Below are 115,343 nucleotides of genomic sequence, written 5' to 3'. Positions count from 1 at the left end.
CCGCAAAATCGGCAATATTAATCCCGGTCCATTTGCCATTCGGCCAGATCGCAGCGGTCAGCTTCACTCCCAAGGACTATGATGTCACAGATCTAAGTGAACCCTACCGGCTTTACTCCGATTTTCTTGCGATCGTAACCAGCCGCTTTGTGACCGGTTATGTTCTAGCAATGCGTAAGAAGCACCGGATGCCAGCCAATTGCATATTGTCCAAACGGGAAGCTGAATGTCTGCACTGGGCCGCAATCGGAAAAACGGACAAGGAAATCAGCATGATCCTGTCGCTCAGTCATGCGACTATCCGCTATCATGTCAACCGCGCCGGACAAAAGCTCAACAGCGTCAACCGCGGTCAGACGATTTTCAAGGCGGGCCAGCTCGGCTATCTCGGAGCGACTGACTAGCCTGCTATTTGCGTAACAACGCGAACACTCCGGTCATCGTCATCAACAACCGATCACCGGCGACAATTTCGCCATGGCAATAAGCGGTGCGCTTTCCCTTGCGATCAATATGGGCATGGGCCACGACCCATTCTCCCAGCTTCGCGCCGCTCAGGAAATTGGTGCTAAGATTAATAGTGGCGATGGGTAAGCGCGGCTTTTCGCTCACAAATAGTTGATAGCTAAGCGCTACATCGGCCAGAGTGGTAAGCACGCCGCCATGCGCAACCTGGATCCCGTTAATATGCCCTTCCGATATTCGGATGCCGACCGCGATATGATCAGCCTCCTTACGGGTGAAGTAAGGCCCGGCAACATCCAGAAAACCGCTGGAAAATGTCGCGGGTTCAAATCCTTCCGGTACTGAATCCAAGACGTTATTCAGCCGCCTGGAGCTTGGGACTTTTTGGTGGCTCCTTGCTCGTCAGCCATCTGTCCAATGTCTCGTGGAAGTGACGAATTTTGCTTTCCTGATATTGTGCAAAAATCGAAACGCCGTGCGGTTGATTTTTCACGCCCTTTTGCATGGCCTTGTGATTGATGTAATCCTGATTGAACACCTTATTCAAATAGCTGCCAAACTCGGTCGCCTCGGTATAATCATCATGTAGATCGAGGAATGTGCATTTTGCTGGTTCCGGCCGCTCGGCACCTTCCGGCAGCGCGACCATGAACATCACTTCATGCAGTGACTGCTCCGGATTATCCCCGTCAGGACGGAAGCGATAGAAGATCGGATTAAAATCCGCCCAAGGACTCATATTCGGGAACACGCTGTAGAAGATCGCATCGGTCAGATCGGCGTCGCTGATCTTGTCGACATCATCGCCCCATGTTGGACGCATCTCTTCGCGGCGGGCTTGGGCTGCCTCGTCGCGCATCATGTGCGCAGACACATCGGTGAACACCATCGGCATGTCTTCTTCTTCCGCAGCGATTTTGCCGCCGATCCAATTGCACATATGGGGATCGGCGGATTTCAGATCGCCTTCGATATAATTGGCTTCCATGTCGAAGATACCGCTTTTGCCATTGGGCAATGAGACCTCGACACGGTTTTCTTCCAGCCGCTTGAACGTGTGCTTGCTGATCGGATGGATAAAGCTCTGAAAAGCCTTCTGATCAGGGAAAGCCGTCGGATCAGGATTCTCAAGATCGGTATGCGGGCTTGGTGCACCGTGAGCGGACATCGCGCGCGACACATTATTCCAAACGTCATATTTGCTGTTCGCATCTGCAAAGGCAGGCATCAGTTCCGGATGGGTACCGACCACATGATAGGATTCCATGAATGCTTCCTGCGCGATCTTCCAGTTGCACGGCAGACGCTTGATCATATGCGCGGCTTTGTAACGACGCTCGAACGGGATCTGGAAATGGCGGTCGAGATCGCCAAGAAAATCTTCCAGCGGCTCGCAATTGGGATCGGGATTGATAAAGACAAATCCACCCCATTCACCAACGCTGATTTCTTTCAGGCTATGGGTCTCTTCGCTGACGGACGGGAAATCCCACTGGCACGGTACTTCTTTCAGTTTGCCATCCAGCTCCCATGACCAGCCATGGAAGGGACAGCGCAGTGCTTTCTGACCCTTTTTATGATTGTCACAAATCGCACGACCCCGATGCATGCAGCTATTGGGATAGGCTTTAATTTCGTCTTCAGAAACGCGCACGATGATGAAAGACAATCCGGCAATATCATAGACATGGGTATCACCGACATCCTTGATATCATCTTTGTGGCAAGCCATTTGCCAGACCCGCTTCCAGAGCATTTCAACTTCGCGGTCATGCTCTTCCTTCGTCCAGTAACGACTGACCTCAACTTCCGTCAGACCAGGCTCCATCGGGGATTCTTCAAAATATACCTCGGGTGCGCGCACTTTGTCGCCTTCCAACAACTCGGTATAGGAAATGCCGTTTGACCGATTGTGACCCGTTAACGTCTCGACCATTATCTTCTCCTGAAAACTAAACTTATTTGCGGGCAGACTACCGCAAGAACCGGCAAACTCCACTAGTGAATCTGGCAGCCCCAGGTTTGTTCAGCAGCCTTGTTCAGTTGATTTTTCTGCGAGGCGAAACCAGCGATATAACCTAGTGCTTTTGAGAGGACCGTTCGGTCCGCTTACCTGTGTATCTTGCTTTGCAAGAAGCAGGTTTTGAGTCTGCCGAAAAAAGGAGAGCAAACCCGTGAAACTCTATTCCAGCCTTGGCCCCAATCCTCGGCTTGCCCGCATGTTCCTAGTGGAAAAAGATATAGAGGTGGAACGAATCCATCTCGACATTATCACCGGTGAAAATCGCAGCGACGACTATGCGACAAAAAATGTGATGCAGACCACTCCGACACTGGAGCTGGATGATGGAACGCTGCTGAGCGAGTCGACGGTGATTTGCGAATATCTGGAAGAGATAAAACCCGACCCGGTGTTGATCGGATCAACACCGACTGAGCGGGCAGAAACGCGGCGCTGGGCACGGCGTATCGATCAGGAAATAGCAGTTCCGATGACGCTCGGCTTTCGCGGTGGCGGTGGCCGTCCGATGTTCGAACCACGCATGAATGTGGTCAGCACCGAAGCCGCAGCCGAACTATCGGCCATGTCGGACAAGCATTGGATTTGGCTCGACGGACAATTGGGTGACAAAGACTATATCTGCCATGGCAAGCTGACACTCGCTGATCTGGTTGCCTTCTGCTTTATCAAATTTGGCGGTACGGTGGGATGGACATTGCCCGAAGGCACCGACAATCTGGCGCGCTTTGCGGCCATGATGGAAGAACGGCCTTCGGCTGAAATCTGGCGCGGCGAAGAATGACCGATACGTCAACCTCTTCTCCGGCCACTCTCGCTAAACTCGGCACGATCATGCAGATCAGCTATGTGCCGGACGATTATGATGCTGCACTGGACTATTGGACCCAAAAAATGGGTGCAGGCCCCTTTTTTCACACCGAGGGCGTGCAGGTTGAAAATGTCAAATATCGCGGCGAGCCTTCCGATATCCAGTTTTCTATGGCCATCGGCTATTGGGGCGATGTGCAGGTCGAGTTGATCCGGCCCGACAATGATGCGCCATCGATGTTCAAGGACTGGCGTGCAAAGGGTCTACAGGGTGTCCAGCATCTTTGCATCATCGTCGATGATCTGGCCGAAGCGCGGCAAATCACCGAAAGTAAAGGTGGTGATGTCATCCAGGAAGTCAGCCTGCCCGGCGGTGTCGGCGGTGCATTCTATGCCGATTATGGCGGTGGGCCCGGTACCATCATCGAATATCTGCAAATCCCGCAAGCAGGCCTCGACGGCTTTGCGGCCATGCGGCAAGCGCATCTCGATTGGGATGGCGTGACCAATCCGGTAATAGGAAAAGAATAGAATATGAGTGAAACTCCACCAGAACGCCGGCCCGACCAGAAACCGATCAAATGCGTGCTCGTCGCTGCAGGCAAATATCATGACATCGATTTTGCCAGGCTCGAAATATTAAAACTGCTCGCCGAGGATGACCGTATCCGCGTTCGGGTTTTTGAAGATTATGAAAATCTCGATGCCATCAAAAATGCCGATGTCCTGATCAGTTATACCTGTGATCTTTTACCCAGTGAAGCGGCGCAAAAAAATATCCAAGCCTTCGTTAATGGTGGCGGTCAGTATTTCGCACTACACGGTACCAACAGCGTTCTGAAATTCCTGGAAGACGGCCGGGTCGATGCGCCCGATGACATGCCAACCTTTGTCGACACATTGGGCAGCCGCTTTCTGTCCCATCCACCGATCATCCCGTTCACTGTCGATAATGCGCAGCCGGATCATCCGCTAGTCAAGGACATACCCAGTTTTGAAACGGTTGATGAGCAATATCTGGTTGAAACCCGAGCGGAAATTGATGTGCTGCTCGACACCGAATATAATGGCACCGATGATATTAGCGGCTTCGTGCATAGTGACATTGAAAAAAGCCGCCACCCGGTTTTCTACATTCGTAAAATGGGCGAAGGCGCCGTACTCTATCTAACCATGGGCCATTGCCGCGGCCACTATGATATGGATCCGGTCCTCGACTGGTGGCCTGAAGTGGATCGTTCCGGTTGGCAACAGCCGATAATCTATGACCTGCTACGCCGCGGCATCAAATGGTGCTGTCAGCCCGCGATAGCAAAATTCTAGACGCATAATTTCAACCCTGAACACAATTAAAGGAGAGCAAAATGGATTTAGGACTGAAGGGCAAAAAAGTTATACTCACTGGCGGTAGCCGGGGCCTCGGACGCGCAGCGCTTGAGCATTTTGCCAAGGAGGGTGCCGATGTCGCATTTTTCTCACGCAATGCCGAACAAGTGGCCGCAGCCAAGAGCGAACTGGAAGCCCACGGTGGCAAGGTCTTTGCAGAAGCTTTTGATATGACCGATGCCGAAGGCTATCCCAAATGGCTGGAAAAAGCAGCCGGTGAACTTGGCGGCTGTGATATTTTCATCCACAATGTCAGCTCGTCCGGTGCCGGAGCGACCGGTGATTGGGAAGTCACCTTCCAAACCGATATTATCGGCGCGGTGAAGGCTCTTGAGGTGCTTGAACCGCATCTCGAAAAATCGGATGATGGCTCGGTGATCTTCATGTCTTCGACAGCAGCTTTCGAGACGTTCGTTGCTCCGCAAGCGTTTAACGCGATGAAAGCGGCATTGATCACCTATGGCAGCCAGCTTAGCCAAGCGCTTGGCCCCAAAGGCATCAGGGTGAACATGGTTTCCCCGGGCCCGATCAAATTCCCTGGTGGCAACTGGTCGCAGATAGAAGCAGGCATGCCGGAATTCTATGAAATGACCAAAGCGGGCTTTGCCCTTGGTGATTTTGGCGGAGCGGATGATGTTGCACGCAGCGTGGTCTTCCTCGCCAGCCCGGCCTCAAGCTATACCACAGGCGCCCATTTGGTCATTGACGGCGGCTTTACCAAGCGCGTTCAATTCTAATGTGTCGGGTCCCGGCTATGGTCGGGACCCGCAACTTTCAGCACCGCGATCCCGCGAAAAGTTTATCCCGAGGCCAAGCTCTACTTTTTGGTGAAAGCTGAAATTCGGTCATGCATATCGGGACCATGGCCTTCTGTTTCCATCACTTCCCATTGCAATCCGGCATCAAGCGGATCGCCATCGGTCGCCTCCAGAAGCCGCTTGTTCGCAGCATGAGAAAACCCAGAGTTCGACACAATTTTCTGGGCTAGTTGGGCAATTTCATCATCAAATTGCGCCAGCGGAACGGAATATTCCGCCAGACCAATACGAACAGCCTCCTCTGTGCCGATCATATCTGCCGTGAACATCAACCGCTTGGCGGTTGCGATACCGACCCGGCGTGGCAGGCGCTGACTCATACCCCATACCGGCGTTAATGCCCATTTCGCATGGGTATCCCCAAAACGAGCGCTATCGGCAGCCAGGATGAAATCTGCTGCGAGTGCCACTTCCAGTGCACCGGTATAGCAATGGCCGTGCACCGCCGCGATTACCGGTTTCGGAAGCTTTTCCAGCAGACGAAGCGTTTCGGAATGCCAGCCGCGTGATGGCACCTCTTCACCTTCAGCAATATCGCTCAGATCATGCCCTGCAGAAAAGCATTTTCCGGCACCGCGAATGACAACGCAGCCAATCGCATCGTCCTTGCGCAAGTCCGCAACATGCCTTCGCAACTCGCGAAACATCTCGACGGTCAGCGCATTGAGCTTGTCAGGCCTGTTCAGTGTCAGCATCGACCATCCATCGTGATCTGTCCGTAATACACAATCCGTCAAAGCAGGCTCTCCTCGGCTATTAGTATCTAGTTGACCGCCCGGTCTTTGCCATCCCAATAAGGCGCACGCAATTCGCGACGCAGAATTTTACCGGATGGATTGCGCGGCAATTCAGGGATGAAATCGACAGATTTAGGGCATTTGAAACCGGCTATATTGGTCCGCGCATGGGCAATCAGATCTGTCTCGTCTATCTCCGCTCCTGCTTTCAACACGACACAGGCCTTGACCGCCTCTCCCCATTTTTCATCCGGCACGCCAATTACCGCGACATCCGCAATAGCTGGGTGACCATAGATCGCATTTTCAACCTCGGCCGGATAGATATTCTCCCCACCGGAGATGATCATATCCTTCACTCGGTCATGGATGTAGAGATAGCCGTCTTCGTCAAAATATCCCGCATCACCTGTGCGGAGCCAGCCATCGCTATCGATTGTTGCCGCCGTGGCATCAGCCATATTCCAATAGCCCTTCATATTGAAGGAAGAGCGGGTGGCAATCTCACCCACTTCGCGCGCGGGCAATGTGTCGCCGTCTTCGTCGATTATCTTCACTTCTACACCGTGCAACGGTTTGCCGACCGAGCGCATCTTGTCATTGCCGTTCGGATCATGATCCTCCGGAGGTAGCGCGACAATCGTCCCTGATGTCTCGGTCATCCCGTACATCTGCACAAATTCGCAGCCGAACATGTCGATGCTCTGCTTCATCATTTCCAGCGGGATAGGCGATGCACCATAGGTGATATAATTCAACTTCGAAAAATCGACCTCTCCCACCCTGGGATGATTGAGCAATATCTGAATGGCAGCAGGAACCATGAATATCTTGCTGATCCCATATTGCTCAATGAAATCAAGCGCCTGTGCCGGGTCATATTCCCGCACAATAATAGCATGACCGCCACTATACATGTTACCGAGCCCGGATCCGGTACCACCAATATGGAAACAGGGCATGGCGAGCAGCATGGTCTCACCCGGCTGAGACTTTTGCCAATCGGCGAGATCGTCTTCAGTGAGTTTGGAGCGCGCACCAAAAATGGAATAGCCGGTCATGATCGCACCCTTGGGGTGACCAGTAGTGCCGGACGTGTATAGCTGCAACGCATCGTCATCCGGCGCGCAGTTGACCATCGGATCGACATCAGAAAACCCATCACGCCAAGCCGGATAGCCAGCAAATTCCTCGGTCGCCTCTTCAGAGCAGAAAATCGTTTCGACATATTCGAACTGCGGCCTGATCTGCTTCACCAGGTCGACAAATTCAGGGCCAATGAACAGGATTTTGGCCTGACAATTATTGACGATATAGGCGACTTCCGGACCGGCCAGCCGCCAGTTGACCGGCGTCATAACCGCACCAATCTTCGCTGCACCCAGCAATATCTCAAAGTAGAGATGCGAGTTTTTGCCCATATAGGCAATCCGGTCACCTTTTTTGACGCCTAGCGAAGCCAGCCCGTTGGCGGCCCGGCTGCTACCTACATCAAGCTGGGCATAGGTCATCTCGTCACCTTCAAAGGTGAACACCAGCCCGTCACCCTGATCTTTGGCTTGTTGCCGGATCACGTCCGCTATGGTTATGATATCTTCTTTCAGCATGGTCCTGTCCTGTTCTCGAGGCCCTCCGTTCGGACCGATTCTCAATACTCTATCTAAAGGGCGCGGCGTCGCGCACAGCCTAACATATTGACTAGCCTAAAGGTCATGTCTGCACCAAATGCATAGGTGCAATCGCATCGGCTTGGACTAGGATTGGTCCATGCAAAATTTGGCTCTCCATCAAATTACCATGACGCAGGGCGGTCCGGCTGGACTTGTCCGGTTTGCGGCAGCGGCTGGTCTCAGCAAGATCTGCCTGTTCACCGCAACGCCGCTGGCATCCGATGGTAGGGAGATGTTTCCAACTGTTACACCTCCCGAAAGAACAGAGTTTCAAACCGTCCTTGCCGATAACGGTGTTTCGATCATCAACGCCGAATATTTCCCGATCACGCCAAATATTGATGTCAGTCAATATGCCTCAGAACTGGAGCTTGCGGCTGAATTAGGCGCCAAACGCGCTGTCACCCATATTCACGACGTTGATGCGTCCCGTATCTCCAATCAACTCGGCAAGCTTTGTGAAATGGCTGGTCATTTGGGCATGGAAATCGGATTGGAATTTACCGGTTTTGCAAAGGGTTGCGACAGTCTTGAAAAAGCAGTCAGGCTGCATCAGATGATGGACCTGCCTAATCTGAAAATAGCCGTTGATGCGCTGCATCTTTTTCGAACGGGCGGTTCTCTGGATCAGCTCAAGTCCGTCGATCCTCAGATCATTGGCTATGCCCAGCTATGCGATGGTCCGCACTTTCGGAAATCGGATGACTATGTCGAGGAAGCGATGAACCGGATGATTCCGGGTGAAGGGATGTTCCCGCTTTCCGCCTTGATCGAACTTTTGGGGGAGCATGTCGACCTGGATATAGAAGTACCACATTATGCAGCTGCACCGTATTTTAACCCGGAAAATTGGGCGCGCGAAGCGATAGTGGCAAGCAGAGCCCTGCTGGAATGATTGGAGACGATAATGACACATGACGATTTGATCGACCGGGCAAATATCACGGATCATGTGCTGAACTATGCCACCGGCATCGACCGGCACCAATGGGATTTATATCGCTCGATCTTTACTGACGAAATCACTCTGGATTTCTCAAGTTGGTCGGGTGATCCGGCCAGCACCATGCCGGTCGATGATTGGGTTGCCGGTGTCCGCGCAACGCTGGAGCCGTTTGACGCGACCCAACATGTGTTGACTAACTTCAGCATCAACCTCGACGGTAACAGGGCGATTTGTACCTGCTATATGGCCGCTCATCATCATCTCATCGTCGAAGGCGATCGTCAGATGCATTCCATTGGCGGCTATTATGTCCATGAGCTGGAACGGGAAGGAGACGGTTGGCTGATTCACAAAACCCAACTCAACGTGACCTGGGAAATGGGTGATCGCGGCTTATTCGAACTAGCGGCTAGACGCGGTGCCGGCTCGATGGCCTAATGCTGTTGCGTCCTGCACAATTAATGCTAAGTTGTCCGGACAAATTATTTGTGAAGGATCCGTTCTATGTCTCTCACCAGCCTTTCCATTCTGGCACTCGCGGCCGGATCGCAAAGCGCCGTAACGCTGGATCAGCAACTACCCGGCATCTATACAAATGAGGAACAGGCCTATTTTGAGAAAGATGCCGGCCGTACACCACCACCTTGGATCGCTCTGAAAATTGAAAGTCAGGACAATGGACTGACCATCACTCGCACCGATGCTTTCGGCAAACCGGTCGCGTCCCCGCAAACTGGGCTTGTTACCTCGGGAGCAGAACGGGATAGCCTGACAGTCGACAATTGCACTCGTAATTTTGATCGTACAGATGCAGGCTGGACTTTCAGCGCCGTGCAAAACAGAATGCTATGTAACCAAGATTATCAGATAATCGGGGTCAGTGCGGAAGGATTGAAACTGCGCTTTGCAGATGGCACCGAAACCCAACTAAAACGGGCTCGCCCGGTCGAATGCTGGGCCGCTGCCAAGAAGACCGAACCCAAGGCAGATGGCAGTCCGGATTGGCTTTTCGTACGAAAATTGAGTCTGCACGATCAGGGCGGTCGGGTAATGATTGGCGGAGAGGAGAGCGGAACCGAACCGCTAATCCTGCGCATGCGGGCCGTTTATTGGCCCAAACCCAGCACCAACCGTCCAAGCATGGTTCTTTATGTCCATAAACCCGACAACCCGGATCGTGCAGTCAGCTATAGCTGGGCCGACATCGACGCCAGTCGTGTGGGACTTAATTTGCGCTGGATGCAGGCAAGTTGCACAATCAAGGGTGCAGAGCGGGCTTCCGATGTAACAGGCAGCAATTTTCGCGGCTGATCAATTGGACGGCGGCGTAAACAAAGCTTCGTCAATCTCCGCATTCACTCTGGTCTCGGTCCAGAACACTTCATTGGATTTGCGCCCGTCATAATAGAGCGTGACATGGCGCGCCTGTAGCCAACGCGGGTCTGTCAGCATGACAAAATCATCGTAGACCCGTTGATGCCAGCCTCTTGGTGTCCGGAAACCCATGGTGCGGATCGCATGGCTCTGCTGATCAATACCGAACAGAGTCTTGCCACCCTTTGGATCGGTCAACTCCACCATGTAGAGCGCATGACCGCCGACATCATCATCCGGCAAGCGGGTCGCAACAAAACCCGGCTTGTCGGCCTGCCGGATAATCCCGAAACCGAAATTGCTCGCCCAGAATTTATCTGCCTCTGCCTTGGGTGTAATCCCGCGCTCGGTCCAGGTGATCTCACCGTCATAACCGACCTCGAAAATCAGTTTGTCGGCATTTTTAGCAATGATGCGGACCTTGCCGTCCGCTCCATGGGCCACTTTGCGGTTGGGATCGAACACTCGCCACATTCGGTAGTTGGTAGCCTTGGTGCGCGGTTTGTGGCCCAGGGGTCCGTAGAAAACGGCATGACCCGACAATGTCAAAGTCCGTGCATTAGCCCAATCATCACCACCTGCCGCTTCCCTGGCCATTGCCAATATCGCGGCACCCTCCAGCGAGTCATCTGCTGCCTCAACAGGAAACGCGATTGTCGTCAATATCATCACTATCAAATAGTGGAGATATCTGTTCATGCGGGCACCTCTTTATTTGTCCGGACAAATTTATCTTGCCTTGGTCTGGTGGTTTCTGTCAACATGCGTACATGAAACGGGGCTATAGATATTCGATAAATGGACGGGCACTCAGCAGGCGCGCATTTATCGGGGGTGCCAGCGCGTCTCTGGTTGCCTGTGCAACGCCGCGTCAAAGCTGGAGCAAAACCACCGCGGATGTCATTGTGATCGGCGCTGGACTGGCGGGATTACATGCAACTTGGCAGCTGGAACAGGCCGGGCTGAAAGTGATGCTATTGGAAGGCAATAATAGAACTGGCGGACGGCTATATACCCTGGACAACCTGCCCGGAACACCCGACGCTGGCGGGGTCCAGGTTGGAGCAGCCTATAAACGCTTCAATACTATTGCGGATCGATTGGGCGTCGAGCGTTATCTGCCCGAAAGCGGTCGGGGTGGATATCTGTACAATGTCCGCGGACAGAATTTCCAGAAGGATGAATGGCCAAGCTTGCCGCAAAATATGCTCGGCGATGGTGAAAAAAAGACAACCCCTGATGCGCTGTTTTTCTCCTATTTACGCAAACTGCCCGGACTAGAGATGACCGCGGACTGGATGTCTCCTGAAATCACCGCGGAAGATATCTCGCTTGCCAGCTGGTTGAAGGCGCAGGGCGCGTCGGATGAAGCGATGCGCTTCATGAACGCCAATCTCAACGGTCGCACGCTTGAAGAAATGTCGATGCTCCATATGCAGCGGACACTTTCCATGTTCACTACCGCGCGCAACGCCAATCCCGGACCGACCAAATTCATCCGCGGTGGATCGCAACGTATGACCGATGCCATGACCAGCGCACTAAATTCGGATATCATATTAAACGCCCCGGTTTCGGCAATTGTCGACAAGGGCGATGGTGTGGAAGTCAGCTTGGTCGATGGACGGAAGTTTGGCGCACGTCAGGTGATTTGCACCGCCCCTTTCAGCACGGTCAAAAACATGAAAATCGAAGCGCCCCTGCCGCCGGTTCTGCGAAACACCATCCAGCAGCTACCCTATACAAAGGCTAGTTTTGTCTTCCTGCGCGCGACCGATGCTTTTTGGAAAGAGGATGGCCTGCCAGAATATATCTGGAGTGACGACCCGCTACTCGGCCGGGTATTCACGCTAAACAGCAGCCCGCCGCTGCTCAAGGTCTGGATCAATGGCCCTGCGGCAGAAGTACTCGACAATATGAACCCTCAGCAGGCGGCTGCCGAAATGATCACGCGCATTGAGAAAGTCAGGCCATCTGCAAAGGGAAAACTGTCCTACCTCAGCATGTTCAGCTGGCAAAAGGAGCCTTTTGCGCGCGGTATCTATCATCATATTGGATCGGGTCTCGGTGCTGCCCTTGCCAAAACTGTGCAGTATCAGGGCCAACGCCTCCATTTTGCCGGTGAACATATGACGCAAAACTGGCCCGGCATGGAAGGCGCGCTCGAAACCGCTGAAAGAGCCGCAAACAGAGTGCTAGCCCTAGCTTAGCGGAGAAATATAAAGCCATGAGTGATCGTCCCAAAATCTTGACCAGCCGCCGTGAATTTATCGCCGCCGCGGCAGCGACGGGTTTTGCGACTTCGGCAACCGCCAATGCCAAATCACATGCCGATCGCACCGAGCATAGGTCCGGGAGCGCTGCCCAGACTTTCGTTCTGGTCCATGGTGCTTGGCATGGCGGATGGTGTTGGCGTGATGTCCGGTCGCAACTGGAGGCACAAGGACACCGTGTGTTCACACCTACCTTAACCGGACTCGCAGAGCGCGCGCACCTGCTGTCAGCGGATATCGGGCTGGATACGCACATCAAAGATATCACATCGCTGATCGACTATTATGACCTGAAGGACATCGTGCTGGTTGGCCATAGCTATGGCGGCATGGTGATTACCGGTGTTACCGATGCCATGAAGGATCGGATCAGCGAGATTATCTATCTCGACGCCGCCTTGCCGAAAAATGGCGAGACAATGATCACGCAAGGACCGGAACGCAGTCCGGAAATTATCGAACAAACCCGTAAGGCATTAGCGGGGCTTGCCCCTGACGGCATTGCTATGGCGACCTTCCCGCCTGAGTTTCTCGGTATACCGAAAGACCATCCCAGTTATGATTGGGTCGCCGGGAAACTCACGCCCCACCCGCTCAAAACCTGGCTGGACCCTATATCGTTTGAAAATGGCGGATCACACGGGTTGAAGCGCAGTTATATCCATTGCACTAACCCTGTCCTACCTAATAGTAACTTTCCTTATCATGCCGCGAAAGTACAAGTCGATCCAAGCTGGACATACCATGCGCTTGCCACTGGCCATGATGCGATGGTGACAGCACCTGACGAGCTGATCCGGATTTTGGCAGCGTAACAAAAGCGCGGCACCCAAAGCCGCATTTCATTCTATCTGTGCGAGGCTGACAAAAAAGGCGTCCCTGAGAGACGCCTTTTTTGTGGAACTGCCAATCAAATGAGCTACTTGAACGTATATTTCAATTTGACGCCAAATTGCCGCTTGTCACGCAGACCAACACGGTCGCCTTCCCGGCCAAAGTTGAAGAACCCACCAGGGAGTGCACGGGTACCAAAGCTCGTATCCGCAAAGTTGAAGGCGGTTGTTGGAGCGTCTTCATTCAGAAGATTGGTGACGAAAAACTCGATGCCCGCATTCTGGCCGGTTAAACCCAGGCGCAGATTGACATCGGTTGCTTCCTCGACCTTGGCAACATTGGCATTGCTGTCAAAATAGTCGCCCGTGAAATAGAGGTCGCTACGCAAGTACCAGCTTTCGAAAAAGTCACCAAATCCGTTGAAATCGTCTTCATAGGTTGCGCCTAACGATAGCGTCAAAGGTGGAAAGCGCGGGGCCCGTTGCCCGGAGATATCGGCATCGGGGCCAAAGATATCGCCAAAGTCTCCGGTGCCGCCCTCGGCAGGAAAGGATGAGATCGTTGCATCAATATAAGCAAAAGATCCCTGCATCGACAGATTCTCGCTGACGTTCACTGTCGCATCAAATTCCACACCATAGATATTGGTGCTCGCTCCGTTAGAGGTGAAATTGACCGTACGCACTGGATTGGGTGCTCCGGGGTCCGTATCGGTTATCACCTCAATGGAGCTGAAAATTTCGTCACTCCGTTTCATGTAGAAAGCAGCGAGGTTGAACGCGAAAATGCCGCTTGGGTGCTGTTGCTTCCAGCCGAATTCATAGTTGGTCAGCTGCTCCTCACCAAAGAGCACATTGGCATCGGGTGCCAAAGCAGCCAACTCGGCTAGTTGCACCGCATCCAGTCCAGCGATTTGCGGATTGAAACCGCCTGGCAGATTGCCCTCGCTGTAGGTTGCATAAAATGTTGTATAATTTGACGGCTGATATCGCAAGGTACCGCGCGGCAGGAAACTGTTGATCTCGCCGGGCGAGATCGGTGTTGCCAGACCGTCATTTACCTCAGGGTTGCTGAACTCATCTTTCTGGAAACGCCCTTCGAGTGTGATCGAGAGCTGGTCGGTAATTTGGTAATCTAGTGAACCAAAAAAGCCGAGAGTTTCAGCGCCCGAAACAAAGGGATCAGACCTGAAAATATCGCCAAAGAAAATCGATGGGCCAAAGAAACTCGCCGTTCCACCCAGCTCGTCAATATCGATTTTTACATAGCTCGCACCGGCTGAGATATTGAGGCTATCATCAAACAAAGACGCGGATAGGCGCCCTTCGACAGTTAAATCTTCCGTTTCACGCGCGGTAAAGCTGGTGAAACTATTGTCGGGGGTTGAATCGAAATCGGTGTAAAAACCAAATCTCTCCTTATTATACCCAGCCAGGAAACTGAACTCGATATTGTCGGTCAGATCCGCAGAACCGACGGCGCTCAGACGCAATGAATCCAGGTTCAGACCGAAATCATCCACTGTGGTTGGATTATATTTAAAATCAAATATGGCATCGCTGGGATCGGAACGCCCATCATCCAGAAAACCCAGAAACGCCTGAAGATTTTCAGGTGCTGTGTTCAGTCCTATGCGATCAGCCGGTGGCTGGGTGATCCGTCCACGGAAGACCGATTCACCGCGACTACCGCCGGGTGAAGGCACAACGGAATCCGTTTGATCTGCAATGCCATTGACGATCTCGAAACCGCCAAAATTGTGCTGGCTAGTACCAAAGTATAAAACAGAAGCCGCCGGGCCGTCATCAATTTCTTGATAAGAGCCTCTCAATTTAAGCCGGAGGCCATCGCTTGGTTCGATCAGCAACGTGCCAGCGATGGACCATTGTGACTCATCACCCAGGCGCTGACCAGGAACAGCCACATTGTCAAAATGACCGTCTTTCGAATCATAGTTACCGCTCAAACGGAAAGAAAGCCCGTCCATAATTGGCCCTTCTATGCCTGCGGCAAAATTATATTCATCCCGGGTTGCAGCGGTAACGCTCAGATCAACCTGAAACTCGTCACTGGGATCCTTGGTGACATAGTTGATTGCACCAGCAAAAGTATTGCGACCGAACAGTGCCGATTGCGGACCCTTGATAATCTCCACGCGCTGCAATTCGTTGATGCCAATCGTCTGAGCGCCTCCGCTGAGGAATACGCCGTCAAGAAAAACGGTTGCAGTCTGTTGCAAACGGTTACCACTGATCAAGGTGATGCCGCGAAACCGGGGCGTGGAATTAATGCGCGCTGTGCCATTGGTATTGTCACCGAAAGGTTCGACGAAAGCGCCCGGAGCCGCCTTCGTGACTTCCGTTATGTCATTGAATCCGGCGCCCTCTAGCTCGGCCTCACCAATGACGGTGACCGCCAAAGGAGCATCCAACAGAGTCTCTTCTTTCTTGCGTGCAGTTACAATGATGACATCGGAATTGTCATCAACACCTTCCGAGGCGGTGTCCTGCGCAAACACTTGTGTGCTGCCCAAAATGGTGGCCGACAATAGCGCAGCCTTTAATATCACTCGCATCCCCACATCTCCCCTGGATTATTTGTCTGGACAAATTTATTGCAACCCAAATCCCATTGATCCGGTAATTTGTCCAGACAAATTTTTGAATCCGTCAGAGTTTTCAGCTTTGGCGCAAGATTTGTGCTCAATTTGCATCAGAAAGATGCAAAAAAAGACCCGCTGCCAATTTCTTGGCAGCGGGTTTTACGGGGAGTAAACCGATTAGTATTTGGCTGAAAGGATTAGCCCGAAACGACGGCCAGGACGTAGACCAGCTATGAAACTACGCCGGAAACTATCACTGGAATCGGCGTACCGAATGATCTGCGCCACGGCATCTTCATCGGTAAAGTTCTTCACATAGGCCTGAATCTTGAAATTCTCATTTTCAAATCCCAGCCGGGCATCTGCCACAACTGACCCGCCGGTTTCGGCCAGATTATGCACTTGCGCAAAACTGGTGGAAACCATTGTGACATTGGCTCCGGCGAAGAATTCCCAATCGCCCGCCCCAATCGGCATCCGGTAATCTGCATCTACAAAAAACTGATGTACAGGTGCACGCGGTATGCGCTTGCCTTCAATGGAACCAAATACCGCTTTGGCATTTGAACAACCGGTAAGCTCAGGGAACTGAAAACCGGTTGAGCAATTGTTAAGTCCATCGTCGGCGACGTCATTGAGAACACCTTGGTTCTCATCAACACCCGAAGTGAACTTGCTGTCTGCCAACGCATAATTGGCCGTGAACGTCCAATTTGGATTAGGCCGAGCGAGCAATTCCAGTTCGAGGCCAACCACTCGTGCATCGCCAGCGTTGACAATCGCGGAAACCGCATTTGCCGCTGACTGGACATTCTGGGTCAATTGGTAACCCGTTATGTCATTGTAGAAAGCCGCAGCGTTAAAGATGAGTTTTCCATCGGCGAAGGTGTTTTTTGTACCGATTTCGAACGCATCAACCTCCTCTTCTTCATAGGAAGGCACACCAGCATTGATGGCTGTCACACCATTGAAACCTCCGGGCTTTTGTCCTTGGCCAAAGTCGGCATAGATCAAATTATCCGGACTGATTTTATAGTCCAGAGTGATACGCGGAGAAAACTTCTTGAACGTCTCACTAACCGCTACGGGTGCTGGGAACGGATCACCAGCATCGCGATCAATAGTCGACTGGCGAACCCGCTCTGATGCATAACGTCCCTCAACACCCAAGGTCAGCCTGTCAGTTATTTCGAAGCTGGCAGATCCGAAAATCGCCCAGTTGCGAATATTCTGACTATTTAGATCACGTGAATTGGGTGTGGCGGGACCGAAAAGCGGAAACACAAATCCGCAATTGGGATTAGCTGTACAAATTGCCTGCTCATTTGCCACCGCGGCCCCAAAACTGGCACCTGCACGGGCAGCTGCATCGGCTGGCACCTCGCGGATGCTCTGACTGTCGCTATCCTGATCGAAATAATATCCACCAAGCAAGAAATCAAAGCGGTCACCATCATAAGACAGACGCAATTCCTGCGACCAGTCCTCGGTCAGACTATTGTTGGAGAATGAGAAATCCACTGTGGTACCGACAAAACCAAATGGGAAAATCGGTCCAGCCGGACCAAAACCAATGGGAGCACCAGCTGGGAAGCGGGCAAATACCGCTGTTTCAAAACTGGTCGGTGAATAGTCACCGTCGGTGTTCAGAATTTCCCTGCGATAGTTATAACCGGACAGAGAGGTCAACGTCACTTGGTCACTAATCTCATAGTCCATCCGAAAGGCAGCATTGAAGGTCTTGGCCTCCAAGCCGACATCGCCTGCATTCACAAATTGCCGCGTATAGTCTGTGTTGATAGGTTGCGGCTGAATGGTCCCGCAGAAATAGCGTCCACCGCCACCGTAAAGGGCACCATTGTCGGTAAAGCAGTTATTGGCGCTTGTATCCTGCGCAAAAATGGCAGGCTGACCATCATCCGTGCGATTATAATAGGTTCGCAATGACGCAGTGAATGGACCATCATTATCAAATTGGAAAGCACCGGAGAAAGAATAAGATGACTGATCGCCAACTTTGTCGCCGTCAAACAAATTTGTGAACTCTCCGCCAAAATCGTAGAAGCGAGCAGATACCGCAGCACTAATCGAATCTGTTATCGGCCCTCGGATTCCGCCGGTCACCTCGTACCGGTCGTTCTCCGAGATATCGAGGGTAATATTTCCCTCAAGCTGATCAGCCGGACCCTTGGAGATGATATTTATCGCGCCGGAATAGGTGTTGCGGCCGTAGAGAGCACTTTGCGGCCCTTTAACAACCTCAATACGTTCAATATTGTCGACATTATAGTCGCCTATCGAGCCACTGAAATAGATTCCGTCAATAAACACGGCAACACCGGAGTCACCGAGAATATTTGCCTGGCCACGGATTACCGGACGATTGGAATCGCGACCAAAACTGTCGTCAAATGTCAGTCCTGCGGTCAACCGCGAAATATCAGCCACACTGTCGAGCGCCAAATCCTCAATTGCATCGGAACTTACAACCGCAATGGTCGACGGAACTTCCTGCAGGTTTTCCGACATTTTTCGGGCGGTTACGATGATGACATTGGAGTCATCCTCCACGGCTTCATCGCCGGCACCTGTATTCTGTGCATATGCCGAAACCGGAATAGTAGCGGTTGCTGCCAAAAGCGCAGCCTTGAACATCGTTTTCATTTTTTCCTCCCTGAAACCGGCGAATGCCAGTTTTATCGACCTCCATCTTTAAACTTTCATTCTCCAGATAATTTGTCCAGACAAATTTTACCAAACGTCGTTCGAAGCAAGAAACTGTCACAAAAATGCAACGCCTATTGGTTGCTCAAGGTGAAAGAAAAGCCACATGCAGGTTCAGTCAAATAATTTGTCCGGACATTTCGCGCGTTTTCTGGTAATCACGCCAAAAAAGCCGCTGAGGGAGATTTGATGCGACTTTATCAAGGTCATGTTTTTCTGTTGTATTTTATGATGTTGACGATGTTCCTGTACGCTCAGGACAGCGCTGCTCAGTCTCATTCACCCGCAAAAACTGAAGCTTCTTCGATAAAAATAGAACGGGATTTTATCGCCGGTCCGTTCGGTCAGGTTCATGTTCGCACCGCCCGCTCCGAATCAAAAACCCAATTTCCCGCGCTGGTACTTTTTCATCCTACACCCTATTCTAGCGACTATTTCCTGAAGTTCATGCGGCTCATGGCAAGTGATCGGGTAGTCATTGCCATCGATACGCCTGGCTATGGTGATTCTGAGCGACCAAGAGAATTACAATCGATCGGCGGCTATGCCGGATCCGCAGCAACGGTCCTAATCGCGATGGGCTATGGTGGCGACCATGGGCAGCCGGTCGATATACTTGGCTATCATACAGGCACGTTGATCGCGACCGAATTGGCAATTCGCCATCCTGGCCTTGTCCGTCGATTGGTTCTCCCTGGTTTACCCTTTTTTGTCGGCGAAGCACGCAAAGAGGCCTATCAGGCTAATGTTCAACCGGAGCCCATTGCGCCTGACGGATCGCATCTCGCGAAGAAATGGGAATTCGCCGCCGCGGCAACCACCGCTGGCCTGCCGATAGACCGGGCGCAAGAGCATTTTGGCGACATGATGCAATGCTACCCGCATTGCTGGGAAGCCTATCACGGCGTCTTCACTTACCCTTCGAAAGACCGGTTCCCGGCAGTCCGTCAGCCTGTCCTGCTGATCACCAATGACGGCAGCCTGAAGGAAGAAACCGAAGCGGCTCAGCCTCTATTCCCGGATGCGCGACTGACTCACATTAGTGGCATAACGCTTGGCGGTTTTGATCTCGCACCAGAAAAATATGTGGCCGCCATCCGTCCCTTTCTGGACGGCGATTCGGTGGCAAAGATGCAAAATGCAAAGGAGTTAGACGATGGACGAGAATGATGGCGTCTCGCGACGCCGGCTGTTTACGGCGGGTGCAGGATTGGCCGCCGGTGCCGCTTTAAGCTGGACCGATATTGCTGAGGCCACCGTGAAAGGCGGGCCAGACAAGCTCAACGTCACCCCAGATGGTCGCTACGAGACAGTTCCTCTGACCAAAAATTATATCAATTTGGGTGTTGTCCAGTCGCGCGTGATTTCAGTCGATGAGAATAATCTCAAACAGACACGCCGCGCCAACGTCCAGCATATGATGGACTTGATCGACTATGCCAGCGGTTTTTCCGGGCCAAAGGACATGCTGTTCTTTCACGAGTTTCCTATCACCGGCTATAATTTCAAATGGGGTCTGAAAGAAGCACGCAAGGTGGCGATCGAGATTCCGGGTGAGGAAACCGAGATGCTCGCGAAAAAGGCGCGTGAATATGGCACATGGCTGGTCTTTGGATCCTATGTTCGCGACCCTGACTGGCCGGAAAATCTGCTCTCGATCACCACAATTATGAATGACAAGGGCGAAGTCGTCGACAAGCATTGGAAGGCGCGCAATATCAAAGGCTTTTTTGGCGGTGACTTCGAGCTGTTCACAACCACCATCTATGATGTGATGGATCGCTATGTTGAGATGTACGGGGCTGATGCCGTCATTCCGATCACCCGTACACCGCTCGGTAATTTCGCTACCAGCTCGGTCCAGCGTGAGCCCGAGTTGTTCCGGGCCATGGCGATGAAGGGTGCCGAGATTATCCTGCGCACCGCATCGGGCGGCTTTACGCCCCTCGATATGCAGGCGACGTCGCTCTATAATGGTGTTTATACAGCGATTGCTAACAACAGCGCATCCCCTGATAACAAGCTCTATTTTGAAGATGCTGGTGGCGGTGGTACGGCAATTTACGATCCCAGCGGCAAGGAAATGAACAAGGCGAAAACTGCATTTGAAACCAATGTCACGGCCCGCATCCCGATCGCTGATTTCCGTGCTCGCAACAGCCAGCCCATTGTCCATAGCGAATTGTTCATGCCGGTCTTCGAACAATATAGATCCAAATATGGCCCCAATCTTTTCAGCGAATATCAGCCCAGGGACACAAAGGATTCCGGGCGCTATTTGCGCGACAAAGCCAGATGGCCGCAATAGCTGTAAAATAGCAGTTGCAATCAGCCGCCTCTCGCGTAATTTGTCCGGACAACTTTTTAAGAGGACTCACCTATGCCCGCCTATATGATCGTTACCGCCAAGATTGCAGATCGTGACAAATTCATACAGGGCTATGGCGCTGCTGCAGGTGCCTTGGTTGAGAAATTCGGTGGACGCTATGTATTACGCGGCCCCGGAGCCGAGCTTCTCGAAGGCGATTTTGGCGACGGAGCCTCGATGGTTATCTCCGAATGGCCCGATAAGGCAGCCGTCTACAAATTCTGGAACAGCCCGGAATATCAGGAAGCCAAAAAAATGCGCGCCGATATCGCCGATTGTCAGGTCCTCGTTATAGAAAGCCCGAAAATCGCATGACCGATATCATCAAACGCACGACCCTTATGGTTCGTGATGGCGACGCTGCGTCCAACTGGTACGAAACCGTCTTTGGCATGACCAAATGGATGGACACGCCCTTTACCCTGTCGGGTACGCAGCTGGCTGCGGGTAAGAAAGGCGATCAGACACGGTTGATCATCCTGAAATGCGAGCATGACATGATAGGCATGATCGGATTGCTCGAATGGCTCGATCCCAAACAGGATGCCCCGGATGAACTGCCCGCCGAAATCAAATTTGGTGCACCGGTTTTTGTTGTCGCATCGGAAGATGCCAACGGCGCAGTGGAAAGAGCAAGAGCGCTCGGCTCCCGGATCCATAGCGAACCGCGTGAATGGAGCGTCACTGGCGCTGATGGCAAACAAAAGGACATGATCGGTTGTTCTTTTTGGGATCTTGATGGCTATTTCTTTGAAGTGAATCAGGTCGTGAAGGTTCATGACTGAGTGACCGCCGCCGGTTCCTCTCTTACCGATTTTGATGCCCTGTCTGCAGACAAGCAGGTTGACAATGACGCCAACTACCAATGGCGCGTCGCGGCCAGGCCGGTTGGTAATGTTGTACCGTCGGACTTTGAATGGACGGTCACTGAAATACCCGAGCCCGGCGAAGGCGAAGTACTGCTGAAAACCCATTATCTCGGCCTCGCCCCGGTCATGCGCTTCTATATGCAAGGCACGGGTGCCGCAGGTGAACGCGTGCTTGAACCCGGCGATGTCATTCACGGCCGCGGGGTCGCGCAAGTCGTTAAGTCCCGCCACCCTGACTGGCGCGAAGGCGAGATGGTACAGGGTCAAATGGGCTGGCAGACTTACAAGGTCTCCAAAATGACGGAGCAGGAGAAATTTTTCCGGATGCCGCCGAATGGATTACCCGCCGCCCTTGGTTCTGGCGTGTTGGGGATGACCGGTCTCTCCGCCCATGCCGGGCTCTTTGCCTGCGGCGACCCTGAAGAAGGCGACCGCATGGTTCTGTCCGGAGCCGCTGGCGGGGTTGGTTCAATGGTTAGCCAGATGGCAGCCAATGTGGTTGGCTGTGATATTGTCGGCATGGCAGGTGGATCGGAGAAATGTGCGTTCATTCTCGATCATGGCTGCTCTCATGCGATTGACTATAAATCCGAGAATATTGAAGCGCGACTGGACGAGCTGCGCCCTGACGGCATTGATCTGTATTTCGATAATGTCGGAGGCGAAACGCTTGAGGCCTGTCTCGAACGACTTCGATTGCACAGCCGAGTGGTTCTCTGCGGATCAATTAGCGAATATACACGGGACGAACCGTTCAAACTGTCGAACTACACTCGGCTTCGCGCCACCGAAACCCGAATGCAGGGCTTTTTTGTCTATAATCATCTGGACCGCTGGGAGGCTGTGATGGATGATCTGGCGGGCTGGATTCATGACGGCAAGCTGAAACCCGTGCAGGATGTAGAACAAGGTTTTCAACATATGCCCCGCGCATTGGCCAATCTTTATTACGGTCAGAATGTCGGCGTGCAATGCTGCTCGGTTCGCGATGAACCGGATGACTGGATTTGAGGGAGAATAATTGTGGGTGAAAAACAACAGACGCGGTTCCAGCGCGGTAATTTTGTCGTTGCCGATATCGACCGGGCGCTGACCTTCTATCGCGATGTGCTCGGGTTCGAGGAAACGTTCCGCAAAGGCCATAATCCCGACAGCTATTCCTTTCCTGTATTCGAAATTCCCAATGAGGCGGAGATTGGTTTTTCGATCCTTTCACTGCCGGGTCAGCCGCGGGTCATGGCTTTATCAGAGGTCAAGAATGTCCCCCTGGACCCAGTGCCGCATCCTCGGCGCGGCGCTATCGTTCTGGACGTCGCTGATCCGGATGCCGTGATGGAAGGCGCGCGGAAACTGGGCCTGCAAGTCTATGAGGAGGGTCGTCTGGAAACTCATGATGGGCGGATCGGGCGTGAAATTGGTATTGTCGATTTTGATGACAATCTGGTGGTCATCTATCTCATCCCGGATGCGCAATAATGGCCAGTCAGACGGATCAACCCGAAGCAGAGGCCGCTGCTGCTTCTGATACGCCTGTGAAGCCATATCCCAGCGCCACGGCTGGCTGGTTTCTGGTGGTAATGCTGACCATTGCCTATATTTTCAGTTTTGTGGACCGCTATATCCTCGGGCTTTTGATTGAACCGATCAAGGCGGAGTTTGATTTGTCCGACCGTCAAATCGGCTGGCTGCTTAGCGCATTCACATTAGTCTATGGCTTTGTCGGCATTTTCATGGGCTGGCTGATTGATCGCGGTAAGCGCATCTGGATTGTATCCGTTGGTGTGGCCTTATGGTCTGCGGCAACTGTCGCAACCGGCGTGGCAAAAAACTTCTTCCAATTGTTCGCCGCGCGCATGGGCGTCGGCGTGGGTGAAGCGACTCTTAGCCCCGCGACATTTTCAATGATTGGCGACAGTTTTCCCACTGAGAAACGCGGCAAACCGATAGCCTTTTATTCCTCCGCTCTTCCGATTGGTGCCGGCCTCGCCTCCCTGTTGAGCGGCGCGATCATCGCTTGGACCGCGGCGAGTGGCAGCCAGTCCCTGCCCTTTTTCGGAGAATTGTCACCATGGCGTTTCACGCTGATAATTGTTGGCCTTCCCGGCATGATTTTTGCGCTCTTCTTCCTGTTTATGAAGGAACCGGCACGGCGACCGGTAGAAGCCTCAGCAGAGGTCATCAGCGGCAGCGGCTTTTTCGACGCTCTCAAATATATCTGGCGCAACAAGACACTCTATATCGGCTTCGTACTGATCATCTGCACCATGACGACCATCGCTTATAGCCAGGGTTTTCTGGCTCCCACGTTTGAACGAACCTGGGGATGGTCGGCGCAGAAATATGCTTTCGTAAACGGCGTTGCGTTGCTGATCATAGGTCCAGCCAACATGATGATCATGGGCACCATTTCCGACTGGTGGACGAAAAAAGGCGTGCAGGATGCATCTTTGCGCATTCTCTATATAGGCTTTTTCATCATGGTTCCGACAGCCGCCATTCCCCTGTTCATGCCCAGCGCGGAACTGGCCTTTGCAATATTATGCATAAATACCGTCGGTATCGGAATTGTCTCGGCTATCGGTGTCACATCCTTGCTGGTTATCACGCCAGCACAAATCCGGGGTCAGGTGGTCGCTCTCTATTATCTGGCGATCAGCTGGTTCGGTTCACTAGGTCCTATCGCAGTCGGTGAATTGTCGAGCAGCGTTTTTGGCGAAGATAATCTCCGCTATGCCGTCGCAGCGGTTCCGCTGATCTTTGGCCTTGTGCCGTTTGTGATGATGCCAGTGACGCGGCGACTCTATCGGGAACAGATGGTGCGCCTGGGCGCCGCCAGCGAATGATCCGCAAGGGCTATAGCGACGGCCCGTTCGGTCAAGTGCACTGGCGGATGCTGGAACCGAAAGGACCGTTGACTCGACCCGACCTATATTGCCTGCACCCGGCCCCGTTCAGTGGGCTCGCCTTTACCACCATAATGCCGCATCTCGCGCAAGATCGCCGTGTTTTTGCGCCGGATTATCCCGGCCATGGCGGATCGGATGCTTTCAAAGAAGAACCGACAATAGAGGAATATGCTGCAGCGATAACTGCAGTGGTTGATGAACAATCAGGCGATGGTCCGGTCGACCTGATGGGCTTTCACACCGGCAATCTCGTCGCAGCCGAATTGGCTCTGGCCGAGCCCAAGAAAATAGGGCGTCTGGCGCTGGTCGACGTGCCAGCCTTTGATGTCGAAACGAGTGCTAAATTTCGAACCGCGAGTGCAAAGCCTTTCGAGATCACACCGGACCTTGCCTGCCTTGAAGGACCATGGGATCGGGGAATGACCAAGCGTATCGAAAGCCAGACACTGGACCGCAGTTTTGAAATGTTTACCGAACAGTTGCGTCCGGGCCGGTTGATGAACAAGGCTTTCCATGCAGCATTCAGCTACAATGTCGAAGGAAAATTACCGACGATCACACACGAGACATTGATATTGGCCTCGCAATCAGGCTTACTTACCGCCACCCGTCATGCTGCCGAGATCATGCCGAGCGCAACATTCATCGAGCGGCTGGATATCAAACGCGCGGTGCTCGACGAGGCGGCGGATTTGACAGCTGAGGAAGTATTGAACTTTCTGGACAGGACCACATCATGAAAGCCTTTGCCATATATTGCACTGACAAGCCGGGTACCGAACAAAAACGCCTCGACACACGTGCTGCCCATTTTGCCCATATCGAAAAAACAATCGACAATCTGTTTGTCGCTGGGCCATTTAAAAACGAGCAGGGCGACACGGTGGGATCGCTGTTGATCGTCAAGGCCGAGACGGCGGAAGATGCCCGCGCGCAGCTCGAAGCCGATCCCTATTTTCACGCCGACATCTGGGCCGATATTCGCATAAATGAATTTACCGCTGCCGCTGGTGACTGGATTGGTGGCAAGATATGGTAGGCTTTCATATTTCTTGAGGAGAGCAGAAAAATGACTCGCATCACGCCACTGGCCATGGATGAACTGCCCGACGAGACGCAGGCTGCGTTGAAATTCTCCGAAAACCTGATGGGCTATGTACCCAATTCGGTGATGACCATGGCCCATTGGCCGGAGTTGCTCGGCGCGTTTCGCGGGCTGGTCAGCGTGATCTATGGCGAAAGCGCTATCGACAATGGTTTGAAGCGTCTGATCGGGGCCGTCGTCAGCGCGGCCGCCGGGTGCCAATATTGCAAGGCGCATACAACATTGGGCGCGCGCGATGTCGGCGTGGATGAAGAGAAGGTGAAAGCGGTCTGGGACTATCAGTCCAGCGTTTTATTCACAGAGGCCGAGCGGGCGGCCCTCGACCTTGCGTTTGCCGCCGGACAGGTACCAAATGCAGCGACTGATCAGCATTTCAAAGCACTTGATGCCTTTTATGACGCACGCCAGAAAACCGAAATCATGGCAGTAATCAGCATGTTTGGTTTTCTCAATCGCTGGAACGACAGCCTGGCGACGGCACTTGAAGACAAGCCCTTTGACTCTGCAAGTGCGCTGTATAAGCCCGATCAATGGCAAGCAGGACAGCATCGGCAAAACCCATGATCAAGACCGCAATATTAGTGTCGGCGATATTCGCTTTGTCGATCCCAGCTTCATCAACTTGGGCGGCGGAAACACATGCGCAAACCAAGTCGACCGATGAGCAGAAAATTGCACGTTGGAGCACGCGCTGGAAACAGTATTTCGAGGCTGGCGACACGGAACAGCTGCGTGAAATGTATGAATCCGATGCAGTTTTAATGACCCATGGTACGCCCGCCGTTCGCGGCGTTGAAGCGATTCTCACTTTTCTCGGTCGCAATACAAAAGCGGGCAACAAAGTCCGTATCGACTTTGCCAATGAGGAGATTCTCATCGATGGAAATCGCGGCTATCTCACCGCAAAATATTGGATGACTATCGAAAGGTCCGAAGGCGATCCGGTCGAGGTGAAGGGTCGCTCCTTCCTGGTCTTCAAAAAAGGGTCAAATGGTGCATGGCGACTGTGGCGTGACATGGATAATCAGGCCCCGGATGTGCTGACCGAAGAGCGGCCTGCCAATTAGCCGATCTCGACCAGTTCCAGGAGTTCACCCGCCGGACCAAGCGCCGTCGCTGTTCGGCGATCCCGATAAAGCGCGCCCGCCCGCACCTTTGGCGGCGCAATCCAGTCGATTGCGATCGCATCCAGATCGGCGACGGCGAGCGTTACCAGCGCATTGCCCGGTGGCAACATACCGTCATGCCGTGGCCGCGGCGTCGCCTCTTCCGGATAATCGTCAACCTCGACAATCGGTAATCGGTCATTTTGAACCATGGTTAGATCAGAAACCGTGCCCGCCGGTTTTCCGAACGCGTCGTTGATCATGCTATATTCCAGCGTATAGGTGTCACCGACGGTCAGATGTAGCTGGTCGCGATACCAGTCCACGGTCCCCGCGCGATCCGGTGTCGCCAATATGACGATGAAGATATGGTCGGTTAACGACTGTGCTTTGGGAAGATCCGTTGAAGGCGTGTCTTCGCGCACCTCATTGAGATAGACCATTTCCCGCCCGGTCCCCAGCACTTGCATCGGCACGAAAAAGGGTAGTCCTTCCAGCTCCTTCGGAGAACCGATGATATCAAAGCCGCTGCCTTGCAACCTGTCAGGCCAGCCAAACACATCCTGTACCGTCAGCTCATAGGCCGCCCAGCCATAAGTAGTCGTTGGTTTGAAATCCGGATGATCAGGCTGTTCGACCAGACGAATGAAGCAGTCGGCTCCGCTGGCCGGTTGCAGCACCGCCATGGGTGCACCGGCGCTGTTCGGGCAATGCCAGCTTTGCGCCAGATCATCGCTCATTGGTCCGCTATCAACGACCTGCATGCCGAGCACATCGCGATAGTCTTTCAGCGCCGCTTCCAGATCCGGCACCGTCGCGACGCCGCCGAGTATCGAACCATGTTGCAAAGCATGTGTCATATCAAAATTCCGGCTTTCTCTTTTCCATGAAGGCGCTGACGCCTTCCTTGAAATCATCGCTTTCAAAGGCAGAGTCAAACAGCGCGGATGTCTCGGCATCGTCGTCAGCTTGCCCGTCCAATATGCGCTTGATGATCGACTTGCTCATCGTCTGGCTGTGTAAAGAGACCGACGCCATCGTAGCAGCCAGCGCTTCAGCCTCTGCATAGGGATCGTCAGCCAATAAGGTGATCAAGCCGATATCCAGCGCTTGCTGCGCAGACAGCAGTTGCCCAGTGAACAATATCCGCTTGGCTTGCGAAGGCCCGACCAGATCGACAAGCAACTTGGTGTCGTGCAGCGGATAGACCAATCCCAGTTTCGACGGCGTAATCCCGAAACGCGCACCTGGCGCAGCAACCCGCATGTCACAGGCCAGTGCGATGCCGCAGCCGCCACCCACACAATCGCCATCAACAATAGCTATGGTTGGCTTGGGCGCTTGCGCCAGTTCATGCTGGACCCGGCCAATAGCAGCCTGATTGCGCGCGCGCCATTCTGGGTCGCTGGAACCAGTCGCAAATTCGCCAATATCGGCACCGGCGCAAAAGGCGCTGTCTTTGCGGCTGGCATGCAGCATCAACACGCGGATTGCATCATCCGCCATCGCATCGGCGAGTAATTCGGGGAGCAGCTCCCACATGGCCTGATTAAACGCATTGCGCTTTTCCGGCCGGTCAATGAGCAGATGCGCGACCTTGCCCTTTTTCTCCAACCGCAATGTCATGCAGGATCAACCTTCGCCAGATGCTGGGCAATCTGATGACGCGTGGTCACCCAGACATCGTTCTTCGACCGCACATGCTTTAGAAATTCTTCAAAAGCCCAGATGCGCCCCGGACGACCGATGATGCGCAGATGCAGACCTAGCGACATCATTTTCGGATTGCCTTCTTCGCCCTCGCGAAAAACTTGGTCGAAATTATGCTTGGCATAATCCAGCCATTGCTGAGGCGTCATCGCCGGATCGGTCCACATTTTCATATCGTTGCTATCGAGTTGATAGGGCACAATCGCAATTGGTTTTTCCGGCACCGTCGATTTGTCCCAAAAGGGAATATCGCCGGAATAATCATCCATATGATAGGCAAAGCCCTCTTCGATCAGCAGACGGCGCGTATTGTCGGTATGGAAATAGCGTGACAGCCAACCATAAGGCCGCGTGCCGGTTGTTTTCTCAATCGATGAAACTGCCTTGCGGATAAACTCACGTTCCTTGTCCTCATCCATCTTGAACTGATGGACCCAGCGATAGCCATGGCTAACCGGTTCATGGCCCATATCCGCAATAGCCGCGCCAATTTCCGGATGGTTTTCCAGACTCATAGCCGCGACGGTCCAACTCGCCATGATCTCATATTCTTTGAGCAGTTTGACGATGCGCGGGGCGCCTGCCTTGATGCCGTAGAGATAATTGCTTTCATTGCCATAGTTGCGGATTGGCGATTTGATATGGATGCCAAGCTCATCCACCGGCTCCATCCCGCGATCGCCACGCGCCACGGTCATCTCGCTGCCTTCTTCGACATTGACGACAATGCTCAGCGCCATTTTCGCGCCATCAGGCCAATCCATTCGTTCTTCCTGCATATCAGTTTTTGTCCTTGATCTTGGCCGGTGTCCAGCCCTTCGCCCGGCGGTCCAGGCGTGAATCCAGTATTTCCCCATCGAGGTCCATGGGCGCGGCCTGCGCGAGAAAGACCGCGCTCTGCTCGAGACAGTCAACACGGATCACGCCGAGCAACCGTCCCTCAATTTCGCTGACAACAGCAGGAACGACACCGCAATTTGTGCAGACCAGAAATTCCGCTGTCTTCGTTCCGAAACGATATCGCGAAACCGGACCGGACAACGTGATAACTACATTGCCCTCAGGGTCGGATGTCCAAGACGCGCCATGCACTTGGCAAAAAGAACATTGGCAGGTCCGCGCGCCGAGTTCCGCTGGCGATTTTTTGCTGCGAAAATCCAGCGTCAGCGCGCCACAATGGCAGGCCCCGGCATAGTGCATCATCAATGCATTTCCTCTCCGCCAGAGACGTTAATGGCTTCTCCGGTGACATAAAAGGCATCGTCGCTGGCCAGCCAGGCACAGGCCGCCGCTGTGTCAGATGGCAGGCCGGGCCTGCCCATCGGATTACTCTTGCTCATATTGGCGAGGTAGTCCTCGACGCTGTCAAAGCCGAGCAGCTTTGAAAAATATGCATTCTGCTGCGCACCCAGACCGGTCGTCACATGATTGGGGCAAACAGCGTTGACGGTAATCCCGTGCGTACCCAGCTCGACGGCGCTCGCCCGGGTCAGACCCACCATACCATGTTTGGAACTGACATAAGCGGGCAGATGCGGGAAACCGGTTTTTGCGGCCTGCGATGCTATATTGATAATTCTCCCGCCGTTGCCAGCTGCAACCATCGTTTTAGCTGCCGCTTGGGTACAGTAAAAGGCACCGGATAGATTTACACCGATAACCTGATCCCATTCCTTCGCCGTATCGACTTCCAGAAGTGGCTTCATCATGAAACCGATACCGGCATTGTTGACGAAAATGTCAACCGCGCCAAAAGCATCCACGCTTTGATCGACCAACGCCTGACATTGCGCTGCATCGCTGACATCGCATGTAATGGTCGCCACTTTGGCACCACGCGTGCGCAATTCCTCGGCTACGCCTTCTTCTTGGTCGCCAATGGACAGGTCAGAAACCACGCAGTTTGCTCCTTCATCGGCAAAACGCTGCAATATGCCCTGCCCTAACCCCTTTTCCTTGCCGGAGCCGGTAACAACAATCGTTTTTCCCGCAAACCGACCCGACATTAGAGGTCTTCTGTCAGGATGAATTGAGGACCGTCGGCATAGTCCTGAAACGGTGCTGCCATCGCCTGAAATTCAGGGTCCGACACATCGGCGACAAATGCATCCATCCCGGTTATGTCAATAATCTCGAAATATTCATAAGGCGAAGGATCATCCGAACCGAACAAGCCGGTCGCCTTATGGACCGTGAAAGACGTGACCGAACTCAGCGCGCTGGCCGTCGGAATATCGCGCGTCTTCGCCCATTCCTCATATTCGCCAATATCGACACCTTCTTTCAGGTTAAACAATACAATGATGCGCATAATTTCTCTCCTCTTATGTGATTTCCAAATAAACTTCGGGGCGACGATGACCGCGTAACTTCTCGTCCAGCTTTCGCGCCAGAGCAAATAGATCCGCTTCACATCCTTGTGGCGCTATAATCTGGAGCCCCAAAGGCATGCCATTATCGTTAAAGCCGGAAGGAATAGTAATCGCCGGAAGGTCTGCAATATTGGCAAGGCAGGTATAATCAGCCTGATTGGCTGGTGCATCGTCGCTATGCGGAAAGGCACCTTGCGGCGCTGTCGGCAAGATACAAAAACCGTGTTTCGAAACCAGCATCTGCATCGTTTCAGCAGTCTGTTCGAGAATCGCCTGATCCTCGTCCCAATCTGAAGCGCTGCGTTTCGGGCCATAGGTAAGCAGTTTTTTAAAATTATCGGAAAGCTTGCTTTGATCTTCGTCCGCAAAATGTGCAGCCATGGCTTTCGATGTTTTTATAAACCCGGCAAACCGAATGCGCGACAAGCTATGTTTGAGCTGGGCCACGGCAATAGTTTCCCCCGCCCAGCGCATGATGTCGCGAAAATTCTCGATGACTTCCAATTCGCACTCAACACCCGTTTCGACCAATGTCGCCAGTGATCCAGTCGCCGCCCGGTCCTCACCAAAATCGCTAATGATTCTTGCGACCTTTTCCAGCAGGTCTAAATTCCGGGCCAGCGGTCCGATACAGTCCAGCGATGGTTCCGCGAGCTCCAAACCATCCTGACTGATCGCCGATTGTGCAGGCTTAAATCCGAACACCCCGCAATAAGCGGCCGGTATACGCACAGACCCCATTGTGTCCGTTCCTAACGCGACATCGCATAGACCAGCCGCAACCGCAGCCCCGCTTCCGCCAGATGAGCCGCCGGGCGTATAGTCTTCCTTGTGCGGATTATATGTTTTGCCGAACCATGGATTGTCGGTCTTTGCGCCCAGCGCGGCCTCCTCCATATTCAGCATTCCGATAATAGCGCCGCCATCCGCTCGCAGCTTTGCCACCACAGCAGCGTCTTTGCCCGCGATACGGTCACGATATAGTTCGCAGCCAGCGGTCCAGGGCATGGCATTAACTGCGATATTGCCCTTCACACCGATGGTGACCCCGGCCAGAGGTCCGGCACCACCGGTCGCGGTCCGATCAAAATCGGTAAAGGCATTTAGCGGCCTGTTGGCCGTTACCAAGGCATCCCAGTCGATCATAAACCTCGCTCATCTATCAGGCGAATGGGTTTCTGGCGCGTATCAATTTGTGTATCTTTTGCAGTCTCTCCGGCATCAACCAATGCCACGCCGACTTCAATACCAATGCCTTTACGTAGCAGCTCCACCAGCTCCGCTTGGCTGCTGCTGCCTTTGCTTTCCAGCGTGACATGCATCTCATCCCGTCCTTTGTCATCTCGGGTGACACGGCATACATATTCACCGGTCAAGTCATTCCGCCCTTCGATGATGGCACCAATGGCATGCGGGAAGATATTGATACCGCGCAGCTTGACCATATTGTCGCTGCGTCCCTTGAAACCGGTAATGCGCTTGAACACCATGCCAGTGGCGTTGCTGTCGGTGCGCTCCTCGGTAATATCATGAGTGTTGAACCGGATACAGGGCGCAATATCATCTTTGAATAGACAGGTCACGACCATGTCGCCGGTCTCGCCGGGCGCCACGGGCGCACCGGTATCGACATCCAGCAATTCGAGATACTGCGCATCTTCCCAAACATACATGCCGTCGCGCTCGGGCCCTTCGCCCGCAATGCTGCCGGTATCACCGACGCCGTACCAGTCATAGGCCTTGGCCCCTTGCCAAGCCGCTTCTGTCGAGGCCCGATCTTCTGTTCCCAAGTGACCGATAATCATCTTGAGATTGATCCGGTCAAACAATTCCTCTGCCGCAGCGACATCGGCCAGTTTGCGGATATAGTCGACAAAACCAACCATGCAGCTGACATTGAAATCCGCCATCAGGTTGACCTGATTGATCGACCGGGTTTCAATCCCGGTTCCTGCACTCAGGAACAGGGCGTTGGTAAAATGCGTCACCGCCTCGCGAATATAGTGCCCACCATTGATCATCCCGTGCCCATAGACGGACTGCACCACATCATCGCGTCCCAGACCCATCCAGCGATACATCCGTCCGACCAGCAAATTGGTAATTTCTCGCCCCTTCGGCCCGAACATCAGCGGTTGCGGACGGCCTGTTGTTCCTGATGTCGTGTGGAACACTACGGGTGTGTCTCCACGTCCGTCAAAATCACCATAAGGCGGATAGTCATTGACCGAAGCCATCAGATCGCTCTTGTCATAAACCGGAAGCTTTGTGATATCCTCCAGCCCCCTGATATCGCCTGCCTCTATGCCCTGATTGCTCCACAAGCGCCTATAAAATGGTATCTCCCATCCGCGCCGCATCAACCTCAAAAACTGCTTGTCCTGAATGGCAAAAAGCTCATCTCGGGACATGCCGATATAGCGCGCAGTGAAAGCGTCTCCGACAGGATAGTCAGCAAGCATCTGCTGGGCATCAAAAGCTTCGAAATAAGTCGGAAAGGTCATTGGGGCTCCGTGGCATAGGCTAAGGGGTCATCAAATATTCTGGGGTCGCAGTTCTTATTCGCAAGCGAACGAGCCAGATCGCGTTTGGATTGCGTTTGGGCATCCGACATCGGCGCAGTAGGACTGCCGAGATTGTCGGTTATCACATGCTCGATCATAGTGCCGTCCGAAAACGTAATGCGCAGCTTTTGAGGTGCCAGTGCATTGTGATCAGGATTATCGTCGATACGAACGATCACATCGCTACCGAGCCTCACCAAATCGGGATTGGTAAATTCTTCGGAATGGAAACAAGCGGGATCAATGATCCGGTCACGCAGCATCAAGGGCACCAAGAAGGGCAGGCAGAGCCGTGCATAGCTTGGTGTCATATCAGCGTTATAGGGACGCCCGACCAGCCGGTGGATCAGCGGCGGTGCTGCAACATCAACCGATTGCACCATTGTCGGGTCCAGCGATCCGTCGCGGATCATATCATCAATCGCACCCAAGATACCGTGGCTGGCGCGGCCAGAGGGGAAGGGTTTGATGCTGACTTCCTCAATCAACCAGCGTTCACCAATATCATCAGTGTAGCGCGACAGATCACCCGGTTCGAACAGTTTGAAATATCCAAATGGCCCATCCAGCGCATCATGGGGACCATCCATACCGGCCTTTGCCAGATCAACAGCGGTAATTGCCGCGCGAGAGGCATTGGCGATCTGCAGCGGCAAAGCAATCGATGCTTCAACATGGGCCTGCATGGTGCCTGCGGCTTGGGAGTAAGCCAGCCCCATTATGTCGGCAAATTTTTCCGCTGGAAGGCCTTCCAGTCTCGCGACTGCCAGAGCCGCACCGATTATGCCTGCTGTCGCGGGGCGGAAAAACTCCATCGCCCCGGTCGCAGCAACGCCTATACCGCTGGCAATATCCACCCCGACAGTCAAAGCGGTCAGAAATTCATCTTCACCGCATCCACCCATCCGATCCGCACTGGCGAACAAGGCCGCCGTAACAACAGACATAGCGTGCACAACCGCTGGTTCGTGCACGGCGTCCCATTCCAGACAGTGGATGGCAAAGCCGTTGAACCAAGCTGCCGATGGTGCTGGGAGCCTCTCACCAATTCCCAAAGCCCGCGCGTCAATACTGTCACCCCATTTTCGGACGGCGAACAGCATATTTTGCGCTTCGTTGGAGGCCGCACCAGCCGCGCCGCCAGCCAAAGTATCGCCCAATAAATGGAGCGCAGTGGTTCGGGTGCTGTCTGGCAGCACATGATCCGCTGCCACGAAATCCAATATTTTCCGGGTCGCGCTCATGACAGCCACTCTGATAGCATCTCATGAATCGCTGCTGGATCATCACCGTTTAACGCCAGATCAATAGCTCGATCGGCCTCTTTGTCCGCCAAACCGCCCCAGGCAATCAGCGCGCGCGCTTTATCGATGATGCCCTCTTTCGACAATGGCCGTTCCGGATCACCCAGTGTATCGACCAATTCGACGCTCTCTCCGCCACATATAATCCGTGCGCCGTAATGTTCAGGATAACGGGTCGTTATATCGCTGGCTTCGCGGACTGTGACACGGGAACGACTGTCGGCTAAAGCCGTTATCGCATCGGGTTCAAAATCCGCCAGTTGCGGAATCCCGCGTTCAGCTACCACCGCCACAGCATGCTGAAGCGAGAATTTCGCGTCGATCACAGTTTGTGGGTTTGGACGGTCACAGAAGCTGATGGCATCGCGATAGGTTTCGACCTGAACATCGCCGTCCAGTGCACCCAGTTTGGCCTTCAGTTCAAGCGCGGCATCAATCGCCGGATGCGCATGGCGGCAAGCGCCCCATGGCTTGAAGCTAACTTCATGGATGCGCCACTGGTCAGGTAAGGTCATGGGTTTTGGGTTTTTGCAGGTGGCGGCGTAGAGCCCTTGTGGGCCTTCGAGAATGAAGCGGGGGCCAACGACACCTTCCAAGACAGCGTCGGCAGCACGCCATCCCGTCTGTGCGGCATGGGAGATATGCCATTGTTTTGTCTGGCCCTGCTCGTGCCGCATCTGCCAGAGCCCTCCTGCTACAGAGCCGACCAGCCCCATCGCAGACACAAGAGCGTTGTAATCCATTTCTGGTTCAAATAAATGACAGGCTGTCACTGCAGCCCCAAAAATTCCGGCCGTACTGGTGTTATGCCACATGGCATAGTGACCGTCATCCAAAGTAGCGCCAATGCAAATTATCGCGTCATAGCCACGAACAGCTGCATCGACGATCTCGTCCATATCGCCCATCTGATTAGCAAAGGCAGTACCCCAGACAACTGGGCCGGGATGGAGAATGGCGCTCCTGTGAATATCATCCATTTCTAGCAGGTTTCCTAACCAACCGGCTTCTGTCGATGGTCGAATTTCAAAAATATCCTTGGGAAGCGTTCCCAGTTCTGACTTGAGCGCCCCCGCCACACAGCCCAACCAATCCAGCAAATGCAGCCGCGCGCGTTGCCGGGTTGCTTCGTCAACCGGCCGCATTAAATGTACGGACAATTTCTCGGTCAGGCTCTCTTGCGTCATAGCCGCACCCGTCCTAAGACTGACCGATGTCCGGGAGAGAAAAATTGGCTGCCAAAGCGCCCGTTAAATCGAAAAGAGCGTCCAAGAAGAAACCGCGCTATCTGGAATTGGCTGACGAACTGCGTGAAGCGGTGTTGCGTGGCGACTATCCCGATCCCGGTGATTTCCCAACCGAATCTGTCCTGTGCAAAAAATATGATGTTAGCCGCTTCACTGTACGGGAGGCGTTGCGGAAACTGACCGCCGAGGGCCTGATCACCCGCAAGCGTGGCTCGGGTACGGTGGTTCAGCCTGCCACCGCGCGTGCTGGCGCATTGCACCAGCCGCTGAGCAATGTCGGCGAGATTTTGCAATATGCACGCGACACCACGATTGCTTTTGAAAAGAAAAAAGCCGGGGCCATTCCTAAAGATGTTGCGGAACAAATTGGCGCGAAAGCCGAAGGCGACTGGTTCGCCTTTCGCGGCAAGCGGATGAAGCCCGGACGCAAGCGACCCATTGCGGTGACCGAGGCTTGGGTGCATCCCGAATTGGCTGATGCTGTCGCTCAGATTGACGTCAACGCCACGACCCTGTTTGGGCAGATTGAAACGCTGGGTGAAGTCAGTGTCGCCCGAGTGACGCAGGATATTCAGGCGATTAAAGGCGCGAAAGATATTTTGGCGGAGCTTGGCCTGGAAAAAGGCGATCCGGTACTGCGCATCTTGCGCTGTTATTTTGACGAAAGCGACCGGATGTTCGAGATTTCGGCCAGCTATCATCCCGGCGAACGCTTTGCCTATTCGATGCATATCGAGGTGGACTAAAGCCCGCGTCATTGCGGCTCATCCAGAACCGGCGCATCTTCCGGTTGCCAATCTGATTCCGATGCAAAGCGAAAAGACGGGCCAATTTGATGGCTGCCATGTGCTTCGATCAGCAGGCCGCGCTCACGCAGGAAATTCTGATCAAGCGCTTCGCGAAAATCGAGAACGGGGGAGAAAGCAACGTCTTTGTCGGCAAACCACTCAACCCATTGGTCGCGAGTTTTGTTTGCAAATGTTTCCCGCAAAAAAGCAACAAGCGGCGCTTGCCCTTCGCCCGGTTCCGCCTCGGCGAGCGGCAACAGGTCGAGCCGATCAAGCGCGGTCAGCAAATTGCGCGCAAATTTAACTTCCCGCGCACCCAACACCACATGCCTGTCATCTGCAGTCTTGTAGACATTGTAAAAAGCCGCGCCGCCCAATGATCGTTGCGATTGCGATCGGGGCGAAGCGCAGCCAGCAATGGCCGATCCGGCAATATGCGCACACCAGGGCAGCATGGAATCAAACATCGCGATGTCGATATAGTCGCCCGCACCCGAATTTTCGCGCCCAATCAGCGCCATCAGCACCGCCGATAGTCCGTTCAATCCCGCGGCCATATCAGCAGACGGAACGCCGGGCACCACTGGCGTCCCATCAGCACCATCATTAACCGACAGAAAACCGGACAAGGCCTGCACCGCCAGATCATGCGCCGGATGATGGGCCATTTCACCCTCCTGCCCAAAGGCGGAAATCGAACAATAGACGATACGCGGCAAACGCGCTGAAACCGTATCATAGTCAAAACCGAGCCGCTTCATCACGCCCGGCCGAAATCCCTCGATCATCACGTCGGCGTCGGCCAGTAATTCCCAAAGCCGTGCCCTGCCTGCATCGGATTTCAGATCGAGTGCCAGTGCCTGCTTGCCGCGATTGAGATTACGGAACCAGACCGACTGATCAGCTTCCATTGGTTCCATTTCCCGCGCCGGGTCACCGGTCGGGGGTTCAACCTTGATCACCTCTGCGCCATGGTCAGCCATCATCATACTGAGCATCGGGCCCGGCAGAAAAAGCGAAAGGTCAACGACCTTGATACCCGTCAACTTGGCCATAGGTGTGTCAGACTATCCCCTTCGCGCGCAGATCGGCAATGGCACCGGCATCATAGCCTGCCTCAGCCAATACCGCATCACTATCAGCACCGAGCAGCGGGCCTGCTCGGTTAGGCAAGCGTTCGCCGTTCAACTTAATTGGGCTGGACAACACATTCATGTCCGCGCGGTCCGGATGGCTGACCGTGTCCCGCATGCCAATGGTCTTAAGCCATGGGCTGTCGAGCGCCTGGTCCAGATCATAAACGGGAGCGACCGGCATCAGGCCCTGCAGCAGATCAAGCCAGTGTGCGACAGGTTGCGGAGCGAATATCTCGCTCAAAACGTCCGATAGGGCCTCCCGATTGGTCAGACGATTGGCTGGTGTATCGAAGCGCGGATCTGTCATCAGTTCCTCATGGCCAATGCGCTCGCATAATATGGCCCAGAATTTTGGCAGCTGCGCCATCACGAACATCCAACCATCGGCGGCCTTGAACATCTGACTGGGCGTTGCGGAAGGATGCGCGCCATAGGGTGCGCGGCCCGTCACGTCTTCTTCGTTCATATACCAAAGAGCAGGATAGCTGGTCTGGTGCACGGCGGCGGATAAGAGATCAACATCGACATCACAACCCTCGCCGGATCGCTGGGAGTCCAGCAAAGCCGCTAGCAAGCCAACGGCTGCCATGGTGCCCGTCATGAAATCGACCATCGATAAACCAAAGCGCACTGGCGGCCCGTCCGGATCACCGGTCAGCGCACAGAAACCGGCCTCGGCCTGCATAAGATAATCATAGCCTGGCCATTTCGACCGCTCATTGCCTCGTCCATATGCAGAGATATGGGCACAGACGATAGCCGGATTGACCACCTTCAGCGCATCATAGTTCAAACCGACCTTGTCCGGCACATCACCGCGCAGATTATTCGCCACGACATGAGCGTTCTTGGCGAGCGTGTGCAGCACTTGCTGCCCTTCGTCGGTACGCAGGTCGAGAGTCAGTGAACGTTTGTTCAGATTGAAGCTCTGAAAATACAGGCTTTCCTGTTCACGCAGCCAATGCGGCCCGACATGACGGGCCGTATCACCCCCTTTTGGTGGCTCGATCTTGATCACATCCGCACCCATTTGGGCCAGGAACATGGTGCCATAAGGACCGGCGCCATATTGCTCGGCAGAGAGGACGCGAAAGCCCTTCAGGGGTTGTTTGACGGTCACGCTATGTCGTCATTCCAGCGAAAGCTGGAATCTCCTGGAGACTTCATAAGGACTTGAGCGGATCCCAGCTTTCGCTGGGATGGCGGGTTTATGGGTGCCAGCCCCATCACGCAGGGTTCCTCTTGACCCATTGTTTGGAAATAATCATCCGCTGCATCTCGTTGGTCCCCTCACCAATACACATCAACAAAGAATCGCGATAATAGCGCTCGATTTCATATTCCTTGGAATAGGCATAGCCGCCATGCACGCGCATCGATTCCTCCGAATTGCGCACTGCCGCTTCCGAGGCGAAATATTTTGCCATGCCCGCTTCCAGATCACAACGCTCCCCGCGGTCGTAAGCTTCCGCCGCATCGAGTGTCAGCAAGCGCGCCGCTCTTGCACGGGTCACCATTTCACCGAGTTTCAATTGGATCGCCTGGTGTTCGGAAATCGGCTTGCCCATGGTTTCGCGCAACTGCGCATATTCGGTCGCCAGCCGCAAGGATCCTTCCGCCAGGCCAACACCGCGTGCAGCGACATTGATCCGGCCCAGCTCCAGCCCGCCAGTGGCCTGAAAAAACCCTTGCCCTTCGACGCCACCAATCAGGTTTTCTGCCGGGATGCGATAATTATCGAACACCAGTTCCGCGCTGTCGATGCTGTTATAGCCGAGTTTCTTGAACTTCTTGCCAACTGTAAAACCTTCACCCTTGGGAGCGATCATCAGACTCATGCCTTTATAGCGCGGATCTGCCTTGGGATCGGTTTTGACCAGCAGCGCAAAACAGCTGCCGTTAATCCCGTTGGAAATCCAGGTCTTGGTCCCGTTGATCACATATTCATCGCCGTCTCGGACCGCAGTCGTGCGGATCGCTTGCAAATCCGTGCCGGCATTGGGTTCAGTCAGCGCCAGTCCGCCTCGAATCTCACCGCTGGCAAATTTGGGGAGCCATTTGGCTTTCTGCTCTGCGGTGCCAAAACGCTCGACCGCGCAGGCCATGATCAAGTGTGAATTGAAAATGCCGGTTATCGCCATCCAGTGCGATGCAATTTCCGCGACGATCTTCGCATAGCTGGTCGCTGGCAGTCCGAGACCGCCATATTCCTCGCCGATGGTTGCGCCGAACAGGCCCATGTCGGCCATTTCGCCAACCAGTTGCTCCGGCCATTTGTCCTCATGGTCATGCTCCATGACCACCGGCTTCACTGAACGATCGATCCATTTCTGGATCGCGTCCATGAAAGCCTGTTCTTCTTCCGGGTCAATCATATGCTGTGCATTATCAATTGCCGTTGCCATTATCGTCGCTCCTGATGTCTCAAATTCGGGGTCCCCTCCCCTCTTATTTAATCGTCTGCGCCGCCAAAGCCGCGCTTCCAGATCAGCATGGTACGTTCAAACGTACACACAACTTTGTCGTCTTGGTTTTTCCCAATGGTTTTGATGGTTACGATGCCTTGCTCCGGCCGTGACGCGGATTCTTTTTTGTTCAGCACCTCGCTCTCAGCGTAAAGTGTGTCACCGGGAAACAGCGGATGGGTCAGGCGAATTTTATCCCAACCCAGATTGGCCACTGCTTTCTGGCTGGTGTCCGAAACGCTCATCCCGACCATCAACGCGACAGTCAGCGGAGAGCAGACCAGCGGCTTTTCAAATTCGGTTTTCTTGGCAAATTCATAGTCGAAATGTGCTGGATGCGTGTTCATCGTCAGCAGGGTGAAATGCACATTGTCAGTATCGGTGATCGTCCGGCCAGGACGATGCTCATAGATATGCCCCACCTCAAAATCCTCAAAATAGCGTCCGAACGTCTCACGGAATCGTCCCGGGCTAACTTCAATCACTCCATCACGCATGTATTTGTCCTTGTTGATTAAACATCCTCATCTTCTTTTCTATCCGGCTGCTGCCGCGATATGCCGGTATCGTTGCATAACCGGTGCTTCTAACATACGCCCATTATAACTAATCGCTTTGCCTCCCGCTGCATCAAATGCATTGATTGCGTCGATCGCCTCCGCCACTTCCGCCTCGGTCGGCTTCATCGCCTTGGCGATGAGAGCGATCTGTTTGGGATGAATGGCAGCCTTGGCGTGAAAGCCCATCGCTTTTGCCCGGGCCGATTCTTCTTCCAAACCTGCCTCATTGCTCATGTCGATATAAGGGACGTCAATCGCTGCAACGGCGGCCGATGCGCAGCACAGAATGAAAGCACCCCGCGCCGCGAGCAGCGGCTCCCATTCCAGCTTGGTTCCCAGTTCCGCCGAAAAATCGCCTCCACCGAACATCATACCGGTCACACCTGCACTGCCAGCAATGGCATCACCAGCGCGCAGGCCTCTGACGGTTTCGATCAGCGGGATCAAACCTTCGACGCGGTCTCCTAAAATGCTATGCGCAATCTCCACCTCCGTCGCACTTTCGACCATCGGCAGAAAAAGCAGAGCTGGAAGTTGTTCGGTGGCCGACAGAGCGAGCAGGTCGGCCAGACCAGCGGCTGTCTTGAGGCCATTGATTCGTACCGCCATTTTTGCCCGATCGAGCGTTTTCAGGGCATCCAGCACAGATTCGCGTGCGCTGTCTTTTTGCTCTGCCGGTACCGAATCTTCGAGATCGATACAGATGAGATCTGCACCACTATTCGCCGCTTTCTCAAAGCGTTCAGGCCGATTGGCAGGTACAAAAAGGAAGTTGGTAAAACCGGTCATAGGGTCCAATATCATGTTCGATCAATATTACCTCTTCACAATTTGTCCGGACAAATCTAAAGTCAACCAGAAAGTGAAATTATTTCCAAGATCACTTGGCACAATTTTTAGGGAGAAGCGTGAAATGAATCGATTTTTTAAGCAGACTGCTTTGGCAACGATGGTGGCATCTTTTGCTCTTGCCAGCTCTTCTTCAGCGCGGACCCTTGATCCGAAAAAGCCCGAAGATGCTCTGGAAATCATGAAGCGAACACAATGCGGTACTGCTGATGGTGTGCCTGCCGTCTATCACTGGTCCGGTAAAGTCTATTCCCGTGTTCAGGGGGAGCCTGATCGGCATTTGTACAATGGTGAAGGCATGAATATCCGGCAATGTGTACGGATCGAAAACCCTAAACGCGGAGTCGGTTATCGGCAGGTCAGCCGCGAAGTGATGTTCTATCTTGATCCCAAGACCAACGAAGTCCTGCGCACCTGGGATAATCCATGGACGGGTGAGACGGTCAAGGTCATGCAAATAGCCAATGATCCGGTAAACAGCCGTCCCAACTATCCCTACCGCGCCGATGGCACGCCTTATACGCTACCCAATATCCGGCAGCAGGGGAACTGGATGTTCATGCCGATTGAAGTGCCGCTCTTTTACCATAATGTGCTGGCGGGCGATTATCAGGATTATGTCGGCAACAAATATCATGCGATGGAGATTTTCGACTTCACCATGCTCGCCGACGAGATACTCGATACCAATAATCCAACCGCCTATCCGGCGATCAGCTGGGTACGCATTTCCGACTGGATGCCGTGGATGAAAATGCGCGGACGACAGGGACAAATGGTCTTCAACGCCATGGGCACGAAGCTGAAAAGCTATGATGAGCTGCCCGACGTGATCAAGGATGAGATTGCGCTCAACTATCCCGAATATACCGCGCCGCCACCCGGCGATGATCCGCGCAGAAATGAGACCACCTGGACGGTATTCAAGAAGATGATCGATGCGGAGCGGACAGCAGAAAAAGACAAGAAATAGCGCTTCCTGTAAAAGTTTTCTCCCTGGGGGTCGGCCATATTGGTCGACCTCCTTTTTTCCCTAGAATGGCTTGATATTGCCGAGAAACGCGGTCGCGAGCAGCAACAGATAGACAATCCAAACCCAGATTCGGGTTGTGTCCATCGTCTTGCGTAGCGGTATCTCGGTCTCATCCGACGATCCTTCGGCGATTAGTTTGCCGAGTTGCGGTCCGACCGGCTTGAACGCGACATCAATCATGATGGCGGCGGCAAAGATAAGGCCGAACATAAGCGCCTTGGTGCCCAGCCATATCGGGATCAATGGCTCGCCTTGCAACAACGAGATGATCCCCAGACCAAGATAGAACAGGGTCAGGCCGATTTTCAGCACGAACTCGATTTTCCGATCCCGCGCGGCCCGCTCGGTCTGGTCATGGATATGCGCATCCCAGACCAACCATAGCCAGACAGCACCAACTACCCAGGAGAGTGCCACACCCCAGACTGGCACTTCCCACCAGCCGCCAGCATCGACCATCGTAATCGTCAGCGGCACCATCAAGGCCCAGGCTGTACGAGGCGTCATATCGAGATTGACGAGCAGTTGCAGCAGGACCAACCGCTGCGGCAGGTCATATTTCTCTCGCTTGCGAAAATGCTGACCCAGCATGAACACACCAACATCTGCGCCCAGCCACAGGACAAATAGAATGATATGGATGAAGACCAGCAGTTGATAAAAGGAAAAATTGAGTAGCTCTGTCATCGCGCCGGACCCCCGTTTGTTACCTGATCACCCATGATCATATATGTCCGGACAAATTGCAATGCCGATCCGCAAGCCCCAACAGATTGGTTAGTCGGCTACGCGGTGCTCGTCGCACAAAGTTCGCTTGAACAATTGCCCATCCTTGAACCAGTGCCACGTTCGTGCTCGATGACTGCCATTGGCGCCGAGACAGATAATCTCATAGAAATTTGCGCCCGGATCATCCTTGCGATTGAGGTTCAAAAGGATCAGGCCAAAGTCCGTCTCCCAGCCACAACCGTCGAAATTCTCGTTGTCCCACCATAGCTTTCCGTCACGCAGCACACCGTTCAGGGTAGAGCGGTATTCCCGGCCATCCTCCCACTCGAACAGGTTTTTCTGGATATAGGCATAGGGACCGTCATGCGGAAAAATGCATTCGACACGAGCCTGGTGCTGGTCGACCAGCTGATTGTCCGTGTCGACATGCCGGTAGACCCCAGACCAGATGCCTTGATGCTTCAACATGCCAGGCATGATATCCGTCAATATCGCTTTGCTCTTTGCCATCTCAGCGATCATTCCTCGTTGCTCGATAAAATTTCGCATTCGTTAGGCGACGTGATAATGGGCTGCTAACAACCTATTTTGGCTTTTGCACAGCCATTGATTGTAACAGGTTTGCAGAGGAAATATGGATGACCCAGCCCGACTTGCGCCAACGCTTCATCAAGCCGTCGATGGACCCGCAGAAATTGCAGCATTTCCTATCGGTCTACGACACCGGGAGCTTCTCTCGCGCCGCGAGCAATAATGATGTCAGCCAGCAAGCCGTTTCGAAAAGCGTCGCGAAACTGGAAGAAACACTTGGCGTGCGATTGTTCGAACGGGGGGCGTTCGGTGCAGAACCCACACAGTTCGGCCATGCCCTGGCGCGCCGAGCCAAGGTCATCACCGCCGAAAGCCGACTCGCAGCTGCAGAGATCAGCGCATTACGCGGCGCTGACAAAGGCTATGTACGGATCGGCCTCGGCTGGTCATTCCTCACCCGCATTGCTCCAATGGTCATCAATCGATTCAGTGAAAAACAACCGGGTGTAACACTCAGCATCACGTCGGGAGACACCAAAACCCTTTACGAGAAGCTGTTGCGCGGCGAGGTGGAGTTTGTCGCCAGCGCGCCGCCAACCGATCTCGACATCGACAATGCAATCGACGCGACGGAAATGTTCGAAGACCGCGATGTCATCATGATGCGACGCGACCATCCGCTGGCATCCAAATCCGATATAACGCTGGAAGATCTGGCTTCACAGACATGGCTGGTATCCATGCAACTGCAGATGCAATGGCAGCGCATCTGCAATGTGTTTCTTGCCGCCGGACTTTCTCCACCGGCCAAATATGTCGATATGGACTCCGTCATTCTCGCCAAATCAACCCTGTTGCAAAGTGATGCGGTCATGCTGCTCGCCAAGGAATTGTTCGCCACCGAAGAGGAACGTGCACAATATCATATCGTGGAAGGTACCGAGTTTCCGGTGGCACGCACTGCCTATTTCGCCATACGCCGCAATTCGGTGCTGCAACCGGCGGCCCAGAGCCTGAAAAACGAGCTGATCGCCGCCTGCCGTGCTGTGGTTGGCATCAATCAACTGCGCGGCATCACTGTGGCGGAAAAACCATAAAAACTCGGAAAATCCTTCTGGTTGTAGGTACAAACCAATTGGTTGTTAGCATTCCCCCTATCAAGAAGATTAGCCAAGACTCCTAAAATTTGTCTGGACAACTTGGATGTGAATCACGCATTCTCTGACTGTCGGGAACCAGGGAGACAAAAATGATATCGCGCAAAACTGCATTCAAAAACTCAACCATTTTCGGTTTGGCATTGGCATCACTCGCTGGTGCGCCGGCCTATGCACAATCATCAGCAGATCAGGAGGCTTCCGAGGAAGGCGGACTGAATGTCATTGTGGTGACGGCACAACGCAGAGAAGAAAGCGTTCAGGACATCCCCATCGCGATCAGCGCCTTTTCTGCCGAGGAGCTGGAAACCCGCGGCGTTTCCAATGCGTTGGAGGTGACACAATTTGTACCCAATCTGGTTGGACTCAACAATACCGGCCTGGGCACAGCCAACTCCTATTTCCTTCGCGGGATCGGCAACACTGAATCCATTGCCACATTTGACCCGCCAATCGGCACCTATGTCGACGATATCTACATGTCTCGGCAAAATGCCAATAATCTGTCCTTTTTCGATGTCGAGCGACTGGAGGTGCTTCGTGGTCCTCAGGGGACATTATTTGGCCGGAATACAACCGGCGGCGCCATCAATGTGATTCTAAAAGAACCCGGTGACGAATTTGCCGGCTATGTGGAAGCAGGATATGGCAGCTATGAACGCTATCTCGTGCGCGCATCGGTTGATGTACCTTTGGCGGACAGCTTCGCCGTCAAAGTCTCTGGCTATTTCCAGGATGACGAGGGCTACGCTCAGAACACGACCACCGGAGAGCGCACCAATGAAAGCGATGGCTGGGGCGTGCGCTTGGGCTTCCGCGGAGAATTGTCTGACTCCGTCCGCTGGACCGGTTCCTACATGCATACTTATGCCGATGCCGGGAACATATTGAACTTTGATTGCGATCCGGCAGATCCCAGCAACTGTTCAGGTCGGTTTGTCACCACGGGCCTGACCAAGGACAGCAATTTCAATGGTATTTTGACCGGCCCAAAGAGCGATTTCGGGCTGGGTAACGAAGTCGAGATGGATTTTATCTCTTCCAATCTCGAGATCGATCTGGGCGATTTTGAGATCAATCTGATCACCGGCTTCATTGATCTAAGCCAGGATTTTGCTCTCGACTTCGCCGATGGTCGTGGTCTCCCGAACACTTCGACACCAATTCCGCCAGTTATCGGTTTCACCAGCGGCGGCTTCACCATCGCCAATCAGGGCGAACATGACCAGTTCACTCAGGAAATCAAAATTACCGGTTCGCTGGCCGATGGCCTGATCGATCTCGTTGGTGGCGTCTATTATTTTGAGGAGAATAACCGCACCGACTTTGGTGACATTTTCTCTCTCGCCTTCCCGCCGCTGCCGGCTGGATTCCCACTGGTTCTTGCGGATCGCGAGATTCGCAACGAAACCACAGCATGGGCCGGCTATTTGCAAGCCGATCTCAATGTCACCGACGCACTGAAGCTGACTGCCGGTATCCGTTACACAGATGAGGAAAAGACCTTTGCGGTGCGCGACAATCGACCGATTGTTGGAACAAATGCTCTGGGACAGAATACCTGCTTTGGGCCTTTTCAATTCGGTCCCAGCACCTGTATCGACAGCGCCAATCTGGTTGCGAATAACGGGGCTGCGATTCCGCAGGAGCAGAATGTCAAAATCTGGACCCCGCGCTTTGCGATAAATTATGACGTGTCGGATGACATTCTGATTTTTGCATCCGCTACCCGTGGCTTCAAATCAGGCGGTTGGAATGCGCGCGGAACATCGCCCAGTGAGCTACTGCCGTTTGGTCCTGAAAAGGCATGGAGCTATGAGGCCGGATTCAAATCGGAATTGTTTGATCGCCGCGTTCGGTTGAATATCACCGCCTTTCAGCTCGATATCGATGGCTTACAAACCCCTTCCGCCTTTATCCGGCCCGATGGATCGCTAGCCTTCATCACTCGCAATTTTGCTGATTATCGCAACCGCGGGATCGAAGTCGAACTTAACACAGCGCTCTATGATGGCCTGAATATCTTTGCATCATTGGGCTATCAGGACGATAATTACCGTATTGATCGCAATGCCGCTGCGCTCGACCCCTTCGGCGTACAATCCGTCAATGCTCAGCAGGCAGCCTGTCAGGCCCAACTGGCTGGCGGATTGATTCCCAATGCGGCCGGAGCCGACACGGCGGCCTCTTGCGGCGTTGGCATTGTTGCACCGGATGGCAGCATCGCCGAACCCGTCAGAACGCCTGATTTCACCATCGCGATTGGCGCGAGCTATACCGCCGAATTTGGTGGCGGATTGTCGCTTGTTCCTTCGATCAACGCTAACTGGCGCAGCGACAGTGAAACCGGCACCAGCGAAGTTACTCTGTTTGATCAGCCGATAACCGGCCCGTCCGGAACGGTTTTCCCATCAAACACGCTCGGCAATGGCGATGTCATAACCGGTAGCTTTTCGGAAGACCGGTGGATCGTCAATGCCGGACTGGCGCTGAAAAGCGAGTCTGGCTGGTCGATTACGGCAGAGTGCAAAAACTGCTTTGATGAGGAATCGGTGGAATCAACATTAGCCAATTACAGCTATCTGAATCCACCACGGACCTTCTTGATCAAAGGGCGCTTTGATTTTTAACGGCAAAAGGAAGCAAGGTCCCAAATATCCTTTTCCGCTGGCACCGTGCGCAAGCCCGGTGCCAGCGGAATATTTAATTTCAGGCGATAGGCCGGGTGCTATGCACGTAAATCATGTCGGCGCACATGTCCGGAGCAATCATATCTTGCCTGTCATTCATCGGAGAGGCACAATCGCGCAATGAGTATGTCACAACCATCAGTGAACGATCCCGAGCGGAGTGAATTTGCCATGGGCTGGAAGGTCCTGCTGGCAGGTGTCCTTGGTGTGGCCTGCGGGGCATCACCGATACCGTTTAACGTCATCGGTTTCACCGTCGAACCGCTGATTGAAGAATTTGGCTGGACCCGGACCCAGATATTAATCCCGATCACAATTTTCGGCATTATCGCGTCTTTGCTGGCACCGTTTTTCGGATCACTGGCCGACAAATATGGTGTGCGGAAAGTCGCGCTCTATTCACTGCTCGCCTTTGGTCTGTCTTTTGCAGCCATTTCCTTCACACCTACCGCGCAGGTCACATCCACGCTCTACATTTACTATGCTTTATGGGTTCTGGTCGGTCTTATCGGCATTGGTTCAACGCCGGTCAGCTGGAGCCGCGCAATCAATTTATGGTTTTACAAAAATCGCGGACTCGCGCTTGGCATATTGCTGCTAGGCACCAGCCTCGCAGCGATTACCGTTCCCAAGCTCGCCGTTTGGGGTATCGAAAACTATGGCTGGCGAGCGATGTTTGCGATTGTCGCCGCCTTGCCGCTTTTCGTCGCCTTACCGCTAGGCTATTTCCTGTTTCGCGAGCCGCGCCCGGAAGAACGGCCCAAGGCAATATTGAGCGATAGCGGCAACCTGACTGGTGTCACCTTGGGTGTGGCGCTGAAAGACTACCGGTTCTGGCTGATCTGGCTGTCGATTGCGGTGATCGCAACGGCCTTTGGGGGCGCGTTTATCAACTTGCCAACGATGCTCGGCGACCGCGGACTGGATGCCCAAACTGCGGCCACCGTCATGGGTGTTTTGGGTATTGGCATATTGTTGGGCCGGATCATCACCGGCGCACTTCTCGACGGGTTCTGGCAAGGCTTTGTGGCTTTTCCCCTGCTCTGCCTGCCAGCCATCTCCTGTTACGTTCTGCTCGGCGACAGCATTACCTTTCCGCTGGCCGCACTAGCGGCATTTCTGCTTGGCTTTGCGGCCGGTGCGGAAAGCGACCTGATTGCTTATCTTACCGGACGCTATTTCGGCATGGCCAATTATGGTAAGATCTACGGCATGCTCTATATGCCCTTCGGCTTTTTCTCGGCCCTGTCACCGATCATCTACGCCAGTGTGCGCGACAATATGGGCAGCTATGATCCGATCCTGGGCGTGGCGATTTTCGGTTTCGTGATTGGCGGTGGCTTGCTGCTGCTACTCGGACGCTATCCGGAGAGCCTACCGGAAACTGATCCCTCCCCCACCGACAAGCTAGCAATGGAGTCAAGTTGATGGCCACGAAAGCCAATCTGACCGCTATTGAATATATATCCGAAACCGGTGCCGAAGTCCTGACCGACGCCGATACACTCAATTTCTATGCCCATGATGTCTATCAGCGCGGTGCAGATCTGTTGGCGGTTGTTCGCCCGAAAAATACCGACGAACTCTCTGCCGCGATTGCCGCAACAACGACGCAGAATATTCCAGTAATCCCGCGCGGTGGCGGGATGAGCTATACCGGCGGCTATACCACGGACAAGGCTGGTGCGGTGCTTTTTGATCTGGCCGCGATGGACCGGATACTGGAGATTAACGAGACTGATATGACGGTCACGGTGGAAGCCGGCTGCACTTGGGCGAAACTATATGAAACGCTTGCGCCCAAGGGATTGCGTACGCCCTTTTGGGGAACGCTATCTGGTCTGAAAGCATCAATCGGTGGCGGCATGAGCCAGAATTGCCTTTTCTGGGGATCGGGGCGCTATGGTACCGCCGCGCAAAGCTGCATAGCGATGGAAGTCGTGCTCGCTGACGGCACAGTCATGAACACGGGCGCCAATTTCACGCGGCCTTACGGGCCGGACCTGACCGGCCTGTTCCTCGCTGATACGGGTGCGCTTGGAATGAAAGCGACTATCACCTTGCGGATGATTCCAGAGGCCGAGGCACATGGCTATGCCAGCTTCACCTTTGAAAATCACGACGACATCCTGACCGCAATGGGAGCCATTGAACGTTCGGGTGTGTCAACGGAATGTTTCGGTTTTGACCCCAGTCTGAACGCCATTCGCATGCAGCGCGACAGCCTCGGCAGCGATGCCAAGGCGCTGGGTCAGATGATGAAGAAACAGGGCAGCGTCTGGGGGGCGCTCAAGGAAGGCGCAAAGGTTGTGGCCGCGGGCCGGGATTTTATGGACGAGGCGAAATTCTCGCTCCACGTGCTGACCGAAGCGCGCATTCAGGCAGCAGCGGATGACGATCTGAAACGCGCAAGAAAAATTGCTTTGGGAAATGGTGCAACAGAGACCGAGAACACGATTCCCAAGATCATTCGCGCCAATCCGTTTGGGCCGCTGAACAGCATGTTGGGGCCGCAGGGCGAACGCTGGGCACCAGTACATGGTTTGTTACCGCATAGCCGGGCAGTTGCTTGTTACGACGCGATCCTCGCATTGTTTGAAGAGCATCGTGAAGAGATGGACCAGCATGGCATCTTCACCGGCATACTGGTGTCGGCGGTCAGCGGTTCCGGCGCGATTATCGAGCCCTGCCTATACTGGCCGGATGCATCGAACCCGGTCCATGAGGCAACCATAGAATCTGCACATTTCGCTAAGCTTCCGGCGTTGGATAGCAACAGCGCCGCTTGGGAACTGACTCAGACACTGAAACAGGCACTGGTTGACCTGTTCCACGATCAGGGTGCGTCGCATCTGCAGATCGGGAGAACCTATCGCTACCGCGACAGCCTCGATCCCGCCGCTGATGGCTTGCTGCAAGATTTAAAGAAAACCGTTGATCCAAAGGGGCTTATGAATCCGGGATCGCTCGGTTTATAGAGTGAAGCCAAGATGGATTTTGACCGCAGACAGATGATGGCCGCAGCACTCTGTGCCACTGTCACACCGCCTGCTTTTGCCGCGACCGGAAAGAATGATAAAGATAACATTATGATCGAAACCAAAAATTACGCCGCCGTCGCGATGCAATTGGCCGCGCGTTCAATTGAAAAGACACCGGACAAGGCCGCTGCCCGCGCGCAAATGCTGGCGATGATCAGTGAGATCGAGACGAAGATCCGTTCCGCGATGATTTTCATTCAGCAATATGCCGGCAACCCTGTCAAGCTGGCGGTGCTGCCCGAATATCTGCTGACCAGCTATCCGGGGCGCATTTCCATTCCCGATTTTGCCGATAAGGCGGCGTTGGAAGTGGATGGCCCGGAATATGAAGCACTGGGCGCGATGGCGCAGCGACTAAAGATGTTCATTGCCGGTAATGCTTACGAATTGGATACGAATTTTCCCAGCATCTATTTTCAGACCAGTTTCGTGGTCGCGCCGTCCGGGGACGTGGTGCTGCGCTATCGCCGGCTGAATTCCATGTTCGCGCCAACGCCGCATGATGTCTGGACGAAATATCTTGATATTTATGGCCTCGACGGGGTGTTTCCGGTGGCCAGGACCGAGATTGGCAATCTTGCCGCCATTGCATCGGAAGAGATTCTCTATCCCGAAATCGCCCGCGCCCATGCGCTGCGCGGCGCCGAGATTTTCGTGCATAGCTCTTCGGAAATCGGTTCCCCGCTCGACACGCCCAAGGATATCGGCAAGCGCGCGCGGGCGCAGGAAAATATGGCCTATGTCGTGTCTGCCAACACCGCTGGCATTGAAAACACGACCCTGCCCCTGGCCTCGGCCGACGGCAACAGCATGGTCGTCGACTATAAGGGTCGGGTGATGGCAGAATCGAACAGCGGCGAGACTTTCACCGCCTTTGCCGATATCGATGTCGGTGCCTTACGCGCGGCGCGGCGCAAACCGGCCATGACCAATTTCCTTGCGCGCCAGCGACTGGAGCTTTTTGCCGCCACTTATGGTAATTTGTCCGTACAAAAAGCCAATGGTTTGATCGAGGTCAATGAACTTAAGACCCCTGATCGCGATTATTTCCTGCGCACACAGGAAGAAACGATAGAGCGCATGATAAAGGAGGGCTTGATATGAGCAGCAGCACACCGCCTGACCAGAAGTTGGCTGACCAGAAGTTGGCCGATCAGAAGTTGGACGTCGCGCCGCCCTATAATGCAGTGGCACGTCACGGCGTATCCCCGACACCGTCGCATGACGAAGTGGCGCGCTTTGACTTCCTCGCCAATTTCAACAAATTCCTTTCTGGCACCCTGGGCCCGGGAAACCAGTTGGCCTATGACAGACGCGTCCTGCCGGCCTTTCTGAAAGAGCATGGCCGGGAACCGCAGGACCGGTTTGAAATCCGCCGCGCGATGAACGACGATTCGTTCCACAAATTTTGGTCCGCGCTCAAGCGCAACTCGATGGAAATGCGCCAGCAAAATGGCCGGTCTATGGTGCTGCGCCAGATTGGTGAACTCAATGCCAAAGCACGGCAGTTTAATGAGGGTCGCGACACGCTGGAGCTACATCCGGAAATTGAAGTGCCGCGCTACCAAAGCGCCGTCGATATCCACTGCATGCCCGGCAGCTATCATGGTGAAGAGCTGTCCGGCGATATATCGGCCGGTGCCAATTATGATTGCGGTATCTTTGCAACCACAGCAGGCGGACTTGGCGCGCTTTCGGACGGCGGAGGCCAAGCCCTCGTCGACTGGATCAAAAAAGAACGCCCTGGCTGGCAGCCACGACGGATGCTCGATATCGGCACCACTGTCGGCCATAATATCGTGCCGCTGGCACTCGCTTTTCCCGATTGCGAATTTATCGCGATCGACACCGCCGCGCCGATATTGCGCTATGCCCACGCCCGCGCGCAATCGCTCGGTGCGATCAATATCAGGTTCATTCAAGCCAATGCAGAGGATCTGACCCGCTGGGATGATGGAACATTTGACTGGGTACAGACCACGATGTTCCTACATGAAACCAGCGGCAAGGCGTTGCCGAAAATTATCGCCGAGGGGTACCGGGTACTCGCCAACAATGGCTTGATGCTTCACCTAGAACAGCCGGAATATTCCGATGCCATGCCATTATTTGAGCAGTTCCTGCGTGACTGGGATGCGTTTAATAACAATGAGCCGTTCTGGTCCTCCATGCATGCGCTGGATATGAAAGACGAGATGGTCACGGCTGGTTTTGATCGCGAAGAGCTTTTCGAAACGGGTGTCCGAGCGGTTGTGGATAAGGAAATTTTCCCAGAGGCACCAACCGGGGCGGATGAAGATCATGGCCGCGCGGCTTACTGGCATGCTTATGGAGCGTGGAAAAACGCCGACCAGATTCAGGAGGCTGCGGAATGACCGATACCCCTTTCGACTGGATGGCTGCGGCGAATAAAAAGGCCAAGGGCAAGCGCCCGGAATATTTTGACGATCCCGAGGATGAACGGATGCTCTCAATCCTGATGGCTGTGGTCGGCGAAGTGTCCGTATTGCGCGAACGCATGGATACGGTCGAAAGGCTGCTCGATGCCAAGGGCACAATCAGCCGCGATGACATTGAGAGTTACACACCCGACAAGCAGGCAGCCTATGAGCGCGGTGCGATGATCCGTGAATATATCTACCGGGTGATGCGCGGACCCCACCAGATGGTGGAGGAATTGCAACAGGCGGAACCGCCGGTTGAAGAGGTCAGTCGGGAGCTGAAGGAGATTTAATTCGGTTTTTCCTCAGTCGGCAGCAGCTCATAAATCTCCAACACATGACCGCTTGGGGATCGCAAGTACATTTGCCTGGATCTTCCGGAGCGGGACAATCCCAATGGTTTCAGCACAGTCCCTGCTGCAAGTGCGCGATTATGCAGCGCTTCTATATCTTTTGCGACATGCACAAAAATCACGCTGCCATGAGCATTAGGGTACTTTTCCAATTCCAGATCGGGAAATCCGGGTTGCTTGATTTCCATTAGACCGATGCCCGCACCGTCCGGAGATTGCAGACGAGCAAATGTCAGCACGGCATTCTTTGTCCAACCCAGATATTCGTTCTCAAGCGGCGGTAATTGCCGCGGCTCGAAAAGCAGGTCAAATTGCATCACGTCACGCCAGAACAGAAGTGATTGCTCCATGTCCTTAACGATCAACGAAGCCCGATCAAACCGGGCGGTACCCGACGTTTCCGCTTGAACAGGTGAGGCCGAAACCAGAAAAGCCGCGACCAACGATATGATCAATTGACGGTATTTGCGCACAATAAGCCCTCCAAACCAATGATCAGAACGGCTTGACGGCCCCCAGAAAACACACGCCGGCAATCGTGATCCAATAGATATAAGCGGCGATCCGCGCTTGTCCGATTTCCCGTTCTAGCGCATTTTCTTCGGCTGCATCTGGCCCCTCTGCCAATTTTCGAAACCGTACGGTCCAGCGGCGCATGACCACGCGCAGGAACAGACCGATACACAGGGCAAAGGCATAAAGACCAATTTTCGCAGGATACCAGTGATTGCCCTCCCCGGAGGTAATCGGTCCGCTGCCTTCCAGCGCCATGAAGGTGACGATAAACAGGATAGCGATGAGAGGATAGCGGAGCATCTCCTCGATTTTAGTCACCTTGACACCGATATCGGTTTCACGCTTGATAAACGCGGTCCAGGTCATTGCCAGCCAGATCGCAAAAAACAGCCACATCCACCAGATTCCCGGACCATCGAGCGAAGGCACAAAACCATATAGCTTGCCCATATGCAGACCGAGCGGAAGCAATAGAACAATGCCGGTGCGCGCCAATATGTCGATCCGATAGGCTGTTTCCATATGCCGACGCCGTTCTTCCAGCGACAGATTGCGATTTGTGACATTATAGCTGGTCTGGAAAACACCCCATTCACCGCCCAGCCAGTAAACCATCGCCAGGATGTGTATCCATCGCAAAATGCTCAGTTCATTTGTTGTGAGAAATTCCATTACCAACGTCCTCCCAGACCGTGTAAATAGCTATATGTAATTTGTCCGGACAAATTCCTCTTGGCAAGAGAAAAATGCACTGGCATGAAGAAAAGCGAGGAGAATAGGCATGAAGCACCGCATTATCGAAGGCCGTCTGGAATATACGTCGCGTAAACCGGAAATGGAGGGCCAAAATCGTGGTTTCGAAACCTTCATGTTCACCCATCATAGCGACGGCAAGGTCACGATGCGGGCGCATTGTGAGATTTACGAGCCAGAGCCAACGGTGATGCGCGATATCATTTACGCTATGGACGAGCATAAGCAGCCGATGGATTGTCATGTCCGGCTGACAGTCGGTGATGCATTTATGGGATCAGGCTGGATGCGGTTTGACGGATCGCATGTCGAGATGGAATCCTATGGCCCCTCAATCGGACGCCTGTCTCAGCGTGTCGCGGCCGAATTGCCGCTCGACGGTTTTGGCACCCATCCGATTGTTTCAGACGGTTATATGCTCTCGACGAAGGATTGGGACAAAGAAACCAAACGCTTACTGAACTGCTACCTGCCCTCCCCCGATCATCGCGGTGCGACGCCGCCGCAAATTGCGCAGGTTAAAATCGGGGCTGTCTATATCGGCAAGGAAGAAGTCACCGTGCCCGCCGGTACCTTCCAGTGCAAACATCTGCAATTTATTGATGATGCCAGTATCGTGCCAGGTACCGGCGGAATGGCGGGCGAACATCCCGCCTATGATGTGTGGATTACCGATGATGACGATGGCATATTCGTACAGGGCGGCGTTGGCGGTTATATGATGACCTGGTACGAGCTGGTCGAACTTAAACGGTAATCATCACCTTGCCCATATGGCTGCCGCTTTCGAGATGAGTGAAGGCCGCTGGTGCATCATCGAAATCGAACACGCTTTCAACCAGCAGTTCGATATTATTTTGCGCGACCACATCCAGCGCCTGTTGCAGCATTTCACGGTTGCCGGACGCGATGCCCTTGATCGCTATATTCTTGCCAATAAGCGCTCCTTGACTGGCGCTGGACTGGTCCTGCGGTGTTCCAGACAGCGCGCCCAAGGATCCGATGCGCGCATTGACGCCGCATGCCTCGACGGTTTCACCCAGCGCCGGAAAGCCTAGTGTATCGACAACCACATCTGCACCGCGACCTCCGGTGGCTTCCAGCAATGCCGCCCCCCAATCCGGCCGATCGCGATAGTTGATGCCGTAATCGGCACCCATTTCTTTTGCACGCGCCAGTTTTTCGTCACTCGATGACGTGATCGCAAAATCCATGCCCATCGCTTTGGCCAACTGCAGGGTGAATATCGACACCCCGCCGGTTCCCTGTGCGAGCACAAGATCACCCGGCTTGGCGTCTCCAAAAGCCATCATCGCATGCCAAACGGTGCTGCCGACGACCGAGAAGGTCGCCGCGCTGCTGTCACTGACATTTTCCGGCACCACGATAGCGGCATTTGCAGGAAGAATGATTTTCTCGGCGAGCCAGCCATTGGCAGTTACGCCGAGGTCCCTGCCAAATACGGCAAAACTATAGGCTCCATTCAACCAAGTGGCAAAATGCGGCGCCATCACGCGCATGCCGACATCCAGTCCGGTAACCTCAGCGCCGACAGCTTCGATCACGCCGACGCCGTCGGACAAAGGCACGCGATCTTCGGGCAAATCTGTCCCATAATCGCCGCGCAGCACCATCAGGTCGCGATAGTTGAGACCGGCGGCAGTGACTTTGACCAGAACCTCATCCGGCCCGGGTTCCGGATCGGGATGGTCGGCAAGCTGCAACCCGCCAATGCCGGTTCTGGATCCGATTTGCCATGCCTTCATGCGTCATCACTCCCTTGTTCGCGCAGTGGCGCAAAAATGCGGTCGATAAACTCTTTCAGCTTTGCTTCGCGATCCGCTTCCGATGCTTTTAATCCTTCGAGCGCCATTAATCGCTCTTCCTGCACCCACATTTCCTGTGCCATGTTCATTGCCACCGCTACAAAACGATCCATGCCGGGATCATCGAAAAACTGCGGCTTGCCATCCGGGCCGTAAATTTCCTTCGGCGTATCGTCAGGTTTGAATGCCGGACCGGGATTTGCGGTCTCACCACTCATCTTTTCCAGGCTCCAAATCCAAACCACATGATACCTTCGGCTAGCCGCCCGGTGGTTTCGCTATCAACCGCATTGGCAGTCTCATCCGCTATAGCTTGCGCGACCGCTTCCTCGCCATAGATGCCGATGCTTGGCACAACGAACTGGAAATAGTCGTCTGCACCAAAGCCGCCTACCTGGCACAATTCCGACGGGCTTTCGTCGCGATAGCCTTTGTAGAAAGGTTCCGAATTATACCAGCTGTCCCAATCGAGATAAAAGCCGTCAAAGGCATTCATCTGGTCATTGGGCGGTAACTCCATATGAAGCAACAAACCGCCGGGTTTGAGAACCCGGTACGCTTCCTTAAACGCCGCCGCCCGTGCCTTTTTCGATAGTTCATGGAGAAACATCGAAGAAAAGACGAGGCCAAAACTGGCGTCGGGATAGTCGAGCGCATCGGCCGACATTTGGGTGAAATGAACGTCCTGCCCCTGCATTTTGGCCCGCGCGGAAGCATAGCGCAGGCCGCCAGCCGCTGCGTCAATCGCTTCGACCTTCGCGTCAGGATAGGTCTGTTTCCACGGCAAAGTATTGTGACCGATGGTACAGCCCGTATCGAGAATGCTCTGCGGGTTGAAGTCCGGAAACTTACCCTTCACATAAGCAGCCATGGACAGGCCGATATCATCAAGATTGGCACCCATTAGGCCCATGGAAAACACAGCCAGACCTTGATCATAGACCGCTCCAGCCTCTAGCGTTTCACCGCCGCGCGTATAGCTGCCCGGCATCAAATGCACTTCGATCGCATCGACATTGCGCGGGATGTCGAGACTAGGGTTCAGTTTCACCGAACCGGGCCGGTCAGCAACATTTTCCGCTTCCGCCTCCAACCGTTCGAGATCGCGCGCGACCACATTGCCGGAAGCATGCCAGACCATTTTTTGCGCCTGTACCCGCATGGCCGAATAGATATTGAACGCCGGGTCGCCGCGCAGTGCCTGATGCGCTTCATTGCTAGTTTTCGGCGCGCGGCCCTGCTCACGGGCAAAGGCAGGAGCGGCCCGCTTGTCATAAGCGGTGCGCAAATCGCCGGCGAGATCATTGAGGATAAACGCCCTGATACCCGAAACAAATCGTCCGCGCGCCGCTTCCTCGGCGGTTAGTTCCGGTTTCATCGGATGCTGTAATTCCACGCCCATCAGAAATTCTCCTCTGCAAAAGCCTCTATCCGCGCCGCTTCACCTGATTGCCGGATCAGCGCCTGCTTGCGGAAAAAGCGCATCAATCCGCTGGCACCCATCCGCGATGCACCAAGGCCCGAGTAGCCGAAGCTCGATTTTTCGGCTTCCCAGACCATCGACGTCAGCGAACCGTCATTAATCGACACCGCGCCTGCTTTCAGACGCACAGCTATCTGTTCCGCCTCTGTCACCGATCCGCCAACAACCGCAGCAGATAATCCGAAGATACTGTCATTCGCCTGCGCAATCGCCTGTTCAATCTGATCATAGATGACGACCGGGATAACGGGCCCGAAATTTTCCTCGCAGATGATGACGGAATCCGGCGAGACGTCGGTGAGTATGGTCGGCCTGAGATACAGCCCGCCGCCGAGATTCTCGACCGTTCCGCCGGTGATCAGTTTCGCGCCTTTTTGGATCGCATCATCAATCTGACTCTGTGCAATCTTCGCTTGTTTTTCAAAGATAAACGGGCCGATATGTCCTTGATTGATATCAGGGTGGTTAAGCCGGACCGCCTCCGCTTGAGCGGTCAGACTGGCGAGAAACGGTTCCGCAATCTCCCGCGCCACATAGACTCGCTCGATCGACTGGCAGGCCTGACCCGTATTGACAATACTGGCTCTGAGAGCTGTGGCAGCCGCCTTTTCTGGATTGGCACTGGCAAGAATGATCATTGGATCTTTACCCCCCAATTCCAGGCTTGCGGGGATAAATGATTTTGCGGCCGCCTCGCCTACCTTACGCCCGGTGGCTACCGATCCAGTGAAGCAAATATAGTCGACCTGATCGACCATTGCCGAACCCGTTGCGCCATCGCCTTCGATAATTGACAGCACAGCAGCCAATTCCGGGATTTTCCGCACGGTTTCCATTAGCGGTTTGATAAAGCGCGGGGTCACTTCGGACGGTTTAACCAGCACGGCTGATCCCGCCATTAACGCTGGAATCGCATCGATCAACGCGAGAGTCATCGGGAAATTCCACGGGCTGATAACCCCGACCAATTGATAAGGCACTAATCGTGTCGATGTGGTAATTTTCGGCACCGATGTTGGTTGCTCGACGGGTTGTCCTTCAGCAATCAGTTGCGGTGCCATGGTCGCCCATCGCCTAATTTGCCCCGGCACTCCAGCCGCCTCAATTTTCGAAATTCCGCCGCGTCCTGTGTCCGCCGTGAGGGCCGGAATGATAGCACTAAGATCAGCTTCTATCGCATCCGCCCATTGCAGCAATATCGCGCCGCGCTCTTCAGGCTTTTTAGTCGCCCAATCACTTTGCGCTCCGCGCAATCGGTTCGCCTCTTCTTCCACTGCCTTGCTGCTAAACGGTGCGATCTCGTAATCTGCTTGGCCGGAGCGCGGATTGCGTATCTTCATTGCTGCGCCTTCCAGCTGTCAAGTACCGTATCACCTCGAGCGAACCCAATATTCTTGTGCTTGGCAAAATCCGCGATCAAAGTCTCAAAACTGCTGATACGATAAGGCAATCCCATGATATAAGGTGTCAAATGCATCGGCAGCATCCGACCACCATATTGTTCGGTTTCCTTCAGCAACCAATCAGCAGCATCGTGCATCTGCTGCGCATAGCTATCAACCGATTGCTGCTGGACGTTGATAATGTGGCGGTCTGAAAGTTCATGATTGAGCGGGATATTGGTGATCGCTCCACCGTCGGTCTGGAACCCATAAGGCAATTCGTCATTGGCCCAGTCACACATATACTCAACGCCTGCCTCGGCAAGAAATTTTGCGGTGTTAAAGCTCTGCGAACGCGCTATCGACAACCACCCACGTGGCCGCTTTCCGATTGTTCTTTCGAGCGTTGAAAGCGTGTCCTCGATCAAGGCCTTCTCATCCGCTTCATCCATACCGCTAGCAATTGTGCCGTTCATGTCTATACTATGCGCGATGATTTCATGACCACTGGCGATAATTTCCTCAATTAACTGTGGGTAACGATCAGCAATGACGCTGTTGGCCGCTACCGAAACCGTTGCACCAACCTTTTCAAACGCATCTAGCAACCGGTAGATTCCAATCCGCGTGCCATATTCCCGCGCAGTATAATGGCGATAATCGGGATAAGCCGTCTGCATGTGTCCTGGCGCCCGGAATGGGTCATCGTTCGGTACCATCGGAAAATATTCCAGGCTGATGACAGGCCAGATGAGCAGTTTTTTGCCATCGGGCCACTGCAACGGTTTGCGATCAAACAAGCTGCTATAGGGATAATAGTCATGATCCATCCCGCGGCCGCGTTTGGGATAGTCCAGATAGCTGGGGTCAAGGCTCATAAGGCACCTCCCGTCTGCTTCCGGAAACAGTCCACTATATCGCCGGCTTTGGTGATCCATGCCCGTCCATCAGCGGCGATATGCTCAAGAACCTCTTCAAACGGACCAATGCGGTGGGGCTGACCAATTAAATAGCTGTGCAACGGTATGCACATCACAGTTCCCGATTGTATGCCTTCTGCGGCCAGTCTGTTATATTGACGGATCAGCGTATCGGCATATTCCCGCGGCGACATATTGTAGATGAAGAAGCCGTAATGATCATTGACCTCCAAGCTGTAAGGAATGGCAGTCAGCTGGCCGGATTTCACCTTCACATCGGTCGGCTGGTCATCATGATAAAGGTCGCAGGTATAATCCAATCCATATTCGGCGAGCAGATCGAGCGTACGAGGCGTATGGGTCAGCGCCGGAGCCAGCCACCCTCGAATCCGCTGACCTGTGGCGCGCTCCACAGTTGTGATCGAGTCCTCAATAATTGCACGTTCCTGGGCTTCATCCATGCCATAAGAGTAGCGCGTATTGTAAATACCGTGGCTGAAAAACTCCCAGCCACGCTGGCTAGCATCTTCAACAACTTCAGGAATATGGTCACACAGCGCCACCGATAAGCTCACCGATCCCGGAAAGCCATGCTTAGTCATCATCTCCGCCATGCGCCAATGGGACACGCGATTGGCATGATCACGATGGCTATAACCGACCACGTCGGGATGCGGCTTTGGCCAGCTTTTCCGATGAGGATTCACTGCCGGGTCCAGTTCATAAAACTCGAGATTGGGCGCTACCCAGACCGCGCAGGTCTTACCATCCGGCCATTCGATTTTCGGGCGGCCACGATAGGGCAGATAGTCATATAACCCTGGATCGGATTTCTGTACTTCGGACACTAGCGCGCCTCCAGCCAGTCAATCACGGTTTGTACCGGTTCCACATCGGCATATTTCAACTGCAAGTCGGTCAGGTTGGCGAAATGATAGCTTTCATGCTTGTCTGCGCAGGTTTCGATCGGGACGATCGTGCGATACCCGTGGCTCAGCGCATCCACCGCTGTGGCCCGTACACAGCCAGATGTGGAGCCACCTGTCACAACAACTGTATCGACTTTATGCCAGGTCAAATAGCTCGCAAGCGGCGTTTCAAAAAAGGCACTGGGCATGCGCTTGGTATATTCCAGATCATCGGCGTCCACTTCGCAGCGCGGATCAAGCAGATGTCGCTCGCTGTCATATTTGATATTCTGCAGCGAATCTTCGGTATCCGTTCGCGTGCCCCAGACTCCAGCATCTGCAGCGTCGTCCTTATAGGCCACTCGGCTCCAGATGACCGGCATGCCTTTGGCCCGCGCCAGGGACGAAATCCGGTTAATATAATCAATCTGATTCGGATCGGTCTCATAGGCCGTCTTGAACATGTCGGTCCGCGTATAAGATTGCTGGACATCGACATTGACGATGGCGAGCTTATCGCCGAAACCGAATTTCTTTCGTGCGGGGTTACCAATGACTTCTTCAAAGATCTCCCGCGCCGTGCGGCTATCAGAAACCATTTTTGTGCCGACAAGCGTCATAATATCTCTCTCCGGATTCGATAAAAATACAATAATCTGCAAAAAAGACTTGTCGAGACAAATTTGTCCGGACAAATTGGAAAAATGATCACACGCCACTTTATAGACATTGACCATAGCGGCAACATACGCCGCGTCCATTATCGCAAGGCCGGTAGTGGCCCTCCGCTGTTGATGGTGCATCAAAGCCCACGCAGCTCGAAAGAATATGAAGCACTAATGGAAAAATGGGCAGCACATTTCACCTGCATTGCCCCTGATACGCCGGGTTTTGGTCAATCTGATCCGCTCTCAGGTCATCCAGAAATCGTCGAATATGCAGATGCAGTTATCGATTTTCTTGACGCGCTGGGCATAAAAAAATGTGCAGCTTATGGTTTCCATTCCGGTGGAATCATTTTGGTAACGGCGGTCAAGCGTCATCCGAGTCGAATCACGACCCTGGCGGTTGGCGGCTATGCAATCTGGACGCCCGAAGAAATGGCGCTTTTCAGTGATCGCTATTTACCCGAGTTTCACCCCTCCGATTATGGTGAACATCTGACATGGTTGTGGAACCGCATTCTGGAACAAAGCTGGTTCTTCCCATGGTTTGCAACTGATGATGCCCATCGGCTTTCCGTTGCCAATGATGACCCCGCTCGGGTCGATGCGATTGTCCGGGAAATGCTTGATGCCGGTAATGCTTATCAAGCCGGCTATGGCGCCGTACTGCGCGCGCCGCGTGATATTCCAGCCGTGGACGCCGATGTCCCGCCTTGCCTGATCAGCGCATATGATGGTGATCCTTTGCAGGAGCATATCGATCGTCTGGGACAGATGCCTGCCAGCTGGAACGCACAAAAAGTTGCGACACCAGCAGATCATCAGGCGGTCAGTCTCTCTCATCTGCTCGTCACAGAAACGCCAATGGTTGATCATTTGCCTGAGGCCAGTGATGAAGGCTTTGTGGCGATCCACACAAAGGGTTTTGACGGCCTGATCCACTGGCGCGGTGATCGCACTGGCGACAAGCTTGACTTGCACGCCCCATCCTATGCTGTGGCGGGCAACCAACCAGCAGGACAGATTGCCATTGATCTGCCTGGCCACGGCCTGTCAGACAATTGGGCCGATGATACGCCTGTAACCTGGGCTTCCTGGGATGCGGTCATCGCTGCCGTCGCCGGTTCCCTTGGCACCAGTGAGATCGTCTATCCCACGCTACCCATCGGCGAACCAGAGAAACTTTATCCCGATCTGTCGCCTGATCGCTTCGGTAATTATCTTAACATGGCATGGCAGATTGTGCGTGCTCGTCATATGTTTGCGCCTTGGTACACGGTCGATACCGATCACGCGGTTGCTTTCGATGAACAGCATCTAGAGCCTGGAAATCTGGCCGCAGAGCATCTTGCCTTGATCAACGGTCACAGCGCCAGACAATATCATATTGCCCTCCAATCAAGACAAAAGGAAAACTAATGGGAATCAGAGAAGACATGCCGCTTTTGGCCCGCCACGAAGGCGTCTGGAATGGTACCTACACCTATTTCAATGCGCAGAATGAGAAAATTGACGAGCATGCCTCTCGCCTGCTTTGTCGATTCCCGGACGACGGTGATATACCTTATCATCAGACCAACCATTATACATGGGCTGATGGCAAAACAGAGATACGTGAGTTTCCAGCAGAATATCGAGACAAACGCGTATGGTGGGACAATGACCTGATCAAGGGCTGGGCTGCAGAAGTGCCGCTGGACGAATATAATCGCACTGTGATGCTATATTGGCAGCGGCAAGGCGATCCATCGCTTTATCTCTATGAACAGATCCAGATTTCCGACGAGGGCCAGAATCGTTGCCGAACATGGCACTGGATTAGAAACGGCTTGTTGGAAACGCGGACCGCGATACAGGAGACTTTTGTGACCAAGGACTGGCGCGGTGTTGATGCGGAAATGGAGGCTGCTTCTGCCTGAACCATCCACCCTGTTTGATGCATTATGGGATAGCCATGTGATCTCCGCCTTGCCAGGCGGGGGCGCATTGCTGGCGATTGATCGGGTGTTTCTGCACGAGCGCACCGGCGCGTCCGCATTGAACGCGCTGGCGGAAGCGGGGCGGACAGTAGCCGACCCTGCGCGTGTCTTTGCCGTTACTGACCATATTGTCGACACGCGGTCGGGGCGGACAGATAGGACCCTTATGCCTGGAGGGCAGGCGTTCATTACCGAGACTAGAGCTGCCACGAAAGCCGCTGGGATTACCTTGTTTGATGTAAACGATCCCGATCAAGGCATTGTCCACGTGATTTCACCGGAAATGGGGATCGTGTTACCAGGTTGTACATTGGTGGCGCCCGATAGCCATACGTGCACCCAAGGCGCCTTTGGAGCGCTCGCATGGGGAATCGGCTCGTCGGAAGCAGAACATGCGATGACAACCGGAACGCTGCGATTGAACAAGCCAAAGTCCATGCGGGTTCGGTTTTCTGGCGCACTATCAAAAGGCGTCACGCCCAAGGACATGATCATGACCTTGATCGCCCGGCATGGCGCTGCCGGTGGCAAGGGGCACGCGGTCGAATTTGCCGGAGACGCTGTTCGGGCACTGGATATGGAAGGACGGATGACCCTGTGTAATATGGCCACGGAATTTTCCGCAATGTCCGGGTTTATTGCTCCTGATGTCAAAACTTTCGCATATCTTGAGGATCGTCATTATGCGCCGAAGGGTTCAGATTGGAAGCAGGCAGTTGAGCATTGGAAAAAACTGACAAGTGGCACAAACGCTGTTTTCGACACCGATATTGAAATCGATGCCGGTGACATAACTCCAATGGTAAGTTGGGGAACCAGTCCAGAACACAGCATCAGTATAAGTGGGTCTATCCCGGACGACGCAAGCCAGCAACCGCTCGATTATATGGCATTGCAAAAGGGGCAAGGCCTTGCCGGAACACCAATTGACGCCGCCTTCATTGGAAGCTGCACCAACAGCCGCCTGTCCGATCTGCGGCGAGCCAGCGCATTACTGAAAGGCAAAAAAATTGCCAATCAGATCAAAGCCATCTGCGTCCCGGGCTCTTCCCGCGTCAAACGCGAAGCGGAAGCGGAAGGGATAGACGTGATTTTCCGCGATGCCGGGTTTGAATGGCGGGAAAGCGGTTGCTCGATGTGCTTCTATGCTGGCGGCGAGAGTTTTGATGCCGGATCGCGGGTCATATCAACGACCAACCGCAATTTTGAAAGTCGTCAGGGGCCGGGCGTCAAAACCCATATTGCGAGCCCGGAAACGGTTGTCGCTAGTGCGCTGGCCGGAGCGATTTCCGATGTCCGGGAGCTATTGTGATGGCAGAACCGTTCACCTCCCTTACCTCGCTGGCGATGCCGCTGATGCGCGATAATATCGACACGGACCAGATCATCCCCTCACGAGAGATGAAAAGCACCGGCAAGACAGGTCTTGCTGATGGTCTGTTTGCTGGATGGCGCTATACAAGCATCGGCGGTCGCGAAGCCGACGCCACTTTCGTTCTGAATGATCCCGACTATGCAAACAGCCAGATCATCCTTGGCGGCGCAAATTTCGGTTGTGGGTCGAGCCGCGAGCATGCCGTCTGGGCTTTGGCGGAATATGGATTTCGCGCGGTCATCGCCCCAAGTTTCGCTCCGATTTTTGCGGGCAATTGTGTCCGCAACGGCATATTGCCAGCCGTGATTAATGCGGATGCCATTGCGATGATGGCAAAAGCCGACCGTACCGTTACCATCGACTTGCCAACGCAGAAGATCAGCATCGACAATGAACAGAGCTGGTCCTTCCCGATTGACGACGAAGCCAAGGCAATGTTGCTGGAGGGGCTGGACGCGATCGACCTCAGTTTAAAAATGGCCGAGGACATTGCCAGTTGGCAAGCGGCTGACCGTGCAAAGCGACCATGGATTTACCTAGGAGCCAATCAATGACAACTTCCGTAACAATCAGCGAAGTGGGACCGCGCGACGGCTTACAAAGCGTGGATGCTGTTATGCCGACCGAAGCCAAAAAGGCCTGGATCAAGGCGGAAGCAGACGCCGGTGTCAGCGAGATTGAAGTGGGCAGCTTCGTACCGCCTGCGCTGCTCCCTCAAATGGCGGATACGGCGGAGATTGTCGCCTATGCCAAGACGCTCCCTGACCTTGATGTCGTCACGCTGATCCCGAACCTGAAAGGCGCAGAACGAGCCATCGCCGTTGGTGTCGACAAAATGTCGATCCCATTTTCCATGTCCGAAACTCATAGCATCAAGAATGTGCGTAAGGATCATCGAGCAATGCTCGCCGAGATCAAGGCTATTGCGGAGCTGGTCGCCGCCCAGCCGGATGGACAGCGCCCTCATTTTGAAGTGGGCCTTTCCACGGCTTTTGGCTGCACGTTGGAAGGAACTGTAAGCGAAGACCAAGTTGCACGGCTTGCAGAAGCAGCCATGGAGGCCGGTGTTGCCGAGGTCGGCCTCTCCGATACCACTGGCTATGCCAATCCAGCACAAGTCACGCGCATGGTGCGGCAGATCAAGGCAACGATCGGCAGCGACAAGCTCAACACACTGCATTTGCACAATACCCGCGGCCTCGGCCTCGCCAACGTCATGGCCGGCCTGGCAGAGGGCATTACCACCTTTGATGCTTCCCTGGGCGGCTTGGGCGGTTGTCCGTTCGCACCTGGCGCGTCGGGCAATATTGTCACGGAGGATCTGGTTTTCATGCTTGAAGCAATGGGCCTTGATACGGGAATCAATCTCGATAAGTTATTGAAAGTAAGAGATATCATTGCAGAGGCCCTGCCTGGCGAACCGCTTTATGGCTTCACGCCGGACGCCGGTCTCCCGCTGGGCTTTGAGAGCGCGGCAGCATGAGCGCTCCCACACCATTAGCCGGCCTTAAGGTCATTGAGTTTACCCATATGGTAATGGGACCAGCGGTTGGCGCGATCCTGGCATCCCTCGGAGCAAAAGTGACCCGGATCGAACCTATTGGGGGCGACCGGACCCGCAATCTGGTAGGCTCCGGTTCTGGCTATTTCCCAATGTATAACAGGCATAAGAAAAGCATATCGCTCAACCTGAAAGATCCGGACGGGCTTGGTATCGCAAAGCAGCTAGTCGAAAGCGCGGATATTCTGGTGGAAAACTACCGGCCGGGTGCGATGGACCGGTTGGGTCTTGGTTATGAGGAACTCTCCAGAACCAATGAGCGGCTCATCTACGCCTCGGAAAAAGGCTTCCTCCCAGGCCCTTATGAAAATCGCACTGCCCTTGATGAGGTGGCTCAAATGATGGGCGGCCTCGCCTATATGACCGGACCACCCGGACAACCGCTACGTGCAGGGTCCAGTGTCATCGACGTAACCGGCGGGATGTTCGGGGTAATCGCGATACTGGCAGCGGTCGAAGAACGCCATCGCACCGGCAAGGGACAGAAGGTTCAAAGCTCACTCTTTGAAACAACCGTCTACTTGATCGGACAGCATATGGCGCAACTGGCCGTGACCGGCAAAGCGGCTGATCCGATGCCTGCACGGATTTCCGCCTGGGCGATTTATGATGTGTTTCAGACCAAGGACGAACCGATCTTCATCGGCGTGGTCACTGATGCATTATGGGAAAAATTCTGCAGGCTGTTCGGGCTAGATCATCTGTGGGCCGATGAAAGCATCCGTGAAAATAACAACCGTGTGGCCGCACGCGACCGGATTATGCCCGAGATTCGCGATCTTATCGCTGGCTTTAGCCGCGATGAACTAATAGCAAAACTCGAGGGCACAGGCCTGCCATTTGCACCGATCGCGCGTCCTGAAGATATGTTTGACGATCCGCACCTCAATGCAAGCGGTGGACTGGAACCTGTAACGCTCGCTAGTGGCGGGCAAACCAAGCTGCCATCGCTTCCTATCGAAATGAGCGGATCTCGGCCATCTTCTCCCGCCAGCCTTTCGGATGTCGGAGAGCATAGCGATAGCATTTTGACTGAACTCGGGTTGGGCACCGAAGAGATACGTGCACTAAGAGACGCAGGTACCGTCGAATAGCACAACAATCTTAGATCAAAACTAACAGTGGCCCGATCGGGGCCATCTCCCTTATCTTCTCCTTCAACAGGGGAGAAAAAGAACGATGACCACGGATGTCCTCATCATCGGCGCAGGCGCGGCAGGATTGAGTGCAGCGCTGGCTGCTCATGAATCAGGTGCCAGCGTCACGATCATCGAAAAGCAGCCGAAGCTGGGCGGCACAGCCGCTATATCCGGCGGAATCGTCTGGATACCAGGCAACCGGCAAATGCGCGTTCACGGCATTGAAGACAGCTCGGCAGATGCGCTCGCCTATTTCCGTTCCCTGGACCAAGGTGATATTGATGACGCCACCTTATCCGCTTTTGTCAAAGAAGGCCCCAGCGCACTTGCTTTTCTTGAAGACCTCGATGCTGCCCGCCTGAGCCTGCTCGAAGGCTATCCTGACTATTATCTTGATCGGCCCGGAGCCAAACCAGATGGCGGCCGCGCACTCGACAATGACCTGTTCGATTTTTCAGCGCTTGGTGATTGGGCAAGCAAGATTTTTGAACATGGGCCCGCCCCCCGCATGATGCTGCGCGAAACGCCGCTGGGGGGCGGCACAGGCCAAGTCGATCCTGCCGAGATGGCGCGCCGCGAATCCGGCGATCTGCGTGGCTGGGGTCAAGCTTTGATTGGACGCTTGCTAAAAGCGTGCCTCGACCGGAATATCGAACCGTTGCTCGATGTTGGTGGTTACCGTCTGATTGTCGAGAATGGCCGGGTAACCGGAGCAACTGTGCATCAGAATGATGAAGAGATCACCATCCATGCACAACAGGGTGTGATTATCGCCACTGGCGGCTTCGAATGGAATGAAGAACTGAGACAGGCTTTTCTCCGCGGACCCTTGGACGCCCCCGCTTCTCCGCCGGGAAACCAGGGTGATGGTCTGAAAATGGCGATGGCTGCCGGAGCAAGTCTCGGAAATATGACCAGCGCATGGTGGATGCCCACCCTCTCCATGCCCGAGGCGAAATGGGAAGGAGGGGAGCAGCGTGCGATGCCGGTACTGATTGAACGCACCTTACCGCACACGATCCTGGTCAACCGTTCCGGCCAACGTTTTTGCAATGAGGCCAATAACTATTCCGCTTTGGCTGGTGCTTTCCATCAGTTCGATCCTGCAACTTACTCACGCCCCAATTTACCGGCATATCTGATTTTTGATCAGCAATATCTGTCCCGCTATCCAATCGCCTCGGTCATGCCGGGTGACCCCGTGCCGGATTGGATCGCAAGCGCCGAAACTGTGCAAGACCTCGCAGAAAAAATCGGTGTGGACAGCGTGGAGCTGGAGCAAACCGTCACCAGATTCAACGCCCACGCCATTAAGGGCCATGATCCCGATTTTGGTCGCGGTGAAAGTGACTATGACCGGTTCTATGGCGACCGCTCGAGGGAAGGAGCGTCCGCGACATTAGGTCCAATTACCACCGGCCCATTTTATGCAGTGGAAATCCGCATGGGAACACTGGGCACCAATGGCGGGGCAAGAACTGACGGATCAGCGCAAATACTCGATCATAACGGAGAACCGATCCCTGGGCTGTTCGGCGCGGGCAATGTGATCAGCTGTCCGACTGGCGGCATTTACGCAGGGGCTGGCGGAACACTCGGTCCGGCGCTGACCTTTGGATATATAGCCGGGCGTGCAGCAGCGCGGCGTTCCAACATCTGAACGAAATCAAAGATACCTAAGAAGAGGATAGGACTATCAAGATATTGACCATCGGCGCGACTGGCGACCAAGGACATCCATTGCTCCAGCGACTGTTGGAAGCGGGCATGCATCCTGTTGCAGCATTGCGTAACCCGGCAGCACTTGCCAACACATCATTTGCTGATGTCCAAACCGTATCTGCCGATCTGTATGACAAGCAGTCCTTGATCGCCGCAGCACAGGACATGGATGCCATTGCCATGCATCTGCCCTTCGTCTTTGACCTGAAAAAGGCCGCCCAGTTGGGCCGCAACGTCGCAGCTGCCGTCAAGGATAGCAGCGTCCGGAAAATTGTTTTCAACACAAGCTGTTATGTCGCTGATGAAGACAATGGCAACCCGGCCCATGATGGACGCCGGGCGATTGAACAAGCGATTATCGATAGCGGTGTGGAATATGCGATTTTTGAAACTAAGGTCTTCATGGACAACATGATCCGCAGTTGGAACAAACCCTCGATCGTCAATAGTTCAATATTTGCTTATCCGGCGAAACCGGACTTGAAGATTTCATGGATCTGCCTCGATGACGTCGCCGCCTTCATGGTCGAAGCCCTGCAAAATGATGATCTGTCCAGCGGGCGTTATGCTATTGGCGGACCACAAGCCTTGATCGGCGATGAGGTTGCCGAGATTCTCAGCGAAGTGGCTGACAAACCAGTCACCTTTAAAAGCATGTCACCGGATGAGTTTGCGTCCGCCATGAGCTTGTTGGTTACCGGTTCAGCGACGGTCGAACCCAAATCCATTTATAGCGGCATGGCGAGCTTCTACAGCTTTTACAATGAGCAACCGATATCGCCGCTCATTGCTGATATCGATGAAATGGCAAAATTTTTCAAAACCCGGCCGACACCACTGGCAGAGTGGGCAGCGAAGCAGGATTGGACCGATCCAGTCGATCCAGCGCTTAAGATTAGAATGGCTGGCATGCAAACAGCCACCTAGTGGGCGGATCGATTGTTCTGCTTCCAAAATCTGTCGCGTGAGTGATCAGAGCCTCACCTGGTCCAGATATTCGATGATTTTTGCACTCGGCATGACATCCGCATATTTCGCCTGCATATCAAACAAATTGGCTTTGTGGGGAGCCTCATGCCGATCGCCCACCGCATCCTCGGCGATGATCGGAATGAAGCCGTGCGAACAACAATCGACGCAGCTTGCCCGCACACAGCCGCTGGTCGACAGGCCGGTAATGATCAGGCTGTCATTGCCGTTGGCTGTGAGCGTCGACGCCAGCGATGTGCCGAAAAATGCACTGGGATAATGTTTGGTGATCACCAATTCATCGTCCGAGGGCTCCAGCCCGCTGGGCCAGGCGCCCATTGGATGACCAGCAACAAAATTCTCTAGCGGTGGGACTTTCTGCGCAAACCGACCACCATCAATCATCGATTGGGTATAGCTTACATTGGTATAGATAATCAGGAGGCCCGCATGACGCGCCGCATTACGGAGTTTCAATGCGTTTTGCAGTGCATCCTCAACCCCAGCGTAAAGCGCGCAGGACGGATCAAAATAGGCTTCGACGAAATCAATGAGTATCAGTGCAGGTTTTGCACCAAATCCCATTGATCCGTCGAAGACCCCCCCGTAATTATCCGCCGGACCATCCGTCATCGATCAGAATTTATACCCGACTTCTACTCCAAAGCGCCGCAGATTGCCCGGTGACAGGAATGACCCGCCAAATTCGATCGCAGGAATAACTTCGTTGAGATATTTGCGGTTGAGCAGATTGTCGGCAAATGCTGTGATATTCCAGTTGTCTCCTTCAAGACCAAAGCGCAGGTCGAGTACACCGAAAGCTTCCCGTTCGGTTATTGAATAATCCGCATCACCAACAAAGGCTGGTAGCGCCAGAGCAGAACCAGGCAGTAACCCGCTAAACAGGGTTGGACTGGTATTATTCTGAACCGAGTGGAACCATGTCGGACCGGTAATCCGATAATCCGCACGCATGACAAGATCAAAGTCATTCGCAATCGGTGCGACAACCTGTGTTCCGATATTTATCGTATAGTCCGCGGTGTAAGGCGATTTGTTGCCCACGGTATTGGGACGCGAGGCATTGGCCTTGATCTCGCTCTCGGTCACGTTAACCGCACCGAATATGTCCCAGCCTTCCACGATTTCGGCATTTGCGTTGAATTCCAAACCGTATAGCTCGACTTCATCGATATTGGAAACCACACGCAAAAGACCGAAACCGCCGACGAAGAACTCGAAAAACTGCATGTCATCGACATCGGTATAATAGCCCGCCAGATCGAAGGTAATTCGGCCATTGGCAACTGACCCTTTAAAACCGGCTTCAAACGCACTGGATGTTTCCTTGCGGAAGATATCGTTGATCAGGACATTTGTGCCAATGAACTGGTTGAAATTCTGATCCACAATTGCAGCTGAACCCTGATTGTTGAAACCACCGGATTTAAATCCAATGCCCCAGTTTGCATAGAAATTGATATCATCGGTCAGCCCGTAACGCAGCGACAATTTGGGCTGAAGCTGCTTGAATGTTTCCGACTGGTCAGGAATGGCGCCAAAAGCCTGGCCCGGGTTGATTGGCGTTCCTGTAATCGGGTCAGTTGCCAGCGGAACCTGACTTGAGACTTCACGGTCTTCAATGTCATAGCGCAAGGCCAATCCGATGTCGAAATTGTCCGCAACCTCGTAGTCCAGTGAACCAAATACAGCATAAACATTGGTGTTGAAGTTATCGGCGAATAGTTGGGATGTCGGATTGGCACTATTGGGATCGTTGAACAGCTCGCGGATCACGCCCTGCCCTAGATCTGCCCCCAGGCTGACCCCAACATCGCGGTCGATATTCAGGAAATAACCGCCAATCTGCCAACCGAGCGGGCCATCGCCATTGGACGCCAGGCGGACTTCGGCACTGATATCGGTCTGTTCGCGAATCTGGAATTGGGTGCCGTCGCAAGTTGTCGGACTATAAGGCCCAAATGTCGAACCATTGGCCGGATCAAATATAAACGGTACCGGGCTCGTGCCGATAAACCCGGGCTGATTGACCGGAAAGCCTGTCAGCGCTGCGGTTGAACCGAAGCAATTGTTGGAGGCATCTATCGAAGCCTGTGTCGCACCCGGGAAAGTATATCGTGCGAAATCAGCAGACGTACCATCAGCGGTCAGCGCCTGATCAACATCGGCATAAAGCGCCCAAGCTGTCAATGTCGCAAAATCAAACTCATGGGTGAGTTTCACAGAGGCTTCAAATGTCTGCTGTTCATTAGTCGGACGAATATTGGAATAATAGTTGAACGGGTGATCGTTCACGTCTTCAAAGAAGGCCGGGTTAGTCGCTGCGAAATTGGGCAGATGAAATGCGGCATTGAAATTGATCGACGCGCCTGAGAGATCCGCATAGCGGGCTTTCACATCCACTTCCGTGTCAGGACCGAGTTCAGCAACAAAGCGTCCGTCAACCGACCAAGTCTCCTGATCATCAACCACTTTGCGGTTATCAAGGAAGCTGTTCCGGTAAAAGCCGTCTGTGGTATTGTAGGAGCCAGAAAGCACAACACCTGCACTGTCCCCAATGGGCGCTGAGACATAAGCGGATGCTTTGTAGGTATTGTCTTCCGCTGCGCTCAACCGAACCCCGCCTTCCAATTCATCACCTGGTTTCAAGGTTTGAATGACAATCGCACCGGCCGCCGCATTGCGACCGTAAAGCGCTCCTTGCGGACCTTTCAGAATTTCGATCTGGCGCAAGGTGCCCTGATCCTGATTGAGTTGCGCAGTATTGGTTTTCAGGATGCCATCCACCACAAGAGCAACCGAGCTTTCAGCGTCACGTGCGCCGTTAATGCCGCGAATATTAATCTGGGTATCACCGGCCTCTGCGGTGCCACTGACGATGGTGACCCCAGCGGTGAGTTGAACAAACTCATCGGCCTGCTCGATACCGGTCCGTTCAAGCGTTTCGGCCGTGAACACCGTGATGGATGCAGGCACCTCGGCCAGCAATTCATCCTGTCGCCGGGCCGTGACGATAATGACATTGCTATCATCGCCTTCGCTGGCAGCCTGATCGTTAGCTGATTGGGCCAGAGCCGGGTTGAAGCTCACCAGAGCAGCAAATCCTGCTGAAAGTGAAAGAGCTGTTTTGAAGCGATACATGTTGTTTTTCCTTCCCTGAATGGAATGATGTGCAGACCTTGTGGCCCGTCACATTGATTTTATACGAGGACGTTCTCTCCGCTCATGTAGACATAGACTTCTTGAAATTTGCCATCGCGCATACGCCAGAAATTGGTGTTGTTGAGCAATGTTACATTGCCGTCCGCATCGGTCAGCTCAGCGACAAAGCTGGCTGCAATCCGGCCGTTGGCTTCATCAACCGTGCAATTGAAATCGCGGTGGACGATCGTTTCATAGGCTCCAAAAAAATCCTCGAACATACGCTTGATTTCAGCCTTGCCCGAGTGGCGAGTGAAGCTGGTCTGGACGCAGAACAAAGCTTCGTCATGAAAACATGCCAACGCAGCGTCCATGTTTTTTGCATCAACATTGCCGAAATAGGTTTTTGTCGCAAATTCAATCAATGCTGCGCGAGACAAGCCGGGTTCATACTGCATCAGGCGTCTCCCTCTTTGAGCAGGTTGTCACCGCTCATATAGACAAAGACATGCTGGAACAGCCGGTCCTTGCAATAGAAACGGTTGCAATTTTCGTAACGCAATTGCTCACCACCATTGGGGGTGATCAATACTGTGAACTGCGAACAGACTGCATTGGTATCGGGGTCAGCTGTATGGACGAAATTCCCATGCCAGATTGACTCAAAATCCGCGAACAGCTTTTCGAACATCGCGCGGATCGCATCGCGACCTTCGTGGATTGTGTTGGAAGTCGCTTCATGCAAGATCGCGTCCGGCGCGAAACAGTTCAGCACCTGCGTCATGTTCTTGTTATCGACACCGTCGAAATAGCGCTTTGTTACAATATCGATGTAAAAGGGATAAGGCAGCGGAACCTGCCCTGCCATGCCTGGAGTCCAGTCAGCCATTAATACCATCCTTTTCTGATATCATCATCTTTGGGCACTTCAGGTGCCGGAAATGCCTTCTTGCTGTGAGTCAGGCCGAGCTCGATCAGCGTCTCGAGAAATTTATAGGCAACCTGTCCCGGATTCAGCACCGGTATAGGCAGGTTGTCATCAAGATATTTTGCCGACTGATGCATTGTAGTGGAGCCCAGCACGATGACATCCGCGCCGTCTTCTTCCATTGCCGCCGTAGCCTCGGCTTTCAACTTGTCGAAGATCACTTCTTCCTTACCGGCAAGCAACTCGGTAACGTCAGGGCGTGTTTCAATCGACCGCAGTGACGCAACCCGTTCCCACCAACCATATTCGGTCAGGGTTTTCTCATAGAGCGGGAACCATTCTGGCCACATCGTTAGCACTGTGAATTTCTTGCCCAGCATCATCGCGGCGGCAAATGCCGCTTCACCAGGACCGACGACAGGAATTGAAAGCCGGGAACGCAAGGCCCGCATTCCACTGTCGCTGACGGTATCAATCAGAACACCAGCATAGCCTTCCTCTTCCGCCTTGATACCGGCCTGAAAAACGGTCCAATCCATTAACATCGTATCATGATAGCTGTCGCCCAGAGCGGCGCCCCATGGGACGGCCACGAATTCAGGCGCGAAACCGCCACGAACAAAATCGGCAGGCAATTGTTCGGCACGGGCAGAGACACCGGCTTCATCCATCGGGATCGGAACGATGACTTTGATGCGTTTTGGATCAGGCATAGGTTGACAAATCTCCCTATTGCACTTCTATTGTATACAAAATCGCTCCGTCAAGCAGAAACTGTTCGTACTGCAACTAAGACTAGTCCAACCCTCCAACAAATATGATCGATCCAATGATGCCCGCTTCCGAAACTGCTTATCAAAAGATCCGTACTTTCATCCTGCAAGGCCAGGCTATCCCAGGCATGCAATTGACCGAGGAGAAACTGTCGGAAATATCAGGTGTATCGCGGACCCCGGTGCGTGATGCCGTCCGGCGGTTGGAAAACGAAATGCTGGTTGTCCGCAGCGCTTCCAAGAGACTGTTTGTGGCTGACTGGTCCGAAGGTGAAGTCGATGAGATGTTTACTCTGCGTGCCATGTTGGAAGCCCATGCTGCTGCCCGAGCGGCGCGCCGGATTGACGACGACACGCTAGAACTGTTGCACAACATCAACACCGAGCTGAAGGATGCCGTCAATCAGTCTCCACCTGATATAACATCCTTTCTGGAAGCCAACCGTCGCTTTCATGATCTGATTTTGGAATGCGCGCAATCGCCACGCTTAAGCAAGCTGATGCCCGCATTGGTCGAGCAGCCTGTTGTGCGGCAAACGGCACATCAATATACAAAGACTCAGCTCAACCAGTCTGCTGTTGACCATGACGAACTGATCGCCGCTTTTACCGCCAAAGATGAAGATTGGGCCAAATCAGTGATGACGAGCCATATCCGACGGGCATTTCATTCGTTCAGCATGACAGCCGTCTCGAAACCCCAGTAAATCAGATGATACCGCGATCTTGCAGATCCGCCAGCTTGGTGCTGTCCATGCCGAGTAGCTCGCCATAAATCGCTTCATTATGAGCCCCCAGTTCAGGACCAATGGTCTCGATCTTTCCTGGCGTGTCAGACAATTTTGGAGCAACATTCTGCATCACGAAGTTTTCATGCTGCGGATGATCCATCGCGACCAAGGCGTCGCGCGCTTCGAAATGCGGGTCGGCCAGCATTTCGGGCGCGCGATATATATTACCCGCAGGAACTCCATTTTTTTCACATAAATCAAGCACTTCCTGACTGGAAAGCGTTTTGGTCCAGTTGTTGACGATCACGTCAAGCTCGGTCTGATGCTCACCGCGGGCGACATGTGTCGCATAGCGTGGATCATCACCAAGCTCTGGTTGCCCCATCATCGCCGACATACGCTTCCAGACACTGTCCTGGTTTCCGCCGATCAGGACGCTGCCATCTCTGGTCTCATAAACATTAGACGGCGCAATTTTCGGAAGAATCGAGCCAGTGCGCTCGCGGATATGGCCGGCAACAGTATATTCCGCAACGGTGGACTCCATATTGGCGAGCACAGCTTCATAGATGGCAGAATCGACCACTTGCCCCTTGCCAGTCACGTGCCGGTGATGCAGCGCCATCATCGCGCCAAGACAGGCATAGGTCGCCGCTAACGAGTCGCCAATAGACAGGCCTGCACGGCTTGGCGGACGATCTGGTTCACCCGCAATATAGCGCATGCCGCCCATGGCTTCGCCAATAGAGCCATAGCCTGCGCGCGAGGCATAGGGCCCGGTCTGGCCATAGCCGGAAACGCGAATCATGATCAGCGCCTGATTAATTGCGCTTAGCGCATCATAACCAAGGCCCCATTTTTCCATTGTACCGGGGCGGAAATTTTCGAGCAAAAAATCGCTTTTTTCGACCAGCTTTTTGACAATCTCTTGCCCTTCTTTCTCACGCAAATTTAGAGTGATGGACTTTTTATTGCGCCCGACGACGGAGAACCAAAGCGGAATTCCCTGCCCCCAACTGCGCATCGCATCGCCGACCTTAGGCGGTTCAATCTTTATGACCTCTGCGCCATGGTCACCCATCAGCTGACCACAAAAGGGACCGGCAATAAGTTGCCCCATTTCGATCAACCGGAGTCCGGTAAGTGCCCCTTGCGCCATTAAAAAACCTCCTGCATGATGCTTTTGCTATACAAAGCACAACATGGATTGTATACAATTTCTATGGCACATGAAAACCCCATATCTGTCGATATCGTCGAAGTCGGTCCGCGTGACGGGCTCCAGAACGAGCCGGATATCATATCCACGGCCGACAAGCTGGGTCTGATCAATCACATGATCGATGCGGGTATCCGTCGCATGGAGGTAGCAAGTTTCGTCCATCCCAAGCGCGTTCCACAAATGGCAGATGCAGAAGCTGTTATCGCCGGACTGCCTGACCGCGAAGACATGTCCTATATTGGGCTGTGCCTCAACAAACGCGGTGTCTTGCGGGGACTTGCGACGAAAGAGGGAGGCAATCGCGGTATTGACGAAGCTGGTTGTGTGATCGTCGCCAGCGATACTTTCGGCGAGAAGAATCAGGGCCAGACCATCGAAGAAGGTATAAGGGAGAATCGCGAGATGATCCGCTTCGCCAAGGGAGAGGGCTTGAAAGCGCAGGTCACCATCTCTGCCGCCTTTGGCTGCCCCTTTGAGGGCCATGTCCCGCCCGAAACCGTCCTCAACATTGCCAGTGAAATGGCAGAAGAAGAACCGCTCGAAATCGCACTTGCTGACACTATTGGTGTTGGTGTTCCGGGTCAGGTCGAAGAATTATTTGGCCGTCTCAAAGAGATATTGCCCGATCACATCACGATGCGCGCACATTTCCATGACACACGCAATACCGGTATTGCCAATGCCTGGGCTGCGGTCCGGTCGGGCGTATCCACACTGGATGCAAGCCTTGGAGGTCTTGGTGGCTGCCCGTTCGCTCCCAATGCGACCGGCAATATCGCAACCGAGGATCTAATCAACCTGCTTGACCGTTCGGCAATCAATCATGGTGTCGATCTGGCAAAAGCCATCTCTACCAACCAATGGTTCGAGACAATAATGAAACGCCCTTTGCCATCGCTTGTCGCAAGGGCCGAAGCCTGAATGCATAAATTATAAGAGAGAGACTGATATATGGGGTATCGACTAGGCGTTGATGTCGGGGGAACCTTTACCGATCTATTGCTGTTCAATGATGAAACCGGACAATTCTGGCGAACCAAAACGCCGTCCACACCCCATGACAGTTCAGAAGGCATATTAAATGGCGTGAACGCCATTTGCGATGATGCCAATGTTAAGGCCAGTGAGATAGAATATTTCCTGCACGGCACCACCGTCGCCACCAATGCCGTGCTGGAAGGCAAAGGCGCAAAAGTCGGTCTGATCACGACCGAGGGCTATCGCGATATCATGCAGATTGCGCGGAGCTTTGTACCTGGCGGGCTTGCTGCTTGGATTATCTGGCCCAAGCCACAGCCTCTGGCGGCGCTGGAAGATACGGTGACCGTGAAGGAACGTATGGATGCCGATGGCAATGAGGTGCGGCCTTTGGATGAAGCCAGCGTTACGACGGCTATCGAATATCTCAAAAAACAAGGGGTGGAAGCGGTCACGGTCTCGTTGATGAACGCCTATACCAATGGCGCGCATGAAAGCCGGATCGGCGAGATGATTGCGGCGGAAATGCCAGACGTGCCCTATTCATTGAGCCACGAAGTGCTTCCCGAAATGCAGGAATATGAGCGGACGCTGACAACGGTCGCCAACGCAGCCGTGCGGCCAGTGGTCGGCCACTATGTCTCCAATCTGCGCGCCAAGCTGGCTGATGCCGGCATGGCGGGGCGCTTCTCGCTGCTGCGCTCTGATGGCGGTTTGATGTCATCGCAAAAAGCGGAAGAGCATCCGGTCAACATCCTGATGTCCGGTCCTGCAGGCGGCGTCACCGGAGCTGTCTGGGTAGCGAAAAATGCAGGACTGAAAAATATCCTGACGCTCGACGTTGGCGGGACCTCGACCGACGTGGCGTTGATTGAAAATCTTGAACCGCGGCGGGTTCGAACGACTGAGGTCGGTCATCTTTCCGTGCGTGCTTCTTCGCTGGACGTGAAAACAGTAGGCGCTGGCGGTGGTTCGATTGCCTATGTGCCGGAACTGACCGGAGCCTTGCGCGTTGGTCCGCAATCGGCGGGCGCAGTGCCGGGCCCGGTAGCCTATGGCAAGGGCGGCGAGGAGCCGACGGTTACCGATGCTAATGTCGTGCTAGGCTATCTGCCGGAGAACCTGCTCGGTGGCTCTTTCCAGCTCGATCGCGAAGGCGCGAAAAAGTCGGTCCAGAAAATCGCAGATGCGCTGGGCATTGACCTGATGGCGGCGGCGCGCGGCATCATCGATATTGTGAACGAAAATATGTTCGGGGCACTGCGGATGATCTCCGTTCAGCAAGGCTATGACCCGCGGCACTTTGCCCTCATGGGCTTTGGAGGAGCCGGGCCACTGCATGTCAACGCGGTCGCCAGACTTATGGGCAGCTGGCCAGCGGTATCGCCAGTTTCGCCCGGCGTGCTTTGCGCCTTAGGTGATGCAACAACTCGGATGCGCACGGAGACGGCGCGGTCCTTCTCAAAGCTAGCCACCAATACCGATGCGTCAGAATTGATCGGTATTTTGAAAGACATGGCTGACCAGACTCGTGCAGAATTGCTGTCAGACGGTGTCGCAGAAGAGGATATTGCCAGCGAATTTGAAGTCGATGTCCGTTATGCTGGGCAGGCTTTTGAAGTGCCTCTCACGATCACGCCGGAAGTACTCGAACAGGACGGCATCGAAGGCATATTGGCTCGCTTCGATGAAGAGCATCATCGATTGTTTACCTTCAACATGGACACACCGCATGAGATTGTGAACCTGCGTGCTGTCGCCATGGGCCAGTCACTCAATCTGCCCGCTGCAGAGCTACCCAAGGGCAATGGCGATCCATCAGACGCAAAAATCCGGGACCACAAATTGTGGATGGATGGTGCAGAACAGAATGGTGCGATTTATGATCGCGCCAAACTCAAACAAGGTGATGTCATCACAGGCCCCGCCATCGTGGTGGAGATGGACTCCACCACCCTGATCGAAACAGGCTGCATCGGCGAAGTGGACGCGGTCGGCAATATCCTCATCAATCTGGCGGAGGGACAGTAAAATGCCTGCAACAATTATTGAAACCAATGCAACGCCGTTCGAGAAAATCGACATTGATCCAGTCACGCTGGATATTATTGAAAACGCCCTGCGCAATGCGCGGATCGAGATGGATGCGACACTTGTTCGGACAGCCATGTCTCCCGGCATCCGGGAACAAGGCGATGCCTTCCCTCTGATTGCTGATCATACTGGGAAGATGATCGTCGGCCAGTTTGGTAGTTTTATTGGCGGCTTTCTGGAACAGTTTGATGGCACACTCGAAGATGGGGACATGATTTTCCTGTCCGATCCTTATAGCTGTGAAGGCGCCGTCAGCCACAATAATGACTGGCTCATATTGCTGCCCATATTCAAGGATGGTCGCTTGATCGCCTATACTGCCATGTTCGGGCACCAGTCTGACATTGGCGGCAAAGTGGTGGGCTCCATGCCCATTGATGCCAAATCCATCTTTGAGGAAGGTGTGCGCATCCCGCCCGTAAAGATCTGGAAAAAGGGTGAATATAACGAAGATTTGATGAAGCTCGTTATGCACCAGACAAGAAAACCGGATTGGTGTCAGGCCGATCTCAACGCACTGATTGCATCCTGCCGCGTCGCTGCGCGTCGGGTCATTGAAATGGCAGAACGTTTCGGCGATGATGTCTATGTTTCAGCAACGCAGGAACTGCTCGCACGTAATCATCGCGCGATGAAGACACTGATCGGTCAGGCAATTGGCGAAGAGCCGGTCAGCTTTGAAGACTATATCTGCGACGATGGCATTGGTGCTGGTCCGTACAAGATAAAATGCACCATGCGGCGTGAGGGCGACAAGGTCATCCTAGATTTCGAAGGAACCGATCCACAAAGTGGCGCTTCCATCAACTTCTTCCTGAACGAAAATATGTTCAAGATGTTCTTTGGAATCTACATGATCATGGTTTTCGATCCACAGATCCTGTTCAATGACGGATTCTATGACCTGATCGAAGTGAAAATTCCCGAAGGATCGCTACTCAAACCGAAATTTCCAGCAGCTCTTTCCGGCCGTACTCACGCACTGGGGCGTATTTTTGATATTTTAGGCGGACTGCTTGGTCAGAAGACGCCCGAATTCCTGAACGCTGCAGGCTTCTCATCTTCCCCGCACCTCTTCTATTCCGGCAATGATAAAAAGGGCGACTGGTTTCAGCTCTTTCAAATTGGTTTTGGCGGCATACCGGGGCGGCCGCTGGGCGACGGACCAGATGGCCATTCGCTATGGCCCGGCTTCACCAATGTACCGAACGAGTTTCTGGAACGTTATTTCCCGCTGCGTATCGAGCGCTATGAAACCGCGCCGGATAGCGGCGGCGCGGGACTACATCGCGGTGGCAATGGCATATATCTCACCTATCGTTTCCTTGCCGCCGGCACGATCTCAATCCATGATGACCGCTGGTTCGTTCCACCTTGGGGCGTGAACGGTGGTGAACCCGGCAAGCGTGCCCGCAAAATTCTTGAAAAAGCAGACGGCACTCGATCAATCGTCAGCAACAAGATCGAAGACGTCACGGTAGCAGAGGGTGATCAGTTGCACTTCATCACCTGGGGTGGCGGCGGATGGGGCAGCCCGCTGGAGCGCGATCCCGAGCTGGTCGCCCTGGAAATCCGTCAAGGCCTGGTCACCATTGACGGCGCGCGCGAATATGGCGTGGTTATCGGGGACGACAGCAAAGTTGACACAGGCGCTACAGAAAGTTTGCGCGCGGATATGGCGAGCCAGATTCCCGAAACGGACAGCCCGTTTAACTTCGGACCGGATATCGATACGCTGCGCGCCAATTGTCTGGAAGAAACCGGTCTGCCCGCGCCAGTGCAACCGGGCCATGCCGCCGCCTAGCCAGCCGCTGCCTAACCACCAGTGCTTCTGTTAGTGGACTTCCCCCTTGCCGCCGATCATCACGGCGGCAAAGGAGAGGTTCGCCCATGAGCATATTGGACAATTTCAAGCTGGAAGGCGATGTTGCCATTGTCACCGGCGCAGGCAAGGGTATTGGCCGCGCGATCGCACTGGGTCTCGCAGAAGCCGGCGCAGACGTGGCACTCGCTGCCCGCACAGCGGCTGATCTGGAAGCCGTGGCGGACGAGATTCGTGCGCTGGGCAGGCGCGCCATCACGGTCGCCACCGATGTCACCAATATGGAGGCGCTTGAACATCTGGCCGAGCGCACCGTCACGGAATTGGGCAAGCTCACCATTTGGGTCAGCAATGCCGGAGGGCTGCCGGACGGCACGCCGCGCTATCTGACCAAAACGCCGGAGGCCAATTGGGATGCGCAAATTGACCTCAATCTCAAAAGCGTCTGGATGGGTGCTGTCGTCGCGGCCAAACATATGAAGGATGACGGCGGCGTGATCATCAACACCTCGTCCCGTGCATCCTTTGGCGGGCAGGTGAAAAACGGCCCCTATGGCGCATCGAAAGCGGCGGTGAACAGCCTGACCAGCACTTTGTCGCTCGAACTCGCGCCAAAAATCCGGGTCAATGCCGTGGCCCCGGGCCCGATCCCGACCGAGAATTTCGACGAATCCATGGGCGTAAAATCTGAAGAGGACCGGGAAAAACTGCTCAAACATATCGGCATCCCGCTGCAACGCTATGGCACCGAAGACGATATCGCCGCAGCCGTCATCTATATGGCCTCGCCTGCCGCCAGCTGGGTAACCGGTCAATGCCTGTTTGTAACCGGAGGCCGTTAGCAAAGGAAAGATTGCAGGCATCTGCCAAACTGCGCTAGCATCTGTGAAACAATAGATTGCGGCGCGCTTGAACAACATATTTCCGATATTCCAGTTTCTGAAAGACAAGACCGCGGCCGGTCTGGACTGTGCCCTTGTGACACTGACGGCAGTCACCGGCGCTTCCACCCGCAATCCCGGTGCCCATATGGCCGTCGCAGCGGACGGCAGTGCGGCGGGCTCCTTTTCCGGTGGCTGTATCGAAACAGCCGTCATCGCTGAAGCAGTGGATTGCATCAGTATAAATGCCCCTCGCGAAGTCCGCTTTGGCGCTGGATCGCCCTATCTCGACATTCGTTTGCCCTGCGGCGGCGGCATAGATTTGCTTTTCACGCCTGTGCCTGATGCGCGCGCCGCAGCAGAGCTGTTCAATGCGGTGACCGAAAGGCAACCTTTTACGATCAGCATGGATCGCGAAACAGCGGCGTTAAAATGGTCACCGGCGGAGCAGGATCAGGCCGTTGTCAGCGATGGATCATGGGTGCATGTCAATCATGTCCCGGCGGCAAAGATCGTCATTCTGGGCCACGGTGCTGTGGTCGAAAACCTCGCCAATCTCACGATCTCTTATGGACTGGACTGCGAAATCCTAACGCCTGATGCCGACATTGTTCAGAGCGCCACCAATCAGGGCGTGACCGCCAGTCAGCTGAAAACCCCGGCGGCCACCGATCTTTATCAGACAGATCCCTGGACCGCCTGTGTCTTTTATTTTCATGATCATGACTGGGAGGCGGAGCTGATGAAACAGGCGCTGGCTTCACCAGCCTTTTACATTGGCGCGATGGGCAGTTTCAAAACCCACGACACGCGCAAGGCTTTACTCGGTGACATTGGCGTCAGCGACGAAAATATAAAGCGCATGAAAGCACCAATTGGCATCATCCCGTCCACCCGTGATCCAGCGACGCTAGCGCTGTCCACCCTGACGGAGATTATCGAAACCTATCACAGCAAGTTCAGCCGCATGCACGATACGATCGCCCTATAGGAACTGTCTCAAAGAGATTGGCCGTCATCGACAACCATATCCGAACCCGTCACCGCTTTGGACGCGTCAGATGAAAAATAGAGCATCATCGCGTCGAGCGATGTCATTTCCTGCAAGCGGCGGCGATGAAATCCGGCTATCTGGGCTTTGCCGCCCTCGGTCTGATACCAATCGCCCTGAATCTCAGTGGCGATATAACCGGGATGAATCGTGTTCACATTCACCCCCTGCCGCACCCATTCGCGCGCCATATTGCGTCCCAGATGGGTCACGCCCGCCTTTGTTGCGGCATAGGCGCTGTCGCCATTGGCGGTCAGCCGCGATGTTATTGAACCGACAATGGTGATGCGTCCGTTTTCCCGTTCACGGCTGCCACTGGCGATCAGACGCTTGGCCCCTTCGCGAGCGGCCACATAAACACCCATAAAATTTGTGTTCACTAGCCGCTGGACATCAGGCACCGGTAATTCAGTGGTCCGCCCTGGCTCACTGAACCCGGCATTGGCCACAATCGAATCCACCACGCCATATCTTGCCTCGGCTGCATCATAAGCCGCGATAACAGAAGCCTCGTCCGTCACATCCAGAGGCACGGCCAGCGCATCGCCGCCCGCAGCTATAATCTTGTCGGCTACGGCAGCTGTACGGTCCGTACGCCTTGCACCCAGCACCACATTGGCACCTGCTGCGCCAAATAGTTCCGCGAAATGAGCGCCCAGTCCCGATGATGCCCCGGCGATCAGCGCAGTCCGGCCTGCAAGTGAAAAGGGAATGTTCATATCTGTCCTTTGGCTTATGCGTTATCACAATAGGCTCTAGACCATCGCTATCGGCTCGGCCAATATCGCTTTACATAGGGGCAAAAAGAAAGAGGATAGACATGATCAACGCATCTCTGAGTTATGAAGGCAAAATAGTGTCCGTCGTTGGCGGCTCCAGCGGGATTGGCAATGCTACCGCACAAGCCTTTCGAGGATGCGGCGCTGAGGTCCATGTTACCGGCACGCGTGCGGGACCGGATGATTATTCAAAGGATGAAGGCTCTGATCTGGAAGGTCTGCACTATGCGCAGGTCGATGCTGCTGATGATGCCGCCATTGCCGCCTATCGCCAGACTTTCGACAGGCTGGATGTGTTGATCTGTTCGCAAGGCATGGTACTTTACAAGCGGCAGGAATTCGAACCGGAAAATTTCACCAAGGTGATACAGGTCAATCTCAACAGCCTGATGACCTTTGCCGGAAACTTTCACGATCTGCTTAAAGAAGCCGGCGGCTCGCTGATCATCATTAGCTCGACCGCCGCTTTCCACGCTACCGTCGGCAATCCTGCCTATAATGCGTCGAAAACAGGGGCGATGGGACTGACCCGCACCTTGGGCAAGGCATGGGCTCCGGATGGTATCCGCGTAAACGGCATTGCTCCGGGCTTGATCGCCACCAAGATGACCGCTGTGACAACGGAAAATCCCAAACGCCGAGACGCTACAATCCGGAGTATTCCAGTCGGCCGTATTGGCGATCCCGAGGATATGGCGGGATTATCACTGTTTTTGGCCTCTCCGCTGGCCAGCTATGTTGTCGGGCAGACACTTATCGCTGATGGTGGTTTGCTATTATGATGGCTGCATCAGCACTGCTATCACTGATGATTGCGGCTTCCGTTCAAGCAGCCAACGCTGAGGGGTATCACTACGATCAATATAGCGCCTCTACAGATTGCGGAGACCGCAAGCCGCTTACCGAAAAAGAGCAATTGGGCCTGAGTCTGGCCCATGATTTTTTTCGCATCATCACTATGTCAGGGAAACAGGATGAAAAGAACGAGACCGCGCATTGGATGGTGCTAGGTGTCGAAGCTACGCCGTTGACCAAGGCGATGGAATTCCCTGTCGAGCGCTGTGCCAGCCGTGCAATATTGCAAATGTCTGATGGCAAGGAATATCGTGGGCTGTTGGAATATCAGGATACGTCTGGTGAGATCGAACATCGCGGCCGCGCCTATCGCGTCCTCTTCGAACCGGGCAGCCCCATAACCGAGCTGCGCTACGATTATGGTGGTTTGCGTATTAACGGACATCTGAGCTATCCCGAACATGGTGACAAACCGCGTCCGTTTGCTGGTTGGTCAATGTCAGTGGAGCGGTAACTAAGCTTTTTGCAGTGGTTTTTCAGGCACGGCTCTGGCGGCATAGAGATAAGCCAGTATCGCCAAGGTCAGGCTCAGTATCGTGATACCGATAACGGCATAGTTGAGCGATAAAGTGCCATGGTCCGGCGCCAAACTGTCGCTAATCGCGCCGGCCACGGCAGGGCCAATGAAATAGCCCAGAAAAGTTGCGGACAGGCTGGCGATAGACGAGGCGGTTCCCCGTTCGGTTGGTGATACCGACGATTGCATCATAGCTATGGCAGGCCCTTGCGTAGACGAATGCACCCCATAGCCGATCGCATAAAGGATCAGAGCCAGCACAAGATTGTCGGTGAGCAAACACAGACAGAGAAGCGGCAACGCGATTAGGACAACAATCGCGCAATACCATGCCCGCCATTTCGGATTTCTAAGGGCCAGCTTGTCTGTCACAAATCCGCCAATGATCATGCCCGGGACCCCGCCCGCGATCCAGACGATTCCGAGATAGATTCCCACCTGTGACACCGGAATTTCAAAGTTGCGGATCAGGATGGGTGCTAACCAGATGGCAAAGGCATAAGAGGCCGTTACCGCCAGTGCATTGGCCAAAGCGACGCGGATGAATATCCGGTTCTTCCAAAGTGAGGTCATGGTTGTAGCAAATGGTTCTTGTGTCGTCGCTTTGGTCTCTTCTCCAGCATTTGAAAACTGGCTGCGATCCGGTTCACGGACGGTTAGATAGATTAACAAACCGAGCAGGACACCCGGCAGTCCGAGAATGATGAACGTCCAACGCCAGCCATAGGCTTCAGCAAGCAATCCGCCCGCGACAAATCCGATCACGGGGCCAAGCACCGCTCCGACTGAGAATATCCCCATGGCTCTGGAGAGCTCATGCGATTGAAAATAGTTGGTGAGAATGGAAATGGCTGGCGGGTTTCCACCTGCTTCTCCAACACCGACGCCCAAACGGGCCAGAAACAAGGTCCAGAAACCGGTCGCAACGCCGCAAAGCGCCGTCATCAGGCTCCACAAGCTAACGGCAATCGAAACCATTTTCTTGCGGTTTGTGCGATCCGCCAGTCGTCCCGCTGGTATCCCGAGCAGCACGTAGAAAAGCGTGAAGGCCGTTCCAGCCAACAAACCGATCTGTGTGTCGGTCAGGACAAAGTCTGCCTTGATATCCTCGATCAGGATCGACATGACCATGCGATCGGTGATGTTGAACATATAGGTCAGCATCATCACAAATAGGATATAATAGCGGTATATATTGCCCGTCGTTTTACCCGGCATTGCGGCAGACTGCTGAACCATACTCATCCCCTCCCTGGGAAGGAACTGGGATAACGTGAAAAAGGGGGCGCAGCCAGCCTGACCGCACCCCCTTTTATGATAGGGCTATAATGGCTGTCTTACTGCGCAGCGGTCAGTTTGACATGCCGCCGCATATGATGATCGACACTGCCAAATTCACTTTCAATGATCGACAGCCGCTTGAAATAGCTGCCAACAGCGGTTTCGTCGGTGACACCCATGCCGCCATGGGTCTGCACAGCCGACTGGCCAACAAAGCGCGCCGATTGTCCAACGCGGACTTTGGCTGACGAAACTGCATGTTTGCGTTCCGCTTCGTCTTCGGCAAGCTTGATCGTTGCGAGATAGGACATGGAAATCGACTGCTCATATTCCATGAACATATCGACCATGCGGTGCTGGAGCACCTGAAAACTGCTGATCGGCACGCCGAACTGCTTGCGCTGTTTCGCATATTCCAGAGTCATGGCATGGGTCACCTGCATAGCACCGGTAGCTTCCGCACAAACCGCCGCTGTGGCTTCATCGACAACTGTTTCAATCAAGGGCAGGCCGTTATCCAGCTCACCGATCAAGGCATCACCCGACACTGAAACATTCTCGAAATAGACTTCCGAAGCGCGACGACCATCGACGGTTGCATAATCGCGCAAGCTGACACCGTCGGCGTCCTTCGCAACGATAAACACCGATACACCGCCTGCATCCGACTGTCCGCCAGAGGTCCGCGCCGTCACAACAAGATGCGTTGCCCAGGGCGCACCGATCACGACGGCTTTCTGGCCGTTGAGCGAGTAACCGTCCCCGTCTTTCTTTGCCGTGGTCGTCAGGTTGGCCAGGTCATAGCGCCCTTGCGGCTCAGCATAGGCAAAGGCAAAAACTTTCTCGCCGGCAATGATAGCGCTGAGATATTCTTCCTTCTGCGCTGCGGTCCCGGCATGCTTCAAGAAACCGCCCGCACAGACCACGCTGGGAATGAACGGCTCGACCACCAGGCCTTTGCCAAATTCTTCCATGATCAGCATGGTTTCGACCGCACCGCCGCCAAAGCCACCATCTTCTTCAGAGAAGGGTGCCGCCAGCATGCCCAGTTCGGCAAGCTGCGCCCAGAATTCCGGCCGCCAGCCAGATTCGCTAGAGATCACGGCACGGCGTGTATCCCAGTCATATTGTTCCCGAACAAGCCGTGAGATACCGTCACGAACCATATTCTGTTCGTCAGAAAAGTTGAAATCCATAGTTTCGCTTTCTTATTATATTTGCGGGTTGGATCTAAAGTCCGAGGACCATTTTGGTGATGATGTTACGCTGAATCTCGTTCGATCCCCCGTAGATCGAGGTTTTGCGCATATTGAAATAGGTCGGTGCAGCGCTGTGCGCATAGTCCGGCCCAATCGGGAAGTCGTTGGAGCCATCCGCCGGGAAGCTTCGGAAATCAGGCGTGCCATAATGGCCGACCGCTTCCAGCGTCAATTCGGTCAGGCGCTGCTGAATTTCTGTACCCTTCACTTTCAGCAAAGAGCTTTCAGGGCCAGGACCTTTGCCGGCCTGCTCGCCGGCCAATGTCCTGAGCTCGGTAATCTCCAGGGCCGCCAGATCAATTTCCAGCTGGCTGATCTTGGTCGCGAAACCCATGTCCTGAAGCAACGGCTCGCCATCCAGCATCTCATGTGTGGCAATTTCTTTCAGTTGCTCGACACCGCGTTTCGAACGCGCCACGCCAGCAATGCCGGAGCGTTCATGCGCCAGCAGGAATTTCGCGTAGGTCCAACCCTTATTCTCTTCGCCAATCAGATTTTCCGCTGGTACGCGGACATCGGTGAGCCACACTTCGTTGACTTCATAACCGCCATCAATCAGCTTGATCGGACGCACTTCGATACCTGGCGTTTTCATGTCCACAAGAATGAAGCTGATACCCTGTTGCGGCTTCGGAGCGTCGGGATCTGTACGGCACAGGAAGAAACCCCAATCGGCATGCTGCGCCAAGGTCGTCCATGTTTTCTGGCCATTGATAATATAGTCATCGCCGTCACGAACAGCGGTTGTTTTCAGCGATGCGAGGTCGGAACCAGCACCGGGCTCGGAATAGCCCTGGCACCACCATGTGTTGCCGCTTTTGATGCCAGGCAGATGCTTGGCTTTCTGTTCTTCATTGCCGAATGTGTAGATAACCGGGCCAACCATGGCGACGCCGAAAGGCAGCGGCATGACGGCATTGACGCGCGCATTTTCCTCTGACCAGATATAGCGTTGTGTTGGGGTCCAGCCCGTGCCGCCATATTGTTCGGGCCAAGCCGGAACGGACCATCCTTTTTCACCCAGTATCTTATGCCATGCGGTCATATCGTCAGGGGTCATATCATCCTGAACCGCCGCACGTTCGATATTTTGCGGGTAATTATTCTCGATAAAATTGCGCACTTCGTCGCGAAAAGCTATTTCTTCTGCAGTGAACTCCAGGTTCATGACCGACTCTCCAATGATGAATTTGGCGCCAACATAGGCCAAAAACCGCAGAAAACAAGCTGGTCGAAAGACCGTAGCAGATGACGCTACGGCAAGCGCGGCTTGCGCCCGCTATTCGGCCTGTAAAGCCTGCGCATAGATTTAACCGACTCATTAAATATCAGCTGAGAACTTATCCTTGCGGCGTTTTCCGAAACGCATACCGCGCTCCAGCTTGGCCCGAAGCGCTGTGTAATAGGCCTCTAGAAAATTCCGCTCGTCGCCGACGCCAGGCTCCCATCCGATTTTATTGCATATTGAACTGGTCACCGTCAGCAGGGCTTCGTCGGTTCCGGTTCGCAGCACACTCTCCAATGTTTGCAATTCATATTCACCATAAACGGCGAGGTCGGCATCGGAAAACTCGTAACGACTGGTCTCTTTTCCATTCGCCGGGTCGGTACTGACGTCCGCCGAAGGCGCGACCACGCCGTCCAGATTGCGCTTTACATTCTGGATAACCCAGGTCCCCGCAATTAGATCTCCGCAGCGAAGTCGATCCTTGTTGAACAATGGAAAGAGCAGGAACATCAACACCCATAGAAAGCCCGCCCAGGCAGTGAATTCGGTCATATTTCCACTGGCCTCACCAGAAGATAGAAAGACCAGAGGCAGGAACAGTTCAATATCGCGAATGATGTTGCGGGCAATGACCGCTTCTGCGGTCAACCGCCCACCATCGCGGGCCGCCACGCGGATACCAACCGCACGCTTGCCCCAGGTGGCGGCACGCTCGCCCAGCTCAAAGTAAAGAAAATAGGCATTACGAAACAGGAAGACAGCAATGATCCAGAGCACTGCAACGACATTTAAGGGTCCACTTTGTTCCAGCGATACTCCACTGCCGAATGCGGATTCAAAGGCCCACAGAATCAGCAAGCCGATCAACGAAACGCCGAGAATGAGTCCCATTATTATGATAATATCCAGAGTCAGCGCACCGGCGCGCGCGCCCGCTGTTGCAACTGTAACATTGAGCGGCACACCTTCAGGTGAAACCATCACCCGATCAAGCTTGGGATTGGCCGATCGCCTGATCCAGGGTTCAGTCGCTGTGCCGCTCATGCGGTCTTCCCGCTGTTCATCGCATCGGCTTTTCTGCGGCCAAATAGGAAGAAATAGGCCAGCCAAAAGGTCAGCATCGCGCCGCCGACCAGATAGCGCAAGCCGGTATCGTTGATGAGTTGCCGCGCGAATCCTTCGAGCAATCCTGCGCAGATAAGCATGATAACGACGCCGGCCATCACCAGAGCAGAACGCTTGCCCGCGTCACTGGCTGCAGTCAGATGGGATTTGGCTCCGGGAAAGGCAATCGAACGGCCAACATGAATACCGGCAGCACCGGCCAAAAGGATCGCGAATAATTCTGTGGTGCCGTGAATCGACAACCAGCCAACAAATTCGACCGTAAGTCCGCGTTGAGCAAAAACCCATAGCATCGCGCCCAACAGCGCCATATTGTGAATGAGCAGCAATATACTGGGTATCGCGAAAGCAAATCCGAGGGCGAACGCCAGTATTGCAACCTGCGCGTTGTTACTGAACAGATAGGCGGCGAATACCCCCAATCCGTCTTGGTTTTCCGTCCCAAAAAGCGTGCCGCGGAGCGCCGCTTCGCTTGCACCAGGCACGCGAACATCGGCAAAATTGCCCGGCACCAGTGCATAATACCAGTCGCTGTCGCCAGCAACCAGGGCATAACCGATCAAGGTGCCTGCGATCATCACAAAAAGTGCAATCCAGATATCCAGTTTTATATCCCGAACCGCCTGGCTCCACCCACCTCCGAAAAAGCCCTTAAACCAGCGCCCAAAACTTGTCTGGGTTCCGTAAACCATGAAATAGGACCGCAAGGCGAGACCTTCGAGATAGTCGATCATTCCTGCATCAAGCGAGCTCTCGCGAGCGATGGACAGACTGGACAGCAAGGTTCGATACAAGGTCGGGAGCGCAAGCACATCGTCATCACTCAGGCGCCGCGTTTTCCCTTTTTCCATTTTGGTGACAATTTCGTCGAGCCGGATCCAGTCGGCCTCCCGCTCCAGACGAAAACGGTCGCTTTTCAACGCAGCAGTTTCAATCGCCTGCTGTGCGGCAAGGTCGGTCGCGATACTCGCCATCAGATCTGCCCCCGCCGTTTGATCTTGAGATAACTATTGATCAACTGCGTTCCGATATTCTGATGTGCGCCTTCGATCACATCGATGCCCATATGCTGTAGGCGGGTAACGACTAATCTTTTCTGGTCGAGCAGACTCTGCGCGGTAACGCTGCGCGCCACGTCCTCGGCAGTTTCCGGCTCTTTGTTTATAAATTCGGACAATTCTTCATCTTCCAGCACAACAAACAACACCAGATGCTTGTCGATCAATCGCCCCGCAGCATCCAGCATCAGGTCTGCGCTGGTCGGGTCGGTAAAATCGGTAAAGATGATAATCAACGACCGCCGCTGCAGACGATTAGACAAGGCCGACAGAGCCAACGTATAATTGCTTTCCTGGTGCCGGTAATCGATCGTCGCTGCATCCTGCTGCAGGCGATAGAAATTACGGCTCCCCGACAAAAAGGGCGTGGAGAGTTCCGGTTTTGCGGCAAAGCTGAACAGGCCTGTTTTATCGCCGGATTTCAATGTGATATAAGCTGTCAGTAGCGCTGCGGATACGGCACGGTCAATGCGCGGCAAGCCGTCTATGGGTTCACACATTGCCGACCCGCAATCCAGCGCAAATATGATCTGATTGTTGCGTTCAGTATCATATTCTTTGGCCAGCAATTTGCTGTGCCGTGCAGACCCTTTCCAGTCAATGCTGCGGCGATCCATGCCCGGTTGATATTCGGCCAGCGCCTCGAATTCGCTGCCCTCGCCGCGAAATTTGCGGGCCAGCAGGCCAAAGACTGAATCGCGCAAGAACATCTGGACGGTTGGGCTACGGACAGCGGAAATATTGGGCATGACCGCAATGGTCTGATCGCTCTGTTTCGACGTTTGCCGCCATGCCAGGCCCAGCGGCCCTTTCCAGCGTAGCCAGAGATTGCCTATCTTTCCGGTGCCGCGCCGAGCCGGCGTTGTTGTGGCCGAGCCGCTATAGTCCCTTGCAGTCGCTTCGTTGCGATTCAGTGTGAACTCCATCCGGCCATTTGCAGAAATCCGGTCGTCCACGCCGAGATTGCCGCTCACCTGGCGCGGGGCCATCAGCCCCGCAAATTCAGCCTGCACGGCAAGCTCCAGCGGCGCCCCGATTTCTGATGACTTGGGCACGGCCAACTGGACCTTGTTCACCTTAGCCGCGATCAAGCCATCAATGACCAACAGCAACAACAGCATCACTGCCCAGGCAATTCCGATTGCCCACAAATTGGGCATGAGCGCAGCCAGCACAGCCGCAACGGGTGCACCTATCGCGATCAGGAAAACGGCCTTGGCAGTCGGATAGATCAACGCGGTGCTTCCGTCCGTTCGACCAGAGCTTCAATGATTGTATCAACCTGCCGGCCTTCAATTTCGGCTGCCGGCGACAATAAGGTGCGGTGACGCAATACTGACGGTGCCAGTGTTTTTACATCGTCCGGCACGACATAGTCTCTTCCCGATATAGCTGCGCGCGCACGGGCCGCAGTTGCGAGCATGATCGCGGCCCTTGGGCTGGCACCATTTTCAAGATCGGCAGTTTCACGGGTCGCGCGCACCAGACGGACGATATAGTCAGTCACGTCTTCCACCAGCTTTACTGATTTCACCGCTTCTGCGGCGGCAATCAAGGTCTTTTCATCAGCCTGTGTGGAGATTCCAAAATCCTTTGGTCCGGGCGCCCCTGTGCGCTCGCCATATTGCCTGACAATTTTTTTCTCTTCTTCGGCATCGGGATAGGCGATCAGCAACTTGAACAAAAACCGGTCCAGCTGCGCTTCAGGCAGAGGATATACGCCTTGCTGTTCGATCGGATTCTGGGTTGCGACAACCATGAAACGGGAAGACAGGTCATGGGTCTCACCATCAATAGTGACGGCGCGCTCCTGCATCGCTTCGAGCATCGCGGCCTGGGTTTTTGGAGGGGTGCGGTTTATTTCATCGGCCAGCAACAGATCGCAGAAGATCGGACCGCGAGTCAGCGTGAACGTGCTGGTCTGGAAGTTGAACAGGTTGGAACCGACAATATCACCAGGCATGAGATCGGGGGTGAACTGGATCCGGCCAAAATCGAGGCTGAGTGTTGCGGAAAAACACTGCGCGAGAAAGGTTTTGGCGGTTCCTGGAGGCCCTTCGAGCAGCACATGGCCGGAGGAGAATAGTGCGATCAGCAGATGATCAACAATCTCTTCTTGCCCGATAATCGCCTTGGCCACTTCGGTGCGGATATTGTCCGCCAGCGTTTTCAATTCCCCGATTTTCATCCAATGATTTCCTTTTTCCAATTATAGAGCGCCGCAGCATGTTCCGCCGTTTCATACGAATTCTCGGCGTGATTGAGATTGTTTAGCAAGGCCGTAAACCGGCTGCCGTTGATCTCGCCAAGCATATCCAGCTTGCGATTTAACTCTTCGCGATCGGCCGCGGGCGAAAGACCGATGGCTTGGATTGCGGCGCTCCGGATCATCTCGCCATAAGGATCAGCAACCAGATAGCCGCGCTGCATACGGTGGATGAAACCAGCGCTGTTGTTGACCAATGCGGTCTTGCCAAAACCAATGCTGCGCTGTTCGCGCACTGCTGGGCCGAAACGGTTAAATGCCATCCAGGCTGCCGCAAGCGCCGCGATGATCAAACAGATTGTCGCCGATAAAAACGGTGGCTGGAAAGCAAGCGTAAGCAGGTTTTCCGTTGTTCCAAGGCCGTTGAAGGTGAGATCGAAAGTCACCGTGTCACCTGCCCCTATGCCTGTCGCCGCGATCAAGGCGAGCGCATGCTCGGCGGTCTGCTTGTCCGCCATGCCGGTATTGTTCATGAGGTCAGCATCGGCAACCAACACCACCGGAAAATAGGATGAATCAATATCCTCTTCATCGGTAATCTGCGATTCATCCAGACTATCCAGTTGTGCATAAACCCCGCCATCGTCGAGATAGGCAATCAGCGCACCCTGCCCCTCCGGACCGGGCAATATGGTGCGGACATAGTCACCGGTCATGGCAACCGGAGTCTCCGGTATTTTCACAGGTCCGCCGACAGCAGAAACGGTCAAAGGCCGCTTTTTCGATGGCGTTTCTGCCTTTTCAGGATCTCTTGGAGCGACATTGACTTCAACATCGACAATTTCCTTCAGCATCGACTGGCCGGAATCGCCACCTATTATTCCAATGCGCTGGACCCATCCTTTTTTCAGGCGTGGATCGGGAACCGCCATCACCTGCCATTTGGGCAAGATTATCATCGTCGGCCCCGCATAGGCACGGTCTTGTATGACCTGATCCAGATCTTCGGCATCCGCATAGGGATTGGGGGTCAGGATTAGCAGACCCGGATTGTCAATCCCGGCAGCCGACCGGGAATATTGCACCTCCGTGCCGGTCTTGCGCATGATATCGGCGAGAGCCTTATATCCAACAAGACTGTTCGAAGCTCCATGCGCCTGTCCATTTTTGCCGGATGCCAGGCGATCACCAGTGCCTAATCCGTAAAGGAGCGCAACAAAGGCTGCAAAGCCGATCGCGAACATGATGATGATCGTCGTGCGTTTAAACGGGTTGGCCTGAACACTCATCGGAACATACTCATTTCAGGCCGGACTTTGGTTTGCGCCAACTCTCTGCCAGGGCGAATTCACCATAGGCATTGCGCGATGCGGTCCAGCCTTCCTCGCCAATTGGTGTTGCCGCGAAAATACCGCGTTCGACATGGCCCGCGATCACAGAAAACATTGACCGGGCTTTCTCGGGCAAGCTGTCGAACCGTTCAATCTCACGAGATGTGTTGGACGGGCGCAGCAGATCGGGACGGCGCTTTTCAATATCCTCGATGCTGCGAAACAGCAAAAGATGGGCGGCTTCATCAAACTGCCCTTTGCCAGCCAGCGCATCGGCCTCCTCAAGCAAGCGCCTTGCCATGCTCTGATCCGGTCGCCATTCTTCTTCCAGCTTGGGCTTGCGTCTCCGCCAGTCCTCAAGATAGGGCGACAGGATCACCCACAGTAGGGCCAATACGCCGATCGCTAGTAGCACCAGCAGAACAATTCTGAGCGCAGGCCAGGCCGCAGCTATTCCTTCCGCTGCCGGAGCCAGCGCGTCGCTTAACCATTCGAGAAAATCCGTCCACCATTGCGGTGGTTTTTCAGGTGGCTTGGCTGGAATGTTGGTGAATTGAATATCCTCATCCGCACGCACGTCTTTCCACGCGGCGTCAAAAGAAGCGTTTCCATCATTACCCTGTTCTACTGCGTCTTCTGCCACAGGTCCGATGTTGCAGAAACCGCAGGCAGGGGCAAGCGTGAAGATCGTTCAGGCTGACAGCTTTTGATCTGCCATGACCTCGCGGCTCAATTGACAGCGGCGGCGGGAACAGGAATATACTCCCTTCGACATAAGGGGCGCCAAATTAATGACATTCGATATCGGCCGCGTAATGAGTGCAACCTTCGCGGTAATTGCCCGCCATCCCGTGGTCTTTCTCGGCCTGTCGCTGATCGTCGCAGGACTGCCCTATGGCTTGACCCAATATTTCGCCCTGAGCCCCGACCTCTGGATGTCGGTATTCAGCGAGGAATTGATAACCAGTTCGGGCCTAGAAAATGCCTGGATCGGCTGGATTGTGGGCGGCACCACCATATTTATCTTTTACTTTGTCTTGATGGTGCTGTTGCAGGCCATGCTGATTGTTGCAACCATTCGCGACATGCGCAGTCAGGACGTCGACATAGGCCAGTGCTTCGCAGAGGCGCTTCGGCGGTTTCTTCCCCTGATCGGATTGGCGCTGGTCTCATTGCTGGGCATAATCTTGGGCTTCATGCTCCTGGTCGTGCCTGGCATCATCCTGTCACTGATGTGGATGATTGCAGCGCCGGTCATGGTCGTGGAAGACCGCGGGATCCTTAACTCACTGGGACGCAGTGTCGAACTGACAGACGGGTCGAAGGGTATGATGTTCTTGCTGGTCATCATCTTTCTTCTGGCATCGGGCACGCTATCCGGCATGGCAGAGGGGATCGGCTTTTTCAGCGTCACCGCCTCGGTTCTGATCACGATAATCGCGGAAACGGCTATCGCAGCCGTGCAAGCCGCCGGAATTGCGGCCGTTTATATAGAATTGCGCACGGTCAAAGAAGGCCCGCTGACCGATGCGTTGGAGGATATCTTCGCATAAACAGGCCCTGTCCCATCGTACCTCTTTGCTTAATTCGCTACCTGCGGTATAGGTTGCAAATTGATATTCAATATTAGGGTGAGGCTATCATGGTTACATTGAACGTTAACGGTCAGGTGAAGGAGGTCGATGTCGATCCCGCAACGCCGATCCTTTGGGTTGTGCGCGAAAACTTGAAAATGACCGGAACAAAATTTGGCTGTGGTGTTGCCCTTTGCGGTGCCTGCACTGTCCATCTCGACGGTAAGCCGGTCCGCTCCTGTTCGACCCCGGTTTCCGAAGCCGATGGCAAAGCGATCACCACCATCGAAGGTCTAGCCGAAGAAGACGGGACGTTCAGCAAGGTCCAGCAGGCATGGGTTGATCAGCAAGTAGCCCAATGCGGCTATTGCCAGTCAGGCCAGATCATGTCGGCGACAGCCTTGCTCAAGAATAACCCCAATCCCAGTGATGAACAGATTGACGCCGCCATGGCAGGCAATATCTGTCGATGCGGAACCTATGTGCGGATACGCAAGGCGATCAAAACCGCCGCGGGTGTACCCTCTGAAACGCAGGAGGCTTGATCATGGCGGACAAACAGGTTTCTGAAACAGCGCCCAAAAAGGGCAAATGGACACGCCGTGCCTTCATTGGCGCCGGTGTGGTTGCAGGCGGCGCACTGGTTGTCGGCGTTGCGGTTCGCCCAGACAATCCGGTTGACCGGCTTAGCCCAATGGTCGCCAAGGGCAAGGGCGAGCAATTGATCAATGCCTGGGTTAAAATTGATGCCGACAATATTGTCACGGCTATCATTCCCCATGTCGAAATGGGTCAGGGGATTTTCACCTCGTTGGCGCAGATGCTCGCCGACGAGCTCGATGCGGACTGGAGCAAGGTCCGGATTCTGGAGGCGCCGGCAGACGCAAAATATGTCTCCCATGATATTGGCCGCGAATTTCTTGCCCCCAATCTCGAAGTCCCGGCCATATTGGAGCCAACGGTTGGCGGAACCTTTTTGCAACTTGCAACGGCAATGAACTTGCAGATTACCGGTGGCAGTTTCTCGGTTCGCGGAACCGGTCAGCGTGCCATGCGGGTGGCCGGAGCGGCTGCGAAAGAAATGCTAATCGCTGCAGCGGCGGAAGAATGGAATGTTCCGGCCGGTGAATTGCGTGCGGAAAACAGCATGATCCTGCACGACAAGAGCAGTAAATCGGCCCCGTTTGCAGATTTTGCTGCAGCTGCGGCGGACCAAGGCCTTCCGAACAAGCCTAAGCTGAAATCGCCGAAAGATTATAAGCTGATGGGCAAGGCGATGGCGCGTCATGATATTCCCGAGAAATCCAATGGCGCCGCGCTATTTGGCATTGATGCGGATTTGCCGGGCATGAAATACGCTGCGGTTCGCGCCGCGCCCGTCGTCGGCGCTACGGTCGAATCCATGAATGTCGAGTCTGCCAAAGCAATGCCCGGGGTCCTGCAAATCCTGAACATGGGTGATTTTATCGCTGTGGTTGCTGATGGATATTGGCAGGCCCAGCAGGCACTCGGTACGATCGACGCTAAATATTCAAAAACTGAAGGCGACAAGCTCAATCAGGATGCCCTATTTGCACGCTATGCGTCAGTGCTGGACGAGGCCGGCGATGATGGCGGCGATGTCGAGACCGAGCAAGGCGACGTCACCGAGGCTTTTGCCAATGCGGCAACCAAGGTCGAAGCGGAATATAAGGTCCCCTTCCTCGCTCATGCCACGATGGAACCAATGAACTGTACCGCCTGGGTACGGGATGGAAAATGCGATGTTTGGTCAGGTCACCAGGCTCCACTTATGGCCCGTAAAGCGGCAGCGGAAACACTTGGCATTGATACGGATGCCGTGACATATCACAACGCCTATCTCGGCGGCGGCTTCGGACGGCGATCCGAAAGTGATGTGATTATCATGGCGACCCGTATTGCAAAGGCGGTACCCTATCCGGTGAAGATGATCTGGTCGCGTGAAGAGGACACCATGCAGGATCATTATCGCCCATCGGCCACCAGCCGGTTCCAGGCCGGACTCGACAAGGACGGCAAGGCGGTAAGCTGGAGCAATATCCATACGCATCTGTTCGACCCGCAAGAAGCACCCACCGTGCCTTATTACAATATTGCCAATCACAAGATTCGCAAAATTGATGTTCCGACCCATTTGCGCTTCGGTCCGTGGCGGTCTGTCGATCATAGCCAGCATGGCTATTTCATTGAAAGCTTCGTTGACGAATTGGCTCATGCTGCCGGCAAGGATGGCTATGCCTATCGCCGCGAATTACTCGCTGGATCGGCGCGCCATCTGGCGGTTCTCGACAAGGCGGCCGAGATGTCGGGTTGGGACACACCAATGCCTGAAGGCCACGGCAGGGGTATTGCCTTTGTGCCTTCATTCGGGACCATTGTTGCGGAAGTGGCGGAAGTTGACATGACCGGCGCAAAACCGAAGGTGAAGAAAATCTACGTGGCGGCCGACCCCGGCTTTGCGGTCAATCCTGATGGCTTTGCTGCGCAGATGGAAAGCAGCATTGCTTACGGTCTCACCGCCACGCTCTACGGTGAAATCTCGGTCAAGGATGGCGCTGTCCAGCAGAGTAATTTCCATGACTATCCAATTTTGCGCATCAACGAGATGCCGGAAGTGGAAGTGGGGATTATCAATGGCGATCACAAGCGTTTGGGCGGTGCCGGTGAACCGGGATTGCCTCCTTTGGCACCAGCCGTTACCAATGCGATATTCGCAGCCACTGGCAAACGCGTCCGCGAACTGCCATTAAGCAAAGTGAACTTCGTCTAAAGCCATTCGTGCTGACATTTATAAGGATAGATTGATGAAAGCAGTGTTTCGCGCATCCGCTCCCGTTCTGGCCATCGCATTGGCGGCATGTGGATCGGACCCCGCACCAGAGCCTACCGAACAGATTGTCGTTCGCGAAGCCGGTACCGACAGTGATAGTAGTGCGGATGGCGCTGCCCCGGAACCGGCGGACGAAGCCACGGATGGTCTGATCGCCGCGGGCAAATCTGCGTTCAACACATGCATTGCCTGTCATGTGATCGAAGATGGTGGTGCGAACCGCATCGGCCCTAATCTTCATGGCATTATCGGGCAGGCTGCTGCCAGCGTCGATGGATTCAAATATTCTGATGCCATGGCCTCTTCCGGTATTACCTGGACCAAAGAAGAACTGGACAGCTATCTTTCCAACCCGGCCGCTAAAGTACCAGGCACCACCATGATGGCGGGCGCTATTAGCGATGCGGGAAGACGCGAAGCGATCATCGCCTATATTGAAGACGCTTCCGCCAATTGAGCAAAGCCGCCGGTAATGGAATCATGCTGGCTCTGCTTGCGGCAGGCCAGTCCCGGCGTTTTGGAGATAATGACAAGCTGACCGCCCTATTACGGGGCAAGATGTTGGGACTGCATGCTGCGGCGACATTGGCTAGGCCGCCTTTTGATCACCGGATCGTCATTGCGTCCGATGAAAATCATCCCTGTGCAGCCGACTGGTCCATTCTCGGCTATGATATCATTATCAATGAACGGGCTGATCAGGGACAAGCGACATCGGTGCAATGCGCTGTCGAACATGCCTTGGCATCCGGCGTCACCGCGCTCTGCCTGTGCCTGGCCGACATGCCCTATATAACCGGCCGCCATATCGAAACGCTTTTGCAAAGCTTTGAAGTTGTTGATCGCAACCAGATTGTTGCTTCAAGCTACGATGGCAATGCCATGCCACCTGCCATTTTTCCAGCAGATCAATTTGGAGCCATACAACAGTTGCAGGGCGATCAGGGGGCTCGAAAGCTTCTGAGAACCGCCCATCTTGTTCCAGCAGAGAAGGATATTTTGCTGGATATCGATACAGCCGAAATGCTGGAGATTGAAAACCGCAAAGGCCCGGAAACTTAATCCTCAAACAAGGCTGCTGCACTGACAAGCTGAATATCATCACGCTTCTGCAACTGTTCCAGAAACCAATATTTGTGCCAGGCGCCATAGAGGATGAGAATCCGCTTTTTCTGCCCCTTCAACTCATCCAGCGCAGCCGCAATTTTCATAAAATGGGCTGCATTGATATTTTTCCAGCCACCCGGTCCCAGATCTTTGCCGAACAGCTCTTCATAAGTTTCCTGCCGCAATTTCACCGCTTGATCATAAGCCTCACTATGAATGAACAACGGATCATCGGAACGCCCGCTCACCGTCCGGCTATAGGCTCGGTTGGCCGCCTGATGCGCGGACCAGTCGCTGGTGCGCGCAGCATCTTTCTGCAATCGCGCTAACGCAGCGCGCCGATCATCGGCAATTTTCTGTGTCCAGGCCGCCACCGGAATCATCTGAAAGCCCATCTCTTTTCGCATTGGAAAAACGACATCGATCAGTTCAGGAAAGTCATCAGCGCGGCTTTCCCTGACTTCACCAAATTTCTCGTAATTTGCGGATGCCTTGGCAAAGCGCTCAGGTGGGAGTTCGACCATGATGATATCGGGATCAAATTTGTCGATGGCTGCCTGTAAGACGGCCAGGGAATAAGCTTCGCTGCGGCGATGCTGGCCATGGATCGCTCCAACTATCGTGACAATATTGCTATCCGGGGACGGCGCGGATTGTTCCGCGGGTGCTGAGCAGGCTGCAATGACAGCCAGGCATCCGAATAGTGGCCATGTGAACAAGGAGAACCTAAAAAGCTTCACTCCGCGTCAAGTCGTTTGGCCATCCTTACGATGCCATAGATCAGCGGCGGTACGAATACCGCCGACAAAATTACCTTGGCAAGCAATTGCCCCGGCATGATTTTCAAAAGCGGCGCAACACCGTAAAAGGCGACCGTAATAAATATCACCGTATCGACGGCCTGGCTCACAACGCCAGCAATCATGCTGCGAAGCCACAGCAGCTTACCGCTCTCCCCTTTCAGTCGGGTAATGATGAAGACATTGAGCAGCTGGGATGTGCCATAAGCGATGATCCCGGCAAACATCAGCCGGGTCGACTGGTTCAATATGATGTCAAAGGCGACGCGCTTTTCTTCTTCCCAAAAGGAAGCAGGCGGCAAGGCCAGGACCAGCTGGATCAGAATCATCGACATGATGATCGGAACGAATCCAAAAACAACTATTCGGTTTGCCGTGGCCCGCCCATAAACTTCGGCCACCGCTCCTGCCAGCACCACCAACAGGATGAAAGCGAATATGCCCGCTTCCACCGCCAATGGCCCCAGCGCCACCAGTTTATTACCCAAAATTCCCGCCAGACTGGCCATTCCGCCATAAAGAACGCAAATGATAAAGAGCCCGCGGGGGATGTGTTTTGTTTCTGAAATCGCTGTCATCTTCATTGCCTAGCGCGGTCGCGACGGAAAAAAAAGCACCAAAAACAAACAGGAAAAAAGGAATCGTGACTCTCCGCGATTTTCCTCTAGGGAGGAATCAATAGAGTTCTGGTTTAGCTAGCCAGACGCATCTGGGGGCAAAGTTCGGTCCAAAGGGGAATTTGTGCAAAGACTAGCGGTTTATTGTGGCGCGAGCGCTGGGGGGGACCCTGTTTTCGCCGAGACAGCAAAAATATTAGGCCAGACCATGGCTCAGCGTAACATCGATCTGGTCTTTGGCGGCGGTCGCCTGGGCCTGATGGGTATTATTGCCGATGCCGTGCTTGATGGCGGCGGGAAAGTCTACGGCGTCATACCTGAAATGCTGAAAGATCATGAGGTCGCCCATACCGGTCTGACTGAACTGCATGTCGTTACCTCCATGCATGAGCGCAAGGCAAAAATGACAGAGCTGACCGATGGATTTGTTGCCATACCCGGCGGTATCGGGACGTTGGACGAACTGTTTGAAGCATGGACCTGGAAAGCGCTCGGCTACCACGGCAAGCCGATTGGGTTGCTCAATGTCGATGGCTATTGGGATTCGCTCACCGCTTTTCTGGACAATGTCGCGGGGCACGGCTTCATGTCAGAAGCCCGCCGAAAACAGCTTATCCTGAGCGAAGACATTGGCGACATTTTGGACCAGCTGACATCTGAATTTACCGGATCCGAGGGGGAAGTGACATGGTAGTAAAAGTCGGGACACTGCGGCTATGATCTCTATTCTGACAAGCATCGCTGGCATGGCGGTTATATTGCTGCTCGCCTTCACCCTTTCAACCGGACGAAAGAATATCCGCCTTCGGGTCGTAGCTGCGGCCTTCGCCCTGCAGGCCAGTATCGCAATATTGGTACTCTATGTGCCCTGGGGGAAACGGGTTATCAGCGCCATGTCGACTGGTGTATCGCAATTGCTAAGCTACTCGAGCGAGGGAACGAAGTTCATTTTCGGTCCGCTGGCCGATGCCGATCTTGGCGGCGCCAGCTTTGCCATCTCTGCGCTACCGGTCATTATCTTCTTCTCCGCGCTTATTTCCATCCTCTATTATCTTGGGGTGATGCAATTCATCATCAAATGGGTGGGCGGCGGAATTCAGAAAGTCACCGGGATATCCAAAGTCGAATCCCTGTGCGCCGCTGCGAACATATTTGTCGGTCAGTCAGAATCCCCACTGGTCATCCGCCCCTATCTTGCAAAACTTACTGAGTCCCAGCTGTTTACAGTGATGAGCGTCGGCATGGCCGGCGTCGCGGGAACGATATTGGCTGCCTATGCGTCCATGGGTATCAAAATCGACTATCTTCTGGCGGCGGCGTTCATGTCGGCGCCCGGCGGCATCTTGATGGCCAAGATTATCATGCCCGACGATCCCGATTCCGAAGCACCGGAAGAGCTAGTGGCTGCCGTGGACTATGAAGAAGAAAAGCCGGCCAATATCATAATGGCGGCGTCAATGGGCGCTCAGACCGGCGTCAAAATTGCTGTTGCGGTCGGCGCCATGGTTTTAGCCTTTGTCGCGCTGGTGGCGCTTGCCAACGGTATATTGGGCGGGATCGGTGGTTGGTTTGGCCAACCTGAACTCAGCTTCCAGCAGATTATCGGTTATATCTTCGCGCCGATCATGTTCCTGCTCGGTGTACCGTGGGATGAAGCCTTGGCTGCCGGCGGCTTGTTCGGCACCAAAGTTGTTATCAATGAGTTTGTCGCCTTTAGCGATCTGGGTGGCATGAGCGGAGAGCTCTCTCCGCTTACGGTAGCGATCGTGACCTTTGCCTTGTGCGGATTTGCCAATTTCCTGTCGATCGCCATTCAGTTGGCCGTCACAGGCGGCCTAGCGCCCAACCAGCGTCCGGTCATTGCACGGCTTGGCATCAGGGCGCTGGCGGCTGGATCGCTGGCCAATCTGATGAGCGCAGCCCTGGCTGGCCTATTGTTAAGCCTCGGTTGACCCGATAGATTGACAAAACGGATAAGCAGAGCATCATAGAGTCATGTCAGACACCAACGATACCCTATCATCAATCTCTCTGGCCTTGGCCGATCAGGACAAGGATGCATTTGCGGCCAGCATTGGTCGATCCTTTTCCGACTGGGGCTTTGCCATTGTTGCGGATCACGGGATATCGGATGATCTGATCGACAAGGCAGAAAAAATGTCACGGACCTTTTTTGCGCTTCCCGATGATGTGAAACGAAAATATCATGTTCCTGGCGGCGGCGGCGCCCGAGGTTACACGCCCTTTGGCACGGAGGCCGCGAAGGATTCCGACATACATGACCTGAAGGAATTCTGGCATATCGGTCGACAACTGCCCGGCGGTCATGCGTTTGAACCTTTTATGAGTACAAATATCTGGCCCGAAGAAGTGGACGGCTTTCGTGATTGTTATCTGGATCTTTTCGCCGCCTTTGACCGGGCCGGTCAACGGATCCTGGAGGGCATTGCCCGCTTTCTGAACATGGACCCCGATTTTTTTGATGACACGGTCCGCGATGGCAACAGTATATTACGCCTGATCCACTATCCGCCTGTTCCGGCAGATTCGCCTGCGGTCCGCGCTGCGGCTCATGAAGATATCAACACCATCACGCTGTTGATCGGGGCGGAAGAGGCGGGACTGGAGTTGCTCGACAAGCAGGGCAATTGGCGTGCCGTGACACCGAAGCCGGGGGAGCTGGCAGTCAATATCGGTGACATGCTGCAGCGGCTGACCAACAACCGGTTGCCATCGACGACCCACAGGGTGGTCAATCCCGCACCGGAACGGCGCGGACATTCACGCTATTCAATGCCATTCTTCCTGCATTTCCGGCCAGACTATCTGATCGAGACGTTGCCAGAATGTGTTGATGAAGATCATCCCGATCTCTATCCGGAACCGATCACAGCACATGACTATTTGATGGAACGCCTGCGCGAAATCGGCTTGGCATGACTCCAAAAATAGTGGGCATTAGCGGCGGCAGCTGTTCGGGCAAATCGACGCTCGCTGCTCATGTATTCGGAACACTCGGTCCCGAACGATGTGTGATCTTGCCACAGGACGATTACTTCTTTGGCTATGGCGAAGCACCTGAAGGAAAAGGCGGGCCCAATTTCGATCACCCCGATGCGGTCGATTTTGACAAAATGTGCGTCCAGTTGGCAATGCTCAAACAGGGCCAGCCCATCCATCGCCCCCTTTATGATTTTCCCACTCATATGCCAAAGGCCGAAACAGCGCTGACAGAGCCAAGACCTCTCATCTTGGTCGACGGCATATTGATCCTGCATCATGCGCCCTTGCGGCAGCTATTTGATTTGTCCGTCTTCGTCCGTTGCGAAAGTAGTACCCGTTTTGAAAGGCGTCTGGAACGCGATGTCAGGGAAAGAGGACGTACCGCCGACTCGGTCCGGGAAGTCTTTGCCAATCAGGTCGACCCCATGCATGATAAGTATGTCGAACCTTCACAGGCCCATGCAGATATAGTGATATATTCACAACAGTCAGAAAATTCGATTTCTGACGATTTTACAATGGTCACAGAAGCAATAAACAATATAATTCAATAAGATAGAACTCCACAAATTTGCGATCATCCGGATATCAGGGCGAAATTCCAAGCCCTTGATAAATTGTGGATAAAAACTAATTGCTGCAATGCAAAATAAAGTGGTTGCGGTTGAGACAAAACTGTCATTTTAGCCTCCTAAGAGCAATTCGTGCGGATGGTTGGGATCGCAGAGGGCGCTGTTCCAATCATGAGTTGTCAAAAATTCGAAGACCACCATGGGGAATGTGATCATGAAAATTAAATATCTCTTGGCTGCCAGTGTTGTCAGTCTTTCCACTGCAGGCTTGATGGCCACGCCAGCTTCGGCGCAACAAATTACATCTGGTATCGAAGGCCAGGTCAGAGATGATGCCGGTAACGCAATCAGCGGCGCTTCGGTTACGATTACCGATACGCGTACCGGCCAGTCCCGGACGGTTACCACTTCCGGCAACGGCCAGTTTCGTTCGGCATCTTTGGTACCAGGCGGACCATATACAATTACAGCTACGGCACCTGATTTTGAAGGCCAGACCGTAGAAGACGTGTTTATCAACCTTCAAGGTGACACCGAATTCACTTTTGAACTGGCTGCAGGCGGTTCCGACCAAGTGATCGTCGTGACGGGCACACGCGCTAACGTTACGCAGCTTGCTGTTGGCCCCGGTCAGTCCTTTGGTGTGGATACGCTGGAAGCGTTCCCGAGCATCTCTCGCGACGTTCGCGATATCATTCGTATTGACCCACGCGTCAGCCTTGACCGCGCCAATGAAGTCGATCGTATCAGCTGCTTGGGCGGCAATGATCGCTCTAACACATTCACTGTCGATGGTATCGTTCAAGCTGATACCTTTGGCTTGAACGGCACACCTTTCGCAGCGCGTAATGCCTTGCCACTGCCATTTGATGCCATTCGTGAAACCTCGGTTGAATTTGCGCCATTTGATGTTGAATATTCCGACTTTACCGGCTGTGCCGTTAACGTGGTCACCAAATCGGGCCAAAATCAATTCCACGGCAGCGCTTTCTTCACCTTCCGTGACGAAGGTCTCCGCGGCGACACAGCTGGCGGCGAATCATTCGTTCCAGCGGCGTTCCAGGAGAAACGTTGGGGTGCGACCCTTTCTGGTCCAATCATTCCGGATCGTCTGTTCTTCTTCGCAGGCTATGAAGAAACCGATCTTGGCGATTCTAACGACTTCGGCCCGACCGGTTCTGGATTTCCCAATGAAGCAGATTTCGTAACCCAAGGTCAGTTTGACCAGTTCGCCCAGATTGCGCAGAGCGTTTATGGCATTGATGTTGGAGGCTATCCTCGTGCGCTGCCAGAATCCAGCGTTCGCTATTTCGGTCGTCTGGATGCTTATATTACCCAAGACCACCGTCTGGAAGCGACCTATCAGCGTCTCGAAGAAACCAATGTCGAAACCGATTTTGGTGGACAGGAACTTACGGGTCTTAACAGTTTTGAAGATGAAGGCACGATCTCAGACTATTATTCTCTCCGTCTCTTTTCGGACTGGACAGATAATATTTCAACGGAACTGCGTCTTTCCCGTTCCGAAGTTGGTGATGTTCAGGGCCCTGTTGGCGGCGGTGAAGCACAATCGGATAACCCGATTGTACGTCTTTCAGTTGGCGTAACGCCAGTTGCCGGACAGACCACTGAAAATGGCCGCCTCTCAACTGGCCCGGGCATTTTCCGTTCCGCAAACCAGCTGGATCAAACAGTCGATCAGTATAAATTCCAAATGAATATTGATGCCGGCGATCACCGCTTCAAGCTGGGCGCAGAGCTTAACGATCTGGAAGTATTCAACTTGTTCGCAATCAATGCGACCGGGACGATCTTCTTCCGCAACCTGACTGACTTTCAGAATGGTGACGTAGCAAGCGGCGGGTTCTCGAGCGTCTTTGCAGGATCTGATGATCTGATCAGCGGCGCATTGGGTGGCGCAACCATTCGATCAACACCATCTGGTGATATCAACGAAGCGGCAGCCTTGTTCGGTCGGCAGATCTACTCTTTCTATGCTCAGGATGAGTGGCAAGCAACAGATCAGCTTAATGTGACAGCCGGTATCCGGGTGCAGCTATATGATGGCGACGCACCACGTGCCAATCCATCCTTCCTTCAGCGCTTTGGTATTACAAATGCCAGCCCGTTCAGCAGCATCGATACTGTCATCTTGCCACGTCTGGCAGCGACATATGACTTGGACAATGACGGGTTCTTCCGGAACACCTCGATCACCGGCGGCATTGGTTGGTTCTCTGGCGGCGACCCGGTTGTTTTCTTCTCCAACGCTTTCTCGAACAACGGTTTCTCTTCGGTGGATGGCAATACATTCAGCGGTGAATGTGCTGGCCTGGTAAACCCGGATGGCAGCTTCAATGTTCTCGACGGTGCTGGCCAGTTCACCGGCTTCCCGCAGTGCGCAGTACAGGCTGCTTCAAATCGAGCAGCAGCAGGCGGCGGTGATGTGCAGTCGACCAGTCCTGACCTGGATGTTCCAACGGTGTTTCGTGCTAACTTGGGTCTATCGACACAGTTCGGCACCGATGGCGGCTTTTTCTCAGACTGGAACCTGAACCTCGATTATATTTACTCTCGGTTCAATGATCCGCTGAACTTTGTCGATCTGGTGCAGGTGGTCAATCCAAATGTCGGACTGAACGGCTTTACCGTCGATGGCCGACCAATTTACGATGCGATTGATCCGCTCAACGCTGGTTGTAATGCGCAATTGCAAAATGGTGGAGGCACTCCTCCAACATATACCGGCATTGTTCCAGGCGACACCTGCTTCAATACCGGCCTGGATGACTTCATCCAGCTGACCAACGGTCGTTCCTATGACAGCCACGTTTTCTCTGTGGCCCTGTCCAAGCGCTTTAATGAAGGCATCTTCACGGATGGTGGCAGCGTTTCGATCAACATGGGTTATGCGTTTACGGAATCAAACAACTTCCGCAACGTCGGCAGCTCGACCGCAACATCAAACTTTGATGTGACGGCTGCTTTCGACCGTCAGAATCCTGCAACCTCGACGTCTAACTTCCAGACACGGCACAACTTCACGTTTGCCACGACGTTTGAAGAGCAGTTCATTGACGACTTCGATACGCAGCTGGCGATGTTCTTCACAGCACGGTCCGGTCGGCCTTACAGCTTGACTTTTGATGGCGGCAGCGTCTTCAACGATCGCGCATCGGGTACGGACAACGCATTGCTATACATTCCATCAGGTGTAAGCGACGCGAATGTATCACCTTCGAGTGATCCGGCCGCTGTTCAGTCACTGATTGACTATGTGAATGGGACAAATTGTGGCTTCACAGCTGGTCAGTCCATCCGACGCAATACCTGTCGCAATGACTGGACCTTCGACATGGATATGCGCCTCAGCCAGGAGATCCCTGGTCCAGGACGACTGTTCGGTGTTGAAGACAAAATTGAGCTGTTTGCCGATTTTGACAATGTCCTCAACCTTATCGACGGTGAGTGGAACGAAGCCCGGAGCCGCGGCGATCTTGTTGACGTCGTTGATGGCGGAGTTGATGCACAGGGACGTTACATCATCACCGGCTTCAATCCGGATGACGACAATGACGTAACCGTGTCCAGCTCGGCATGGCGGATTCAGCTCGGCGTTCGCTACGAGTTCTGATGCAGATTCTTACAAGCCGATTTTGATCGGTCAGAAAAAACGGCGGTGCTGAAAAGCGCCGCCGTTTTTCTTTTGGTTATTGCGAGAAGAGCAGCTTAGCTGTCCGAAACCGCCACCACATTATCATCGCTGTTGCGGTCCACATATTTGTTATAAGGATCGACACCGACAAATTTCGGCTCTTTGGTAGAGATGATGCGGATCACCTGATCGCCGGATTTTATCCGCTTGCGCTCCATGCTGATCACGTCCTCTTTGCCAAACGCGCCAATTCCCGGACGGGCGGTGAACAGGCCCACATCAATATCATCCATCAAGACCGATGCTGTTTCCTTGCCCTTGCCGTCGGCATAATATTTGGAAGCCGCCACCTTCAGGGAGGTTTCATAGCGTCCGTTGGCCAGTTTTTTCACGGTCGCCTCTTCAGCCTTCAGATCATAAACAGTTATCCGTTCCAACAGATCACTGACCAGTTGCCGTTCGGCATCGTTGCGCGCCAGCGATTTGAAACCGTCGACCAGGTCGGTTGAGCTCGCATAAGGCTGGCTCTTGAAGCGATAACGGTCGAGCAGACCAGAGAGCATGACATTGACACGATCCTCTCCCAATCGGTCCTGCAACAGATACATGACCACAGCGCCTTTGCGGTAGTGGATATAGCCCTGATTCTCGACCCGGTTGAGCGGCAATTCTTCAATCGCCTCGCTACCCCGGGCGCTGAGATAGCGATCCAGTTCATATTTCAGGAATCGGCGAATCTTGTCCTCGCCATATATCTGCTTCATCACCATCAATGCCGAATATTGCGCCATGGTTTCCACGAGCAAGGTTCCACCTTGCTGATTGGCACTGATCAGCTGATGGGCCCAATATTGATGACCAAATTCATGCGCGGTCACGTAGGTGACATAGTCAATTTCATCCGGATCGCTGTTATCGGCAATAAATCCGATGCGTTCGGAGAAAGGGATGGTTCCGGCAAAGGCCTGTGCGAAGGTGGCATAACCGGGAAACTCGATAATCCGGGCATAATCAAACTGATAAGGCCCAAAATTCTCTTTGAAATAGGCCAGCGATTTATCCGTAGCGTCGAGCATCGTATCGACATTAAAGTCATGGGTGGGGTGATAATAGACCGCCATATCCACGCCATCTGCCGACCGTTCCTTCACTTCATATCTGGCTGACTGTATCGAGAAAAATCCCAATATCGGCTTTTCCGAAACAAATCGCGCGATGCGCCGCTCGCCCTTAACCTCGTCGGAAACTTTGCTGCCCGGCGCAATCGGTGTTTGATCCTTGCTGGTACTGACCGTGATATCCGACATCACCCAGTCGACATTCCCGACATAGTTTTGCTCTCGCGCAGAATCATCTTCCAACTTGGGTAGGCGCAGTTCGGATGGAAGATCATATTCACGGCGGGTTTGACGATCCGTGAGCAGGCCGTTGCGATTCATGCCCAGTTGCGGTGCAAATTCGGAATTGTTCAAGAAGGTTCCATTCTGAACCAGACGGGTATCATTGCCGCTGGCCCGAAAGCCCTTTTGCTTCCGTGACGATCGAAAGCTGATCGTCCTTTTCTCATCGACCAGCATCGGGCTGTCAAACCGGTAGATACGGTATTTCATCCGCTCGTCATCCATTTCGAGCTTCGCACCGGGAATATCGACAGTATCAATCTTTACATCTGGATCCTGAAAACGAACGTGCAGCACTTCCACCGGCGCACCGGTATCATTAATGATCTGCATCGTGCCACTGGCGACCATATTCTGGTCTTCTGGATAGATGGCGATGTCCAGCTTGATATCGGTGAAGGACGGTTGTTTCAGGCCTTCATATTTGAGATATTTCTTTTCATAGTCGGCAAGCTGCTTTTCCTGATCATCCTGCGTTACATAATCGTTCAGGACATTCATATTATAGAAGATATAGGCTCCGCTGGCCGTCGCGACCACAGCAGCGAGAGCCAGCACAGCACCAGCCGAGCTCAGCAATCGGCGCGGCAGCTGACGCAAACGCGGCATCAGGCTCACTTCTGTTCCACGGCGCCACAGGAAATGCGCGAGAACCGCCAATATCACCGCAACAGCTCCCCAATAGAGCCGTAGCCACCAACCAGCAGCACCATTGACCTCATTGCCATTCAGATCGGAAAATTGCGGAAAGGGAGTATCGCCATATTGATATAGCGGATGCTCAAAACCGATATTGTTGAGCGTCAGGGTTCCGACAAAATAGATAACCATGATGCCCCAGCCGACATATTTGTTCGGACTCAGGGCCTGCACAAACACCGCCAATATGGCCAGGATCACCATATCGATCGACAGGGGCAGCAAATACCAAAGGAAATATTGGTCAATCGCAATATCTGTAAAACCGCGCGACAGTTGGATCAAAATAGAAGCGACAACGGAAATCAACAAGGTCGCAAACAAAACCCCCGTAACCGCAATCGTTTTGGGTACCATGTAAGCCCAGTTGGGCAACGGCGTCGCATCGATAATCTCATGCATCTTGCGATCGCGATCCCGCCAGACGAGCTCTCCGGCATAATAGATAGCGATAATGATCGGTATGATCCCGAACGATCCCATCAGGGTCAACAGCAAGGTAGAGGTCAGTGGAAGCGCTGGTGTGCCATAGATTTCATTGCCAAAGGCAAGCGCCCCGCTGGCATTGAACAGACCGATAAGCAGCAGTACAATGAAGGCGGGACTTTTGAACACCTGGGTCATTTCAAAGCGGGTTCGTGATACCAGGCGGCTCCACGCTGCGCCCCGTTCACTTGTCTCGGGTAGAATATCAACAATCTGTGGGTCGACCGTCGCCAGCTTCGCTGCCTTTTTGGCTTGACGCTGGGCCTTGCGAACAGAAACACCGCGATCAGCGAAACTGAACCACCGATAAGCCAAGGCCAGGGCACTGATCGAGACGCCGATCCAGATCAACCGGTTCCAGACAAGCGCTCCTTCGATGGCCGGCAACAAACTGTTGGATTCCGATGCGGTCCAATAGCGAATGACATTGTTGAAAGCCGCGAACCCAAAGGGATCCGCATAGCCGGTAAACGCGCGCAGTTCCGGCATATTGTCGGTACTGATATTGAATATTATGTAGAGCACCAATAATACGACAACACCCAGATAGCTGTACATCATTGACCGGGTCAGGGTTGCCACCGCAAAGAATATGCAGGAGGTTAGGAATATCCCGGGCAGAGCCATCAGGAAATAGGCATAAGCATAATATTGCAGCTGGTTCGAGCCCAGAGTTTCCTGGTCGAGCCAAGGCATAAGAGACCCCAGCCAGATAGCGAATGGTACCGACAGAAACGCAATGCCGGCCGCCAGAAAAGCACCAGTAAAGCGGCCGAAGAGATAGTCGAATTTTTTCACCCGTGTCGAACGCACCATGGGCCCGAAACCGCTTTCGTCATCACGCACAATGACATTCGCGACAAAAGCGGTGGTCACAAACATGAAGAATAATGTGAGGATCAGATGGATCTGAACAATCGCAACCGGGCTATTGGCATTTACATTGCCACCGCTGCCGATTGAGATTCCATCGACCGTCATCGCACCGAAAGTAAGCAGGAAGAATAATATCGAAACCACCCAAAACACTGGGTTTCTGAACTGGTAGCGTAGCTCGAATGCAGCAATTTTTGCGAACATGTCCGTCTCCCCGCTCAGGCTGCTTGTGATGGATTGGCGGACTCGCGACGCGTCGCAGCGAGGGTGGAGAAATAGACGTCTTCTAACCCCCCATCTACGGCTTCAAACCCATTGCTGGGATTGTCCGGCGCCAATATGTGAATGATCGTCGAGCCGGCAAAAAGGCGGGTCGATATGACTTCATATTTTACTCGGTAATCATCGAGCTCTTCACGCCTGATGGTTTTGGACCAGATTGTCCCCTTGGTCTTGCCGATCAAATCCAGCGGCGCGCCTTCCAGCTGAATCCGGCCATTGGCGATAACCGCCATGTTCGGACAAAGATCGGCTACGTCCTCGACAATATGAGTCGACAGGATGATGACAACATTCTCCCCGATTTCCGCGAGCAAATTGAGGAAACGGTTGCGCTCCTCGGGATCCAGACCGGCCGTGGGCTCATCAACAATGATCAGTTCAGGATTACCAATAAGCGCCTGAGCGATCCCGAAGCGCTGGCGCATACCACCAGAAAAACCGGCAATGGCTTTTTTCCGGACATCCCATAAATTGGTCTGGTTCAGCAATGTTTCCACAGTCACCTTGCGGTCGGCCGCCGATGCGACGCCTTTCAGCACCGCCATATGATCGAGCATGTCATAGGCGGACACCCTGGGATAAACGCCAAAATCCTGAGGTAAATAGCCAAGCCGTTCTCTCAGGCTTTCCGGGTCCGCCAATATGTCAATATCACCAAAGCGGATTTCGCCCTGGGTCGGCGTCTGCAAGGTAGCCACAGTCCGCATCAAGGTCGACTTGCCCGCGCCATTAGGGCCGAGCAGACCAAACATGCCCTTCGGTATTGAAAGCGTCACATCCTCCAGCGCTCTGGTACCATTGGGATAGACATGGGTGACCTTGTTCAGTTGCAGCATCCGTATTCTCCATTCATTTTTACGTGTGGTATATTACTAATACACCCAGCGCAATAGAGAATTGACGAACAGCGATCGTGACGGCCGAAATGCTACGCGCCGACGGCTGTCGTGTTGTAACGC

General features: G+C 53.9%; 110 protein-coding genes (1 of these 110 cut by a window edge). 57 read left to right on the top strand and 53 right to left on the bottom strand.

The window, feature by feature from the left end:
* A protein-coding gene (locus tag DG177_RS13925; protein WP_108812034.1) for a LuxR C-terminal-related transcriptional regulator crosses the window boundary here: on the top strand, positions 1 to 404 show its 3' end. It extends 409 nt beyond the left edge of the window; 404 of the gene's 813 nt are visible here — the last part of the coding sequence; its start codon lies off the left edge, out of view; the stop codon is at positions 402 to 404.
* Between the two features lie 4 nt (positions 405 to 408).
* Here DG177_RS13925 and DG177_RS13920 read toward each other — a convergent pair whose 3' ends face one another.
* Positions 409 to 816, bottom strand: a complete 408-nt coding sequence (locus tag DG177_RS13920) for a PaaI family thioesterase (protein ID WP_337658848.1) — start codon at positions 814 to 816, stop codon at positions 409 to 411.
* A 4-nt stretch (positions 817 to 820) separates the two neighbouring features.
* A complete protein-coding gene (locus DG177_RS13915) occupies positions 821 to 2,401 on the bottom strand; it encodes an SRPBCC family protein (RefSeq protein WP_108812032.1) in 1,581 nt (526 codons plus the stop codon).
* Positions 2,402 to 2,639: 238 nt separating this feature from the next.
* Here DG177_RS13915 and DG177_RS13910 point away from each other — a divergent pair, with 238 nt between their 5' ends.
* From DG177_RS13910 to DG177_RS13895, 4 genes are read left to right on the top strand one after another with little or no spacing between them, the layout of a single operon-like run.
* Positions 2,640 to 3,269, top strand: a complete 630-nt coding sequence (locus tag DG177_RS13910; protein ID WP_108812031.1) for a glutathione S-transferase N-terminal domain-containing protein — start codon at positions 2,640 to 2,642, stop codon at positions 3,267 to 3,269.
* Positions 3,266 to 3,826, top strand: coding sequence for a VOC family protein (locus tag DG177_RS13905; protein ID WP_108812030.1), 561 nt, complete (start codon positions 3,266 to 3,268; stop codon positions 3,824 to 3,826). Before DG177_RS13910 ends, DG177_RS13905 begins: the two co-directional genes overlap by 4 nt.
* A 3-nt stretch (positions 3,827 to 3,829) precedes the next feature.
* Positions 3,830 to 4,618: a ThuA domain-containing protein gene (locus tag DG177_RS13900; RefSeq protein ID WP_108812029.1), complete on the top strand. Its 789-nt coding sequence runs from the start codon at positions 3,830 to 3,832 to the stop codon at positions 4,616 to 4,618.
* Positions 4,619 to 4,659: 41 nt separating this feature from the next.
* Positions 4,660 to 5,418, top strand: a complete 759-nt coding sequence (locus DG177_RS13895) for an SDR family oxidoreductase (protein WP_108812028.1) — start codon at positions 4,660 to 4,662, stop codon at positions 5,416 to 5,418.
* 80 nt (positions 5,419 to 5,498) lie between these two features.
* On the opposite strand, the gene DG177_RS13890 is transcribed toward DG177_RS13895, so the two are convergent.
* Together DG177_RS13890 and DG177_RS13885 are read right to left on the bottom strand one after the other, a co-directional pair.
* Positions 5,499 to 6,236 carry an enoyl-CoA hydratase/isomerase family protein gene (locus DG177_RS13890; protein ID WP_337658847.1) on the bottom strand — a complete coding sequence of 246 codons (738 nt, stop codon included), beginning with the start codon at positions 6,234 to 6,236 and terminating at the stop codon, positions 5,499 to 5,501.
* 26 nt (positions 6,237 to 6,262) lie between these two features.
* Positions 6,263 to 7,843, bottom strand: coding sequence for a long-chain-fatty-acid--CoA ligase (locus DG177_RS13885; protein WP_108812026.1), 1,581 nt, complete (start codon positions 7,841 to 7,843; stop codon positions 6,263 to 6,265).
* A 160-nt stretch (positions 7,844 to 8,003) separates the two neighbouring features.
* Between DG177_RS13885 and DG177_RS13880 the strand changes: the two genes are divergently transcribed.
* The 3 genes from DG177_RS13880 (at position 8,004) to DG177_RS13870 (ending at position 10,163) form a co-directional block, all read left to right on the top strand.
* Positions 8,004 to 8,801 (top strand): TIM barrel protein, encoded by a 798-nt coding sequence (locus DG177_RS13880; protein WP_108812025.1) that lies wholly within the window; start codon positions 8,004 to 8,006, stop codon positions 8,799 to 8,801.
* A gap of 12 nt (positions 8,802 to 8,813) precedes the next feature.
* Positions 8,814 to 9,290, top strand: coding sequence for a nuclear transport factor 2 family protein (locus DG177_RS13875; RefSeq protein WP_108812024.1), 477 nt, complete (start codon positions 8,814 to 8,816; stop codon positions 9,288 to 9,290).
* A gap of 66 nt (positions 9,291 to 9,356) precedes the next feature.
* Positions 9,357 to 10,163 (top strand): hypothetical protein, encoded by an 807-nt coding sequence (locus DG177_RS13870; RefSeq protein ID WP_108812023.1) that lies wholly within the window; start codon positions 9,357 to 9,359, stop codon positions 10,161 to 10,163.
* Here DG177_RS13870 and DG177_RS13865 read toward each other — a convergent pair whose 3' ends face one another.
* Positions 10,164 to 10,925, bottom strand: a complete 762-nt coding sequence (locus DG177_RS13865; protein ID WP_108812022.1) for a hypothetical protein — start codon at positions 10,923 to 10,925, stop codon at positions 10,164 to 10,166. It abuts the gene before it with no gap.
* 71 nt (positions 10,926 to 10,996) lie between these two features.
* On the opposite strand from DG177_RS13865, the gene DG177_RS13860 reads away from it, so the two are divergent.
* Both DG177_RS13860 and DG177_RS13855 read left to right on the top strand, forming a co-directional pair.
* On the top strand, positions 10,997 to 12,436 hold the full coding sequence (locus DG177_RS13860; protein WP_108812021.1) for an FAD-dependent oxidoreductase: 1,440 nt from the start codon (positions 10,997 to 10,999) through the stop codon (positions 12,434 to 12,436).
* A 17-nt stretch (positions 12,437 to 12,453) separates the two neighbouring features.
* A complete protein-coding gene (locus tag DG177_RS13855) occupies positions 12,454 to 13,314 on the top strand; it encodes an alpha/beta fold hydrolase (protein WP_108812020.1) in 861 nt (286 codons plus the stop codon).
* A gap of 104 nt (positions 13,315 to 13,418) precedes the next feature.
* On the opposite strand, the gene DG177_RS13850 is transcribed toward DG177_RS13855, so the two are convergent.
* Positions 13,419 to 15,908 (bottom strand): TonB-dependent receptor domain-containing protein, encoded by a 2,490-nt coding sequence (locus DG177_RS13850; protein WP_108812019.1) that lies wholly within the window; start codon positions 15,906 to 15,908, stop codon positions 13,419 to 13,421.
* A gap of 204 nt (positions 15,909 to 16,112) precedes the next feature.
* Positions 16,113 to 18,599, bottom strand: coding sequence for a TonB-dependent receptor domain-containing protein (locus tag DG177_RS13845; protein ID WP_108812018.1), 2,487 nt, complete (start codon positions 18,597 to 18,599; stop codon positions 16,113 to 16,115).
* 249 nt (positions 18,600 to 18,848) lie between these two features.
* Here DG177_RS13845 and DG177_RS13840 point away from each other — a divergent pair, with 249 nt between their 5' ends.
* The 11 genes from DG177_RS13840 to DG177_RS13790 all read left to right on the top strand — a co-directional run bounded on the left by DG177_RS13840 (position 18,849) and on the right by DG177_RS13790 (position 26,974).
* Positions 18,849 to 19,829 (top strand): alpha/beta fold hydrolase, encoded by a 981-nt coding sequence (locus DG177_RS13840; protein WP_108812017.1) that lies wholly within the window; start codon positions 18,849 to 18,851, stop codon positions 19,827 to 19,829.
* Positions 19,816 to 20,967 carry a nitrilase-related carbon-nitrogen hydrolase gene (locus tag DG177_RS13835; protein WP_108812016.1) on the top strand — a complete coding sequence of 384 codons (1,152 nt, stop codon included), beginning with the start codon at positions 19,816 to 19,818 and terminating at the stop codon, positions 20,965 to 20,967. The genes DG177_RS13840 and DG177_RS13835 overlap by 14 nt, the downstream gene beginning before the upstream one ends.
* Before the next feature lie 72 nt (positions 20,968 to 21,039).
* A complete protein-coding gene (locus DG177_RS13830; protein WP_108812015.1) occupies positions 21,040 to 21,342 on the top strand; it encodes a DUF1330 domain-containing protein in 303 nt (100 codons plus the stop codon).
* Positions 21,339 to 21,812: a VOC family protein gene (locus tag DG177_RS13825; protein ID WP_108812014.1), complete on the top strand. Its 474-nt coding sequence runs from the start codon at positions 21,339 to 21,341 to the stop codon at positions 21,810 to 21,812. Before DG177_RS13830 ends, DG177_RS13825 begins: the two co-directional genes overlap by 4 nt.
* Complete coding sequence (locus DG177_RS13820; protein ID WP_108812013.1) at positions 21,813 to 22,907, top strand: zinc-binding dehydrogenase; 1,095 nt, start codon at positions 21,813 to 21,815, stop codon at positions 22,905 to 22,907.
* A 12-nt stretch (positions 22,908 to 22,919) separates the two neighbouring features.
* Positions 22,920 to 23,372, top strand: coding sequence for a VOC family protein (locus tag DG177_RS13815; protein WP_337658846.1), 453 nt, complete (start codon positions 22,920 to 22,922; stop codon positions 23,370 to 23,372).
* On the top strand, positions 23,372 to 24,739 hold the full coding sequence (locus DG177_RS13810; protein WP_108812011.1) for an MFS transporter: 1,368 nt from the start codon (positions 23,372 to 23,374) through the stop codon (positions 24,737 to 24,739). The genes DG177_RS13815 and DG177_RS13810 overlap by 1 nt, the downstream gene beginning before the upstream one ends.
* Positions 24,736 to 25,542 (top strand): alpha/beta fold hydrolase, encoded by an 807-nt coding sequence (locus tag DG177_RS13805; RefSeq protein ID WP_108812010.1) that lies wholly within the window; start codon positions 24,736 to 24,738, stop codon positions 25,540 to 25,542. The genes DG177_RS13810 and DG177_RS13805 overlap by 4 nt, the downstream gene beginning before the upstream one ends.
* Entirely contained in the window at positions 25,539 to 25,841 is a 303-nt protein-coding gene (locus DG177_RS13800) for a YciI family protein (RefSeq protein WP_108812009.1), read from the top strand. The genes DG177_RS13805 and DG177_RS13800 overlap by 4 nt, the downstream gene beginning before the upstream one ends.
* Positions 25,842 to 25,871: 30 nt before the next feature.
* Positions 25,872 to 26,471 carry a carboxymuconolactone decarboxylase family protein gene (locus DG177_RS13795; protein WP_108812008.1) on the top strand — a complete coding sequence of 200 codons (600 nt, stop codon included), beginning with the start codon at positions 25,872 to 25,874 and terminating at the stop codon, positions 26,469 to 26,471.
* Positions 26,468 to 26,974 carry a YybH family protein gene (locus DG177_RS13790; RefSeq protein WP_337658845.1) on the top strand — a complete coding sequence of 169 codons (507 nt, stop codon included), beginning with the start codon at positions 26,468 to 26,470 and terminating at the stop codon, positions 26,972 to 26,974. The genes DG177_RS13795 and DG177_RS13790 overlap by 4 nt, the downstream gene beginning before the upstream one ends.
* Here the strand turns inward: DG177_RS13790 and DG177_RS13785 are convergent.
* The 10 genes from DG177_RS13785 to DG177_RS13740 are packed head-to-tail and all read right to left on the bottom strand — an operon-like array spanning position 26,971 to position 36,150.
* Positions 26,971 to 27,873 carry a VOC family protein gene (locus tag DG177_RS13785; RefSeq protein ID WP_108812006.1) on the bottom strand — a complete coding sequence of 301 codons (903 nt, stop codon included), beginning with the start codon at positions 27,871 to 27,873 and terminating at the stop codon, positions 26,971 to 26,973. The two genes, DG177_RS13790 and DG177_RS13785, sit on opposite strands and share 4 nt — an antisense overlap.
* Position 27,874: 1 nt before the next feature.
* Positions 27,875 to 28,639 carry an enoyl-CoA hydratase-related protein gene (locus tag DG177_RS13780; RefSeq protein WP_108812005.1) on the bottom strand — a complete coding sequence of 255 codons (765 nt, stop codon included), beginning with the start codon at positions 28,637 to 28,639 and terminating at the stop codon, positions 27,875 to 27,877.
* On the bottom strand, positions 28,636 to 29,487 hold the full coding sequence (locus DG177_RS13775; RefSeq protein WP_337658844.1) for a polysaccharide deacetylase family protein: 852 nt from the start codon (positions 29,485 to 29,487) through the stop codon (positions 28,636 to 28,638). The genes DG177_RS13780 and DG177_RS13775 overlap by 4 nt, the downstream gene beginning before the upstream one ends.
* Before the next feature lie 16 nt (positions 29,488 to 29,503).
* Positions 29,504 to 29,926: a hypothetical protein gene (locus DG177_RS13770; protein ID WP_108812003.1), complete on the bottom strand. Its 423-nt coding sequence runs from the start codon at positions 29,924 to 29,926 to the stop codon at positions 29,504 to 29,506.
* The gene (locus DG177_RS13765) at positions 29,926 to 30,729 is read right to left on the bottom strand and encodes an SDR family oxidoreductase (RefSeq protein WP_108812002.1); all 804 of its coding nucleotides are present in this window, start codon (positions 30,727 to 30,729) and stop codon (positions 29,926 to 29,928) included. The genes DG177_RS13770 and DG177_RS13765 overlap by 1 nt, the downstream gene beginning before the upstream one ends.
* Entirely contained in the window at positions 30,729 to 31,034 is a 306-nt protein-coding gene (locus tag DG177_RS13760; protein ID WP_337658843.1) for an REDY-like protein HapK, read from the bottom strand. Before DG177_RS13760 ends, DG177_RS13765 begins: the two co-directional genes overlap by 1 nt.
* A 13-nt stretch (positions 31,035 to 31,047) precedes the next feature.
* Positions 31,048 to 32,241, bottom strand: coding sequence for an amidase family protein (locus tag DG177_RS13755; RefSeq protein WP_108812001.1), 1,194 nt, complete (start codon positions 32,239 to 32,241; stop codon positions 31,048 to 31,050).
* Positions 32,238 to 33,599 carry a phenylacetate--CoA ligase family protein gene (locus DG177_RS13750; protein WP_108812000.1) on the bottom strand — a complete coding sequence of 454 codons (1,362 nt, stop codon included), beginning with the start codon at positions 33,597 to 33,599 and terminating at the stop codon, positions 32,238 to 32,240. The genes DG177_RS13755 and DG177_RS13750 overlap by 4 nt, the downstream gene beginning before the upstream one ends.
* Complete coding sequence (locus DG177_RS13745; RefSeq protein ID WP_108811999.1) at positions 33,596 to 34,903, bottom strand: MmgE/PrpD family protein; 1,308 nt, start codon at positions 34,901 to 34,903, stop codon at positions 33,596 to 33,598. The genes DG177_RS13750 and DG177_RS13745 overlap by 4 nt, the downstream gene beginning before the upstream one ends.
* Positions 34,900 to 36,150 (bottom strand): MmgE/PrpD family protein, encoded by a 1,251-nt coding sequence (locus DG177_RS13740; RefSeq protein ID WP_108811998.1) that lies wholly within the window; start codon positions 36,148 to 36,150, stop codon positions 34,900 to 34,902. The genes DG177_RS13745 and DG177_RS13740 overlap by 4 nt, the downstream gene beginning before the upstream one ends.
* A 44-nt stretch (positions 36,151 to 36,194) precedes the next feature.
* Here DG177_RS13740 and DG177_RS13735 point away from each other — a divergent pair, with 44 nt between their 5' ends.
* On the top strand, positions 36,195 to 36,956 hold the full coding sequence (locus tag DG177_RS13735; protein WP_337658842.1) for a GntR family transcriptional regulator: 762 nt from the start codon (positions 36,195 to 36,197) through the stop codon (positions 36,954 to 36,956).
* Positions 36,957 to 36,964: 8 nt separating this feature from the next.
* Here the strand turns inward: DG177_RS13735 and DG177_RS13730 are convergent, their stop codons facing one another.
* From DG177_RS13730 to DG177_RS13710, 5 genes are all read right to left on the bottom strand, one after another.
* Complete coding sequence (locus DG177_RS13730; protein ID WP_108811996.1) at positions 36,965 to 38,053, bottom strand: CoA transferase; 1,089 nt, start codon at positions 38,051 to 38,053, stop codon at positions 36,965 to 36,967.
* Positions 38,054 to 38,060: 7 nt separating this feature from the next.
* A complete protein-coding gene (locus tag DG177_RS13725; protein WP_108811995.1) occupies positions 38,061 to 39,254 on the bottom strand; it encodes a CoA transferase in 1,194 nt (397 codons plus the stop codon).
* A 106-nt stretch (positions 39,255 to 39,360) separates the two neighbouring features.
* On the bottom strand, positions 39,361 to 40,539 hold the full coding sequence (locus tag DG177_RS13720; RefSeq protein WP_174209019.1) for an acyl-CoA dehydrogenase family protein: 1,179 nt from the start codon (positions 40,537 to 40,539) through the stop codon (positions 39,361 to 39,363).
* 47 nt (positions 40,540 to 40,586) lie between these two features.
* Positions 40,587 to 41,096, bottom strand: coding sequence for a MaoC/PaaZ C-terminal domain-containing protein (locus DG177_RS13715; protein ID WP_108811994.1), 510 nt, complete (start codon positions 41,094 to 41,096; stop codon positions 40,587 to 40,589).
* Positions 41,097 to 41,135: 39 nt separating this feature from the next.
* Entirely contained in the window at positions 41,136 to 41,948 is an 813-nt protein-coding gene (locus DG177_RS13710) for an aldolase/citrate lyase family protein (RefSeq protein WP_108811993.1), read from the bottom strand.
* A 124-nt stretch (positions 41,949 to 42,072) separates the two neighbouring features.
* On the opposite strand from DG177_RS13710, the gene DG177_RS13705 reads away from it, so the two are divergent.
* Entirely contained in the window at positions 42,073 to 42,981 is a 909-nt protein-coding gene (locus DG177_RS13705; RefSeq protein ID WP_337658841.1) for a DUF1838 family protein, read from the top strand.
* A 60-nt stretch (positions 42,982 to 43,041) separates the two neighbouring features.
* On the opposite strand, the gene DG177_RS13700 is transcribed toward DG177_RS13705, so the two are convergent.
* On the bottom strand, positions 43,042 to 43,728 hold the full coding sequence (locus DG177_RS13700; RefSeq protein ID WP_108811991.1) for a hypothetical protein: 687 nt from the start codon (positions 43,726 to 43,728) through the stop codon (positions 43,042 to 43,044).
* Between the two features lie 90 nt (positions 43,729 to 43,818).
* Positions 43,819 to 44,292, bottom strand: coding sequence for a hypothetical protein (locus DG177_RS13695; protein WP_337658840.1), 474 nt, complete (start codon positions 44,290 to 44,292; stop codon positions 43,819 to 43,821).
* A 116-nt stretch (positions 44,293 to 44,408) separates the two neighbouring features.
* Between DG177_RS13695 and DG177_RS13690 the strand changes: the two genes are divergently transcribed.
* The 7 genes from DG177_RS13690 (at position 44,409) to DG177_RS13660 (ending at position 53,923) form a co-directional block, all read left to right on the top strand.
* On the top strand, positions 44,409 to 45,398 hold the full coding sequence (locus DG177_RS13690; RefSeq protein ID WP_108811990.1) for a LysR substrate-binding domain-containing protein: 990 nt from the start codon (positions 44,409 to 44,411) through the stop codon (positions 45,396 to 45,398).
* A 152-nt stretch (positions 45,399 to 45,550) separates the two neighbouring features.
* The gene (locus DG177_RS13685; protein WP_108811989.1) at positions 45,551 to 48,088 is read left to right on the top strand and encodes a TonB-dependent receptor domain-containing protein; all 2,538 of its coding nucleotides are present in this window, start codon (positions 45,551 to 45,553) and stop codon (positions 48,086 to 48,088) included.
* A gap of 180 nt (positions 48,089 to 48,268) precedes the next feature.
* A complete protein-coding gene (locus DG177_RS13680; RefSeq protein WP_108811988.1) occupies positions 48,269 to 49,576 on the top strand; it encodes an MFS transporter in 1,308 nt (435 codons plus the stop codon).
* Positions 49,576 to 51,126, top strand: coding sequence for an FAD-binding protein (locus DG177_RS13675; protein WP_108811987.1), 1,551 nt, complete (start codon positions 49,576 to 49,578; stop codon positions 51,124 to 51,126). The genes DG177_RS13680 and DG177_RS13675 overlap by 1 nt, the downstream gene beginning before the upstream one ends.
* A 12-nt stretch (positions 51,127 to 51,138) precedes the next feature.
* Positions 51,139 to 52,293, top strand: a complete 1,155-nt coding sequence (locus DG177_RS13670) for a nitrilase-related carbon-nitrogen hydrolase (RefSeq protein WP_108811986.1) — start codon at positions 51,139 to 51,141, stop codon at positions 52,291 to 52,293.
* Entirely contained in the window at positions 52,290 to 53,564 is a 1,275-nt protein-coding gene (locus DG177_RS13665) for a methyltransferase domain-containing protein (protein ID WP_108811985.1), read from the top strand. The genes DG177_RS13670 and DG177_RS13665 overlap by 4 nt, the downstream gene beginning before the upstream one ends.
* On the top strand, positions 53,561 to 53,923 hold the full coding sequence (locus DG177_RS13660; RefSeq protein ID WP_108811984.1) for a hypothetical protein: 363 nt from the start codon (positions 53,561 to 53,563) through the stop codon (positions 53,921 to 53,923). Before DG177_RS13665 ends, DG177_RS13660 begins: the two co-directional genes overlap by 4 nt.
* Here the strand turns inward: DG177_RS13660 and DG177_RS13655 are convergent.
* Positions 53,920 to 54,456, bottom strand: coding sequence for a VOC family protein (locus DG177_RS13655; RefSeq protein ID WP_108811983.1), 537 nt, complete (start codon positions 54,454 to 54,456; stop codon positions 53,920 to 53,922). The genes DG177_RS13660 and DG177_RS13655 overlap by 4 nt on opposite strands.
* Positions 54,457 to 54,478: 22 nt before the next feature.
* Complete coding sequence (locus DG177_RS13650; protein ID WP_108811982.1) at positions 54,479 to 55,171, bottom strand: hypothetical protein; 693 nt, start codon at positions 55,169 to 55,171, stop codon at positions 54,479 to 54,481.
* A gap of 109 nt (positions 55,172 to 55,280) precedes the next feature.
* On the opposite strand from DG177_RS13650, the gene DG177_RS13645 reads away from it, so the two are divergent.
* Complete coding sequence (locus tag DG177_RS13645; protein ID WP_108811981.1) at positions 55,281 to 56,009, top strand: hypothetical protein; 729 nt, start codon at positions 55,281 to 55,283, stop codon at positions 56,007 to 56,009.
* Here DG177_RS13645 and DG177_RS13640 read toward each other — a convergent pair.
* Genes DG177_RS13640 through DG177_RS13610 form a run of 7 tightly spaced genes read right to left on the bottom strand, consistent with a single transcriptional unit; the run spans position 55,999 to position 62,391 of the window.
* Positions 55,999 to 57,018 (bottom strand): zinc-binding dehydrogenase, encoded by a 1,020-nt coding sequence (locus DG177_RS13640; protein ID WP_108811980.1) that lies wholly within the window; start codon positions 57,016 to 57,018, stop codon positions 55,999 to 56,001. The genes DG177_RS13645 and DG177_RS13640 overlap by 11 nt on opposite strands.
* Entirely contained in the window at positions 57,015 to 57,296 is a 282-nt protein-coding gene (locus tag DG177_RS13635) for a hypothetical protein (RefSeq protein ID WP_108811979.1), read from the bottom strand. The genes DG177_RS13640 and DG177_RS13635 overlap by 4 nt, the downstream gene beginning before the upstream one ends.
* Positions 57,293 to 58,480 (bottom strand): methyltransferase domain-containing protein, encoded by a 1,188-nt coding sequence (locus DG177_RS13630; RefSeq protein WP_108811978.1) that lies wholly within the window; start codon positions 58,478 to 58,480, stop codon positions 57,293 to 57,295. Before DG177_RS13630 ends, DG177_RS13635 begins: the two co-directional genes overlap by 4 nt.
* Positions 58,480 to 59,901: an aldehyde dehydrogenase family protein gene (locus DG177_RS13625; RefSeq protein ID WP_108811977.1), complete on the bottom strand. Its 1,422-nt coding sequence runs from the start codon at positions 59,899 to 59,901 to the stop codon at positions 58,480 to 58,482. The genes DG177_RS13630 and DG177_RS13625 overlap by 1 nt, the downstream gene beginning before the upstream one ends.
* A complete protein-coding gene (locus DG177_RS13620) occupies positions 59,898 to 60,821 on the bottom strand; it encodes a polysaccharide deacetylase family protein (RefSeq protein ID WP_108811976.1) in 924 nt (307 codons plus the stop codon). Before DG177_RS13620 ends, DG177_RS13625 begins: the two co-directional genes overlap by 4 nt.
* The gene (locus tag DG177_RS13615; RefSeq protein ID WP_108811975.1) at positions 60,818 to 61,711 is read right to left on the bottom strand and encodes a polysaccharide deacetylase family protein; all 894 of its coding nucleotides are present in this window, start codon (positions 61,709 to 61,711) and stop codon (positions 60,818 to 60,820) included. Before DG177_RS13615 ends, DG177_RS13620 begins: the two co-directional genes overlap by 4 nt.
* Entirely contained in the window at positions 61,711 to 62,391 is a 681-nt protein-coding gene (locus tag DG177_RS13610) for an isochorismatase family protein (RefSeq protein WP_108811974.1), read from the bottom strand. Before DG177_RS13610 ends, DG177_RS13615 begins: the two co-directional genes overlap by 1 nt.
* 84 nt (positions 62,392 to 62,475) lie before the next feature.
* Here DG177_RS13610 and DG177_RS13605 point away from each other — a divergent pair, with 84 nt between their 5' ends.
* From DG177_RS13605 to DG177_RS13570, 8 genes are all read left to right on the top strand, one after another.
* Positions 62,476 to 63,855: an alpha/beta fold hydrolase gene (locus tag DG177_RS13605; protein ID WP_108811973.1), complete on the top strand. Its 1,380-nt coding sequence runs from the start codon at positions 62,476 to 62,478 to the stop codon at positions 63,853 to 63,855.
* Positions 63,855 to 64,355: a DUF3598 domain-containing protein gene (locus tag DG177_RS13600; RefSeq protein ID WP_108811972.1), complete on the top strand. Its 501-nt coding sequence runs from the start codon at positions 63,855 to 63,857 to the stop codon at positions 64,353 to 64,355. Before DG177_RS13605 ends, DG177_RS13600 begins: the two co-directional genes overlap by 1 nt.
* Positions 64,327 to 65,727: a 3-isopropylmalate dehydratase large subunit gene (locus DG177_RS13595; protein WP_108811971.1), complete on the top strand. Its 1,401-nt coding sequence runs from the start codon at positions 64,327 to 64,329 to the stop codon at positions 65,725 to 65,727. Before DG177_RS13600 ends, DG177_RS13595 begins: the two co-directional genes overlap by 29 nt.
* Entirely contained in the window at positions 65,727 to 66,344 is a 618-nt protein-coding gene (gene leuD, locus DG177_RS13590) for a 3-isopropylmalate dehydratase small subunit (RefSeq protein ID WP_108811970.1), read from the top strand. The genes DG177_RS13595 and leuD overlap by 1 nt, the downstream gene beginning before the upstream one ends.
* Positions 66,341 to 67,273 (top strand): hydroxymethylglutaryl-CoA lyase, encoded by a 933-nt coding sequence (locus DG177_RS13585; RefSeq protein ID WP_108811969.1) that lies wholly within the window; start codon positions 66,341 to 66,343, stop codon positions 67,271 to 67,273. The genes leuD and DG177_RS13585 overlap by 4 nt, the downstream gene beginning before the upstream one ends.
* Complete coding sequence (locus DG177_RS13580) at positions 67,270 to 68,445, top strand: CoA transferase (RefSeq protein WP_108811968.1); 1,176 nt, start codon at positions 67,270 to 67,272, stop codon at positions 68,443 to 68,445. The genes DG177_RS13585 and DG177_RS13580 overlap by 4 nt, the downstream gene beginning before the upstream one ends.
* Positions 68,446 to 68,530: 85 nt before the next feature.
* On the top strand, positions 68,531 to 70,150 hold the full coding sequence (locus DG177_RS13575) for an FAD-dependent oxidoreductase (RefSeq protein WP_108811967.1): 1,620 nt from the start codon (positions 68,531 to 68,533) through the stop codon (positions 70,148 to 70,150).
* Positions 70,151 to 70,194: 44 nt separating this feature from the next.
* On the top strand, positions 70,195 to 71,139 hold the full coding sequence (locus DG177_RS13570) for an SDR family oxidoreductase (RefSeq protein WP_337658839.1): 945 nt from the start codon (positions 70,195 to 70,197) through the stop codon (positions 71,137 to 71,139).
* Positions 71,140 to 71,184: 45 nt separating this feature from the next.
* Here the strand turns inward: DG177_RS13570 and DG177_RS13565 are convergent, their stop codons facing one another.
* Genes DG177_RS13565 through DG177_RS13545 form a run of 5 tightly spaced genes read right to left on the bottom strand, consistent with a single transcriptional unit; the run spans position 71,185 to position 75,984 of the window.
* On the bottom strand, positions 71,185 to 71,814 hold the full coding sequence (locus tag DG177_RS13565; RefSeq protein WP_108811965.1) for an isochorismatase family protein: 630 nt from the start codon (positions 71,812 to 71,814) through the stop codon (positions 71,185 to 71,187).
* A gap of 3 nt (positions 71,815 to 71,817) precedes the next feature.
* Positions 71,818 to 74,343 (bottom strand): TonB-dependent receptor domain-containing protein, encoded by a 2,526-nt coding sequence (locus DG177_RS13560; RefSeq protein WP_108811964.1) that lies wholly within the window; start codon positions 74,341 to 74,343, stop codon positions 71,818 to 71,820.
* A 59-nt stretch (positions 74,344 to 74,402) separates the two neighbouring features.
* Entirely contained in the window at positions 74,403 to 74,801 is a 399-nt protein-coding gene (locus DG177_RS13555) for a nuclear transport factor 2 family protein (protein ID WP_108811963.1), read from the bottom strand.
* Positions 74,801 to 75,232: a nuclear transport factor 2 family protein gene (locus DG177_RS13550; protein WP_108811962.1), complete on the bottom strand. Its 432-nt coding sequence runs from the start codon at positions 75,230 to 75,232 to the stop codon at positions 74,801 to 74,803. Before DG177_RS13550 ends, DG177_RS13555 begins: the two co-directional genes overlap by 1 nt.
* Positions 75,232 to 75,984 carry an aspartate/glutamate racemase family protein gene (locus tag DG177_RS13545; RefSeq protein WP_108811961.1) on the bottom strand — a complete coding sequence of 251 codons (753 nt, stop codon included), beginning with the start codon at positions 75,982 to 75,984 and terminating at the stop codon, positions 75,232 to 75,234. Before DG177_RS13545 ends, DG177_RS13550 begins: the two co-directional genes overlap by 1 nt.
* 116 nt (positions 75,985 to 76,100) lie before the next feature.
* On the opposite strand from DG177_RS13545, the gene DG177_RS13540 reads away from it, so the two are divergent.
* Positions 76,101 to 76,751, top strand: coding sequence for an FCD domain-containing protein (locus tag DG177_RS13540; protein ID WP_108812978.1), 651 nt, complete (start codon positions 76,101 to 76,103; stop codon positions 76,749 to 76,751).
* Between the two features lies 1 nt (position 76,752).
* Here DG177_RS13540 and DG177_RS13535 read toward each other — a convergent pair whose 3' ends face one another.
* Positions 76,753 to 77,934, bottom strand: coding sequence for a CoA transferase (locus tag DG177_RS13535; protein ID WP_108811960.1), 1,182 nt, complete (start codon positions 77,932 to 77,934; stop codon positions 76,753 to 76,755).
* Positions 77,935 to 77,997: 63 nt separating this feature from the next.
* Between DG177_RS13535 and DG177_RS13530 the strand changes: the two genes are divergently transcribed.
* From DG177_RS13530 to DG177_RS13510, 5 genes are all read left to right on the top strand, one after another.
* Positions 77,998 to 78,918 carry a hydroxymethylglutaryl-CoA lyase gene (locus DG177_RS13530; RefSeq protein WP_108811959.1) on the top strand — a complete coding sequence of 307 codons (921 nt, stop codon included), beginning with the start codon at positions 77,998 to 78,000 and terminating at the stop codon, positions 78,916 to 78,918.
* 30 nt (positions 78,919 to 78,948) lie between these two features.
* Complete coding sequence (locus DG177_RS13525; RefSeq protein WP_108811958.1) at positions 78,949 to 81,006, top strand: hydantoinase/oxoprolinase family protein; 2,058 nt, start codon at positions 78,949 to 78,951, stop codon at positions 81,004 to 81,006.
* 1 nt (position 81,007) lies between these two features.
* On the top strand, positions 81,008 to 82,873 hold the full coding sequence (locus tag DG177_RS13520) for a hydantoinase B/oxoprolinase family protein (protein ID WP_108811957.1): 1,866 nt from the start codon (positions 81,008 to 81,010) through the stop codon (positions 82,871 to 82,873).
* Positions 82,874 to 82,959: 86 nt separating this feature from the next.
* Positions 82,960 to 83,733, top strand: coding sequence for a glucose 1-dehydrogenase (locus DG177_RS13515; RefSeq protein WP_108811956.1), 774 nt, complete (start codon positions 82,960 to 82,962; stop codon positions 83,731 to 83,733).
* A gap of 67 nt (positions 83,734 to 83,800) precedes the next feature.
* A complete protein-coding gene (locus tag DG177_RS13510) occupies positions 83,801 to 84,763 on the top strand; it encodes an XdhC family protein (protein ID WP_337658838.1) in 963 nt (320 codons plus the stop codon).
* Between the two features lie 8 nt (positions 84,764 to 84,771).
* On the opposite strand, the gene DG177_RS13505 is transcribed toward DG177_RS13510, so the two are convergent.
* Positions 84,772 to 85,542, bottom strand: a complete 771-nt coding sequence (locus DG177_RS13505) for an SDR family NAD(P)-dependent oxidoreductase (protein ID WP_108811955.1) — start codon at positions 85,540 to 85,542, stop codon at positions 84,772 to 84,774.
* A 101-nt stretch (positions 85,543 to 85,643) separates the two neighbouring features.
* Here DG177_RS13505 and DG177_RS13500 point away from each other — a divergent pair, with 101 nt between their 5' ends.
* Positions 85,644 to 86,384: an SDR family oxidoreductase gene (locus DG177_RS13500; RefSeq protein WP_108811954.1), complete on the top strand. Its 741-nt coding sequence runs from the start codon at positions 85,644 to 85,646 to the stop codon at positions 86,382 to 86,384.
* Positions 86,381 to 86,911 (top strand): hypothetical protein, encoded by a 531-nt coding sequence (locus DG177_RS13495; RefSeq protein ID WP_108811953.1) that lies wholly within the window; start codon positions 86,381 to 86,383, stop codon positions 86,909 to 86,911. Before DG177_RS13500 ends, DG177_RS13495 begins: the two co-directional genes overlap by 4 nt.
* On the opposite strand, the gene DG177_RS13490 is transcribed toward DG177_RS13495, so the two are convergent.
* From DG177_RS13490 to DG177_RS13450, 9 genes are all read right to left on the bottom strand, one after another.
* Complete coding sequence (locus DG177_RS13490) at positions 86,912 to 88,213, bottom strand: spinster family MFS transporter (protein WP_337658837.1); 1,302 nt, start codon at positions 88,211 to 88,213, stop codon at positions 86,912 to 86,914.
* A 98-nt stretch (positions 88,214 to 88,311) separates the two neighbouring features.
* Positions 88,312 to 89,451 (bottom strand): acyl-CoA dehydrogenase family protein, encoded by a 1,140-nt coding sequence (locus tag DG177_RS13485; RefSeq protein ID WP_108811951.1) that lies wholly within the window; start codon positions 89,449 to 89,451, stop codon positions 88,312 to 88,314.
* A gap of 34 nt (positions 89,452 to 89,485) precedes the next feature.
* The gene (locus DG177_RS13480) at positions 89,486 to 90,682 is read right to left on the bottom strand and encodes an acyl-CoA dehydrogenase family protein (protein ID WP_108811950.1); all 1,197 of its coding nucleotides are present in this window, start codon (positions 90,680 to 90,682) and stop codon (positions 89,486 to 89,488) included.
* Positions 90,683 to 90,835: 153 nt separating this feature from the next.
* Complete coding sequence (locus DG177_RS13475; protein WP_108811949.1) at positions 90,836 to 91,786, bottom strand: RDD family protein; 951 nt, start codon at positions 91,784 to 91,786, stop codon at positions 90,836 to 90,838.
* Positions 91,783 to 92,841: a stage II sporulation protein M gene (locus tag DG177_RS13470; protein ID WP_108811948.1), complete on the bottom strand. Its 1,059-nt coding sequence runs from the start codon at positions 92,839 to 92,841 to the stop codon at positions 91,783 to 91,785. Before DG177_RS13470 ends, DG177_RS13475 begins: the two co-directional genes overlap by 4 nt.
* Positions 92,841 to 94,160 (bottom strand): DUF58 domain-containing protein, encoded by a 1,320-nt coding sequence (locus DG177_RS13465; RefSeq protein WP_337658836.1) that lies wholly within the window; start codon positions 94,158 to 94,160, stop codon positions 92,841 to 92,843. Before DG177_RS13465 ends, DG177_RS13470 begins: the two co-directional genes overlap by 1 nt.
* Positions 94,157 to 95,113 (bottom strand): AAA family ATPase, encoded by a 957-nt coding sequence (locus tag DG177_RS13460; protein ID WP_108811947.1) that lies wholly within the window; start codon positions 95,111 to 95,113, stop codon positions 94,157 to 94,159. Before DG177_RS13460 ends, DG177_RS13465 begins: the two co-directional genes overlap by 4 nt.
* Positions 95,110 to 96,420, bottom strand: a complete 1,311-nt coding sequence (locus tag DG177_RS13455) for a DUF4350 domain-containing protein (RefSeq protein WP_108811946.1) — start codon at positions 96,418 to 96,420, stop codon at positions 95,110 to 95,112. The genes DG177_RS13460 and DG177_RS13455 overlap by 4 nt, the downstream gene beginning before the upstream one ends.
* 10 nt (positions 96,421 to 96,430) lie before the next feature.
* Entirely contained in the window at positions 96,431 to 97,105 is a 675-nt protein-coding gene (locus tag DG177_RS13450; RefSeq protein ID WP_108811945.1) for a hypothetical protein, read from the bottom strand.
* Between the two features lie 148 nt (positions 97,106 to 97,253).
* Between DG177_RS13450 and DG177_RS13445 the strand changes: the two genes are divergently transcribed.
* From DG177_RS13445 to DG177_RS13425, 5 genes are all read left to right on the top strand, one after another.
* Positions 97,254 to 98,015, top strand: coding sequence for a hypothetical protein (locus DG177_RS13445; protein ID WP_108811944.1), 762 nt, complete (start codon positions 97,254 to 97,256; stop codon positions 98,013 to 98,015).
* 89 nt (positions 98,016 to 98,104) lie between these two features.
* The gene (locus DG177_RS13440) at positions 98,105 to 98,581 is read left to right on the top strand and encodes a (2Fe-2S)-binding protein (protein WP_108811943.1); all 477 of its coding nucleotides are present in this window, start codon (positions 98,105 to 98,107) and stop codon (positions 98,579 to 98,581) included.
* A gap of 2 nt (positions 98,582 to 98,583) precedes the next feature.
* Positions 98,584 to 100,827 carry a molybdopterin cofactor-binding domain-containing protein gene (locus DG177_RS13435; RefSeq protein ID WP_108811942.1) on the top strand — a complete coding sequence of 748 codons (2,244 nt, stop codon included), beginning with the start codon at positions 98,584 to 98,586 and terminating at the stop codon, positions 100,825 to 100,827.
* A 34-nt stretch (positions 100,828 to 100,861) separates the two neighbouring features.
* Positions 100,862 to 101,344, top strand: a complete 483-nt coding sequence (locus DG177_RS13430) for a c-type cytochrome (RefSeq protein WP_108811941.1) — start codon at positions 100,862 to 100,864, stop codon at positions 101,342 to 101,344.
* A complete protein-coding gene (locus DG177_RS13425) occupies positions 101,341 to 101,949 on the top strand; it encodes an NTP transferase domain-containing protein (RefSeq protein WP_108811940.1) in 609 nt (202 codons plus the stop codon). The genes DG177_RS13430 and DG177_RS13425 overlap by 4 nt, the downstream gene beginning before the upstream one ends.
* Here the strand turns inward: DG177_RS13425 and DG177_RS13420 are convergent.
* Positions 101,946 to 102,734 (bottom strand): hypothetical protein, encoded by a 789-nt coding sequence (locus DG177_RS13420; RefSeq protein ID WP_337658835.1) that lies wholly within the window; start codon positions 102,732 to 102,734, stop codon positions 101,946 to 101,948. The genes DG177_RS13425 and DG177_RS13420 overlap by 4 nt on opposite strands.
* On the bottom strand, positions 102,731 to 103,372 hold the full coding sequence (locus DG177_RS13415) for a queuosine precursor transporter (protein WP_108811938.1): 642 nt from the start codon (positions 103,370 to 103,372) through the stop codon (positions 102,731 to 102,733). Before DG177_RS13415 ends, DG177_RS13420 begins: the two co-directional genes overlap by 4 nt.
* 163 nt (positions 103,373 to 103,535) lie before the next feature.
* Between DG177_RS13415 and DG177_RS13410 the strand changes: the two genes are divergently transcribed.
* The 5 genes from DG177_RS13410 (at position 103,536) to DG177_RS13390 (ending at position 110,620) form a co-directional block, all read left to right on the top strand.
* Entirely contained in the window at positions 103,536 to 104,105 is a 570-nt protein-coding gene (locus DG177_RS13410) for a TIGR00730 family Rossman fold protein (RefSeq protein WP_108811937.1), read from the top strand.
* A 22-nt stretch (positions 104,106 to 104,127) separates the two neighbouring features.
* The gene (locus tag DG177_RS13405) at positions 104,128 to 105,363 is read left to right on the top strand and encodes a NupC/NupG family nucleoside CNT transporter (RefSeq protein WP_443216421.1); all 1,236 of its coding nucleotides are present in this window, start codon (positions 104,128 to 104,130) and stop codon (positions 105,361 to 105,363) included.
* Between the two features lie 43 nt (positions 105,364 to 105,406).
* Complete coding sequence (locus DG177_RS13400; RefSeq protein WP_108811936.1) at positions 105,407 to 106,351, top strand: 2-oxoglutarate and iron-dependent oxygenase domain-containing protein; 945 nt, start codon at positions 105,407 to 105,409, stop codon at positions 106,349 to 106,351.
* The gene (gene udk / locus DG177_RS13395; RefSeq protein WP_108811935.1) at positions 106,348 to 106,968 is read left to right on the top strand and encodes a uridine kinase; all 621 of its coding nucleotides are present in this window, start codon (positions 106,348 to 106,350) and stop codon (positions 106,966 to 106,968) included. Before DG177_RS13400 ends, udk begins: the two co-directional genes overlap by 4 nt.
* A gap of 232 nt (positions 106,969 to 107,200) precedes the next feature.
* The gene (locus DG177_RS13390; RefSeq protein WP_108811934.1) at positions 107,201 to 110,620 is read left to right on the top strand and encodes a carboxypeptidase regulatory-like domain-containing protein; all 3,420 of its coding nucleotides are present in this window, start codon (positions 107,201 to 107,203) and stop codon (positions 110,618 to 110,620) included.
* A 95-nt stretch (positions 110,621 to 110,715) separates the two neighbouring features.
* Here the strand turns inward: DG177_RS13390 and DG177_RS13385 are convergent, their stop codons facing one another.
* Positions 110,716 to 114,306: a M1 family aminopeptidase gene (locus DG177_RS13385; protein WP_108811933.1), complete on the bottom strand. Its 3,591-nt coding sequence runs from the start codon at positions 114,304 to 114,306 to the stop codon at positions 110,716 to 110,718.
* A 14-nt stretch (positions 114,307 to 114,320) separates the two neighbouring features.
* Entirely contained in the window at positions 114,321 to 115,220 is a 900-nt protein-coding gene (locus tag DG177_RS13380; protein ID WP_108811932.1) for an ATP-binding cassette domain-containing protein, read from the bottom strand.
* Between the last annotated feature and the right edge of the window lie 123 nt (positions 115,221 to 115,343).

Source organism: Sphingorhabdus sp. Alg231-15 (assembly GCF_900149705.1).
Lineage (GTDB): Bacteria > Pseudomonadota > Alphaproteobacteria > Sphingomonadales > Sphingomonadaceae > Parasphingorhabdus.
The sequence above is the reverse complement of the archived record's forward strand: the minus strand, read 5'-3'. Positions and strand labels throughout refer to the sequence as shown.

Bases quoted from the DNA above. Each gene is read 5' to 3' on its own strand.
- leuD (WP_108811970.1), top strand. From the start codon at position 65,727: ATGGCAGAACCGTTCACCTCCCTTACCTCGCTGGCGATGCCGCTGATG.
- DG177_RS13445 (WP_108811944.1), top strand. From the start codon at position 97,254: ATGACATTCGATATCGGCCGCGTAATGAGTGCAACCTTCGCGGTAATT.
- DG177_RS13835 (WP_108812016.1), top strand. From the start codon at position 19,816: ATGGACGAGAATGATGGCGTCTCGCGACGCCGGCTGTTTACGGCGGGT.
- DG177_RS13870 (WP_108812023.1), top strand. From the start codon at position 9,357: ATGTCTCTCACCAGCCTTTCCATTCTGGCACTCGCGGCCGGATCGCAA.
- DG177_RS13475 (WP_108811949.1), bottom strand. From the start codon at position 91,786: ATGAGCGGCACAGCGACTGAACCCTGGATCAGGCGATCGGCCAATCCC.
- DG177_RS13440 (WP_108811943.1), top strand. From the start codon at position 98,105: ATGGTTACATTGAACGTTAACGGTCAGGTGAAGGAGGTCGATGTCGAT.
- DG177_RS13480 (WP_108811950.1), bottom strand. From the start codon at position 90,682: ATGAACCTGGAGTTCACTGCAGAAGAAATAGCTTTTCGCGACGAAGTG.
- DG177_RS13595 (WP_108811971.1), top strand. From the start codon at position 64,327: ATGCGGAAATGGAGGCTGCTTCTGCCTGAACCATCCACCCTGTTTGAT.
- DG177_RS13905 (WP_108812030.1), top strand. From the start codon at position 3,266: ATGACCGATACGTCAACCTCTTCTCCGGCCACTCTCGCTAAACTCGGC.
- DG177_RS13780 (WP_108812005.1), bottom strand. From the start codon at position 28,639: ATGACATTGCGGTTGGAGAAAAAGGGCAAGGTCGCGCATCTGCTCATT.
- DG177_RS13720 (WP_174209019.1), bottom strand. From the start codon at position 40,539: ATGGCAACGGCAATTGATAATGCACAGCATATGATTGACCCGGAAGAA.
- DG177_RS13710 (WP_108811993.1), bottom strand. From the start codon at position 41,948: ATGACCGGTTTTACCAACTTCCTTTTTGTACCTGCCAATCGGCCTGAA.
- DG177_RS13455 (WP_108811946.1), bottom strand. From the start codon at position 96,420: ATGAGTGTTCAGGCCAACCCGTTTAAACGCACGACGATCATCATCATG.
- DG177_RS13390 (WP_108811934.1), top strand. From the start codon at position 107,201: ATGAAAATTAAATATCTCTTGGCTGCCAGTGTTGTCAGTCTTTCCACT.
- DG177_RS13705 (WP_337658841.1), top strand. From the start codon at position 42,073: ATGAATCGATTTTTTAAGCAGACTGCTTTGGCAACGATGGTGGCATCT.
- DG177_RS13745 (WP_108811999.1), bottom strand. From the start codon at position 34,903: ATGAGCGCGACCCGGAAAATATTGGATTTCGTGGCAGCGGATCATGTG.
- DG177_RS13685 (WP_108811989.1), top strand. From the start codon at position 45,551: ATGATATCGCGCAAAACTGCATTCAAAAACTCAACCATTTTCGGTTTG.
- DG177_RS13430 (WP_108811941.1), top strand. From the start codon at position 100,862: ATGAAAGCAGTGTTTCGCGCATCCGCTCCCGTTCTGGCCATCGCATTG.
- DG177_RS13690 (WP_108811990.1), top strand. From the start codon at position 44,409: ATGACCCAGCCCGACTTGCGCCAACGCTTCATCAAGCCGTCGATGGAC.
- DG177_RS13495 (WP_108811953.1), top strand. From the start codon at position 86,381: ATGATGGCTGCATCAGCACTGCTATCACTGATGATTGCGGCTTCCGTT.
- DG177_RS13625 (WP_108811977.1), bottom strand. From the start codon at position 59,901: ATGAAGATACGCAATCCGCGCTCCGGCCAAGCAGATTACGAGATCGCA.
- DG177_RS13850 (WP_108812019.1), bottom strand. From the start codon at position 15,908: ATGCGAGTGATATTAAAGGCTGCGCTATTGTCGGCCACCATTTTGGGC.
- DG177_RS13620 (WP_108811976.1), bottom strand. From the start codon at position 60,821: ATGAGCCTTGACCCCAGCTATCTGGACTATCCCAAACGCGGCCGCGGG.
- DG177_RS13755 (WP_108812001.1), bottom strand. From the start codon at position 32,241: ATGATCGACTGGGATGCCTTGGTAACGGCCAACAGGCCGCTAAATGCC.
- DG177_RS13405 (WP_443216421.1), top strand. From the start codon at position 104,128: ATGATCTCTATTCTGACAAGCATCGCTGGCATGGCGGTTATATTGCTG.
- DG177_RS13730 (WP_108811996.1), bottom strand. From the start codon at position 38,053: ATGGCCAAGTTGACGGGTATCAAGGTCGTTGACCTTTCGCTTTTTCTG.
- DG177_RS13765 (WP_108812002.1), bottom strand. From the start codon at position 30,729: ATGTCGGGTCGGTTTGCGGGAAAAACGATTGTTGTTACCGGCTCCGGC.
- DG177_RS13630 (WP_108811978.1), bottom strand. From the start codon at position 58,480: ATGGGCGTGGAATTACAGCATCCGATGAAACCGGAACTAACCGCCGAG.
- DG177_RS13855 (WP_108812020.1), top strand. From the start codon at position 12,454: ATGAGTGATCGTCCCAAAATCTTGACCAGCCGCCGTGAATTTATCGCC.
- DG177_RS13650 (WP_108811982.1), bottom strand. From the start codon at position 55,171: ATGGAATTTCTCACAACAAATGAACTGAGCATTTTGCGATGGATACAC.
- DG177_RS13470 (WP_108811948.1), bottom strand. From the start codon at position 92,841: ATGGCGAGTATCGCGACCGACCTTGCCGCACAGCAGGCGATTGAAACT.
- DG177_RS13610 (WP_108811974.1), bottom strand. From the start codon at position 62,391: ATGACGCTTGTCGGCACAAAAATGGTTTCTGATAGCCGCACGGCGCGG.
- DG177_RS13460 (WP_108811947.1), bottom strand. From the start codon at position 95,113: ATGAAAATCGGGGAATTGAAAACGCTGGCGGACAATATCCGCACCGAA.
- DG177_RS13790 (WP_337658845.1), top strand. From the start codon at position 26,468: ATGATCAAGACCGCAATATTAGTGTCGGCGATATTCGCTTTGTCGATC.
- DG177_RS13845 (WP_108812018.1), bottom strand. From the start codon at position 18,599: ATGAAAACGATGTTCAAGGCTGCGCTTTTGGCAGCAACCGCTACTATT.
- DG177_RS13795 (WP_108812008.1), top strand. From the start codon at position 25,872: ATGACTCGCATCACGCCACTGGCCATGGATGAACTGCCCGACGAGACG.
- DG177_RS13525 (WP_108811958.1), top strand. From the start codon at position 78,949: ATGGGGTATCGACTAGGCGTTGATGTCGGGGGAACCTTTACCGATCTA.
- DG177_RS13640 (WP_108811980.1), bottom strand. From the start codon at position 57,018: ATGAAGGCATGGCAAATCGGATCCAGAACCGGCATTGGCGGGTTGCAG.
- udk (WP_108811935.1), top strand. From the start codon at position 106,348: ATGACTCCAAAAATAGTGGGCATTAGCGGCGGCAGCTGTTCGGGCAAA.
- DG177_RS13400 (WP_108811936.1), top strand. From the start codon at position 105,407: ATGTCAGACACCAACGATACCCTATCATCAATCTCTCTGGCCTTGGCC.
- DG177_RS13840 (WP_108812017.1), top strand. From the start codon at position 18,849: ATGCGACTTTATCAAGGTCATGTTTTTCTGTTGTATTTTATGATGTTG.
- DG177_RS13380 (WP_108811932.1), bottom strand. From the start codon at position 115,220: ATGCTGCAACTGAACAAGGTCACCCATGTCTATCCCAATGGTACCAGA.
- DG177_RS13565 (WP_108811965.1), bottom strand. From the start codon at position 71,814: ATGACGGATGGTCCGGCGGATAATTACGGGGGGGTCTTCGACGGATCA.
- DG177_RS13520 (WP_108811957.1), top strand. From the start codon at position 81,008: ATGCCTGCAACAATTATTGAAACCAATGCAACGCCGTTCGAGAAAATC.
- DG177_RS13715 (WP_108811994.1), bottom strand. From the start codon at position 41,096: ATGCGTGATGGAGTGATTGAAGTTAGCCCGGGACGATTCCGTGAGACG.
- DG177_RS13740 (WP_108811998.1), bottom strand. From the start codon at position 36,150: ATGACGCAAGAGAGCCTGACCGAGAAATTGTCCGTACATTTAATGCGG.
- DG177_RS13670 (WP_108811986.1), top strand. From the start codon at position 51,139: ATGGATTTTGACCGCAGACAGATGATGGCCGCAGCACTCTGTGCCACT.
- DG177_RS13750 (WP_108812000.1), bottom strand. From the start codon at position 33,599: ATGACCTTTCCGACTTATTTCGAAGCTTTTGATGCCCAGCAGATGCTT.
- DG177_RS13895 (WP_108812028.1), top strand. From the start codon at position 4,660: ATGGATTTAGGACTGAAGGGCAAAAAAGTTATACTCACTGGCGGTAGC.
- DG177_RS13645 (WP_108811981.1), top strand. From the start codon at position 55,281: ATGAAGCACCGCATTATCGAAGGCCGTCTGGAATATACGTCGCGTAAA.
- DG177_RS13490 (WP_337658837.1), bottom strand. From the start codon at position 88,213: ATGGTTCAGCAGTCTGCCGCAATGCCGGGTAAAACGACGGGCAATATA.
- DG177_RS13545 (WP_108811961.1), bottom strand. From the start codon at position 75,984: ATGCCTGATCCAAAACGCATCAAAGTCATCGTTCCGATCCCGATGGAT.
- DG177_RS13665 (WP_108811985.1), top strand. From the start codon at position 52,290: ATGAGCAGCAGCACACCGCCTGACCAGAAGTTGGCTGACCAGAAGTTG.
- DG177_RS13600 (WP_108811972.1), top strand. From the start codon at position 63,855: ATGGGAATCAGAGAAGACATGCCGCTTTTGGCCCGCCACGAAGGCGTC.
- DG177_RS13775 (WP_337658844.1), bottom strand. From the start codon at position 29,487: ATGGATTGGCCTGATGGCGCGAAAATGGCGCTGAGCATTGTCGTCAAT.
- DG177_RS13915 (WP_108812032.1), bottom strand. From the start codon at position 2,401: ATGGTCGAGACGTTAACGGGTCACAATCGGTCAAACGGCATTTCCTAT.
- DG177_RS13760 (WP_337658843.1), bottom strand. From the start codon at position 31,034: ATGCGCATCATTGTATTGTTTAACCTGAAAGAAGGTGTCGATATTGGC.
- DG177_RS13415 (WP_108811938.1), bottom strand. From the start codon at position 103,372: ATGACAGCGATTTCAGAAACAAAACACATCCCCCGCGGGCTCTTTATC.
- DG177_RS13880 (WP_108812025.1), top strand. From the start codon at position 8,004: ATGCAAAATTTGGCTCTCCATCAAATTACCATGACGCAGGGCGGTCCG.
- DG177_RS13560 (WP_108811964.1), bottom strand. From the start codon at position 74,343: ATGTATCGCTTCAAAACAGCTCTTTCACTTTCAGCAGGATTTGCTGCT.
- DG177_RS13505 (WP_108811955.1), bottom strand. From the start codon at position 85,542: ATGAACATTCCCTTTTCACTTGCAGGCCGGACTGCGCTGATCGCCGGG.
- DG177_RS13550 (WP_108811962.1), bottom strand. From the start codon at position 75,232: ATGGCTGACTGGACTCCAGGCATGGCAGGGCAGGTTCCGCTGCCTTAT.
- DG177_RS13535 (WP_108811960.1), bottom strand. From the start codon at position 77,934: ATGGCGCAAGGGGCACTTACCGGACTCCGGTTGATCGAAATGGGGCAA.
- DG177_RS13860 (WP_108812021.1), top strand. From the start codon at position 10,997: ATGAAACGGGGCTATAGATATTCGATAAATGGACGGGCACTCAGCAGG.
- DG177_RS13540 (WP_108812978.1), top strand. From the start codon at position 76,101: ATGATGCCCGCTTCCGAAACTGCTTATCAAAAGATCCGTACTTTCATC.
- DG177_RS13770 (WP_108812003.1), bottom strand. From the start codon at position 29,926: ATGATGCACTATGCCGGGGCCTGCCATTGTGGCGCGCTGACGCTGGAT.
- DG177_RS13830 (WP_108812015.1), top strand. From the start codon at position 21,040: ATGCCCGCCTATATGATCGTTACCGCCAAGATTGCAGATCGTGACAAA.
- DG177_RS13485 (WP_108811951.1), bottom strand. From the start codon at position 89,451: ATGGATTTCAACTTTTCTGACGAACAGAATATGGTTCGTGACGGTATC.
- DG177_RS13385 (WP_108811933.1), bottom strand. From the start codon at position 114,306: ATGTTCGCAAAAATTGCTGCATTCGAGCTACGCTACCAGTTCAGAAAC.
- DG177_RS13635 (WP_108811979.1), bottom strand. From the start codon at position 57,296: ATGAGTGGTGAGACCGCAAATCCCGGTCCGGCATTCAAACCTGACGAT.
- DG177_RS13660 (WP_108811984.1), top strand. From the start codon at position 53,561: ATGACCGATACCCCTTTCGACTGGATGGCTGCGGCGAATAAAAAGGCC.
- DG177_RS13515 (WP_108811956.1), top strand. From the start codon at position 82,960: ATGAGCATATTGGACAATTTCAAGCTGGAAGGCGATGTTGCCATTGTC.
- DG177_RS13785 (WP_108812006.1), bottom strand. From the start codon at position 27,873: ATGACACATGCTTTGCAACATGGTTCGATACTCGGCGGCGTCGCGACG.
- DG177_RS13435 (WP_108811942.1), top strand. From the start codon at position 98,584: ATGGCGGACAAACAGGTTTCTGAAACAGCGCCCAAAAAGGGCAAATGG.
- DG177_RS13885 (WP_108812026.1), bottom strand. From the start codon at position 7,843: ATGCTGAAAGAAGATATCATAACCATAGCGGACGTGATCCGGCAACAA.
- DG177_RS13805 (WP_108812010.1), top strand. From the start codon at position 24,736: ATGATCCGCAAGGGCTATAGCGACGGCCCGTTCGGTCAAGTGCACTGG.
- DG177_RS13865 (WP_108812022.1), bottom strand. From the start codon at position 10,925: ATGAACAGATATCTCCACTATTTGATAGTGATGATATTGACGACAATC.
- DG177_RS13580 (WP_108811968.1), top strand. From the start codon at position 67,270: ATGAGCGCTCCCACACCATTAGCCGGCCTTAAGGTCATTGAGTTTACC.
- DG177_RS13585 (WP_108811969.1), top strand. From the start codon at position 66,341: ATGACAACTTCCGTAACAATCAGCGAAGTGGGACCGCGCGACGGCTTA.
- DG177_RS13555 (WP_108811963.1), bottom strand. From the start codon at position 74,801: ATGCAGTATGAACCCGGCTTGTCTCGCGCAGCATTGATTGAATTTGCG.
- DG177_RS13810 (WP_108812011.1), top strand. From the start codon at position 23,372: ATGGCCAGTCAGACGGATCAACCCGAAGCAGAGGCCGCTGCTGCTTCT.
- DG177_RS13900 (WP_108812029.1), top strand. From the start codon at position 3,830: ATGAGTGAAACTCCACCAGAACGCCGGCCCGACCAGAAACCGATCAAA.
- DG177_RS13695 (WP_337658840.1), bottom strand. From the start codon at position 44,292: ATGATCGCTGAGATGGCAAAGAGCAAAGCGATATTGACGGATATCATG.
- DG177_RS13605 (WP_108811973.1), top strand. From the start codon at position 62,476: ATGATCACACGCCACTTTATAGACATTGACCATAGCGGCAACATACGC.
- DG177_RS13700 (WP_108811991.1), bottom strand. From the start codon at position 43,728: ATGACAGAGCTACTCAATTTTTCCTTTTATCAACTGCTGGTCTTCATC.
- DG177_RS13825 (WP_108812014.1), top strand. From the start codon at position 21,339: ATGACCGATATCATCAAACGCACGACCCTTATGGTTCGTGATGGCGAC.
- DG177_RS13680 (WP_108811988.1), top strand. From the start codon at position 48,269: ATGAGTATGTCACAACCATCAGTGAACGATCCCGAGCGGAGTGAATTT.
- DG177_RS13800 (WP_108812009.1), top strand. From the start codon at position 25,539: ATGAAAGCCTTTGCCATATATTGCACTGACAAGCCGGGTACCGAACAA.
- DG177_RS13500 (WP_108811954.1), top strand. From the start codon at position 85,644: ATGATCAACGCATCTCTGAGTTATGAAGGCAAAATAGTGTCCGTCGTT.
- DG177_RS13575 (WP_108811967.1), top strand. From the start codon at position 68,531: ATGACCACGGATGTCCTCATCATCGGCGCAGGCGCGGCAGGATTGAGT.
- DG177_RS13875 (WP_108812024.1), top strand. From the start codon at position 8,814: ATGACACATGACGATTTGATCGACCGGGCAAATATCACGGATCATGTG.
- DG177_RS13530 (WP_108811959.1), top strand. From the start codon at position 77,998: ATGGCACATGAAAACCCCATATCTGTCGATATCGTCGAAGTCGGTCCG.
- DG177_RS13675 (WP_108811987.1), top strand. From the start codon at position 49,576: ATGGCCACGAAAGCCAATCTGACCGCTATTGAATATATATCCGAAACC.